The organism is Comamonas avium (assembly GCF_014836675.1).
Lineage (GTDB): Bacteria > Pseudomonadota > Gammaproteobacteria > Burkholderiales > Burkholderiaceae_C > Comamonas > Comamonas avium.
Window position 1 is genome coordinate 342,629 of the sequence record NZ_JACSQK010000005.1, and the last position, 112,793, is coordinate 455,421.

Below are 112,793 nucleotides of genomic sequence, written 5' to 3' on the forward strand. Positions count from 1 at the left end.
TTGAGCAACTGAAGAAGCAGGGCCTCATGGATGAAAAAGGAAACATCGTGCCACGTCCGATAAGTGGGTCAGTTGCAACGCCTAAGTCGAGGGGAATGACAGGAGTTTTGCCACCGCAGCTGCTTGAGCAACTGAAGAAGCATGGCCTCATGGACGAAAAAGGGAATATGGAGCCTCGTACTGCCCATGCGAAATCAAATACACCGGTACTTACGCCACAGATACTTCCTGGCGATTGGTTCAAGAAAAACCCAAAAGGTAGTTGGTAATGCCTGCACTCAGCATTTGGATGAATGGAGAGCATGTCGGTTTATGGGAGGTTTCGCGAACAGGTGGGCACAGGCTTTTCTATGATCCAACATGGCTAGCCAGCCCGCATTCGCGGCCCCTGTCTCTGTCTCTTCCATTCACACCTGACTTGGAAGTTTCAGGGCAAGTTGTTGAAAATTTTTTCGACAACTTGCTGCCTGACAACGCTGATATAAGAAAACGTATCACTAAGCGTTTCGGACTTCGAAGCACAGACCCGAATGCATTTGCTCTGTTAGAGACTATTGGTCGTGACTGCGTTGGAGCTGTGCAGCTCATGCCCGAAGGCGAGCAACCGATTGGCTTCAACCAGTTGAAGGGCTCACCAATGGATGAACAGGATGTAGCAGCGCATTTGGCAGGTTTAGGCAACGCATTTGGCAATCTTGAGGGTGAAACCGATTTTCGGTTGTCCATTGCTGGTGCTCAGGAAAAAACGGCACTTTTGCGAATTGGTGAACAGTGGTTTCAGCCCCTTGGTGCAACACCCACCACCCACATACTCAAGCCGCAAATTGGCATGGTGCCGAGGCATGACCATGACTTTACTCAGTCTGTGCAGAACGAATGGCTGTGCAATCAGTTACTGGGTGCTATGGGATTTCCTGTCGCTACAAGCACTATCGAAACCTTCGGTCCGCATACGGTGTTATCCGTCGAAAGGTTTGACCGCGCATGGAATCCAGCAGGTTGGATTGCACGCCTCCCCCAAGAAGACTTGTGCCAAGCTAAAGGGGTTGCTAGCAGCCAAAAATATGAGGTCGATGGAGGTCCAGGCATTGTGGAGTGCCTGGAAGTTTTAGCAGGCAGTCAGGAATCGGCAGCTGACAGTGCACGCTTTGTGATGGCACAGTTGGCGTTTTGGCTATTGGCTGCGATTGACGGTCATGCTAAAAATTTCTCAATATTTATTCAACCTGGTGGTGGCTATCAAATGACACCGTTGTATGACGTGCTTTCTGCTTGGCCAGTGATTGGTCATGGGCACGGAAAAATTGAGTCGAGAAGAGCCAAGATGGCCATGGCTATTCCTGGCTTTAAAAGTCGCCACTATCACCTGTATACGATTCAGCGTCGTCATTGGAAGGTGCTGGCTAACTTCACTCGGATTACTGGACTGTGGGAAGAGATGGTGGCTATGGTCGAAGGGCTAGAGGCTGCGATTGCCATGGTTAGCGGCAACCTGCATTCCAGCGTGCAACCTCAGTTTGCAGAGCAGATTTTTACTGGTGCTCGAGTTCAAGCACGTAAGTTTTTGAGCGGCCCTGACGAATAGTTGCACGCTAAAGTCTAAGTTCCATTGGATGCTATCGGTACTGTGTGATTGCACCGATAGTGTCTTTTTAGCTGTTGAGAAATCTACTGCTCCACACCCTGTGGTAGCGCGTTAATCCACTCCGCAATGTCTGCAAATTTCCATGCGGTTTTTTGCGGGCCCAAGCGCAGCGGCTCTGGAAATTTCCCTTGCTTGATCTGCTGGTAGATCCACGACTTGCTCATGCCAATGGTGTTGGCCACCTCACTGGCACTGAGTAGCTTGATGGTGTTGATTGCTTCTGCTGTCATTGTTGGTGTTCTCCTCATTCAGGTCTGCACTTGTGCGCGCAGCAGCTCGTCCTTTGGCAATGCAGGCTTGCTGGCAAGCGCCTGCAACTGCTCTGCCATCACGTCTTCTTGCATTGCATGCTCATAGATGGTCAGGCCCAAGCGCTGGGCAATGAAATATTCAGCGCTGGCGCCGGGCGATTGCTGCCAGCCGGGCAGCAAGTAGATGGCGTGGCAGGTCATGAGCTGGCTGATGCCCATGCGCATGTAGGCAGTCCAGGCGCAGTGCGCATCGACATGCGGCACGGGGTTCTCTGCTGGGCTCTCTACATGCCAAGCCCGTTTGCGTAAGCGCGCGGCGGCGTCGTGAAAGGCGGGGTAGTTGTTGTCCGGCAGTCCTGTCATGGGGCCGGCAATGTAGATGCGGTGGTTGGGGGACTCATGCATCAGCCACATCTGCATGGTGCTGATGCAGCGGAATTCTTTTTTGCCGGAAACAAAGCCACCAAAGCGCTGGCACTCATCCACGATCAAGCGGGTTGCCATGCGCCAGCCGGTGAAAAAGCTGAGCATGAGCATGGCGGGCATGAGCACTACGCGAAACATCATCATGTACATGGGCGTGTCCTTTCTTTGGTCAGTGGGTGGATTCGGTGATCTGCACCGGGGCGGTTACCAGTTCTTGCAGTACGGTCAAGGTGACGTGCAGCTCTTGCTCACGATTGGCCAGCGCGCGGCCGCGCACGTTCAGCCAGGCGTCGGGTGGCATCAGGCCCAGCTCTGCCTCAATCGCTGACTTTTCCTTTTGGAAGTACTTGATGAGGTACGGCAGAGTGGGTGCCTTGCATTCATTTTTAATAGCTTGCTGCGCTTGCATTGCTTTGCTTTCGTTTATGTTTTTCATTGAATTCGTTGCACGGCATGGGCTGCGGGCTCATATTTATTAATGAGCTTGGTGAACACGGACTGCAGCTCTTGCGTCAGTGAACCGTTGCGCTTGCTGAACCTGCCTGCTTTTCGGCAGCTGTCGTAGCTGGCTTTGCAGGCAATGCACTCAACGCGCAGCCCATCGCGGTTGCTGGGTTCTCGGTAGAAAAATTCGGTGTCTGCGGGCCACTGCTCGTGGCACTTGCTGCAGGTCTTTTCCACCGAGCTGTTTTTTTGGGGTGCGGTTTTCATGCGGCGTTGGCCTTTCTGCGCAGTGGCACAACCTGGGGAGAAGTGCCCAGCTCCAGCGTGGTTTGCGCCTGACGGGCCTGTTCGGCAGCGGCATCGCGTTCGGCCTTGGCGGCTGCGCGGCGCATGTCGGCAAATCGTTTGGCCAAATTGGTGTCGTTGGCGTTGGTGTACTTGAAGCCGTGCGCCGGATTGAGGGCGCTTCGGCTGGGAGGTGGTGCTTTCAATAAATCGGGGACTTGCGTGGACATAGCGGTCTCCTGCAAAAGATTTAGGCGTAAAAAGCCCCGCAGCGCCTGCAAATCAGGCTCTGTCGGTGGGGTTCAAAGGGGTGAAGGAGGAGGGAGCGCTAGGCGCTGGGGGTATCAGTCAGGGGGCGGCACTCCCTGTACAAACAAGTCGCCCGTTACTGGCGTTGTGTTGCGCGCCTGGTGCTCGGCACTGGCTGCGTGGTCTAGGGTGATGCGCAGCATGTCGCGGCGCACGTGGCTGGACAGGGGCAGATTCACCCCCGGGTCAGGCGTGGCAGAGGGCGATAGGGTGCGGGAAATTTCCAGCGTTGCCACAAAGGTGTGGCCGCACTCAGCATTCGCGCAGCAAAACACGTACTGCCGCGTCAGCACCGACATTTGCTCACTGGTGCGAATCACGCTGGGCCACTTGCAATGTGGGCACGGCAGGCGTGTGGATTCCTTGTTCGTGCCTTTCCACTGCTTGGGCTGGCTTGGCTTGTTACAGCTTTGCGCGGCTTTTCCTTCACTGGCGCGGGCGCTATCAGCCACTTGGTTCAGCTGCTTGCTGGTACGCAAAGCGGCAGATGCCAGCTCAGAATTGCTGACAGGGAAAGTGAAGGAATCAGCCATGCGCACCACCTTTAATCAGTTGCTGGCCATGTCTGCCGCAGGCAGCTCAATGCGGCCAAGGCGCTTGTATTGCGCCATGCCCATCAGGTGAATCAGGCGGGCAAAGTTGCTGGAGCTGCGGCCCTGCGCTTTGGCCTGTGCGTGTGCATCTGCCAGCTCTTGCTTGTCAAGGCGCAGAGCAATGGGCTTTTCATGCACCAGACGGTCGACCGAGGCCGAGTGATGCCGCGTAAGTTGGGCTGGGGTAGTCATGTACTATTGGGCATAGATTGTTACAACGTAAACGCATCATTGCACTGAAAAAAGTGCATGTCAATATATGTCTGAAATTAAATATGTGCAGATAGGAGAGCGACTGCGCGAAGAACGGCTGCGAATTGGGCTGTCTCAGGTCGATTTCTCCCTGTACTGCGGCGCCTCGCGGAATGCACTTCTCCAATGGGAGCGGGGTGAAACAGCGCCCAATGCAGGCGTACTGGCCACCATGACCAATCTAGGCGTTGACGCTCTCTACGTTGTGACAGGACAGCGCCAAGGCGAGAGCGAATCCACCTTGGCCCCCGAAGAAAAAGTACTTCTAAGCGCTTGGCGCGATAGTGGCGACAAAGGGCGCGCGGCATTGACTGCCGTCGCGGAAGTTCTAAGACCAGATTCGTAACTGCGACTTGATGCCCCAAAGCCCAAAGAGGCAGGGGTCTATAGAGAGGGAGATCTATGTCAAACGTAATTGGTGGCGTTTTACTGCTGCTTGCCTTAGTGGTTGCCGTGATGTGCCTGATTGGGCTGATCGCTCCCAAATGGCTGAAGTACTCCAAAACTGGCGATGCACCCAAGCGCTCCCGCATTGCTCTGGTGCTGCTGTTTGTGCCGATTATTTTGCTCGGCATTGGCGGGTCTTTGGTTGATGAGTCCGCCAAAGAAAGTAGTGCCAGCGCTGAAGAAATAGAAAAACCAAGTCAGGCAGCAGTTGCCCCAGCAGTCTCTGATCAACAAGCCGCAGAGCCTGCAGCCGAGACCCTTGGCATCACTCCCAAAGAATTTAAGAAGCGCTTCAACACACTCGCAAAGAGTATGGATCTTCCATGGAATGCCGATTCAATGGAGATGAGCAAAGGGCCAGTCAACGACACGTACAAGCTAGTAGCCGGGACGGGCTACATGGTTGCCGTTGTTGATAAGAACGGCTTCATTACCGACGTGCACACCGGTCTGGCTGCTGGCGATGGCTCAGGTGGCGATGCAGCAGATGGGCTGATTCTGATGGGGTTGGTTGCTAATGCCACCACAGATGGCGCCTCCCGCGATGACATTGGGAAAGCTTTTGCGAGCTTGATGAAAAAGGCCATGGCCAGCATTGATAAGCCGAATGCTGCAGTTCAAAAAATCTCCGTTGGTAATCGCACATACAGCGCGACAGCAAATCGGTTGATTGGCTTCACCTTGTCTATTGCACCCAAAGAATCATGAGAACAGTCAAATTTTTTGCACTGAGCTTGGCAGTTGTTCTGGGTATCAGCGTTGCACATGCTCGCAACTACCCGTGCTCTGGAAAAAAGGGTGGTGTTTCGCACTGCCAGGGTGGCAAGTTCGTGTGCAAAGACGGCACGATCAGTGGCAGCAAGCAGGTTTGTCGATGAACCGGGTGACACATCCAGCCCCAAGACTTGAAAACGATCAGCTTAAGAACGGCGAACACCACCCAACCCATCGAAGATGTGCATTGGAGACGAGGCGCGAAGCCGCAGTACAAAAAGTACGACCAGGCAAAGTAACGACGTATCCAGGGTAGTGTTAGCGGCTCTAAAGTTGCCCTAGATCAGCAACGTTACAACTTCTTAAGACGAAATCAACTCGCCAGAAATTCCCTGTAAATCCTTTCACCTTACAGCGGAAAACTCCAACTTGTAGAAATAAAAGCTGATGTTATTCTTTGAATCCGACTTTCTTTTATTATTCTTATTCCCCTTATTATTGATAGTAGCGGTACTAAAAAATCTTGGGTTTCAGAAAATATTACCATGGATAGCTAGTGCTTCTTCAGTAATTTTTCTATATGCGTTTAGCGAAATAAGCGTAATTATTGCAATTTTTTCATTGTTGCTTAATTACTTCGCAGCTGCCTATTTGCTGAAAAATAGATCCAGGTCAGTTTTTATTTCTACGATTGTTTTAAATCTCTTGGTTTTAGGGTATTTTAAATACTCAATTCTAATTGATAAATCTTTATTTGATGGAAATTCTTCGTGGACTTGGCGGATTGCCCTTCCGTTAGGTATAAGTTTCTATACTTTTCAACAAATTGCCTTCGTGGCGGATGTTTATAGAGGTAAAGTTAAATCGTTTACTTTTAAAACATATATCCTTTTTAAGTTATTTTTTCCGCAGTTTGTTGCAGGTCCAATTACGCATTTCGGAAGAGTAGCGGCAAGTTATGAGCGGTGGCCCACATTCAATGCTCGATCTATTAAGTTTGGCTTGATTATATTTTCTATTGGGATGCTGAAAAAACTAATCGGCGACCACTTTGGAGCAATTGCGAATAACGGATTTTCTCACCAGGAGGCTTTGAGCACTTATCAAGCATGGATCTCGATGGTTGCTTTTACATTGCAGATTTATTTTGATTTCTCTGGATATAGTGATATGGCCGTTGGTGTCGCGCGGATTTTTGGCGTCAGTTTGCCGTATAACTTTAACTCACCATATAAATCAAAAAATTTAAGCGATTTCTGGCGTCGTTGGCATATCACTTTATCTCAATGGCTTCGCGATTATCTTTATATTCCATTAGGCGGTAATCGCCATGGTGCTGCAAGGATGGCTGTCGCTTTGTTTTTGACCATGGCACTTGGCGGCTTATGGCATGGTGCTAATTGGACGTTCCTTTTATGGGGCGCAGCCCATGGGCTTGCACTTATAGTTGTGCGTTTTTTTGGGTTTTCTGTACCTACCTTTGTCGGTAGATTCTTGGTTTTTTTATTCGTTATGTTGACCTGGGTGCTCTTTCGCTCTGATTCGATTTCGGGGGCAACGCAACATTATTTGTCTCTATTTGATTTTTCTAATTCTGGAATAGGCGTTGAATTTCAGCGGTTCATTGGTACGTTTCTTCCAAACTTCAATGTTGATTCGAAATTAAATATCCCAAGCCAAATTTCTGAGTTCAGCTTTATATTCGTAGCCTGTTTGTTGTGTTTCTTTGCGCCAAACTCTAGAGAAATTTCTATATGGTGCGTGGCACGCCGAGTTTATTCCTTAAAACTGGTTGAGATTCCGCTACTTGTGGCGATTATCGTTATATTGTCTGTTGCTTTTATTTCTCCGGATACTGCAAATGCGTTTATCTATTTCGAATTTTAAAATAATCGCTGTCACGGTTTTAGCGAGTGCATTATTTCTCTGGATTGGATATAGATTTGTTTGCATTCAACTAGGCTATCCCAATCCTGAGTATAAAACTGAAATGTGGCTTGGCAACACTGCGCGGATGCGGGAGTTTTTGTATGAAAAACTTCCGTCTAAGACTGGTGAAAAAACTATTTTTGTTGTGAGTGGATCTAATTCGCTGTTTTCGATCGCTAGCGATGTGCTATCTGAAAAGACAGGTTACAAAGTAAAAAACTATTCATTGCATGCAGGCATGCATATAGATATTCTGTTTTCTCAAATTAGGAACAAGGTAAAAGCTGGGGATATAGTTGTCGCCCCGCTTGAGTGGGAAGCGAGAGATAGAGTACTAATAAATCAATTTGATTATGAAAATTATCTACACTACTTTAGCCAGTCTGTGGAGCCATCTCCTTTAGTTCTTTATAATATTTTTTCAGCAGTACCATTACGACGTTGGGCAATAGGGTTTAAAACATACCTGTATCAACCTCACGATTCCGTTTCATATCGAAATTTTTATACAGATGAATCACTTAATTATACTTGGAAGCACAGGCCAGGGAACGAAAATTATACGCACAGGGCATTAAATGAATTTGGAGATATAAATATTGAATTGCCAATAACCTCTGCTACTTGGAAAGATAAATCTATTTTCAAAGTCCCGGAGAAGGCTGATTCAAAATGGCTTGAGATATTAGGTGGATGGAATGATTATTTTGAAAATAAAGGTGCTCGATTTGTTGTGACCTCTCCAATTTTATTGGAAGGAAATGGGCCAGAGATTTTTTCAAAAAATATATGGGGGAATATCGGTAATCTGCGAGATCAAATGGAGTTTACAAAAACTCCACTTTACTGTGATCCTGTATCTGCTACATTCTCAAGCATTTATCGTTACGATACCTCATACCATGCCAATGCAGAGGGGGCAAGACTAAGGTCCAAGGAGCTTGGAGAATGCATGGTTGAATTTATAAATGGTAAAGATGTTAAAACTAAAAAAATCAATCCAGATCTTGTAATTCCAGAAATAAAACATCGCCTCATTAAACAAAGAGAAAATTTCGGTTCAGGTAATATGCTCTTTCAGGTTCGGTTGCGAGAACTACATAGAATTAATGAAGAGATATCCGGTTTCCATTCGAAGACTGGAAGTTATCCTAAATCATCGGTTGATGAGAGCTGGGGTTTGCCTGTGGGCATGAATATTAGTATGCGCGATGATTTGGGGGTAACCTACTGGTCTAATGGATTGAGTTATAAACTGATTGCCAAAGCGCCGAAGACAGAATGTGCGGTTGTGGTGGCAAATTGGCCTGAAATGGTTGATCCAGTTGGCCTAGAAAATGATGACGGCACACAGTGCTCTGGTTTTGGATATTGGACAGATGAACAAAAACTTAGATAAAAGTGAAGCTCTCTAAGAGCCGCTAACACCACTTACCTTTGAGACCGGCACGAAGCATTTATGCTTCGTGTCCTCATGGCAAGACAACCCGTTAGCAAAGAGCTGTGGCGACAACTGCAGCCTCCGATTCCCACTTTCACCCCATCGGCCTAAGGGGGCTCACGAAAGGTCGGCGTGAGCGATGAGGCTGCACTCAACGGGGCATCCTGTTTGTGCTGCACGCCGGCTTCCATGGCAAGACCTTCCCCAGTCCTTGGGCTATGGTAGGGGCATGACTTACTGGCGACGCTTGCGTGACCGGAATCAATCCCTGCGGTGGCTGGCCTGCCAGGCAGAGCACGCAAGCGGCCTGCGAAACTCCATGCGGACAAAGGTTACGACTACCGCGCTGTCGTGCTGACCTCAGACGACGAGGAATCGCCAGCCGGATTGCGCGACGAGGAGTTGAGAGCAGCGAAAAACTAGGCAGGCAGCGCTGGGTCGTCGAGAGAACACACGGATGGTTTGCGGGGTTTGGCAAGCTGCGAATCCGATTTGAAAAGCGCTTGGACATCCACGAGGCGTTACTGAAGTTGGCTGCCGCAATCATCTGCGCACTCTATCGTGGATAGGTGGTATTAGCGGTGCTTAATGCTTAAGTTGCGTCAAGTTGATGTGAGTCTGCTTCCCCGCTCCATCTGCGCCTTGCTCGTCCAGCCACTGCCGTCATTCAAGCTGTGCGTCACCTCTTTGACCAGCCAGTCATCCCCGTCAATTTCTTCTTTCCACCCGCTGACCTTGATGGGTGACTGCGCCGTAATCTCAGGGCGGCCCATGGCCAGCGCCAGCTCAAACGTGGCCATGCCGCGCTCGATGCGCTGGCGCTCGGCCTTGGCGGCATCCAGCGCGTCTTTCTCACTGGCGTAGGTTTCTTTGAGCGTTTTGGTGTTGCCATCTTTCTTGCCTGCCACCACCAGCTTGCGCTTGCCGTTCACGCTGTCTGACCAATAGGCTTTCACCCCATCAAATGCATCGCGGGTGCTGCTGCTCCAGCGGTGCTGGTCACCATCACGCCGGGTGATGTGTATGGTGGGCAGCTTCTCTCCCTTGCTGTTTTTGGTGCCGTTGATGGGCATGAAGAGCAGGTGCTTTTTCTTGACGGTGGCCACCGCGTCGTACTTGCGGGCCAGACGCGTCAGAAAGTGCATGTCGCTTTCATTGGTCTGGGTGATGTGGGTAATGGCAGTTTTGGCCAGGCGTTCATCCACCTTGTGGGTGAGTTTGCTGCGCTTGGCCAAGTCGGCCAGCACTGTGCCCAGGGTGGTGTTGCGCCAGCTCTTTTCCTTGCGGTTGCGGATCTCACCGCCCATGTCTGCAGCGCGGGCGCGAATGGTGACTTTGTCGGGTGCGCCGGTGTGTTCCACCTCATCGACCACAAAGCTGCCTTTATCCACCAGCAGCTGGCCCAGCCAGCCAATGGACAGTTCAATCTCGGCTTCTTTGCGGGGCAGCTCCAGCAGGCCGTCGTGGTCGCTCAGATCCAGGTCGAGCTGGTCGGCGGTGTTCTCGCGTCCCTCGGTGAGGGTCAGGCTGATCAGGCGGGCATCGACAAAGGGGGTAATGTCTTTGCCTGCCACGGTCAGTGCGTAGGTGGGGGCAGGATGCAGCGGAGCGGGCTCTTGCCGGTATTGGTCGTCTTGGTCTGCCATAGGTCACTCTTCGCCGGGGGCCACGTACTGGCCTTGTTCGTTGACGTTGACCTCTGCACCGCCCGCTTCGTCGTCAACACGGGCCAGCTGCAAATCAAAGCTGACGCGGGTGGGGTTGCCGTAGCGATCGTGCAGGGTGCCGGTTTCGTTGAGGCTTTCAATCACGAACAGTCCAAACACTTCACCATTGCCAGCCACCAAAGCGAAGGACTGCCCGCTGTCGCCCATGGCCCGCAGCTCGGCCAGGCTGGCGTAGTCGCCAATTTGCTCGGGTGCTAGCCAGCCGCTGAGCGAGAAGGTCTCGTCGCCCACGCCCACAAACTGGCGGGCAGGGCGTGCGCCCACACGGCTGTTGCTGGGGTGCCGCCAGGTGTTGCTGCGCTTGAGCTCCTGAAACGCCAGCGTGTCCAGCGAGAAGATGAATTGCCCGAAGGCCATGAGCATGGAGCCCTGCATATCGTTCCCTTGTCTTCAGCTCAGGTCGTGCATGGCGCTGCGGCCACGGCTGGCTTTTTGTCGATCGATGTTTTCAATTTCTGCGCGTACAGCGCGGGCAATGGCCTGTGCGTCCATGCCTGGTGCGGCATAGATTTGAAAGGTGTAGTTGCCACCGGCTGCAGGCGCCGGCGCACTGATGCGCGGGGCAATGCTTGGGCCTGCCCCAATGGGTGCAGTGCCGCCGTCTATGCCCACAGCACCCACTGGTGCAGCCGCTGCACCGGCCATGGCCAGCGCTGCAGCACGCACACCGGCCTGACCTGCGGTGATGCCGTTGGCGGCACCTTCAGAGATCCAGCCTCCAAACTGCGTGAACAGCTTGGAGGGGCTGGCAATGCCCAGCTTTTCTTTGAACCAGGTGGCCGCCGAGCTGGCTGCGCCTACCACCGCGTCTTTGAGTGCAGCCAGCCTGCCAGTAATGCCACCAATGAGCCCGTCAATGATGAAGCCACCAAAGCTGCGGAACTGCTCGGGCACCTGGATACCCAGCGCAGCCAGCGCGGTGGTGAAGGCGTTCCACAAAAGGCCAAAGGGCGAGAAGTTGAGCAGAGCGGCGACCCATGCGCCCACGCCACCATCGAGTAGGTTGCGCACGCCAGAGACAAAGGCGCTCAGTGCGGTGCTGACCATGCTGGAGGCGGTGTTCCAGATGCCGACCATCCAATTGCCCAGGCTGGACAGCAAGCCCATTACCCAATTACAGAAGTCACTGACCAAGGCTTTGCCACCACCCCAGACGGCATCCCAGTTGCTATACAGCGCCCAGCCTGCAGAAATTAGCAGCCCAATTGGCCCCATGAAACGCAGCAGCAGCAAGGCACCGCGTGCCAGCAGCGGAACAAGGCGGCCTGCGCCTGTGGCCATGGTGCCAAAAGCACCACCACCAGCAGCCACACCGGCCAGCTTGGCCAACATCAAGCGCACCAGCAGCCCCTTGGCCAGCAGGAAGCCCAGCGGGATCAGCAGTGCTCCCACGGCAGTGGTCAGCACAGAAAACACCACGACCAGGCGCAGCAGCCACTGAGCTGCAATGGGGTTGGCCTTGAACCAGTCGCCAACACTACGGATGCCTGCGGTGAGGTTTTGAATCCATGAGCGGATCTCGCCCTGGTTGGCATCAAACAAGCTGATGCGCACGTCTTCCCAGGTGCTGGAAATTTCGTCCAGGTCGCCGGTGACGTTGTCGGCCATGATGCTGGCGGTTTTGCTTGCAGCACCTGCGCTGTCACGCACCTTGTTCAGGTATTCCAAGATGCCGCCGGAACCTGCTTTGTCCAGCAGCTCGGTCATGGCGGCTGCGGGTTCTTCGCCAAACACGGTCTTGAGTACTTCCAGTTTTTGCGCGCTGCCCATCTTCTCGGTCTGCTTGGCCAGCTTGGCCAGCACTTCCATGACGTTGAGCACGTTGTCGTTACGCATGTTGATGTTTCCTTGGCGGTGTCTGTGAATGGGGGGCTTAGAACTCGGCCTTCACGTCGCCGTCACCGCCAGTGGCAGGAGGGCGCGAAGGGTCGGCGTTTTGTTTGCTGAGCTTGGTGACCAGCTCGCTATGGGCTTGCTGCAGCGTGTTGAACTTGCTTTGGAAGTCAGCCAGTGCCTTGGCATCGGTGTCGCGGTGCTGTGCAAATGCCTGCAGCACGACCGCGTTTTCTGCCAGGACGGCTTGAACGGCCTGAAGATCTGCCTGGCTGTGCTGCTGGACGGTGGGGGCAGGCTTAGCAGGCGTGGTGCCCAAGAGCTTTTCCATCAAACCGTTGAACTTGTTCAGGGCTGTGGTCAGTGCTCCGGGTTCGGTGGTCACTGCCGGTGCTTGGGTTTCCAGCTCCAGCTGAAACTCCAGCCCCGCAGTGAACAAGGTGTTGGGGTTGGTCTTGCGACCAGCCATGACACCGGGGTTTTGCGATGCAAAGGCCAGCATCTCAGTGCCCAGGCTGGCGGGGCTGTCAGTAACAGCCAGCCCAACTAGGTAGGCCTCGCCGGTGGCAGCAAAGTTGGGGTCAACTTCGATAGAGGTGTAGAGCTTTTGGCCAGCCTTGTTCATGGCCATCAGCGACTCCAGCGGCTTGATCTGGGCGAACAGGGCCAGCTTGCCGTCTTCGACCGCTTCGGCCTTGAGGGCCAGCACATCGCCCTGGGCGGCAAAGGAGCTGTCGGGCAGCATGCCGCGCATGTGTTCAATCCACACACGTGCAGTGAAAAGTCCTCTGCTTCAGACTTAGTCGCCAATACTGCCGATCGCTTCACTTGCACGGCAGAGGTTTCGAGCGTGATGCATTCCTATTTGCTCTAACGCAGCTTCGGTAGCACCACTATCGGTTTGACCCTCTGCTGTTTGACCATAGAGAAAGTATCAAACGCGGGGCGCGCCTTGATGATCGTGACAGATTGCTCAACGTCGCCCACGAGCTTCCTAAATGAGCCGACGCTTTTCTGACAATTCGCACCCACGATGATCTCTCTGAGAGTCAAGTTTGGCCCGAAATTCAGGTAGTACTCACCGTTGAGCGGATCTGGATCTTCTAGATTCGCGAAGATTCGCCACTCCTCTTCATAGGCCCATTGCTCATACTTTGTAGTAATCACTTTTTCGAGTAACGAGTGGTCTACACCTCGGATTGGCTTTGCAAAATCGACGGCCCACTTTAAGCGTTCTGGCTCGTAAATCATTTTCTTTGGACAGTCCTCGGGTACATCAAAGCCAAGGCAAATGCCCGTGTGAGATTTTGCATAGTGAGCCCACATCACTGGGCTTTTCCAATGTTTTCCGAAGCAGATTAAGCCTAGCGATTTTTCCCAACGATCTCTGAGCATTCTGAAGATATAGCGTTCATCAGGCTCTCCGGAGTTGAAGCACATGAGTTCGAATGGGTCATTCATACGGGAAAACCGACCTAGCCGCATACGCTTCTCAGGAAGAATGTATTTCTCAGCTGCTTCGAGTGATGTCAGGTGGTAAAGACGCATACGCAATGGTAGAGCGCCTGCAGTCGCATTAAGCATAAAAGCTTGGTGAATGACCGCTTGCATTCAGACGCACGTTGTGCGCCCGATCAGTAGCCCCGTGTCGTCAGCAGCCCTCACAAACACGACAAGGTAAGCCTGTGGCAGCAGAAAAACTAAATTTCTCCAAGGGTGTTAGCAACCCAGCTATCACGGCCCTAATAGTTGTTTCATAATCCGCCGCCGTGACAGTTTTAGCCCGCACTGTCACGAAACTGGCACAGAAAAGAAATTTCTGCACAGTGGTAAAGCGGGTAATTTTATTAAGTTGTTGATTTCATTTGATGAAATCTTGCTTAACGCCGATGGTCACGGCGATTTTATTGACCCATGTAGAGGAACACCATGTACAAAAACCTCGCAGCCACGCTCGTGGCCGCTTGTTTTGTCGTCAGCGCATCTGCGCAAACCCCCAAACCCACAGCTTTAGCCAGCCAGGCACCGCTCAAAGCGGCGTTTGTCTACGTCACGCCTGTACTGCCTGCGGGCTGGACGCGCCAGCACGAAGAAGGTCGCCTGCAACTGGAGCGCGACCTAGCTGGCAAGGTGCAGACCACGGCTGTGGACAACGTGGCCGAAGGCCCTGATGCCGAGCGCGTGATTCGCGATTTGGCGGCGCAGGGCAATCAGCTCATCTTCACCACCAGTTTTGGCTATATGGAGCCGACGCTGCGTGTGGCGCGTGAGTTTCCGAACGTCAAGTTTGAAAACATCACGGGCTACAAGCAGGCCGACAACGTGGCCACGGCCAATGCCCGCCATTACGAAGGGCGTTACCTGTCGGGCGTAGCGGCAGGCCGCATGAGCAAGACGGGCGTGGCCGGTTTTGTGGCCGGCTTTCCCATTCCGGAGGTGGTGCAGGGCGTGAATGCCTTTGTGCTGGGCATGCGCAGCGTGAACCCCAAGGCGCAGGTCAAGGTGGTGTGGCTGAACGCCTGGTTTGACCCCGCACGTGAACGCGAGGCCGCCATGGCGCTGATGGACCAGGGCGCTGATGTGCTGTCCTTTCAGGTGGCGACCACAGCAGTAATGGCAGCGGCGCAAGAGCGCGGCAAGATGGCCATCGCCTTTCACTCCGACATGCGCAAGGATGCGCCAGATGCCCAGTTGCTGGCCATCACCCACCATTGGGGCAACTACTACGCTGCGCGCGCCAAGGCGGTGCAAAACGGCACGTGGAAGCCGGGTGACACCTGGGGAGGCGTCAAAGACGGCATGGTGCGCGTAGAGCACTTTGGCCCCAAGCTGCCGCAAGCCGTGCGCGATGAGGTGCTGGCACGCCAAAAAGAAATGGCCGCAGGCAAGCTGCAGCCTTTCCAGGCCGTGAAAGCCGCGATACGCGACAACCAGGGCAAAGAGCGCATTGCCAGGGGCACGCAGCTTACTGACGAGCAGTTGCACCACATGGACTGGCTGGCAGAAGGCGTGATTGGCAGCGTCAAGTAACGCGGGCCTGTGCGTGCGGGCGGTAAATACTTAGACTGTGCACAGCGATTACGCCGGAAAATCAGGAGCGCCTTGCGCACGTGATTGCTAGGCTTTGGCATGATTCATGCGTAAAAAGCAATCAATATCAGCGCAAGCTGCTCCCGAAATGTGTGCAACCGTAGAGAGTGCCGTGTTCATGAAAATCTACCGCAGTGCCTTGCTCCGCTTTGCCCCTGATGGCAGCCCCGTGTATGACAGCGACGGGCTGCTGGCGGTAGCGCCAGACGCCAAGGGCCAGGAGCGGGTGGTTGCAGCAGGCAGCTGGCAGGCGCTGCAAGCGCAGTATGTGAACCAGCCGGGCGCAGCGCTCATCGACCTGCCGGGCCGGCTGATTGCCCCCGGTTTTGTGGACATGCACATCCACTACCCGCAAACCGATGTGATTGGCGCGCCGGCCGATGGCTTGCTGCCATGGCTGGAGCACTACACCTTTCCGCATGAATCGCGCTTTCATGACCGGGCCTATGCCGACAGCGTGGCCACATTCTTTCTGGATGAGTTGCTGCGCAACGGCGTAACCACATCGCTGACCTTTGCCACCTCGCACCCCGCATCGGTGGATGCCATCATGCATGCCTCACAACAGCGCGGCATGCGCATGATGGCAGGCAAGGTGCTGCAAGACCGCAACAGCCCGGATGGCGTGCGCGATGACACCGAGCAGGGCTTGATCGATACCGAAAACCTGATTGAACGCTGGCACGGCGTAGACCGTCTGGGCTATGCCATCACCCCACGTTTTGCGCCCACCAGCACGCCCGAGCAACTGCGCGGGGCGGGTGAGCTGGCGGCCAAGTACAAAGATGTGTGGGTGCACTCGCACGTTTCAGAAAACCTTGATGAAATCCGCTGGGTGCGCCAGCTGTATCCGCAAGCGCGCAGCTACCTTGATGTGTACAACGGCTTTGGCCTGATGCGCGAGCGAGCCGTGTACGCCCATTGCATCTGGCTGGATGACACCGACCGCGCACTGATGCGCGAAACACGCACGGCTGCGGCCATCAGTCCGACCAGCAACCTGTTCTTGTCCAGCGGCTACTTTGATTACTTGAAAGCCGATGCTGCAGGCTTGATGTATGGCCTAGCCAGCGATGTGGGCGGCGGCATGAGTTTTTCACCATTTCGCACCATGCAGGCAGCCTACATCGTAGGCCGTGAGCAGCACAGCAAAGCGGGCTTGAGCCTCAAGCCCGCCCACCTGTGGTGGCAGCACACGGCAGGTGCGGCCAGGGCGCTGGGCCTGGAGGGTGTGATTGGCAATTTGCAGCCTGGCTGCGAAGCAGATTTTGTTGTCATCAACCCTGCTTGCACCCCGCTGCTGGCGCGCAAGACACAGCAAACCGCATCGCTGGATGAGCTGCTATTTGCCATGATCGTGCTCGGGGATGACCGCTTGATTGAGCAAACCATTGTTTCTCAAGCAAAATAGCACCATTGCGCTGATATGAAAAGCGCTTCATGCTATACAAAATTCAGCGAAACAGGACACTTTCATGAGCATCATGAGCGACAAATGGATCCGCAAGATGGCGGAGCAGCACGGCATGATCGAGCCGTTCGAGCCCGGTCAGATTCGCGAAGCCGACGGCAAGAAAATCATCAGCTACGGCACCTCCAGCTACGGCTACGACATTCGCTGCGCACGCGAGTTCAAGGTGTTCACCAACATCCACAGCACCGTAGTGGACCCCAAGAATTTTGACGAAAAGAGCTTTGTGGACTTTGAGGGTGACTACTGCATCATCCCGCCCAACAGCTTTGCGCTGGCCCGCACGGTGGAGTACTTTCGCATTCCACGCGATGTGCTGACCGTGTGCCTGGGCAAGAGCACTTATGCGCGCTGCGGCATCATCGTGAATGTGACGCCGTTTGAGCCAGAGTGGGAAGGCTATGTGACGCTGGAGTTTTCCAACACCACGCCACTGCCCGCCAAGATTTATGCAGGCGAAGGCTGCGCGCAAGTGCTGTTCCTGCAAGGCAATGAGCCGTGCGAAACCAGCTACAAGGACCGTGGCGGCAAGTACCAGGGCCAGCACGGCGTGACGTTGCCGCGTACTTGATTGGCAAGGTGCTGCCAATAAAAAAAGCGGGCTAAACGGCCCGCTTTTTTTGTGGGGCCGCACGGCCTCACCCGGCGCGATGAACCCGGTTGCGGCCAGCGCGTTTGGCCTCGTACAAGGCTTCGTCGCTGCGCTTGATCATGCTGTGCAGATCATCGGAGGCCTCTTCGCTGCGCAAGCTGCTCACGCCAGCGCTGACAGTGATGTGGCCCACTGTCGGTATGGGAGTGCGTTCAATACTCTCTAGAAGTTCCTGGGCCAGTTGCTGTGCTGCACTGGCGCTGGTGTCGGGCAGCAGCAGTGCAAATTCCTCACCGCCAATGCGTGCGACGATGTCTGCTTGGCGCGTGCGCTGGCGCAGGATGTCTGCCAGATTGGCCAAGACGCTGTCCCCGGCATCGTGGCCAAACTGATCGTTGACGGATTTGAAGAAGTCAATATCCAGGCTGATCATGCTCAAGGGGCGGCCACTGCGGCGTGCCAGGGCCAAAGCCAGGGTGGCCTGGGTGTCAAAGCCGCGGCGATTGAGAAGCTGGGTGAGTGCATCGGTATTGGCCTGGCGCTGCAATTCGGCATTGGCTGCTTGTAGCTCCTGCGTGCGTCGATGAACCTGCTTTTGCATTTCTTCATTGGCGCGCAGCAACTGCGCTGTCATGCCCGACAAGGCCTGAGAAAGCTTGAAGACTTCACGGTTGCTGTGAAGCAGGGGGATGCTGGCGTGCGTGTGGGCCTGAATCTGGCTGGCAGCCTGGGCCAGTTGCTTCAAGTCATCGCTCACATGTCTTGCCAGGGTCCAGGCGACCAAGGCAGTCAGCAAGCCTGCAATGCCAGCAAAGCCAAGGGACAGCCACAGCATGCGGTTGGCGTCTGCGTAGGCAGCTTCAACCGGTTGGCGTGCCACGATCCACCAGCCCAGATCATTGGCCGGGCTGGGTGTGGGAAGCTGCACAGCGGAGGTGAGAAAAGGCTGCGCCCGATCTTTCCATTGCACCAGGTTGGCATTGGGGCTGTTGCGCTCCATCGCCTCGGGCAGGGTCTGCTCAAGCCTTGTGTAAGGGGCCGTAGCGCCATCGGGGGCGTAGATCAACGTACCTGCTTTATCAAAGATGAAAATGCTTTGCTGGTTGTTTTTTGCCGCACCTTGCTGCAGCCGCTCGACCGCATCGCGCGCCCAGTCCCAGCTGCTGTGAATGCCCAGAACACCCAGTAAAGAGCCATCAGGGCCTTGGATCGGCGCAGCAAAGTCCACCACACGCAGTGCTTGTGCAGATGCATCTGCAGATTTTTGCAGCAATTGAGTCAGTTGCTGGGATGTGTAGACCTGGCTGATGAACGGGCCACTTTGTGCGTACTGAAACCAAGGGCGTTGCGAGACATCTGTGCCCTGCAGCAAATGGTCTGTGGCGTTTTGCACGGTCCCGTGGACATCGGCAACCCCAATCCATACGTTATGAGGATTGATGTGCTGCATGCGGGCCAGCATATCGGCTACGCCGCGTGAGGCCAAACCCTGTTCCCACAATTCTTTGGATGTAGCCAGTACCTGCGCACGGCGGCTTTGCTGCTGCAAATCTTGCTGCAGCATCGTGGCGGTATTGCTGGCCACGATATGCAAGGCAGTAGCGGCTTGTTGCTGCAAACGCCATTTCAGAAATTCACCCGCCAGTAAACAAAGCACCACGGCCAGAAATACCGAAAAACCACCAAATACCAGCGCAATTTGAGTTCGAAGGCTGCGGTAGGGTGGGTCGGTTTGGGGCATGAATCTTTTGGTGGGCACAGGGCAAGTTAAACGTCAGGGCCGCAGCAGCGTTGGTGCGATATGCAGTGTTTGCAAAAAAAGGCTGGAGCGTCAAGTGGCGTGCTTGTCAGTCAAGAACCCTTGGCAGGTGGTGGCTGTATATGAAAGTCCTACAACGACTTGGCATGCATCACGCTACGCAGCGTGCAAGCGAAAAACTAGCATTCACGCATTGCATGACGGACTTTTGATATGAGCGAGCACAAACTGAATCACGTGTTTTTTAGTCTGTTGTTGCGTGGCTGTCTTTTTTTTGGTGCAGCTGTCTTGCTGGTTTGGCAATTCATCACATTCATGGACGTTGTACAGATGCACACTGCACGGGCGCAGAATGTGAGCCGCTCCGCCAGCTGGTCCAACCAGCCTGTGGGAACGATGCCGCAGGCGTCGCACGAGCAAGAGCAGGCGACGCAGCACGAATGACAATGAATACAGATACAGGTATGCCGCGCGCAGCGCTACCTCGGGGTGTCCAGGAGAAACAACGATGAAATGGGAAGGCAATCGCCAGTCGGACAACGTGGAAGACCGGCGCAGTGGCGGCGGTGGGGCACCCATGCTGGGTGGCCGCAATATCGGGATCGGTACGATCGTGATTGCGCTGATCGGAGGCTGGGTGCTGGGTGTGAACCCATTGACGATTTTGGGCGTTATCAGTGGCGGCGGTATGCCTGCGACGCAGCAGCAAGCACCAGCGCAAGCGCCTCCGGCCAATGACACCATGGCTAAGTTCGTATCTACCGTGCTGGCGGATACGGAAGATGTGTGGACGCAAATTTTTAGACAAGGCGGGGCAACTTATCAGGACCCTCGACTGGTCCTGTTCCGCGGTGCCATTGCTACGGCATGTGGCACAGGCCAGTCAGCCATGGGGCCCTTTTACTGTCCGGGCGATCAAAAAGTCTATATTGACCTGTCCTTTTATGATCAGCTGAAAAACCAGCTGGGCGCACCTGGTGACTTTGCGCAGGCGTATGTGATTGCGCATGAGGTCGGTCACCATGTGCAGAATCTGCTGGGTATCTCTGGCCAAGTGGATCAAATGCGGGGGCGTGTCAGCAAGGTGGAATACAACAAGCTGTCCGTCAAGCTGGAGCTGCAGGCAGATTGTCTGGCCGGTGTGTGGGCGCACCATGCAGACAGTCAGCGCCAAATTCTTGAGCAGGGAGATGTTCAGGAGGCCATGAACGCCGCTGCAAAAATTGGTGACGATGCATTGCAGAAGGCGCAGACTGGCCAGATCGTGCCAGACAGCTTTACGCACGGCAGCAGTGCACAGCGTCAGCGCTGGTTTAAAACCGGTTTACAGACAGGATCCGTGCAGTCATGTGACACTTTTTCTGCCAGCAGCTTGTAGCAAAAATGCGCTTAAAGTGAGGTTTTATTTCCACGGAATCCGCCAAGAAACGCTGGATTTAAAGACCTCACAAGGAGCTTGGCGTTCACAGTGCGACAATAGCACCCTCAATGACAAGTTCTTTTTCCTCTTTACTCTTGGCGGAGCCTCTGGCACGCGCCGTGGCCGAAATGGGCTACGAGTCCATGACCCCCATCCAGGCCCAGGCGATTCCGGTGGTTTTAACCGGCAAGGATGTGATGGGAGCAGCGCAAACTGGCACGGGTAAGACCGCTGCTTTTTCGCTGCCACTGCTGCAACGTCTGATGCGGCATGAGAACACCTCGGCATCTCCAGCCCGTCACCCGGTTCGTGCTCTGGTGCTATTGCCAACGCGTGAGCTGGCCGATCAGGTGGCTCAGCAAATTGCGCTGTATGCAAAGCACACCAAGCTGCGCAGCACCGTGGTTTTTGGCGGTATGGATATGAAGCCCCAGACGCTGGAGCTGAAAAAAGGCGTGGAGGTCTTGGTGGCAACGCCGGGCCGTCTGCTGGACCATATTGAAGCCAAGAATGTGGTGCTCAATCAAGTTGAATATGTGGTGCTCGACGAGGCCGACCGCATGCTGGACATCGGGTTCCTGCCTGATTTGCAGCGCATCTTGAGCCATTTGCCCAAGACACGCACTACGCTGCTGTTCAGTGCGACGTTCTCGCCAGAAATCAAGCGTCTGGCTGGCAGCTACCTGCAAGACCCGGTCACCATTGAAGTCGCTCGCCCCAATGAGACGGCCTCGACGGTCGAGCAGCGCTTCATTGCTGCCAATGACGACGACAAGCGCCGTGCCATCTGTGAAGTGCTGAAAGAGCGTGGCATTCGCCAGGCTTTCATCTTCTCCAACAGCAAGCTGGGATGCGCCCGCTTGACCCGTGCTCTGGAGCGCGATGGCTATCGTGCAACCGCTTTGCATGGCGACAAGAGCCAGGATGAGCGTTTGAAGGCGCTGGAAGCTTTCAAGCAAGGCGAAATGGACTTGTTGGTGTGTACCGACGTGGCTGCACGTGGTCTGGACATCAAAGATGTGCCTGCCGTGTTCAACTACGACGTGCCATTCAACGCCGAAGACTATGTGCACCGCATTGGCCGCACTGGCCGTGCTGGCGCGACCGGTCTGGCAGTGACCATGGTGGGTAGCTCGGATGCCAAATTGGTGGCTGATATCGAGAAGCTGATCAAGAAAAAGATCACTGTCGAAACCATTCAACTGTCTGATACACGCCGTTTCCGTGACCGTGACAGCCAGCGCGAAGTCGCAGGCCGTGAAGAGGTGCAGCGCAGTGCTTCGGTACAAGGCACCCGCCCTATGCGTGGTGCGCGCCCTGTGCGCAGTGCTCCGGCAGATCCCTTCTTTGATAAGCCCTATCAGGAGCGTGAGTCCTATACCCCTGCATGGGATGCCAGCCCTGCTGCGCCCAAAGCAGCTGCGGGTGTGAAGTCCAAACGCAAGGTTGCAGCTTTGTTCAAGCCCATGGGGAGCTTCTAACAAGTCGCTGCAGCCATAAAAAGAACCACGCCATTGAGCGTGGTTTTTTTATGGCTGCAGCTTGGGCTTAACCGGGTTTTTGAGCTTGTTCGCAATGAATCTGGTGCAAACGCCGTTCTTCAAAATCACTGCCAATTTCCATGGCGCTGAGGCAGCCACCCCAGACACAGCCGGTATCCAGTGCCATGAGATTGGGGCGGTTCATCAGTCCTAATGTTGACCAGTGGCCAAAAGCAATAATGTCATTCATTGTTTTTCGCTCAGGGCATTCAAACCAGGGGATTAATCCTGCAGGGGCTGCATCAGCAGATTCAGAGCTTTCAAAATCCATCACACCATCGGTGCTGCAGAAGCGAATGCGTGTCAGCGCATTCACAATCACGCGCAGCCTGTCTGCGCCAGACAATTGCGAATCCCACTGATTGGGGGTGTTGCCATACATATGCATGAGAAATTCTGGCAGGGCATCGCTTTTGATCTGCTGGTGTACTTCATCGGCCAGTGCTAGCGTGTCTGCAAGACTCCATTGAGGCAATACACCCGCATGCACCATCAATAATCTCTGGCCTGAAGCACTCTCTAGGCAGCGCGCCAATGGTTGCTGTGAAACCCAGTGCAATAAGTCAGATCGGTCGGGTGCATTCAAAATACTCTGCAGCGTGTCACGTTTGCCTGGTTTGCGAACACCATAAGCACTGGCCAGCAGGTGCAGGTCATGGTTGCCCAGCAAGGGTTTGACGGCATCACCTAGCTGCATGCAGCGGCGCAGGACTTCGGCAGACGCAGGCCCCCGATTGATCAGATCTCCCAGTAAATACAGAGTGTCGCGGCTGGGTGAGAACGAAATCTGGTGGAGCAGCTTTTCCAAAGCACTGTCGCACCCCTGGATGTCACCAATTAAGTAAGTGGACACTTTCTTTGCTTTCTTTGTAATTCAAGAGGAATACATCATTTGCAATGACTGGTATTCAATAGGCGTAGTGTAAATTGCAGATCAGGAATCTCAGTGGCACACAGCGTGCAGCAAGAGAAATTGAATAAAACTTTCCTATTAAATAATGGGGTTTTTATTTTTTATTAATACTTGTGTGTGCATTCATGAAAACACATTGGTATATATAATTTTTGCACCTAACTAAAGGAAGTACGACATGAGCTCTTATAAAGATCTTTTGAAGCAACGTGAAGCACTCGAAAAGCAAATCCAAGAAGCGCGCAAGCGTGAGTTGGCTGAAGCTGTCAGCAAGGTGCGTGGGTTGATTGATGAGTATGGTCTGAGTGCTGCAGACGTATTTCCTGCCGCGCGCTCGGCGCGCAGTAGTTCCGCTGGTTCCAAAGTTGCGCCTAAATACAAGAATCCTCAAACAGGTGAAACATGGACAGGGCGTGGTAAAGCCCCAAAATGGATTCAAGACCAGGACCGCAGCAAGTTTGAAATCTAAAGAGTCTAAAAAAACCCGCAGTAGCGGGTTTTTTTATGTGCCCACCGACATGGCGTTGTCATTTTTAGATAGACAGCAGATGACCTTCTAGAGTGGTTGATACCGTCCGGAAAATTAAAGGTTTGCGGTGAATGCGAAGCCACAAGTAGCTCGTCGCGCACCATACGCTGCACGCTCAAGTGCGACGAAGCAAGGCCGCGATGTATCAAGGATGGAGCCTATGGCTTTTGGGCACAAGTGTGTAGCGCTGGGTGTTGGGGGGAGCTTGCTTAAATACTGAGCAGATTTTGCGGCGTATCAGATTTATCTGTCTCTGTGAGTGCACGCCTCACGTATTTCAGCGCCACAATTTGGCGCATGAGAAAACAAGTACTGATTGCTGGTGGCGGTATTGCCGGTATGGCGGCTGCATTGGGTGCATCACATGCGGGCTGGGATGCACGCTTGTTTGAACGTTCGCCCCAATTTTCTGAAGTGGGCGCGGGGGTGCAGCTGGGGCCGAACGTGGTGCGACGTTTGCAGGCCTGGGGCTTGCAAAAAGCTTTGCAGCAAGTGGTTGCATTGCCCCAGCAACTGGTGGCACGCAGTGGCATCAACGGAAAAGTTCTGGCCAGTGCGCCGCTGGGGCAGTCCATGGTGGAGCGTTATGGCGCAGCCTACGTCACGATTCACCGCGCTGACTTGCACGGTGTATTGCACCAGGCGGCGCAGCAGCGCGCAGACATCTTTATCAACCCAGGGCAAGAAGTGAGTGAGTTGCTGGGGGCAGAGCGTGTCACCACCATTCGAACTTCGGCCAACAAGGTGGTGGAAGGTGATGCGCTGATGCTGGCCGATGGCGTATGGAGCAAATTGCGTGGTCCCCTGCTGGGCGACAGCAGCCGCCCGCGTGTGTCGGGGCACCTGGCATACCGCGCACTGCTGCCTATGGCAGACGTGCCTGTGGGCTGGCGCAGCAATGAGGTGACTGTATGGCTGGGCCCACGCATGCACGCGGTGCATTACCCGGTGCGGCGTGGAGAAATGATGAACATCGTGGTCATCATTGAAGGGCCTGCGCCGCAAGATATGGAGCATTGGGACCATGCCGCCAATGCGCAGGCGCTGGAGCAGGCGCTCAGGCATTGCTCGAGCAATTTGCAGGATCTTGTGCGCAGTGTGCCCGCTGCCGGTGGACAGTGGCGGCTGTGGCCCTTGTCAGACCGAGCCCCTTTGCAGGGGCCAGAAGGCATGGCCAGGGGATTGGTCGGTTTGATTGGCGATGCTGCGCACCCGATGCGGCCTTATCTGGCACAAGGTGCGGGCATGGCGATTGAAGATGCGGCAGAGCTGCAGCGCGCACTGGCGATGGATGATCTGGAGGTGGAGCTGCGCCTGCGCCGCTACGCCATCAACCGCTGGGAGCGCAATGCACGCGTGCAGGCGCGCTCCATTCGCAATGGCAATATCTTTCATGCCACCGGGCCTGTGCGCTGGGGGCGCGATCTGACCATGCGCATGCTCGGCAGCCAGCTGATGGATTTGCCGTGGCTGTACCGGGGCGATGGCTCCAGCGCCAGCAGCTTGTAGGCGCTACGTTCTGGCAGCTTGCAGCAAGGGCGATGCAGGCAGCAGCCGGTATGCCGTAGATGCCGCTGCCAGCCACAGTGCAATCGTGAGGGCTACTGCCGTGTAAGGCTCCCAGGCGTTGCGGATGGCCCATGCCGCCACGATGCCGGTGAACCACTGCATCAGCGCCACGCCCAAAAACATGGCCATGGTGAACAGGGACAGCGCCCGCCCTGTCATGTGGTTGGGGTAGGAGGTGCGCACATCGGCGTATTGCAGCAGGCCGTAGCCCGAGAGCATGGCCATGGCCACCAGGGTCAGCACGTTGGCCACCGGCTGCCGCCACAGCGCCAGCACCACGAACAGCGCTGCCATGCCCAGCGAAAAATGAACCAGCCATTGACGCCGGCGCAGGGTGCCGGGGTCCAGACGGCCGAAGACGGCTGGGCTGAACAGCGAAATCAGTGACACCAGGAAGGCCACATGCCCGCTGCTCACCAGGCTGAAGCCATGGCGCTCCATCAGCAGTGGCCCAATCCAAAGCCCGCGTAACGACAAAAAAGCGGCATAGCACGACATGCCCAGCACCAGCATGCCCCAGGTGTAGGGAAGGGTGAGCAGCTCTGCCATGCGGACAAAGGCCTGGCCCCAGGTTTCTTTGGCCGTGCTGGCGGTCTGTGGCAAAGCGGGTTCATGCACTTTGAAAAAGATCAGCAGCCACGACAGTACGCACAGACCGCTGAGCAGCCAGAACCCGCTGCGCCAGCCACCCATCTCGACCACCCATGCCAGCGGCGTACCGGTAAACAGCAGACCAAGTCCGCCTACACCCATGGACAGGCCCGAAATGAAGGCAAACCGCTCCGCCGGAAAGTGGCGCGCAATGAAAATGGTGCAGGCCAGAAAAGCAGGTGAGCAGCCCACGCCAATCATGAGCTGGCCCAGCATCAGCCAGCCATAGCTGGGCGCGGCAGCCGAAAGGGCAGAGCCCACAGCTGCCAGTGGAAAAGCGCACAGCACCGTGCGGCGCAGGCCGTACAAATCCATGCCAATGCCCATCATGAGCTGGGCGACACCAAAAGACAGGCCAAACAGCCCGGCAAATGCGCCCAGAGAGCTGGCGCTGATGCCAAAGTCCTGCTGCAGGCCCTGGGCCAGGATGGCGGTGATGGTGCGAAAGGCCTGGCTGAGCGCAAAGCCGCTGAGCAATGCCAAAAGCATGATCCACAGCTGACGCTGCATGGTGCTGGGTGCTGTGTTGGGGGTGTTATTGGGCACGTGGCTGTCTCCTGGCCGCAAGGGTAGCGCGCAGCGTTTACAAGAACTGTCTCCACTGTGTAGGGATTTGCCCTTGGCGGGGTCTTTGGAGTGGCATAAAGTGGCTGCCATGAGCACCCGCACCTCCACCTCTTCAGCGCCTTTGGTCTTGCACTACACCCTGCGTCAATGCGCCCTGGGGCAGGTGCTGGTGGCGTCCACGTCCAAAGGTATCGCAGCTGTATTGCTGGGCGATAGCAAGTCTGTACTGATCAGCGACTTGCAGCAGCGCTACCCCAAAGCGCAACTGGATACGGGCGGCCCGCTGCTGCACCGCTGGAGCGATACGGTGCTGGAGATTTTGGTGCACCCCACGCTGCAGCATGTTGTACCTTTGGATGTGGTGGGTGGCACGGACTTTCAGCGCAAGGTCTGGAAGGCGCTGCGCAGCATTCCCCCCGGGCAAACGCGCACGTACACCGAGGTGGCCAAGGCTGCAGGCCAGCCACAGGCGGTGCGCGCCGTAGCCAGCGCCTGTGCAGCCAACCCTCTGGCTGTGCTGGTGCCGTGCCACCGCGTGCTGCGCAGTGATGGCGGCTGGGGCGGTTACCGCTGGGGGCTGGAGCGCAAGCAGCAGTTGCTGCAGCAAGAAGGCGCTATCTGAAAATCAAAATAAATAGCTGCTTACGCATGTGCAGTAAGCTTTTGCGCATTAAAAGTATTTGAAGTTGTTGATAAGCAAGCGCTGATAGCTCTGTTTTTGAGCGTTGCGGCGCAAGTCTTTCAGTGTGCAATGCCCGGCAGCTCGGGCTGCGTTTGTTCGGTCGATGTGCGTTGCAGCAAGGCAGGTACGTGCTGGCGCTGGCTGCTTTGAATCATGTGCAGCAAGGCATAGTCGGGCTGGGGGATGTGCCAGCGTGTCTGTAAATCGCTGTGCATGCGCAGCAGCAGGTGCGCGGTCATCTCGGCATCGGCCAAAGCGCGGTGGGCTTTGTCGGCTGGGGGCAAATCCAGAAAACGCACGATGCGGCCCAGCGAGTGGCTGGGCGCCTGCGGGTACAGCCGGCGCGACAGCAGCACGGTGCAGGCAAAGGGCTGCGAAGCATCACAACCAGCGCGCTGCAGCTCGTCGACCCAGAACTTGCGGTCAAACGATGCGTTGTGCGCCACCATGGGGGTATTGCCGACAAAGGCCGCCGCCTCGCGCATGACAGCGTCTGCGGGTGGCGCTGCTTGCACCATGGCGTCGCTGATGCCGGTGAGCTGGGTGATGTTCCACGGCATGCGCTGGCCAGCGTTCATCAGGCTTTGAAAGCGATCGACCATGCGCCCTCCCTCAATCACCACAATGCCCACCTCGGCGGCGCGTGCGCCGTGGGCGGGGCTCATGCCGGTGGTTTCAAAGTCGATGATGGCGATGCGGTCGGTCATATGGTTTTGATAGCTTTTGGCGCTTGAAGCATAAGCGCTAAAGGCAGGCTCGCCTCAAGAGCGTTTTGCCTCAGATATGCATCGACCTCATCGGGCTGATTTGGCTTATAGGCTGCGCAAAACGGCGCGCACGGGCGAGGCGTCGGCCTGCATGAGTTTGAGCGGCAGGGCGATCAGTTCGTAGTCGCCCTCTGGCACGGCATCCAGCACCAGATTTTCCAGCACCCGCATGTTGCGTGCGCGCACCAGCATGTGGCTGTCCAGCGTCTGGCTGCTGGCGGGGTCAATGCTGGCGGTGTCAATGCCGATGAGCTGTACCCCCAGATCAGCCAGCCTCTCGATGGTGTGGGGGGCAAAGCCGGTGAGCTGATCGTCCCAGTGCTGTGGCGCCTGGGCATAGGTGCGCAGCAGCACGCGTGCTGGCAGATCGGGCGTGATGGCGTGGGCAATGTGCTGCCACTGGATCAGCGGCCCGCAGGCAATCGCATGAATGACCCGGCAGGGGCCAATGTAGGCGGCCAGATCCACGCCACCCATGGCAGCGCCTTGCGCGTCGTAATGCAGCGGTGCATCGGCGTGGGTGCCGATGTGGGGCGACATCTCGATGGTGCTGACATTGACCGGGCATTGCGGGCCAATGCTGGCTGTCCAGACCTGGCGGTACGGCGTATCACCGGGGTAGACCGGGCTGCTGTGGTGGATGGGAGCTGAGATGTCCCAGAGCTGACGGGTGCTTGTCATGGCATGCGGGCAGTAAAAAAGCCTGTGAGCAGTGTGCTCACAGGCTTGCCAGTATGCAGGTGTGCGGATTATTTGGCTTGCAGCAGGCTACGTACGTTCAGCAGCACCAGCTCGTTGTCATCTTGCTGGTTGGGGTGGCGGCTGGAGCTGTAGGGCAGGTTGTTGTCGTTGCCCACCACGATGTGCTGACTGTCCACCACGGCCACGTTTTCGATGGTGAAGAAGGGAAACTGCAGCACGCCCTGGGTCAGCGGTTTGCGGGACAGTTTTTTGGGGTCCTGAATGTTGAGCAGATCAATGTAGCCAATCTTGCGCATCAAGCCGCCCACATTTGCCTCGCTCATCTCAACTTTGTACACGCGTTTGAAGGCGGGCAGTTTGCCAAAGCAATCGGTGCGTTTTTCACCGGCGGGGCACGCCTGATCAGGGGTGCCTTCACCGTCGTCACGCTCAATCACGAGGGCAGTGGTGGCGTTGATCATGTTGAAGTCGCCAATGGAATGCGTGGCTGCTTCCAGAGGGTACTTCCACTGGCGGCCTGTCCACTTTTTGCCCTGCACATCAAACTCCAGTGCGCGCAGATAGGTCACACTGTTGTCGCTTTCCAGTGCGCCGGTCTTGCTGTCCCACAGCGCGCCCTCCAGCAAGGGGTACAGCTTGCTGCCGTCGGGGCTGGCCGCCATGCCTTCAAACCCTTTGGAACGGCGCACAGGGTAGAGCACGGGCTTGGCATCGGGCGAAGCCGCTGTGCGCGCTGCGGGGTGGTCTGGCGACTGCACGGGCTTGCCGTCAACCAGAGTGTCAAACACCGCCAGCACTTTGCCCTGCATGTCGGCCTGAATCAGAAAGGGGCCAAACTCGTCACCAATCCAGAGGTGGGGGCCAACGATCTGCAGGCTTTCGGGGTCAAAGTCAGAACCAGTCAGGTAACGCTTTTCGGTGCCTTCCTGAGTGATGCGAAATGGCACCTTGCGGTCTGGGTCGTGCAGGAACACGGTTTTGAGCAATTTGAAATCGCCTTGCTTGAAGTCAACCTGATAGTGGCTCAGGTGCAGCATGAAGTCCGATGAATTGGCTTTGTTGCCAGCGCCGTTGTCAGTGATGATCCAAAAAGAGCCATCGTCCATGCGCACGATGCCCGAATGGCCCTGACGGGGCTGGCCATCAAAAGGCAGCTTGACCCCGGTGGGGCGGCCATCGGATTGACCTTCCACGCTGCCCAGTACGTAGGTTGGCGGTGTGGTGGTGTATTTGCCGCTGCTGCGCAGGTCAGCAGGAGCGTCTGCGGGAGCGGGCATGATGCTCAGCGCTGGCAGCACCGCGTGGCCCGCCAAAGTGGCCTGATGTGCTGGGGTGCTGCTGGCGTGGGACGGTGTAGCGATGCTTGCCAGCAGGCACAGGCTGGCAATCCAGGAAAGACGAGGGAGAGTGTTCACAGTGGTCACAGCAGTTGAAGGATGGTGGCAATCATTCAAGCTGCGTGTGTCACTGTGATGGCAGATTGAAGTCAGTTGGGTGTCACTGCGCGTGCACGGCGCAACAGGTAAATCACACTGAGCATCAGCAGCCAGGGCAGGCCAAAGGCCAGCGTCAGGCGAAACTCGGGTGTGAAGGCGGTGGTGATCAGTACGCCGCCCATCAGTGCCGCGCCCAGCAGCGTCAGCCATGGAAAACCCCACATGCGAAACGGTACGCGCTCCTGGCCTTCGCGGTCGCGGCGGCGGCGAAAAGCCAGGTGGATCACAAAAATCATGAACCACGCAAACATGGCGCCGAACATGGCAATCGACATCATCCACATGAACGATTGCTCAGGCCAGAACGCATTGATCACCATGGCCACGGCAGCCCCCAGGCTGGACACCAGAATGGCCGCCACAGGCACGCCATCGGGATTGGTTTTGCCAAAGGTGGCGGGTGCCTGCTTGGCGCGCGCCAAGCTGAACATCATGCGCGAGGTGGTGTACAGCTGGCTGTTCATGGCCGACAGGGCAGCCACCAGCACCACAAAATTGAGCACGCCAGCGGCGTAAGGAATGTTGATGATCTCCATCACCCGCACAAAGGGGCTGGTCTGGGTGGCCGCTTCTGTCCAGGGCACGATGGCCAGCATCAGGGCCAGCGTCAGCAAATAAAACAGCACCAGGCGCAGGACGGTGGTTTTCATGGCGCTTTGCACGGCTTTTTGCGGGTGCTGGGCCTCGCCTGCGGCCACGGCAATGGCCTCTACGCCCAGGTAGCTGAACATGGCCACAATCACGCCCAGCCACATGCCGCCCAGACCCTTGGCCCAGAAGCCGCCGCCGCTTTGGTAGTTGTGCAGACCGATGCCTGGTGTGTGGCTGCCAAAGACGACATAGGCACCAATCAGTACAAAGGCAATGATGGCGGCGACTTTGATGGACGAGAACAGGTATTCCGCTGCGCCATAGACTTTCACGCTGCGCAGGTTGATGCCAATCAGGATGGCCGAGAACACGGCCACCCATACCCATTGCGGTACTTGCGGGAACCAGTAAGCCATGTAGATGCCTACGGCAGTGACCTCCATGCCGACGGCAAGGACCAGCGCAGCCCAGTACGCATAGCGCAGCACAAACCCGGCCATTGGTCCCAGGTAGTACTCGGCATAAGCGCCGAATGAGCCGGAGGTGGGGTGGGCCACCGTCATCTCACCCAGACAGCCGATTAACAGCAATGCAATGAATGCACCGATGGCGTAGCTGATCAGCACGGCGGGGCCCGCAAAGCCAATGGCAAAAGCGCTGCCCATGAACAAGCCTGTACCGACTGCGCCCCCAATGGCAATCATCACCATCTGGGCGCTGGTCAGGTGTTGTTGCAGGCCTGTTTCGCGTTGTTGAATATCGTGGAAGTTGGCCATGTGCGCCCAAGGTTCTAGTCGAAACAAAACCTTCAAGTATCTGCGCAGGCGCGATTTATTGCACAGACAAGGCGAAGCAACCGCTCATGAATCGCCCGGATTGTCGGCCAGTGTCTGTTCCATGCACAGCACCGCCATCATCACGCCACCCACAATGAAAGCGCAGGCAATCAGCATTAACAGTGTGAACATGGTGACCTCCTTGGCTGGAAGCAACGGTTGTGACCAGTATCTGACGATGTGGGTGACCATGCTGCGAGGCAGGTGCTTGTATAGATGCAGGCAGTGAGATTACAAGGTCTTACATACTGGCGGGCAGGCCTTGAGCGTAGCGCCCCGGTGTCAGTGCGTGGTGGGACTTGAAGGCACGCTGCAGATGGGATTGATCGGCAAAACCCATGGCATGGGCCGCTTCAGCCAGCGGCATGCCCTGTGCCAGCAGGCGGCGTGCGCCATTGAGGCGCAGGTTCAGGCGATATGCACCGGGGGTGACGCCGGTGGCGTTCTTGAAATGGCGAATAAAGCGGGAGGCGCTCATGCCCTGGGCCTGCGCCAGTGTCTGCACGCTGGGGGCTGTGTCCGGGTGCTGGTGCCACTGCTCCAGCGCGTGCAGCACGGCGGCTGTCTCAGGCTGGGGAGCCTGCGAGGCCGTCAGCAGTGGTTCTGCGATGGCCGGTTGCGATAGCAGGAGCAGCAGCTGCGCTGTCCACTCACGGCCAATGGGGGCTGTACCGGGGCTTGTGCTGGCGTGGCCTGTCTCCAGCTGCTGGCACAGTGCATGCAGCAACTGGCGGGTATCCGTGGCATGCGTTGTACGCCGTGTAAAACGCAGCCCGGCAACCCCTAGCTGCGCATGCAGCCAGTCGGCCTGGATGTACAGCATGCGATAGGACCAGCGTGTGGCCTGTGCAGGGTTGCATGCATGCCAGACACCCGGCTCGATCAGTACCACGCTGCCTGCGGTCAGCAGCTCACAGCCGTCAGCATGCTGAAACAAGGTCTGGCCCTGGTCCACGATGCCCAGCGAATATTCGGCATGCATGTGCAAGCGGTAGCAATGTGGAGATTGCTGGCTCACGCGCAGCTCTGCCCAGGGCAGGGCGGCTAAGCGGTGGAACTGGTGTGGCGAGGGACTGCGCATGAGCCGTGCATCATGCCAGCACAGTGACCACACTGACGACCAGCAGCAAGGCCAGAGCCAGGTTCAAGGCTCGCTGGCGCCGGGGTGTATGCAGCCAGCGTATCAACATACGTCCGAGTGCCGCCCAGCACCCGACGCCGATCAGGCAAGCCAGCAGGGAGATCGCGCACAGCCACCCTAGATTGGCGTGTGGCAGGTGGCTTTGCGGCAATGCGTAAAGCCCCACGGCAGACAGCGCAAACAGCCAGGCCTTGGGGTTGAGTATTTGGACCGCGACCCCCTGGTTGAAAGCCTGCCATGGGCTGGGGTGGTGACTGGGCTGGACAGCCAAAGGCTGAAGGGCTGGTGCGCGCGCCAGTTGCCAGGCCAGCCAGAGTAAATAGGCTGCGCACAGCCATTGCGCGCTGTGTGCCATCCCCGGGTGTTGCCCCAGCATGCGGGTGCTTCCAAAGCCCATGCATGCCACCACGACAACGTAGCTCAGGCTGGCCCCCAGTACATACATCAGAGCCTGGTAGCCCGGCCCCTGGCTGCCATGGCGTAAAGCCAGCACATTGACAGGCCCGGGGGTGATGGCACCGACCAGAGCAAAGCCAGCCATTGCCAGCAAGCTCGTCCATAGAGAAGATGTGTGTAGTTCATTCACAGGCCGCACTGTGCCCAAAGCTGGCTGGCCGGTATTGAACAAAATTGCAGGCCAAGGGGCAATTTGGCGGGCAGCAGTTGCGGCGACTGGTGCACACCACAGATGCTGCAGGCCCCTGTACTGAATTTGGCAGGTGGCGCTGCGTTGCCACAGCCGTGGTGCCGTGGTGCCGTGGTGCCGTGGCGTTTGGCGCCAAAGGTCTTAGAGCAAACCGTTCTCTAAGGGCGCAAGCCCCTGGCGCTGACGCACGCGGTTGCATGCATCAGAGCCTGCTGCAAATTCACGGCAGGGCGATGGACGCCACTCGTAAATACCACAGGCCGCTTTCTCGCCGACTGTGCCCGTCAGCGCAGCGCAGCGGGGGCGCGCGTAGTCGGTGCCACGCATGCGGCACATGGAGGTGGTGATTTCATCCGCCAGCCCGGCTGGTACGCGCCCGCCATGGGTTTCAGATTCATAGATCGAAAAATCCACGCGAAAAGCAGCGCAGCAAGCGCCGCAGGTTAGGCAGGGGTGGGTCATGGACGTGGGGGCAGGGCAGTGGGCCGCGTGATTGTGTCCGGAAAATGTGGCCCCTTTTGCTGCAAGGGACTAGCCGTGTGGGATGGCGGCCTGACGGATGCAAAAGCCCTTTGCGCCACTCTGGTTCAGGCAGACATCAGGTTCAGCGATGGGAGTAAAAAGAAAATAAGAATCAAAATCAATTAAAACTCGTATGCATACTTTTTCTTCGGCGGCACCGCAAGCGGTGACTTCGCCTGCAAAGCCCAGCGGTGCTGTGACCGTGGTGGGGCTGGACTGCCTTGCGCCGCAAGTGCTGGCCCGTGTGATCGATCTGGCTCCTGCAGCCACTGAACAAGAGCATGGCTTGCTGCTGCGCTTGATGGAGATTGGCTTTTTGCCAGGGGAGACGGTGCGCGTTGTGGCTACCGGCTTCCCCGGGCCAGACCCGCTGGCCGTGCGCGTGGGACAGGCAACGTTTGCGCTGCGCCGCCACGAGGCCTCCAAGGTGCTGGTGCAGCTGGAGGCCACAGAATGAACGCACGCGAAGTACCCGTGCACTTGAACGCACCATCGGCACACAGCGAATCTGCACCACTGCGTGCGGCACTGCTGGGCAACCCGAACTGCGGCAAGACAGCCTTGTTCAATCTGCTGACAGGTGCGCGCCAGAAGGTGGCCAATTACGCTGGCGTGACGGTGGAGCGCAAAGAAGGCTGGCTGACCACGCCGGGCAAACGCCGCGTGCGTCTGCTGGATTTGCCGGGCACCTACAGTCTGGATGCGCACAGCGATGATGAGCGTATTACCCGCGACATCGTCACGGGTCAGCATGCACGCGAAGCCCCTCCTGAGTTGCTCGTCTGCGTGACCGATGCCACCCACCTTCGCCTGAATTTGCGCCTTGTGCTGGAGGCTCGCGCTCTGGGGCTGCCCATGCTGCTGGTGCTGAACATGAGCGACATGGCGCGCCGCCAGAGCCTGCACATCGACAAGGAACGGCTGAGTGCACTGCTGGGCGTGCCAGTGATCGAGAGCGTGGGTGTGCACCAAAGCGGAGCCAAAGAGTTTTTGACCTGGCTGGACAGCCAGGCGGCCCGCACGTTGCAGCCACCGGTTGCGGATGGGCGATTCATGCCCGAGGTGGGACGCAATACGCGTGAGCAACTGCTGGCCTTGCACCAGCAGGTGGCTGAGATCATGCAAGCCGCCGTGCAAGAGCCCGCGACACCCACACACCGCGATGACCGCATTGATGCCGTGGTGCTGCACCCGCTGTGGGGCACATTGCTGCTGCTGGTGACCTTGTTTCTGATTTTTCAGGCCGTTTTCAGCTGGGCCGAGCCCTTGATGGACGGCATTGAAAGCAGTGTGGCCTTTGCCGGCGAGTGGCTGTCAGGGGCGATGCCTGAAGGCGTGCTGCGCAGCCTGCTGGTGGATGGAGTGATTGCAGGTACCGGCTCGGTGCTGGTGTTCTTGCCGCAGATTCTGATTCTGTTTTTCTTTATTCTGGTGCTGGAAGACTCTGGCTACCTGCCGCGTGCGGCGTTCTTGCTGGACCGCATCATGGGCACGGTAGGCCTGTCTGGGCGCTCTTTCATCCCGTTGCTGTCCAGCTTTGCGTGTGCGGTGCCGGGCATCATGGCGACGCGCTCAATTCCCAGCTGGCGCGACCGTTTGCTGACCATCATGATTGCGCCGCTGATGACCTGCTCGGCCCGTCTGCCGGTGTATGCGCTGCTGATTGCTGCGTTCATTCCGGATCAAACGGTGGGCGGCATTTTCAACCTGCAAGGCTTGGTGCTGTTTGCGCTGTACATCGGTGGCATTACCAGCGCCATGGCGGTGGCATGGGTGGCCAAGCTGGGGCGCAGCAATCTGACCCGAACGCCGCTGTTGATGGAACTGCCCTCGTACCGCTGGCCCAGTCTGCGCAGCCTGGCCCTGGGTTTGTATGAGCGCGCCATGATTTTCCTGCGCCGCGTGGGCGGCATCATTTTGACGGTGAGCATCGTGCTGTGGTTTCTGGCCAGCTACCCGGGTGCGCCCGAAGGCATTACCGAAGGGGCCATCCGCTACAGCTATGCCGGTCAGATTGGCCACTGGCTGGAGATGGTGCTGTCGCCCATTGGCTTTAACTGGCAGATTGCCATCGCTTTGGTGCCTGCCATGGCAGCCCGCGAAGTGGCTGTCAGTGCGCTGGCCACGGTGTATGCCCTGTCGGCCACGGGCGACGATGCGGCTGCCCAGCTGGGCCCGCTGATTGCGGGCAGCTGGTCGCTGGCGACTGCGCTGTCTGTGCTGGTGTGGTTTGTGTTTGCGCCGCACTGCATCTCGACGCTGGCCATGGTCAAGCGCGAGACCAATGGCTGGCGTTACCCGCTGATCATGGCGGGCTATCTGTTTGGTCTGGCCTATCTGGCCAGCTTTGTAACCTACCGCATTGCCGTGGCGCTGGGGTGGGGTTGATGAGCGAAAGGGCTGCGCAATGTGGCAAGAATGGACGGTTGGTTTGATTGTGGCAGTGGCCGTGGTGTCGCTGCTGTGGCGTTATCTGCCTGCGCGCTGGCGCCAGCAGGCTGGGCGCATGCACCCAGCGCTGGCTCCGGCTGCGGCCAAAGGTGGTGGGTGCGGAGGTTGCAGTGGCTGCGGGGGCAGCAGTTGCGCGCCTGCTGCCAAAAAGCCCTGAGGCTTCAGCGCAGTTGAGGCGAATACATCGGGCCTGAGGCGCTGGTCAGCGTTTCAGGCCTTTTTGTTTTCCAGCGCGTAGCGGCTTTGCACCAGCCCGAAGTCCCAGCTGCGCGTGCTCAGATGGCGCAGTTGTACTTCGGTGTGCCCCGCACCCAGCGGGCCAAACAGTGGCAGACCTTTGCCCAGCAGCACCGGAATGCGGGTGAGGGTGATTTCATCGAGCAAACCCGCCGCAATGAACGATTGCACGGTCAGGCCACCATCCACATAAAGCCGTGTCTGGCCTTGGCGCTGGGCGTGGGCAAGCAGCTCAGCAGGCGTGCCCTGAAAAAGTTGTACGCCTGCAGGTGCGTCGGGCAATGCCTGCACAGTGCGGCTGAGTACATAGACCGGCTTGTCATACGGCCAGGGTGTAAAGCCGCGCACTGTTTCATAGGTGTTGCGGCCCATGACCAGTGCATCAATGCCCTGCATGAACGCGGCATAGCCACAGTCTTCGGGCGGGGTGATACGGGCCTGGGCTGCGTTCAGCCAGTCCAGATTTCCATCGGGGCGGGCAATAAAACCGTCAAGGCTGGTGGCAATGTAGGCGTAACAGGGCATGGTTTGGCTCAATTCAGACAGGGGACGTGGTGCTTGCTGACAGCCATTTTCCGCCATGAATGGTGTTGCAGACCCAGATGCCAAGGGGCCAGCAACTATTTATGCCTGTGTACAGCCTTGTATGGTTGATGGCCAGCCAGCTGCGATCTGCCAGGCAGTACTGCCTTCGATCAGGCGCTTTCCAGCCACGGCGTTATTTCATGCTCTTGCAGCGCAGGCAGTCCAAATTTTTCGCGGGTGTCGTGGCAGCCATAAGAGGCAAAGGGAAAGTCGCGGCACGGGCGTGAGCGCTGCTCATAAATGCCGCAGCCCACACAGCCTTCGCCCAGATGGGGCAGATCGCTCAGTGCGGCGCATCGCACGGGGTGCTGTTCGGTGCCGTTCATGCGGGCGCGGTTGCCTTTGGCGGGCACTTCATGGGCCAGATGGTCGGGCACGGTGCCGCCCATGGATTGCAGCTCGTAAATGGAAAACTCGACGCGGTAGTTCTGGCAGCACTTGCCGCACAGCAGGCAAGGGTGAATGGCTTCGGACATGGTGGGGGAAGCGGTGAAGAGCTTGGTTTCGATAGGCAAAAAAATTAAGGCGCACAGCAGACATCGCCGTGTCGCGGGTGGACGCCTAACTGCATAAGCAAGGCACAGACCAGCCCACGGCAAAGCGCATGCATGCCATGTGAAAAAAGTAAGAAAAGGCCCTAGGTGTGGCCGAGCAGGTAGCGCGGCGTTTTCAGCAAGTGGCTGCAGGCGATGGAGTGCAGCGCGCTGCTGCAGCGTGACATGCGGCGCAGATCCAGGGTGCGCGTACCGCTGGCTGAGCAGGAAAAGGGGCGCTGGCCGCGCAGGACTGTGATGGTGCTGCGGGGTTTAAATAAAAAAAGAGCTGCTAACGCTGATCCTGCCTTGCTTTGCAAACGAAAGACGTGTGAAAGCTTTAGCAGGCGCGCGTAAGCAGCTCCTGTTTTTGTGAGAGGCGTGCAAAAGGCGCGCATCACGTTCATGGCATGGCGATAGGCGTTAATCCGCCTGCTTGCCCAGCAGCAGGTACTCCATGAGCGCCTTTTGCACGTGCATGCGGTTTTCTGCCTCGTCCCAGACCACGGACTGCGGGCCGTCAATCACATCGGCCTGTACCTCTTCCCCGCGGTGGGCAGGCAGGCAGTGCATGAACACGGCTTCGGGCTTGGCGGCGGCCATCATTTCCTGGTCCACACACCAGTCGGCAAATGCCTTCTTGCGTGCTTCGTTTTCAGCCTCGTAGCCCATGCTGGTCCACACGTCGGTGGTGACCAGATCAGCACCCTTGCACGCTTGCAGCGGGTCTTTGAACACTTCATAGCAGCCTGGGTTGACGGGCTTGCCACTGAAGGCCAACTGCTCGTTCACTTCATAGCCGCCGGGCGTAGACAGGTGCACCTTGAAGCCCAGCAGGTCTGCTGCCTGCAGCCAGGTGTTGGCCATGTTGTTGCCATCGCCCACCCAGGCGACAACCTTGCCCTTGATGGAGCCGCGGTGCTCAATGAAGGTAAAGATGTCGGCCAGAATCTGGCAGGGGTGGAACTCGTTGGTCAGGCCATTGATGACGGGCACGCGCGAATATTGGGCAAAGCGCTCAATCTTGTCCTGGCCATAGGTGCGGATCATGACCAGGTCGGTCATGCGGCTGATGACACGGGCGCTGTCTTCAATCGGCTCAGCGCGGCCCAGCTGGCTGTCGCCCGTGGTCAGGTGAACAACGGAGCCACCCAGCTGGTACATGCCGGCTTCAAAGCTGACACGGGTGCGGGTGCTGGCCTTCTCGAAAATCATGGCCAGCGTGCGGTCGCTGAGCGTGTGGTGCTTTTCGTAGCCCTTGAACTTTTGCTTGATCAAGGCGGCGCGGGTCAGCAGGTAGTCGTATTCGTCGGCGCTAAAGTCGCTAAATTGCAGGTAATGCTTCATGCACGATTCCTTGGGGTCAGGCAGCCAGCAAGGCTTGTACCAGAGGTTTGAGCTTGGCGACGATTTCGTCTGCTTCGGCTTCGCTCAGGATCAGTGGTGGCACGATGCGGATCACGGTCTCAGAGGTCACGCTCAGCAGCAGACCGGCTTCAGCGGCCTGACCGATCAGCTGGCCGCAGGGTTTGGCCAGCTCCACGCCAATCATCAGGCCCTGGCCGCGCACTTCGACAAAGCCTTCAATGCCACCCAGCTCGGCTTGCAGCTTGGCCTTCAGGTAGTCACCCACCTGGGTGGAGTGGGCCAGCAAGCCATCTTCTTCCATGATGCGGATGGTTTCGACCCCTGCACGCATGGCCAGCGGGTTGCCACCAAAGGTAGAGCCGTGGTTGCCCGCCTTGAGCACTTCGGCAGCCGCCTTGTGTGCAACGACAGCACCAATCGGCACGCCCGAGCCCAGGCCCTTGGCCAGGGTCATGACATCGGCCGTGATGTCAGCCCACTGGTGGGCAAACCACTTGCCGGTGCGGCCCATGCCGGCTTGCACCTCGTCCATGATCAGCAGCCAGCCATTGGCATCGCACAGTGCGCGCACCTTCTTGAGGTAGTCGGCACGCATGGGGTGCAGGCCGCCTTCGCCCTGGATGGGCTCCATCATCACGGCCACAATGTTGGGGTTGCCTTCGGTGGCCTCGACAAGTGCTTCGTAGTCGTTGGGGGCCACACGGGTGAAACCGTCCAGCAAGGGGCCAAACCCATTGCGCACTTTGGGGTTGGCGGTGGCGCTCATGGTGGCAATCGAGCGGCCATGGAATGCATGGTCATAGACCACGATTTCAGGCTTTTCAATGCCCTTGTCGACACCGTACTTGCGGGCAATCTTGATGGCCGCTTCGTTGGCTTCCAGACCTGTATTGCAAAAGAACACATTGGTCATGCCTGCACGCTCAGTCAGCAGCGCGGCCAGTGTTTCCTGGCCCGGCACATGGTAGTAGTTGGATGTGTGGATGAGCTTGGTCAGCTGCTCTTGCAGCGCGGGCACCAGCTTGGGGTGGTTGTGGCCCAGTGTGTTCACGGCAATGCCACCCAGTGCATCCAGATATTCCTTGCCGTTCACATCCCATACTCGGCAGCCTCGGCCGTGCTCCAGCGCGATAGGTACGCGGCCGTAGGTGGGCATTACGTGGGGCGAGGCAGCCTCAATGTGAGCGGTCATTACATCAATCTCCGGATATGACAGTCGTGGCACAACTTTTGCGAGCTTCAACAAAAGACAAGAGAACGATTCTAGGGCCCTGCAAGCAAGGCCACATGCTTTTGCTGCATATTTGGATGAATCCTCTACATGGTTTCAATCCCCCGTGCCATGTTCCTGTCTTATATAAGAGTTAGAATTGCGACCATGGTGTCCACGATGGCGATCCCGATTGGCACCCTTTTTACCCAGATTTACCCTGATGGTTTCCCCAAGCTCCAAAGAACTGTTCATCCAAGGCGTGACCTTGGACGGAAAAACCTTTCGCCCCAGTGACTGGGCCGAACGATTGGCGGGAGTGATGAGTCAGTTTCGCCCCGGTGGTGCCCAGCGCGGCAGCCATCTGGGTTATTCCACATGGTGCATCCCTACCACGATGAACGGCATCAAGTGCGTGGTGGTGCACCGCGACTTGCAGGCCCATGAACCCATGGCCTGGGATTTTGTACTGAACTTCGCCCGCGATAACCATCTGCAAGTGGCAGAGGCCTGCCTGATTCCTGACGAGGCCCCTGATCGCAAGAAGGGGTGAGCCCCTCTCGACTGCATGGACACGCTGTACCAGCCAAGGCTTCCAAGGGGAAGCTTTTTTGTTTCTGCGACAAGAGCAAGTCGCACCGTTTTTCACGATGGCAGGCAGCCGTTGTTTAGCAGCCGGGCTTGGCGCCAGCCGCCCCAGCGGTAGTAGATCAGTAACATTAGCAGCGACATCACGGCGCTCAGTGGAAAGCTCCACCACAGCGCATTCAGTCCCCACAGGGGCTGTAATCCCCAGGCCAGTGGCAGGCGCACACCCCAGAGGGCTGCGGCCAGGATAGCCAGCGGCACCAGCACTGCTCCCGTGGAACGCACGACCCCTGCGAGTACGTTGCTGATACCCAGTAGCGCGAACGAGCCCAGCACGATGCGGTTGATGTCAAGTGCAGGCTCCAGAGCGGCGCTGCCTTCGGGCAGGAACAGGGCAAGTACCTGGCGTTCAAAGGTCAGGGCCAACGCGATGCAGATGCCCGTCAGCAGCAAATGGCAGGCCACACCTGCGCGGGCTGTGTGTGCCACACGCGCCCATTGGCCTGCCCCAATGCTCTGGGCAGCCATGGTGGTGCAGGCTGAAGCCACGGCAATCGCAGGCATCTGCACATAGGTCCACAGTTGCAGTGCTGCGCTGTAGGCGGCAGAGGTTTGGGCGCCATGGGCGTTGACCAGACTGAGCATCAGCACCAAAGAGAGCGAGACCACGAGCATCTGCAGTCCCATGGGCAGGCCTTTGGTGAGCAGACAGCGCACCAGCGCGGGCGCTGGACGCAGGTAGTGGCGTTGGCGCCAGCCTATCCACAGTGGCACACGGCGCCAGCGCAGCCAAGTCAGCAGTCCCAGCAACCCTAAGCTGTTGGCCACCAGGGTGGCCAAGGCAGAGCCTGCGATGCCCCAGGCGGGAATTGGGCCTGCGCCAAAGATGAGCAAGGGGTTGAGCGCAGCATCGCCTGCGGCAACGGCCAGCAGTGCAATAAAGGGCGTGCGGCTGTCCCCAGTGCCGCGCAGCACGGCGGCCACAAATATCAGTAGCAGCATGGGCGGCAGAGCCAGGAACAGCACTTGCAGGTAATCGACCGCCAGTGTTGCGGTGGCAGCATCCGCACCCATAGCGCGTAGCAACGGGGCAGCCAGCGGCCAGCCCAAGGTTGCCATGAGTAGGGATACTGCCAGAAACAGGCCTGCACTCGTGCCCGTGGTGCGCCGCGCCAATCGCCACTGGCCCGCACCCACAGCCTGTGCCACCAAAAGGTTGGTGGCCTGGCTGATGCCAAACACCAAGGCGATCAGCATGAACAGCAGGTTGTTGGCATGCACGGCGGCGGACAATGCAGCTTCACCCAGGTGGCGGCCGATCCAGAAAGCATTGACCGAGGTGTTGAGCGACTGCAGAACGTATCCGCCCCACAGGGGCATGGCAAAACGCAGCAGTGCGCGGCCAGTCGGGCCGTGGGTCAGGGGGCGGTGCATGCAAAAGAAGCAGGCGGGTAGTGCTGGGTGTCCCAAGAAAAAACCCCGCGCGGCACAGGCCGGCGGGGTATACCGGCATGGCCGGTGTCTGGGGAACCAGGCTTAGAGTGCCTGCATTTCCTTGTTTAGTTGCGTGGGGTTTTGGGGTGCGGCGGGTGCAGCCTCAGGTTTCACGGCGGGAGTGTCTGTCTGCTTGCCCACGGTCGGTGGCACATCCAGATAAGGCAGCTTCAGGGCCGAGCTGGTCATGCGACGAATTTCGTTGGTATAGCCTGCGTCATCGTTGATCTTTTTGCCGTATGAGGGCACGATCTTTTGGATGTGGTTCTTCCACTCTGTGCTGGCCATTTGCTCAGGGAAGGACTTCTTGAGCAGGTTCAGCATGATGTGGGGTGCGGTAGAAGCGCCGGGCGATGCTCCCAGCAACGCAGCGATGCTGCCGTCTTGCGAGCCGACGATCTCTGTGCCGAACTGCAATACAGCGCCTTTTTCTGGATCGCGTTTGATGATTTGCACGCGCTGGCCAGCTGTCACCAGGCGCCAGTCTTCACGCTTGGCGTGGGGGAAGTACTCTTGCAGCACTTGCTGGCGGTCTTCATCAGTGAGCTCGGCCTGTTGCAGCAGGTACTGAACCAGGTCCAGATTGTGGATACCCACGCCCAGCATGCCCATCAGGTTGTCGTGGTTGACCGAGGAGAACAGGTCCCACCATGAGCCGTACTTGAGGAACTTGGTTGTAGCCAGTGCAAAGGGGCCAAACAGCATCACAGGCTGACCGTCGAGCTGGCGAGCATCCAGATGGGGTACTGACATGGGGGGCGAGCCGGTGGAAGCAATGCCGTAGGCTTTGACATCGTGGCGTTTTGTGAGCTCTGGGTTCTCAATCGCCAGAAACTGTCCGCCGACAGGGAAGCCTGCGTAGTTCTTGGATTCAGGAATGCCCGAGGCTTGCAGCATTTTGAGCGCAGCACCACCGGCACCTACGAAAACGAACTTGGCTTTGATGGTTTTTTCCTGGCCCGCGTTGGCCAGGTCGGCCACGGTGACGTTCCAGGTCTTGTCGGCATTCTGGCGCAGGGCAGTCACTTCGCTTTGCAGGTGCAATTTGAAGTTGGCCGTCTTTTGCAAAGATGCCATCAACTGTTGCGTCCACACGCCGTGGTTCACGTCAGTGCCCAAAGGCATATAAGTGGCGGCGATCTTCTGTGCCGGGTCACGGCCTTCGATCATCAGTGGTGCCCACTGTTTGATTTTCTCTTGGTCCTCGGAATATTCCATGCCGTAGAACAGAGGGTTCTGGATCAGGGCTTCTTGGCGTTTCTTCAGGAAGCTAATGTTGTCCTCACCCCAGACAAAGCTCATGTGGGGTGTGGCGTTCACGAAGGTTTCAGGCGCCTGCAGGTGGCCGCGGCCAACCTGGTGAGCCCAGAACTGGCGTGTTACCTCGAACTGCTCGGCAATGCCGATGGCACGCTTGGTCTCCACGCTGCCATCAGGCAACTGAGGGGTGTAGTTCAGTTCGGCAAAACCGGAGTGGCCCGTGCCCGCGTTGTTCCAGCCATAGGTGCTCTCCAGAGCCACGCCGTCAAGGCGCTCGAAGACTTCCATCTTCCAGTCGGGCTGCAGCTCCTGCAGATAAGTGGCCAGCGTGGCGCTCATTGCGCCTGCGCCCACCATCACCACGTCCACCGGCTGCTCGTTCTCTGCCTTGGGAACTGAACGGGGGAGCAGTGGCCAGTTTAAAAATAACAGGGCCGCCAGGATCAGGGTCGCAACAACGCCCAATCCTATTTTGATTGACTTTTTCATGACTCTTCGAGGCTGGATGACAAAAAAAGCCTGCGCGCATGTGGCAGGCTTTTGTGTTGATTCAGAAAGCAGGTCATATAGATGACACAAGACTTTTCGACCTCAAATTATCTTTGATCAATAAAAAATTGATGCTAATCAATTGGTATTAGTACTAATCTGATAAGCGGTTTGCCCGCGTTCGTATGGGATGCATGCTGGCGTGCGTTCAATGGCCGATGTACAGGCAACAAAAAACCGCCCGAAGGCGGTTAGATGTTTCGCTGGCAGCGCACCCGTAGCAAACGGCGGATGGCCAGGCCATCCGGGCGATGCCTAAATGTGGATTAGGCGGCCAGTGCCAAGGCTTTAACCTTGGACGACAGGCGGCTCTTATCGCGAGCAGCCTTGTTCTTGTGGAAGATGCCCTTGTCGGACACGGTATCCAGCACGGACTGAGCCTTGGCAAACAGTTCGGTAGCCTTCACCTTGTCGCCGGCCAGGACAGCCTTCTCGACGTTCTTGACAGCAGTACGGTACTTCGAACGCAGCGATGTGTTCGCAGCGTTCAGCTTGACGTTTTGGCGAGCGCGCTTGCGGCCGGAGGCCAGGCGGGGGTTCTTTTTGGCTTTAGTTGCCATGATGTATTCCTTGAGTTGTCTGTGGATGATGCCAGCGAAGCCAGCGATTATAGCAACGCTTGCGAGGGCTTGCAGCAGATGGCGTGCGCACCACAAGTGGGCGCTGTGATTTATTTGGTGCATGTGCTGCATGTGATGCACCAGATTGGTGTTTTTGAGGTTGAAGCCCCAAACGGCGCAACGTAACGGATTGCAGCTTTGCTGCGTGCTGCGTGTCAGCCGAGGTTTGGCATAGCTACACTGCCAGGGTGTCACTTCTCAAATCCGCCTCCACTGTTTCGTTGATGACCCTGGCCTCCCGGGTCACAGGTCTGGCCCGTGATCTGATCATGGCCTCCATGTTCGGGGCCAATGCGCTCACGGACGCCTTCAACGTCGCCTTCCGTATTCCTAACCTGTTTCGGCGCTTGTTTGCCGAAGGGGCGTTCAGCCAGGCCTTTGTTCCTGTGCTGGCGACCACCAAGACCCAGGAGGGCGAGGAGCGAACGCGCGCATTGATTGGCAATGTTGCCACCGTGCTGTTTTGGGTGCTGCTGCTGACGTGCGTGGTGGGCGTGGCAGGTGCTCCGGTATTGGTATGGCTGCTGGCCAGTGGCTTTGAAAGCGGGCATGCCCAAGAAGCAGCAGTGCTGATGACGCGCTGGATGTTCCCCTACATCGGCTTCATGTCCATGGTGGCGCTGTGTGCTGGGGTGCTCAATACCTGGAAACAGTTTGCGGTACCCGCGGTCACGCCGGTCTTGCTGAACGTTTGCATGATTGGTGCAGCCTTGCTGCTGGCTCCATGGCTGGATCGCCAGGGCATTGAGCCCATATATGCCATGGCCGCAGGCGTTGTGCTCGGTGGCGTGCTCCAGTTGGGTGTGCAGTTACCCGTGCTGAAAAAATTGGGTTTGCTGCCCCGCATTGGCCTCACGCCTTCGGCCATCAAGGCCGCGTGGAGCGACGGTGGTGTGCGCCGCATCCTGTCACTGATGCTGCCTGCCCTGCTGGGGGTGGGGGTGGCGCAGGTCAGCCTGATGATTAATACGCAAATTGCGTCCTACCTGACACCGGGCAGTGTGACGTGGCTGTTTTACGCCGATCGGTTGATGGAGTTTCCCACCGCGCTGCTGGGGGTGGCGCTGGGTGTTGTGCTGACACCGCAGCTGGCGTCGGCCAAAGCGGCGGGCGATGCGCAACGCTACTCCGATATGCTCGACTGGGGTCTGCGTCTGGTGGTGCTGCTGGCGGTGCCCTGTGCCGTGGGGCTGCTGGCATTTGCCGAGCCATTGGTGGCCACCTTGTTTCACCGTGGTGCGCTGCAAAGCAGCGACGTTTCCAAAATCGCTTTGGCGCTGGTTGGCTATGGGGCCGGACTGGTTGGTCTGGTGGCAATCAAGGTCTTGGCGCCCGGCTACTTTGCCAGTCAGGACATGCGCACGCCGGTGAAGATTGCTGTGGCTGTGTTGGTGCTGACTCAAATCATGAATGCGGTCTTGGTGCCCTGGATTGCGCATGCGGGCCTGGCACTGTCTATTGGGCTGGGTGCACTGGTCAACGCGGTGTGGCTGCTGGTTGGCCTGCTGCGCCGCGGTGCCTACAAACCTGTTGTGGGCTGGGGCAAATACCTGCTGCAGGTGGCCGCTGCAGCCATGTTGCTGGGTGCTTTTTTGGGATGGGGTGCGCACCAGTGGGACTGGAAGGCTTTGCAAGCCCATGAGTGGCAGCGCATTGGATTGATGACGCTGATGCTGGCCGGCTCGGCAGCCATTTACTTTGGAGCACTGTGGGCTTCGGGCTTGAAGCTGCGCAGTTTGCTGCGTCGCTGATGGTGTCTATACCGTGACAAGGGCTTTGCAGTTCGACAAATCACGGTAGAGTGCGCAGCATGTCGTTCAATTTCGAAGTCCCTTCTGCGCTTGACCACTTCCAGTGTCTGGTTGGCCACGATGTGGCCTTTCCGTTGCTGGAGGCGGCTGCCAGTCTGGCGCAAGAGGCTGTGCCGGAGCTGGACGTACAGGACGTTCTGTTTCAGGTCGATGGCTTGGCCGAGCGCCTGCGCAAGACCATTCCCTGGGGCGCAACGGCGATGCAGCGCCACTTCATGCTCAATGAGTTTTTTTACGAAAAACTCGGGTTCGCAGCCAATGCCAACGACTTTACAGATCCGTCCAACAGCTACATGCACCATGTGCTGCAAACGCGCCGGGGCATTCCCATTTCTCTGGCGGTGCTGTGGATGGAGCTGGCGTGGGGGATTGGCCTGAAGGTCGATGGCATTTCTTTTCCCGGACACTTTTTGGTGAAGGTGCGTGTGGATGAGGGCATCATCATTCAAGACCCTCTGACTGGGCGCGGCCTGACGCAGAACATGCTGTCGGAGCGGCTGGAGCCTTTTCGTGAAGGCTGGGGGCTGGCAGAGGACGATATCGCACCGCTGCATATGTTTTTGGTGCCTGCCAGTGGCGCAGAGATCATTGAGCGCATGCTGCGCAATCTCAAAAGCATCTACGTGCAGGACGGTCAGCAACCGTTGCTGCTGGGTGTGCTCAACCGGCTGATTATTCTGAGCCCCAAGCATGCGGACAACTACCGTGACCGTGGTCTGGTGCTGGCTCAAATGGGGCAGCGCAATGATGCCTTGCGCGATTTGCAAACCTATGTGCGCATGGCACAAGCCCCCCATGACTTGAGCCTGATTGAGGCACGGATCGAGTTGCTGCGAGCTGCTCGATAAAGGTGATGGGGTTGCGCGGGTTTAAAAAAAATAGAGCGCATGGCGCTCTATTTTTAATAGTTTCAAAGTGATTTATATCTGAACTGCTTTAAATGCATGCGCAGACAGCTCTCTTTTTAATTGCTCACACAAGCCTGGACGCTTCCAGCTCTTTCTTGAGGTAAGCATAAAACAGCGGGGCAGCCACCAGGCCTGCGGGGCCAAAGACCGATTCGGCCACAAACATCACGGTCAGCAACTCCCAGACTGCCATGTGTGTGCGCTGACCCACCACCTTGGCGTTGATGACGTATTCGGCTTTGTGAATCAAGATCAAAAAGCCCAGACACACAGCAGCAGCCACGGGTGAGACGGACAGGCCCACAATGGTCAGCACCACGTTGCAAAACAGATTGCCAACGATAGGGATCAGGCCGGCCACAAAAGTCAGCATGATGAGTGCTGGTGTATAGGGCAGAGCCATGTCCAGCGCAGGCAGGATGAACAGCAGGAAAATGGCGGTGAGCGAGGTGTTGAACAGCGCAATCCAGAACTGCGCGGCCACAATTTGGCGAAATGCTTCGCCCAGCAGCATGACGCGGCGCTGCAGTGCCTGCGTCAGCGGTGCGCGCGGAGCAATCCGGGGACGAACGGCTGCCAGCGCACCAATCAGCAGGCCCATGTAGGCATGCAGCAAACCACCCAGCCATGCCTTGCCGGCAGAAGCCAGGCTGCCTGCTTTGGTGGCCAGATAGGTGGCAATGGTTTGCTGAATCTCAGCAGCCCCCTGGGGCAGCATGGTGCCCAGCTCTGCAGGCAGTTTTTGGCGCAGCTCCAGCACGGTGTTGGCCAGGTAGTCCAGCAGCTCTTTGTACTGGTGGGGAATGTCGGTCAGGTAGCCGCGCGAGTGGGTCAGCGCAATAGCCAGCCAGATCAGGGGGGCAATGGACACCAGTGTGGCTGCAGTCACCTGGGCCCAGCGATCCGGCGTGGGGCCCGGAGGGCGGCGATCAATCAGTGACAGTATCGATGCCAGACCACGCGTCAATAAAAAGCCCAGGCATGCGCAAAGCAGCCCGGGCAGCAGTTTTTGCCACATGACCAGCAGCAGCGTGCAGGCCATGAGCAGGTAGCTGGCGATCATCACACCGCGAGAAGGCGCGGCAGGGGGTGGGCAAACGGCTGAAAGTTGATGCTGATTCCCCATATGTGACGATCTGTAGAAGTGTTTACAAAACTTGGACGGCAGCGCCTTCGCTGCGTTGCGTAATGTTACCGATCGTATAGACCGTTTCACCCAGTTGGCGCAAAGTTGCTGCAGTGGCCTCGGCTTCTTGCGCGTCAACCACCACCACCATGCCAATGCCGTTGTTGAAGGTGCGGTTCATTTCCACATCATCAATGCCGGCGGTTTTTTGCAGCCAGGCAAACAATTCGGTCTGTGGCCAGCTGCCGGCCTTCAGGTCAGCGCCTGTGCCTTCGGGCAGCACACGGGGAATGTTTTCCAGCAAGCCGCCGCCGGTGATGTGGGCCAGTGCCTTGATGGGGTGCTGGGCCAGCGCAGTCAGTACGTTCTTGACGTACAGGCGGGTGGGCTCCATCACGGCTTGCTTGAAGGGCTTGCCATCCAAAGTAGCGGGAACATTGCCTTGGCTTTCAGCGCGTTCAATGCACTTGCGCACCAGCGAGAAGCCGTTGGAGTGCACGCCTGCAGAGGCCAGGCCGAGCACCACGTCGCCAGGCTTGACGTTCTGACCCGTCAAAATTTTGGACTTTTCGACGGCGCCCACAGCAAAACCAGCCAGGTCGTATTCGCCAGCGGGGTACATGCCGGGCATCTCAGCGGTTTCACCACCGATCAGTGCACAGCCGGACAGCTCGCAGCCCTTGGCAATACCGCCCACTACGGCTGCAGCGGTATCTACATCCAGCTTGCCGCAGGCAAAGTAGTCCAGGAAAAACAGTGGCTCGGCGCCTTGCACCAGCACATCGTTGACGCTCATGGCAACCAGATCGATGCCCACGGTGTCGTGCATGTTCCACTCAAATGCCAGACGCAGCTTGGTGCCCACACCATCGGTGCCGGAGACCAGAACGGGTTCTTTGTAACGCTTGGGCACTTCAAACAGCGCACCGAAGCCGCCAATGCCTGCCATCACGCCTTCACGCATGGTTTTCTTGGCCAAGGGCTTGATGCGCTCAATCAGTGCGTCGCCCGCGTCGATGTCAACGCCAGCGTCTTTGTAAGAAATGGGGGTAGATTGGGAGGCAGAGGAGCTCATGGGATAGATCTGTGCAGGGATGGTGCCCGGGCGGGTGCAGGGCAGGGGCCGATTCTAAGTCGATACCCAGTGACATGTCCTTCATGCCGCTGTGTCATAGCAGGGCATCGCGGGTTATAAGAACCCGCTTGGCAGCTCTTTGCTAGTGCCAAGAGCAAGCCTGTGTCTGTGGAATTGGCGGAAGCAGACTAAAATAGACCCTTGTACCGCACACTTTTGGTTACTTTTATGTCCCTTGCCACTTGGCTGCAAAGGGTTTCGTTCTTTTTCTTCATGCCCACGTTGCTGCTTTTGACTGCATTTTTTTTGCATTTTCGCTTGCGTAATCGCTGGCAAGACGTACCGACGGCATGCCCTCTATGAAGCAGTTGGCGCTGGATATTGGCTTGCCCACAGGGCCATCCCTTTCGCGCTTTTATGCTGGCCGCAATGCGCCGGTGGTCAGTCATCTGCAAAACTGGGTCAACGATGGCTTTGGTGCCGCCCAGCGCTCGCCCGTACCGACTTACCTTTGGGGGGCTTCAGGCTCGGGCAAAACCCATTTGCTCAAAGCAGTGCGCGAAATGCTGCGTGAGCAAGGTGCCCAGGTGGGCTGGCTGGATGCATCGACCGGTTTTCCACCTGAGTTCGATGAGCGCTGGTCGGCCGTGCTGATGGATGACGTGCACCTGTACACGCCCATGCAGCAAGCCCGTGCCTTTAACTGGTTTGTGAACGCCATCAATCCGCCCAGCGGCTCTCCACGATGGATTTTGTCGGCCGGAGATACGCCGCCAGCTGCGATGGAGGTGCGTGACGACCTGCGCAGCCGTCTGGGCTGGGGCCATGTGTTCCAACTGCATGTGCCCAATGAGGAAGAGCGCCGAGAGGTGCTGAAGACGGAAGCCGCGGCGCGTGGTGTGACCTTGAGTGCCGATGTGGTGGACTACATGCTCAAACGCTTTTCGCGTGATCTGGCCAGCTTGATGCAGTTGCTGGACATGCTCGACGAATTTGCTTTGCGCAATAAGCGTGCAATCACCATTCCCTTGCTCAAAACCATGCTGGAGACTGAATAAGCATGACGCAGTAGTGCGCCACGCTTGCAGTTTTCGCTCTTATTGAAAGCATTCATGTCTTCTGTCACCCAGGTACCGCGGCCTCGTTTGGCACTGTTTGACCTTGACCACACGTTGATTCCCATGGACTCTGACCATGGCTGGGGAGAGTTTTCGATTGCCATTGGCTGGAGTGACCGTGCAGAGTTTGGTCAGCGTAATGACGAGTTTTTTGCGCATTACCAGGCAGGCACATTGAATGTGCACGACTATGTGCGTTTTGCCACCGAAGCGGTGGTGCAGCGGGGTGCTGATGCAGCCAACGCTGCGCACCAGCGTTTCATGCAGGAAGTGATTGGCCCTGCCATCAAGCCCCAAGCCATTGCGCTGGTGCAAAACCATCTGGATGCGGGAGATACCGTGGTGATCACATCGGCCACCAATGAGTTTGTAACCCGCCCGATTGCCCAGGCATTTGGCGTGCAGGAGTTGATTGCCACCGATTTAGAGCGTGATGCCACTGGCTGGTATACGGGTGCGGTCAAAGGCATACCCAATATGCGCGAAGGCAAGGTGGCGCGCATGGATGCCTGGCTGGCACAGCGCGGGCTGAGCTGGGATGAGGTGGAATCCACCTTCTATAGCGACTCCATGAACGACGTGCCTTTGCTGGAGCGGGTCAATCACCCTGTGGCCACCAACCCCGAGCCCCGTTTGCGTGCATTGGCGCAAGAGCGCGGCTGGCGCGTCCTGGATCTGTTTACTGAGAACACATGATTAAGACCATCATTGATAAATTGCTGGGCAAAGAGCCCGCCTCCCGTTCGCGCAAGCCGCGTTTTGGCAAGCGTGAAGAGGTGCCGGCCAGTGTGCACGGCATTGATCTTCAACTGGTGGATCCGCGGGCGATCGATGTCGTGCGCACGCTCAAAGACGAAGGCTATGAGGCCTACGTTGTGGGCGGTGCTGTGCGTGACTTGCTCCTGGGCCTGCGCCCCAAAGACTTTGACGTAGCCACCAATGCCACGCCCGAGCAGGTCAAGCACCTGTTTCGCCGTGCCTTCATCATTGGCAAGCGTTTCCGCATCGTGCACGTGGTGTATGGCCGTGGCCGTGAGCATGAGGTCATTGAGGTTTCCACCTTCCGTGCCTTCCTGGACAACAGCCTGGCTGAACAGGTCAGCGGCAATGAGCGCACCAGCAAACTGGCTTTGGCGCACATGAAGCATGCCGTAGATGCCAGTGGCCGTGTGCTGCGCGACAACGTCTGGGGCCCGCAGGACCAGGATGCCACGCGCCGCGACTTCACGGTCAATGCCATGTACTACGACCCGGAAACGCAGGTTGTGGTCGATTTTCACAAGGGCATTCAGGACGCACAAAAACGTGTGCTGCGCATGATTGGTGACCCCACCACGCGTTACCGCGAAGACCCGGTGCGCATCATTCGTGCCGTGCGTTTTGCGGCCAAGCTCAGCCCCCTGGGTTTCAAGATTGAGCCCAAGACAGCCAAGCCTCTGGTGGAGTCAGAGCATTTGCTCAAGGACGTGCCCCAAAGCCGTTTGTTTGACGAAATGCTCAAGCTGCTGCAGACCGGCCATGCGCTGGCCTCGATCGAGCAGCTTAAAAAGCTGGGTCTGGCCAAAGGGATTTACCCCTTGCTGGATGTGGTGGTTGAGCGTGCGGAGCATCCATTTGTCAAAGCGGCGCTGGCCGACACCGACCGCCGCGTGGGCGAGGGCAAGCCGGTAGCGCCCAGCTTCATGCTGGCCTGCGTGCTGTGGCAAGACGTGAAAAATGGCTGGGAGCAACGGCTGAAAAAAGGCTTTCATGCTTTCCCGGCGCTCAACGATGCGATTGACGAAGTCTTTGAGCAGCGCATTGGCGATGTCTCTGGCCGCGGCAAGCTGGCGGCCGACATGCGCGAGATCTGGATCATGCAGCCACGCTTTGACAAGCGCACGGGCGCTACGCCCTTTGGCATGGTGCTGCAGGCCCGCTTTCGTGCAGGTTTTGACTTTATGCGCCTGCGTGCAGACGTGGGTGAAGTGGAAGAAGCCCTGGCCGAGTGGTGGCAAGAATTTCAAACCGCAGACGATGCCCGTCGCGAAGATTTGGTAGCCCAGGTGCGTGAAGAGCAGCGGCAAAAGCAAAAGGCGACGCAACCTGCGCGCCGTGTACCGCGCAAGGTAGAGGCTGCTGAGTCGCCACTGGATGACATGGCAGCACAAAGCACCAGTGAGCTGGGTGATGCGCCGGCCAAAAAACGCCGCCGTCGCCGCCGTAAACCGGCGGGCAATGGTCAAGCCGCCGCTGCTGACAGCTCTCAAGCATGACCGTGCGTGTGTATGTAGGGCTGGGTGCCAACCTGGGCGACCGGGGAGAAGCCTTGCTGCATGCTTTAAAGGGCATGGCCGCTTTGCAAGGTACGCGGTTGCTGTCGGTCTCTTCGCTCTACAGCAGTGCACCCGTGGATGCCACAGGGCCGGATTATTTGAACGCCGTGGCCGCGCTAGACACGGAGCAAGCGCCTCAGGCTTTTTTGCAGGCCTTGCAGATGCTGGAGCAGGCTGCAGGGCGTGAGCGCCCTTATCGCAATGCCCCGCGTACGCTGGATCTGGATATTTTGCTGTGGGGCGATGAACACATGCATGGCGTGGCGCTGACGGTGCCCCATCCGCGCATGAATGAGCGTGCGTTTGTGCTGCTGCCCCTGCAAGAGCTGGATGCGCGCTTGGTCAGTCAAGAGCAGTTGGCGGCTGTGGCTGACCAGCGCATTACGGTTGCCCAGAATGCGCAGTGGGCAGCCAGCGCTCTTCACGGCTAGGCTGCAGCCTCTGCACTTGCAAAAAAGCGCGGTTCTGGCTACCCAGGACCGCGCTTTTTTGATGATGTTTTCAAAATGGTAGCTGCTTTCACTTATGGGTATTAGTTTTCAGTATGTTTTCATATTGAAAACGTTTACCTGTAAGCGCTGATAGCTATTTTTTTATTTAATCTCTGCAATCAATTCAATCTCAACGCAAGCGCCCATGGGGATTTGGGCCACGCCAAAGGCGCTGCGTGCGTGCTTGCCCTGGTCGCCAAACACTTCGGCCAGCAGCTCGGAGCAACCGTTGGTGACCAGATGCTGCTCAGTGAAGGTAGGGGTGGAGTTGACCAGGCTCATCACTTTGACAATGCGCTGTACACGGTTCAAGTCACCACCACAGGCCGCTTGCAGTGTGCCCAGCAAATCCACGGCCACAGCACGTGCAGCTTGCTTGCCTTCTTCGGTAGAAATATTGGCACCCAGCTGGCCTGTCCAGGCTTGGCCGTCTTTGCGGGCAATGTGGCCACTCAAAAACACCAGGTTGCCGGTTTGCACAAAAGGCACGTAGGCGGCAGCAGGGATGGAGACAGGGGGCAGGTTGATCTGGAGGGCTTGGAGTCGGTCGTAAATGTTCATGGTGTTGTTCCTTTCGTCTTGTCTGTCGTAGCGGGTGAACTGTGCAAACTGTGCAATCGGCTTTGCCTGCACAGCGTTGTGCCTGCATGCTTGGCAGTATGCCAAGACATTGCACAGTTTCTACACACCTTCCTGCGACGGGTGTCTGCGGGATGTGCGGTGTGGTGGCTGGCGTGGCGTTACAACTGCAGCAGGCACAGCTTGGGCCCATGTGGCTATATGTAGCTGCGGTGGTTGCGGTTGTGGTGGCGGCGCTGGCGCTGTGGCGCTGGCCGGGCTGGCGCAAAGCTGCAGTGTATGTGCTGCTGGGTGCCGGGCTGGCATGGGGTCTTACGGGCTGGCGTGCCACCGTGTTTCAGGCGCAGCGCATGCCTGCAGCATGGGAAGGGCGCGATGTCCGGGTGAAGGGTGTGATTACGGAGATGCCCCAGCCCGTTGCGCGTGGCGTGCGCTTGCGCTTTCAGGTGGAGCAAGCGTTGTCTTTGCAAGACCCCCCGCAGGCAGTCCCGCTGCCACAGCGCATTGCATTGTCCTGGTATGGCGATACACCGACACAGGGTTTGCGTGCCGGGCAGCGCTGGGAGTGGACGGTGCGCTTGAAAGCCCCGCATGGGGAACGCAACCCTCATGGCATGGATTGGGAGCTGTGGTCATGGAGCCAGAGCATTCAGGCCACGGGCTATGTGCGCCACGGCCCCCGTGACAGCCCCCCCAATTGGCTGAAGCAGACGGGATATGCACAGGTGGCGCAGTGGCGTGGCCATCTGCACCGAGCCATGCAAGCGCCCAAAGATGCATCGCAGCGGCAGCGCGATTCTTTCGGTGTGGTGCAGGCCTTGGTCACGGGGGCGCAGTCCAGCATCAGCCGCAGCGACTGGCAACTGTTTCGAGACACGGGCGTGGCCCACCTGGTGAGTATCAGTGGATTGCACATCACGACTTGCGCTTGGTCTCCCTTGGGAACGCTTTCAAGATGGCTAGCAATCCTTTTTTTGCTTCTGCCTCATGGGGGATTTCTTCGCTGAGCTGGTCGGCCATTCCTTGCAAAAGAATTCTTCTTGCTTCTTCCTCCATGCCTGCTGCAGCTGCAATCTGTGCGTGCTTTTGGAAGCTGCATGGTCTCCCATTCTTGAACCCACTTAGGTGCGACTCGGGAATTCCCAAAATTTCTGCGAGTGCCTTTTGCGATCCAACAGCCTTTGTTGCTGCGGCGATTGTGTCGGCGATTTGCATCATTTTCCCTTTGCAAAAGTTATCAGTAGTGGTATCTTCTGATTAAGTTACTAGCGATGGTAATTGCCATCAATGGTTATTTTCTCATGGAGCTACACATGACCCCTCGCACATCCCCTTGCACGCCCCCTGCTAATCCCGGCTCCGCTGCCGTGGTAGCTCACGCTTCTGAGTCCAGCGGTGGGGCGTGCATCGACTACTTCGTTCCTGCTGGTGGTGTCGTTCTCGGCACATGTATTCAAGTTGGCGTTGCATATCCGTTCGGTTCCTCCGGCGGTGGGTATTTCCTTTCGGATGAGTTCGGTTGGGCGTGGTGGCCGACTCTTGGTGAGATGACTTCTGTTCTTGCTTCGCGCATCTCCTAACAGCCCTCCACGCTCTCTTGCGTGCAGGGGAGCGTAGAGCACTGTTGCTCGTTAAAGCGTTTACCGCATCAACCTGTTCGGAGTGAATCCATGTCTACAACTGAAACTCAAGCTGCAACCCACGTCCTGCCATCCGTTATTCAAGTTCTCGTTGCTGGAGCTGTTCAGGACAAGAAATATCAAGACCGCGAATACAAAGCGCAGCAACTGGAATGCTTGGCTTTGGATGCTGACGGTCAACCCTTGCAAGTGGGCATCATCCGCGTCCCCACACATCTGCACGGACAAGTCACTACTGGTTTTTATCGTCCCGTCTTCGGCATGCGCGTTGACCGCGATCGGGTGATTCAGGCTGTCCTGCTTGACCTGACGCCCTACAACCCGAAGGCCGCTCCTGCCTCTGGCACCCCCGCGCCCTCCAAAAGCTCCGCAGCCACCGCTGCTGCAGCCTAAACCTCACATGCCCGCCGCGCCTTTCTCCCTGAGGTTTGCGGCGCTTGAAGCTGTCTCTTTCGTCTTGGGGTCGTGATATGCCACTTGCTCAATTGCCACCGGAAACGCTCTCTCATTTTCTTGAGCTGCTCCTTTTGATGTCCCTTCTAGGCGGTGTCATCGGGTCACTGCTTTGGCCTGCACTTCTCCAAGTTTTGGTCTGGTGCGTCGTTCTGTTTGCTCGGCTTGTAGTGCCTCGTGACAAGCAGGCAGAGCTTCGCAAACGTGCCTTTTTTTTGGCGAAGCGGCTCCGACACGTCCGCGCGAAATTACGCGAATTTCCTTGATTTCCTTGCCCCCGCTGACTGCCTCTAGGCGCTGGGCTTTCCATCTGAGGCGTGAAAGAAAACCATGTTCCCAAACTCTCTGAACGTTGCTCGTAAATACGGCGCCAAGGTTGCTGCCACTGGTGCCCTCGTAGTGGCCTCTGGTGCTGCTCTGGCTGAAGATCCCACTTGGATGACTGAGGCGGCCACCAAGGCTGCTGCAAACGGCGTAGCTGCTGTTGCTGTGGTTGGTGCTATCGCACTCGCTGGCTTGGCTATCTGGGGTGCCAAGTGGGCTGCTCGCAAGCTCGGTTTCCTGTAAATCGGTGACGGTATGGACGACCAGACAACTACAACCACGCAGGCCGTCATGGTCGTCCAGCCTGCTCCCCCCAGTGAGCAAGACCGACAAGACATGGATGCCCTCCTTGGGATCATTCTGGCCATGTGCATCCCTGTCTACCTGCTCAAGCTTGTTCTGCGACAACTGAGCCTAGACCATGACTAGCTATGTCAAATCCTCTCGACTACATGTATGCGTTTGGCTGCTGCTGTCTTATTTGGTGCTTGCTGCGGTAAGTGCCCACGCGGCTGACGTCCCCATACCTAGACCCGCCAATGGTGCGGTATCAAACCCCAACTACCTAGAGTACCAAAAGACTAGCAACACCTACACGTGGAACCCTGTTGGGACCACCACGCCCCCCGGTTCGGGAACTGTGTCCTTTCCGTCCACAAGCGTCGTATCTGACGCCACGCCGAAGATGGTTACTACGGGTGATCTGCCTTACCAACACAAAGGCGGTGCAGGTGCAAAAGTCACGATCAGCACTGGCATTGACAAGGTGAAGGTCGCGGCTGCTGCTGCCGCTGCTACGGCTTCTGCTGCTGCAATGCAGGTCAAACCCGGGAACCCCTATGTGCAGGTCGGTGCCTTGGCTTGCGTGGTGTTTTGTGTGCCTGTTGCTGAGGTCTTGCTCAATTGGGGCATTGATAAGTTTTATGCCAACGATGACGGCACGCTGGCTGCTGTCGTTCCTGACCCGAATTCGAACATTGAAACGTCTACCGGCTCTCTCTACTATTTAAGAGACCGCCCTCACATTACTGGTCGCACTATTGCAGGTCTTACTAGTGCCACTGCAGCTGCTTGCTTAAGCTGGATGCCAGACACGAATTCATGGCGTTACAAGGGCTGCACTCCGGGAACCCCATTTCAAAATTATGTCTCCATCAACGTGATGGCGCAGGCTAAGGGTGGTGACGGCGTTTGGCGTGACAACGTTTCGCCATCAAACTATCCGTGGGCTCAAAAACCCGATACATGTCCTGTCGGCTCTCCGGTTGTCAACGGTGTCTGCAATGGCTCTGCACCGGAAATCAAAAAGCCGTTGGGCGATTTCTTTAAAGAAAACATCGTTGACAAGCCATGGGGGGCGGATGCAGCTGTCGTTGCTTCTGTAGTCATCGCATCGTCAATTTATCAATCTGGTGATAACGTTTTCACTGACGGCACAAGTAACACGATCACGGGCCCTGATTTAGTCCCCACGGGCACTGTGCAAACACATTCGCCCGTCAACGTCCTCCCCGGGACTACCACCCCTGCCCCTCCTGGCCACACAGGCCCCACGGATTCGGGCACTCAAACCACGACCTCGACCACTACGGCCACCAACACGTTCAATCCCGGCACCTCTGGTACTGGTAGCGGTTCTGGCTCGTCTGGCTCCGGCTCTGGCCCATCAATGACAACGGGCACCAAAACGGAGACAAAAACCAGTATCACCAACAACATCACCAACAACACCAGCACCTCGGTCACGACCAATATCGAGACCAAAGATGACGCGCCCAAAGAAGAAGAAAAAGACCTCTGCGAAAAGAACCCGGATTCTTTGGCCTGTGCTGAAGCTGATACTCCAGACGGTGAGATTCCAGAGACACAGATTGAGCTGAGCTACGAATATGAAAGCCTCTTCGGCAATGGCTCCTGCCCCACTGTTGATGCCGTGCCCTTCTTTGGTCAAAACGTGCAGGTCGTGGATATGCCGAAGATCTGCCAGCAAACCACGGACTACATACAGCCCTTCGTTTTAGTTTCTGCGGCTCTCATTGCCATGGCCATCTTTGCTGGGGGTATCAGGTCATGAAGCTGGGAACATTTCTCCTGTCCCTTGTGGAACCCATGCTGGGGCGCATTCTCACGGCGCTTGGCTTTACGGTGGCCTCGTTCGTTGGTTTCACCGCTGCATTCGGTGGCCTCAAGGCGCAAGTGATTGCAGGGGTCAACCACCTGCCCATGCCTGCATTGCAACTGTTCTTGCTCGCTGGTGGTGGTGAGGCTCTAAGCATCATCGTTGCGGCTGTGGCATTTCGGGTTGTCATCTGGCAAGCCATGAATGCCAAGAAAATCATTGGAGCTAACCCCACATGATCACCCTCATCACCGGGGTTCCCGGCTCTGGCAAAACGCTTTACACGGTCTCTGACATCGTTAAAAAACTCATCGGCACCTTTGTCGTTGAGATCGATGACGACGAAAACGAGATCACTCACCCCCGCACCATCTTCACGAATATCAACGGCCTCAAGCTAGAGCATGAATTGATTGACGGTGGTGCTACAGGTGGCCTGGCTAACTGGCACCAGTGGGCGCAACCCGGTTCTCAGATCGTGTTCGATGAGGTGCAAAAGGTCTGGCCCATTCGCCCAAATGGCTCCAAGGTGCCTGACTGCATACAGGCGCTGGATACCCACCGCCACATGGGTGTTGACCTCGTCTTGATGACGCAAACCATCAACAACATGGATCGGCATTTACAGGGCTTGGTCGGTCGCCATCTGCATATCCGGCGTATCGGTAATCTGCCCATTGCGATCATCTATGAGTGGGATCACTGCTCTCGCTCCCTCATGTACTCCAAAGCCTTCTCCAAGCGCGTCTGGTGGTACAACAAAAGCGACTACAAGCTCTACAAGAGCGCCAAAGTGCATACCAAGGTGGCCCGCAAGTCTCCCACCATCATGTATCTGTTTTTGGCGTCTCTGGTCGGGCTGGCGTTTGCTGTCCCGTCTGCATGGGGCAAGTTCTCTGGTGTTTTCTGGCCTGAAGAAAAGCAACAGGTTGCACAAGCCAGCACCATCAAATCTGTTCCAGCTCCAACTGCTGACAAGCCAGCGCCGGCATCTCCAGCTCCAGCGGTTCCGTCTCCAGCTCCTGAACCTGCAAAGCCCCTCCTGGCTGGCTGCATCGCCACTGCCGCACGCTGCCTGTGCTTCACCGACAAGGGCGAACAAGTGCAGCCTGAACCCGGCTACTGCAAAGCGCATACGGCCCCTCAGAAGGCTGTTTTGACTGGTGGTGGTGTGGATTGGTATCCCGACCCTCGGCCTCCTGCAAAGGCACCTGAACCGCAATGGACTGGAACTGTGGTCGGTACTCAAAAGGGTTGGCAGTTTTGAGTGCGCGCATGCCTTGTTTGGGGCCTGCTGCTTGCAATTCGCCTTGCCTCGCACGCATACCCCTTGATGTGCTCACGGCGTCCCCTGTGCGCCTGTCTATGGCTTCCAGCTACTTCTGGTCAAACCCTGCCGCATCGTGGCCTTCACCGTCGCGCTGGCCTTGTCCGCGTGGCGCTCTGACAGTTCGAGCTGGGCTTCACCTCGTCGCTGAAAAACACGGTATTGGATGTTCCAGCTCGTTGCCAACGCTTGTGCTGAAAGTGAAAGGGATAACCAGAGCGGGCCGACTGCCACCGGGCAAGCTTGCGCCGCACGGTGGCGGGCGCAGCCCGCCTAGATTTATCCCTAAGGAACTTTAAGCACAAGCAGGGCAAGCGGCAAAAGAAAAGCCCCAGCGAGGACGGCAATCCTCCCGGGGCTATGACTCAACTAAGTAAGGTAGTCAAGTGATACGAATCATAGATGGAATTGCATACGAAAGCTTCTCGACTGAGCATTTCAAACTCAAAGCGTCTGACTGTGGCAACGGTCATCAGGAGATCACAGCTTCTCGCATGGTCGGCTGGCGCGAGATGAACCTTGACCGCATCGCCATGGAAAACCTTTTGGAAACCATGCAAGCCCGTATGGATGACCCCGAAGAGCAAGCAAGGCGCGAAGAACTAAGGGCTGAGAATTCAGCTCGCAAAGCCAAAAAGCGTGTTCGTCAGCTCTGCAAAGTGATGGGCGTCGACACCATGCTGACCCTCACATACAAGGCCAATCAACAGGATTTGGCTTTATGCAAAAAGCACTTGCGCGAGTTCAATCGGAGACTCTTGCGTGTGATGCCTGACTTTGCCTTTGTGGCTGCGTTTGAGCGGCAAAAGCGCGGTGCTTGGCACGTCCACATGGCTACCCGTCGCGTTCCAGAGTCCCTTGCTGACCGCAATCGGCAAAACGCTGTGCGTCTGAAGTCTTATGAGGTCATCCGGCGTATCTGGCGCTCTGTTGTCGGTGAGCTGGGTGGAAACATCGATGTGGCCAGGCGCAAATTTCACTCACGCAAAAGCGCAGCGCAGATTGCTTCATATATCGCCAAATACATCATCAAGGATTATGCGGAGGGTGATAAGTGGTCTAACCGTTGGACTAAATACGGCGAGGGTTTTGTGCCTGAACCTGTTGAACTGGGCATCTTTTACGGCCCCATTGCTGCCATCGAAGCGGCCTATGCCTTGCTCCCAGAAGGCCACCGCGTTGCTATCGGGCGGCTTGATCGCTGGCGGGATTGGTTTGTTTTGCATACTGAACCATGCGGGTGACAGCAAGTGATTCTTTTGATTTAGTCATCTTGTGCTCTGGTGACTACTGCTGTTAAAACCCCTCGTATTTACGTGTTCTGTTGCTACTGAATATCTAGCATCTGCTTGTGTTTTTCATGGAGTTCAGTTGTGGCCATTTACGGATATGCACGTGTCTCAACACGTGAACAAGAGACCTACTTGCAGATTGATGCTTTGCGTTCCGCTGGGGCTTTAGAGATACGACAAGAGAAGTGCAGTTCAGTTGGCGAACGTCCTGAGCTCAGGCGTTTACTCTCTGAATTAAGGTCTGGCGATGTGCTGCTTGTCTACAAGATGGATCGTGTTGCCCGGTCGTTGAAAGATTTACTAAATATTCTGGATCAGCTCACGTTAGCTGGTGCTGCAATTCGCTCACTTACGGAGCCGCTGGATACATCGGGCCCGATTGGTATCTTTATGGTTCAGGTTCTTGGTGCTGTCGCGCAGCTCGAACGTTCGATCATCCGTGAGCGCTCTGTTGCTGGCCAGATTGCTGCATACAAGCGCGGTGTTCCCCTTGGGCGTCATAAGCATGCAACTCCGCCTGACGTTGTTGATTTGATGCGTGCTGACCGTGCTACTGGTCTCTATACGTGGGCTGCGCTTGGTGTGAAGTATGGCAAACATGCCTCAACTGTTAAGCGTTTGGTTTCAGGCAAAACTTGTCGTTCTGTTATGCCTGTTCTTGGGAAGTATTTGGACGATCCACCGGATTGCAAGTGACCATGTTTGCCTGGCTGGCGATGGCAGTTGTCAACCTGCTGTGGCGGCGCAGTCCCCGACTGTGCCTGCAATGTCCTGCACCTGTGGCAGCTGCATGGGCGGGGCTGGCGCTGGCGGCAGCCTATGCCGTGTTCAGCGGCTGGGGCATTCCGGCTCAGCGAACCATTGGCATGCTGTGCGTGGTGGTGGTGCTGCGCAGCCTGGGGCGCAGCTGGCCCTGGCCTTACGTGTGGCTGGGCGTGCTGACCGCTGTGGTGCTGGTCGACCCATGGAGTTTGCTGCAGGCAGGGTTCTGGCTCAGTTTTGTGGCCGTGGGTGTGCTCTTTGCCACGCAGCCTCAAGATCGCAATGTGCCTGATCGGCGCTGGCGGCATGCCGGCATGCGCTTGTTGCGTGAGCAGGCTGTGGTGGGTCTGGCGCTGTCACCGCTGACGCTGCTGCTGTTTGGGCAGATTTCAGTGGTCGCAATGATTGCCAACCTGTGGGCCATTCCGTGGGTGACGCTGGTGGTGACGCCGCTGTCCATGCTGGGGGCTTTTTGGCCACCGCTGTGGACAGCTGCCGCGCACAGCGTGACCGCCATGGTATGGCTGCTGGAGCAGATGGTGACTTGGCCAGTGGCGGTGCTGTACTTTGCCCAGCCCGCGTGGTGGGCGGGATTGGCGGGGCTGCTAGGGTGTCTGTGGCTGGTAATGCCCTGGGGCTGGCGCTGGCGTGCGCTGGGCCTGCCGCTGATCGTGCCGATGCTGTGGTGGCAAAGCGCAGTACCGCCGTGGGGGCACTTTGATCTGCTGGCTCTGGACGTAGGCCAGGGCAGCGCGGTGTTGCTGCGCACGCAGCAGCACAGCTTGCTGTTTGATGCAGGGCCGCAGTGGTCAGCGCAGTCCGATGCCGGTGAGCGCATTGTGGTGCCCGGGCTGCGTGCGCTGGGTGTTGTGCCGACCGCCATGATGGTCAGTCACAAAGACCGTGACCATGCAGGAGGTGCTGCGTCAGTGCAGCAAGCTTTTGTACGCATGCAGTGGATGGGGTCAGGTGGCGTGCCGTGCCAGGCAGGGCAGTCCTGGACGTGGGATGGAGTCAGGTTTGTGGTGCTGTTTCCTTTTGAAGGCTCCAGTCCAGGCAAGACCACCAAAAGCAACGCCACCAGTTGCGTGCTGCAAGTGCAAAGCCATGCGGGGTCTCGTGCGCTGCTGACGGGCGATATCGAAGCGGCGCAAGAAAGAGCGTTGCTGCGTGCAGGTGCTGACGTTCAGTCCGATGTGCTGCTGGTGCCGCACCATGGCAGCAAAACATCATCGAGCGCGAATTTTCTGAACCAGGTGCAGCCCAAGGTGGCCATTGTGCAGTCGGGCTATCGCAACCGGTTTGGGCACCCCGTAGCGGCGGTGGTTCGTAGGTACCAGGAGCGCAATGTCAACTTGGTCAGCACGCCCAGCTGTGGCGCTGCGCACTGGCGCTCCTGGAGCCCAGAATCGGTGCTGTGCGAGCGAGCCATAACAGCGAGGTACTGGTCGCCAGCTGCGCCTGAGTGACCAAGTGCTTTAGTGCTTTAACGCGGTGCTGTATTGAGTGCCAGTTGGGGTATCCCTGTGGCGTGCCTTGCATGCCGCACCACTGAATGATGGTGGGATAGTGCGAGAATTTCCTGTGTTTTTCAGTACCCATGCTGCGGAGTTGGCTGCACATTCCACAGACCGTCTGCAGGGCGCATGGCACACCATTAGGCGACGAATACAACCTGCTAGATGTGCACAGGTGAGCTGGGCTGGCAACCCTTTACAGGAGCCGCTTGAGTGCGGCCACAGCTCTATAGTGCATTGCCGATAGATTGCCCCCGTCGTGGTGGCTTTCGCTGCGTTAAGCGCAGCTATCATGCTTGGCGATCCATTCAGAAACACTGCACAAGTGCCCATACAGGTTTGCCTGCGGCTGCCTGAAATTGTCTGTTCGAAAAATTCCCGTCTGACCTGTTTGCGGTCAAAGCGTCGTGCCTGGCATCTGGCTTGTGTCTGCGCCGCTGTCCCCTCGAGATTGATGCCATGTCGCGACTGTTTATTGCCCTGTCCCTCAGCCTGTGTTTCACACATGCTGTTGCTGCCGCCGATCTGGATGCCTTGTTCAATCAGGAGCGCTATGGCGAGTTTTTGCCAAAGGCTCACAGCGCTGCAGCCACAGGGGATGCGCAAGCCTTGTTCCTGCTGGGCAAGGCTTATCACCTTGGGCAAGGTGTAGACAAGAGCGAGGCGCTCGCCAAAAGCTATTACGAAAAAGCACGCGCCGCAGGCTCAGCACGCGCCAGCCACAATCTTGGCACTGTGCTCATGAGTGAAAAGCGCTCTGTCGAGGCCATTCCTTTGCTGGAAGAGGCGTTGCAGCGTGGTTTGCTGATGCCGACACTGTTCAATCTGGGCAAGGCATACAGCCCTGGCGATCGCGACTATCAGGTGCAGCGCCATGGCGCGGTTGTCAGGGCCGAGCAAGCGGGAGACTACTTTGTCCTGTCTTATGAGCAGGATGCGGACATCACCTCGCTGATGGAAGCCTCGCGCAATTATCTGCAGGCATATTTGGCGCTGCGCAATAACCACTTCAGCGTTCCAACAGAAGACACGCGTGAGCGGCTGCGGGGCAAGGCATTGGCAGGGTTGAAGAAGGGCATGGCTCGCGACAACGCGCAGGCATGGAGCAACTATGGCGTCATGCTGCTGGAGGAGCAAGATTTCAGCGGTGCCCGACAGGCTTTGCAGCAAGGTGCGCAGCGCAAGGTGGCTGTGGCGCACTACCATCTGGCGCGCATGGCTGCCAAAGGTTTGGGGCTGCCTGCTGTTGACCGCCGGGCAGAAGCGTATCACTACGAGCAAGCCGCTTTGCTGGGGTTGAAGGAGGCTGCCCGGCCAGCCATTAGCCGCCTTGTGGAAGTGCTTCGATACGAGACGGATCTGGCCGCACTCGAAGACGGTGCAGGCAGGCTGCGGGTGTTGCAGGCTGCTGACGGCGATGGCTTGCGGGCTGACTCCGTCTTGTCTCGTCTGGAGTGGGGGCATTTTCTGCAGAGTCAGCGCAAGCAGGCCAAGGCCTTGCCCGATAAGCCGCTGTACCTGCAAGCTTGTGGCCTGGGTCTGAGCCAGCTGTATGGCGGCACTTACAACCTTGGCTTTAACACTTCGTGGCGATTGCAGGTGCACCGTTCACTGGAAAAACCAGAGCGTCTTCCTATCGAAGGGCATGTCGATGAAGACGGTTGTGCCACGCTTGTCGAGCCTTTGCCGCAGCATATTCGAGCAAGCCTGAGTGATGGCGCAGTGCTGGCTCTTGCCTTTCCGAACTTCACCTTGCCACTGGCCTTGAAGGAGGCCGATGACCGCTTGCAGCTCGACATGCAAGCCATAGAGCTGCCGATTCCCAGGTTTTAGTTGGGCGCAGGCTCCTGTGCCCATTGGTGCGGCTTTTTTGCACCCAGCGCAGCCGCAGATGACCATTGGTAGGTCAGGCTATTGCAACCGCTGGGGGCAGGCTGTGATGGCGATGCTTTGCCGTGACCACAAGCGCAGTCAACTTGGTCAGCGCGCCCACACCTGTGGCGCTGCGGGAGCCCTGAATCTGTGCTGCGCGAGCGTTCCATACCCCCGAGTACTGCTCGCCAGTTGTGCCTTGGTGCGGGGCTGCATTGCTACACTGACCGACACATAAAGTGCAGGAATGGCATCGTTTTCGAGGAGGGCAGGGCTGTCAGGCCTGATTCTTGCTCAATAACAGGCAATCCATTCGCAGGAGGCGTGCAAGCATGCAGAAATTCGACGAAATGTACGCAATGCTGCCCTTTGACGGCAGTGATGTACGGGCCCATTACAAGGCCTATGCCCAATGGCTGGCGCGCCAGCCGCACGCCACCATGCAAGCCCGCATGGCGGAGGCCGAGATGATCTTTCGGCGCGTGGGGATCACCTTTGCCGTCTATGGCGACAAGGACGAAAGTGGTGCGGGCACGGAGCGGCTCATTCCGTTCGATTTGATTCCGCGCATCATCCCCTCGCATGAATGGCTGCGCATGCAGCAAGGCTTAGTACAGCGCGTTACGGCCCTCAATCGTTTCATTGGCGACATCTACCACGGGCAGGACATTCTGCGGGCGGGGATTGTTCCGCGTGACCTGATTGATGGCAATGCTCAGTTCCGTCCGCAAATGCAAGGGGTGCAGGTGCCCGGCAACATTTATGCGCACATTGCGGGCATTGACATTGTGCGTGCCCCGAATGCGCTCGGTGAGGGCGAGTATTACGTGCTGGAAGACAACTTGCGCGTGCCTTCCGGCGTGTCTTACATGCTGGAAAACCGCAAGATGATGATGCGGCTCTTTCCGGAGCTTTTCAGCAGCCATGCCGTGGAGCCTGTGGCGCATTACCCCGACTTGCTGCTGGACACTTTGCGCGCCAGTGCGCCACCGGCTGCAGCCAGTGCCTCTGCCACCGTGGTGGTGCTGACGCCTGGCATGTACAACAGTGCGTACTTTGAGCATGCATTTCTGGCCCAGCAAATGGGCGTAGAGCTGGTCGAGGGGCAAGACTTGGTTGTGCGTGACAAGGTCGTCTACATGCGCACAACCCGAGGCCTGCAGCGGGTGGATGTGATCTATCGCCGTGTCGATGACGACTTTCTGGATCCCGACGTGTTCAGGCCCACATCCACACTGGGTTGCTCGGGCTTGATGGATGCCTACTGCGCAGGCAACGTCACCATTTGCAACGCTGTAGGGACAGGCATAGCGGATGACAAGTCGGTCTATCCGTACGTGCCTGACATGATCCGTTTCTATCTGGGCGAAGAGCCCATCCTCAATAACGTACCGACCTGGCTGTGCCGCAAGCCAGATGACCTGAAATATGTGCTGGCTCATCTGCCTGAGCTGGTGGTCAAAGAGGTGCATGGCGCAGGGGGCTACGGGATGCTGATTGGCCCCACCTCTAGCCGCGCTGAAATTGAAGACTTCCGACGTGCCTTGCTGGCCAATCCTGCGGGCTACATTGCACAGCCCACCTTGAGTTTGTCCAGTTGCCCCACCATGGTGGAGGCCGGTGTGGCCCCACGACATATTGATCTGCGGCCTTTTGTGCTGAGCAGCAGCCAGCAAGTGCGGATGGTGGCCGGTGGGCTGACACGCGTTGCCCTGAAAGAGGGCTCTTTGGTGGTCAACTCTTCCCAAGGCGGCGGCACCAAAGACACCTGGGTGATGGGGGCTGGGAGTGTGGATCACGCTGCGCACATCCCGCCAGGCATGACACAGACCATGCGCCCATGGGCCATGGAACAGTCTTTGAGCGCAGGGCTGTGACATGTTGAGTACAACTGCCGATCACCTGTGCTGGATGCCTGTCTGCACCGAACGGGCAGACAAGTGCGCTGCACTTGCATCACAACACGGCCAGCCTGCGCAGCAGGCGCGGGTTTTTTTGCCCGGGAGGAGCTCATGCTAAGTCGCACTGCTGATCACCTGTTCTGGATGTCTCGTTACACCGAACGGGCAGAAAACACCGCCCGTATGCTGAACGTGAGCTACGACACCTCCATGCTCCCCATGCGCCCGGAAGATGCCGAGCGAGCGTGGCAAGGGGTGCTGTCCATCAGCGAACTGGTTCCGGCTTACCAGGCCCGATACCGGCAAGTGACACGCGACAACGTCTTGTTCTTCATGGTGGCCGACGAGACCAATCCCACCTCGATCGTCTCGTGTCTGCGTGCTGCGCGTGAAAATGCGCGGGCGGTGCGCGGCACGTTAACGACGGAAGTCTGGGAAACGCAAAACCAGACCTGGCTGGCGCTGCGCAAGCAGCTGCAAGACGGTGCTCTGGAAAAAGATCCGGGGCAGTTCTTTGAATGGGTGAAATACCGCTCGCATCTTTCGCGGGGCGTGGTGCTGGGCACCATGCTGCAAGACGAGGCGTTTAACTTTCTGCGCCTTGGCACATTTTTGGAGCGTGCAGACAATACCGCGCGTTTGCTGGATGTGCGCTTTCACGCAATTTCGCGAGACTACTACGGCACAGACCCCAGCCGCAAAGGTGTGCAGCAGTTTGATTTTTATCACTGGAGTGCCTTGCTGCACAGCGTCTCGGCCTTTGAGGTCTATCGCAAGGTCTACCGCGATGTGATTACCCCAGAGCGTGTGGCAGAGTTGCTGGTGCTGCGGGCAGACATGCCGCGCTCTTTGCATGCCTGTCTGCGAGAGGTGGTCTACAACCTGAAAGTTGTGGCGCACGAAGGCGCTCTAGACAGCCAGCGCAGGGCCGGGCGACTGCTGGCAGATTTGCAGTACGGCCAGATTGACGAGATTTTGGAAACGGGTCTGCACGCCTACCTCACGCAGTTTCTGGATCGCGTGAATCAACTCGGTGAGTTCATTGCCAAGGACTATCTGGTGCCCGAGCTTTAGGCTTTAGGCGATGCACATGGCGATGCACATAAAAAAAGAGCCCCAGTGGGCTCTTTTTATTGATGGTCAAACCACTCACGCTCAATGTGCTTCGGCTTCGCCCATTTGCGTTTGCAGGTAGTTCTGCACGCCCACCTTCTCGATCAGGTCCAGCTGTGTCTCGAGGAAATCGATGTGCTCCTCTGTGTCATCCAGAATCTTGAGCAGCAGGTCGCGCGAGACAAAGTCATGGGCTGTCTCTGCCGTGCGGATGCCTGCTTTGATGGTGGCTTGCGCGGCAGTTTCCAGGTTGAGGTCGCACTGCAGTGCTTCTGGCACGTTTTCACCGATTTGCAGCTTGCCCAGATCTTGCAGATTCGGCAGGCCATCGAGCATGAAGATGCGGTCCATCAGCACATCAGCGTGCTTCATCTCGCCGATGGATTCTTTGTATTCAATCTTGGCCAAGGCCTCAAGACCCCAGTGTTTGTACATGCGGTAGTGCATGTAGTACTGGTTGATTGCCGTCAATTCGTTTTTCAGCTGGGCTTGCAGCGCAGCGATGACTTGCGGATCGCCTTTCATGAGGGACTCCTTGTTGTTGTGAGGGGTGAGTGCATTGTCATGCACTCCTGCGGCATCACCAAGTGTGGCAAGCAAAACCACGCGCGTGCGTATTGGCTGCGTGTGATGCTGAGTTGCGTTCTCGTTAGAGTTAAATAGTTTTTGATAATCAATAGTATTAAATCAATTGATTGAAATTATTCTGCATAGGCTTTAGACTACACAGTGTTCTCAGCTGTATCACATAAGGAAACAACATGTCCGTTATCAACACCGTTATCAAGCCTTTCCAAGCCTCCGCTTTCAAGGACGGCAAGTTCATCGAAGTGTCCGAAAAGGACGTGCTGGGTAAGTGGGCTGTGTTCTTCTTCTACCCTGCCGACTTCACCTTTGTTTGCCCCACAGAGCTGGGCGACGTGGCTGACCACTACGACCAGTTCCAGAAGCTGGGCGTGGAAATCTACTCGGTGTCCACTGACACACATTTCGTTCACAAGGCCTGGCACGATTCTTCCGAAACCATCGGCAAGATCAAGTACACCATGATTGGCGACCCAAGCGGCGTGATCACGAACAACTTTGAAGTGATGCGTCCCGGTGTCGGCCTGGCTGACCGCGGTACCTTCATTGTGGACCCCGATGGTGTGATTCAAGCCGTGGAAATCACTGCTGAAGGCATTGGCCGCAATGCAGAAGACCTGCTGCGCAAGGTCAAGGCCGCTCAATACGTGCGTAACCACCCCGGTGAAGTGTGCCCTGCCAAGTGGAACGAAGGCGATGCAACCTTGGCTCCTTCGCTGGACCTGGTCGGCAAGATCTAATCTTTGCCCGGAAAAAGCCCGGGGAGGACCCGGGCTTTTTTTCAACCTCGCTATCGTTGACTATTAAATAAATATTTCATTAGGGATTGACTATTATGCTGGACGCCAACCTCAAAACCCAACTCAAGGCTTACCTCGAACGTCTGCAAAAGCCGCTCGAACTGGTGGCAAGCTTGGATGACAGCAAGGCGGCTGGTGAAGTCAAGTCGCTGCTGGCCGATCTGGCCGCGCTCAGCGACAAAATCACCGTTCGTGAGAACAATGATCTGAATGTGCGCAAGCCATCGTTTCTGATTACCAACCCGGGCGTAGATTCCGGTGTGCGTTTTGCGGGCGTGCCTCTGGGGCACGAATTCACATCCCTGGTGCTGGCGTTGCTGCACGTGGGTGGACATCCCTCTAAGGAATCTGCAGACCTGCTCGAACAAGTCAAGGCGATTGATACGCCGTTGAACTTTGAGACCTATTACTCGCTGTCTTGCCACAACTGCCCTGACGTGGTGCAGGCGCTGAATCTGATGGCCGCGCTGAACCCGAACATCACGCACACCGCAATTGATGGTGGCCTGTTCCAGCAAGAAGTGACGGACCGCGAAGTCATGGGCGTGCCCACAGTGTTCGTCAACGGCGAGCGCTTTGGCCAAGGCCGCATGGAGCTCGGTGAGATCGTCGCCAAGGTGGACACCGGCGCTGCTGCCCGCGAAGCTGCCAAGATCTCGGCCAAGGACGCGTTTGATGTGCTGGTTGTCGGCGGTGGCCCTGCTGGCGCAGCCGCAGCCATCTACGCGGCGCGCAAGGGCATTCGCACGGGTATTGCAGCCGACCGCATCGGTGGTCAGATGCTCGATACCGTGGACATCGAGAACTTCATTTCGGTCAGCAAGACCGAAGGCCCCAAGCTGTCGGCGGCCATGGAAAACCACATCCGTGACTATGACGTGGACATCATGGGCCTGCAGCGTGCAGCCAAGCTGATTCCTGCGGCCACCGAAGGCGGTCTGATCGAGGTGCAGACAGAGTCCGGTGCCACACTCAAGGCCAAGACCGTAATCTTGTCCACCGGCGCCCGCTGGCGCAACATGAACGTGCCCGGTGAAGAGCAGTACCGCACCAAGGGCGTGACTTACTGCCCGCACTGTGACGGCCCCCTGTTCAAGGGCAAGGACGTGGCCGTGATCGGTGGCGGTAACTCGGGTGTCGAGGCTGCGATTGATCTGGCTGGCCTGGTCAAGCACGTTACGGTGCTGGAGTTCGCCGCTGAACTCAAGGCTGATGCCGTGCTGCAAAAGAAGCTGCGCAGCCTGCCTAACGTGACTGTTATCTTGAATGCCCAGACCACCGAAGTGAACGGTGACGGCAAGAAAGTGACCGGCATCACCTACAAGGACCGCACCACCGACGAGATCAAGCAGATCGCGCTGGAAGGTATCTTTGTGCAGATCGGTCTGCTGCCCAACACCGACTGGCTCAAGGGTACGGTCAACCTGACGCGCTTTGGCGAGATCGAAATCAACGCCCGTGGCGAGACCAATGTACCGGGCGTGTTTGCTGCCGGTGACTGCACCAACGTGCCGTACAAGCAGATCATCATTGCAGCGGGTGCAGGTGCAACGGCAGCACTGTCGGCCTTTGACCATCTGATTCGCCATTGATGGCTAGATCGTGACGTTGGCTTGATGCGCGTGCCTGCCAAGCGCGCAAAGCCATTGAAAAAGGACTGCCCAGGCAGTCCTTTTTTTGTGGGCATACATGCAGGTGGGCATTCAACGGGGCTGCGTGCCTGTGCCCAGCAGGGCCTCCAGCCCCAGAGCGATTTCTTCGCCCCAGGCGTAATAGTCATGCCCGCCCGCAAACTCATGGGTGGTGACGGTGTAGCCCTTGGCTTGCAAGACGTTGCGCAAGTGGCGGTTGTTGTCGATGATGCCGGCCTCGCCCTGAACACCGCGCTCCAGCAGACCGTAGGCCAGATGCCAGCGTACGGCGTGGGTGGGACCGTGCAGCACTTGGCGCATGAACCAGTCACCTTCGGCCCAGCGGTGCGGGGCAGGCTCGTTTTTGGGTGCAGTGGGTGTCCACCAGTACGAGCCAGACAGCGAGAGCACATTGCCAAAAGTCTCTGGGTGTGCCCAGCCCAGCCAGCCAGCGGCCAGCCCCCCATAGCTGGAGCCAGCTACCACCACTTGGTGTGCCCGTGTGGCAATCGCGGGATGCTGCCCGCGCAGCCAGGGCAGCATCTCATGGGCCAGCATGTTGCCAAACGCCGGGGTATGAGGGGGCAGCTCGGTGGCGCGATCCGCACGCTGTGGGTTGCCTACCAGCAGCACGGCCATGGCCGCAAGGCGACCCTGGGCGATCCATGCATCCAGACGCTGGTGAATGCGCACACGCTGTAGATAGGCCTCGCGGTCAAACAGCACCAGCAGTGGCAGGCTGCCTGCGGCGTGGCTGCCACTAGGCAGGTACAGGCTGAGGCTGCGCGTGTTGTCCAGCAGTGCGCTGGTGTAGCGCAGGTGCTGCAACTGGCCCGAGGGTAACTGGGTGACGCTGGCTGGCGTGGTGCTATCTGCAGCCATGTTGCGCAAGGGGCCTGTGGCAGCAATCTTCAGCACCGAGCGTTCGGCATGAACGGCGGCCGCACTGCCTGCGGGCAGCTCCGGCGATCCGGCATGCCAGCGGTGCGGGTTCAGCGGGTCGCGCTGGGCAGACAGTTGCTGGGTCTGTACACGCTGCATGCGGCTGGGGGCCACACTGGCCGCCAGCACGGAGGGCCATTGCACGGGGTCAACCACCAACTGGTAGGCGGCCTGCAAGCCGCGTGGCAGCGGCAGGCTCAGATGCCAGATGTCTGTATCTGCCAGGCGCTGGAATGTGAAAGGCTCTGCGGAGCGCATGGCCCATTCCAGTCGCACATGGTGGGGCTGGTCTTGCGTGCCCGCAGGCGCACGCCACAGAAAGGTGACCAGGGCTTCTCGGGGTTGATGGGGCAGTGGCTCCAGCAGGGGGGTGCCTTGGGTGAGGGTGGCAGACCAGAACTCTTGGATCAAAGCAAGCTTTTGTGCAGGTGTTGCCTGCGCAAGCTGCACCTGCAGATGCAGCAAAGCAGGGCTTTGCACAGCTGCTGGCAAGGCTGCCGCAGGGGCCGCATCAGCGAGCGCCGGGCCGCTGGTTTTGAGCTGCCAGGTGGGCTGCACGTCGGTCTGCGTAAAGAATGGGTTGTGTGCCTCTAGTCGATAGCGGCCAGTGGTGGGGGTCACCCAGCCTATATCTTGTGTGCCGTTGTGAACGGCAGGCCAGTGGCGCAGCAGCCGGCCATCTGGATCGGTGAGGCGCACGGTATGCGCATGGGTGCCGCTGTCCAGCGTCCACAGCAGCACCTGCCCGGCCTGGGCCTGCACTTCCAGGGCATGACCTGCCAGCACCTGGCTGCATGAAGGCCAGCGCGTATCTGGTTTATCGGGCAGCAGGCTGCACTGGGCAGTGGAGCTGCTGGCCCAGGCTGCGGCCATGCCCACCAGCAGTGTGCAGGTGGCCAGTAGCCTGAAAAATGAAAGACAGAATTGGTTCCGCATGGTGGGTGGCATGGATGAAAAAAGCCCCGTACGGCATACGTACGGGCTGGCTGTGGGCTGCTCCATCAGAACCTGGCGTTTAACGACACGTAGATGCGACGGCCTTCTTCGCTGTAGTCACTGGCGTTGATGCGGTCAAACGTGCGGTCGGCCACGTTCAGTACACCGCCGCGCAAGGTGGTGCGTGGGCTGACTTGCCAGGTGGCGCTCAGATCCACCAGACCGTAACCCGGCTTGTACACGGTATTGGCTGCATTGAGGGGCTGCTCGCTTTGCATGCGCCAGGTGGCTCCCAGATTCCACTGCGCATTGACTCGCCAGTCGGCGTCCACATTCAGGTTGTGGCGTGAGCGGTTAACCAGCAGGGTGTGTACGGCTTTGCTCGTGTTCTTGGCTGACAGGTAGGTGTAGGTGGTCTTGAACTCCACATCGCGCAAGGCCTGCCATTTCCAGCTGCCTTCCAGACCGCGTGTGCGGGCGCTGTTGATGTTCTGGTAGCTGAAGATGGGGCGGCCATCGGGCAGAAAACCGACAAAGTTGTCGTAGCCAGGAGCCAGCGTGACATCGCGCGTGCGGCTTTCAATGTCGATCATGTTCTTGAGCTTGGTATCAAACACCGTGGCGCTGGCACTGTGCACGCCCTGCGTGTACTGAATGCCCAGCTCCTTGCTGATTGCGGTCTCGGGCTTGAGGTCGCGGCTGCCGATGATGTAGCAGCCTGTAGTGGCGCTGCCGCAGGAGACCGATCCCCAGTTGGGGCTGTTTTGCACCAGCGTCGGGGTGCGAAAGGCGCGCGAGAGGCCGCCCTTGAAGGTCCAGGCATCGTTGAGATGAAAGACGCCATAGGCACGTGGACTGTGGTGGCCGCCAAAGTTTTCGTGGTGGTCAAAACGGTTTCCCAGCGTGATGGCAAAGCGGTCGGTCAAGCGGATTTCGTCTTCCACAAACACCGCGTACTGCTTGACCGATGTAGTGGGCGAGCTCTGTGTGGTGGGTACGCCGGGCAGGCCTTTGAGGTTGGCGGGGTCCCACAGACGCTCTTTGCGGGCATCAAAGCCCACGGTCAAGAACTGGTTGCCCCAGCTCACGGGAAAGCTGGCCTTGCCGTTGACGCCGAAGGTGTTGGACTTGTTGGGGTTGGTCTGTGTATCGATCATGCCTTTGAGGTTGCGGATCTCATCGGTCGAGACTGTCAGCTCGGTGACCAGTGCATTCCAATTGCCCTTGTGGCGCAGGGCGAAGGCATCGCGCTCCATGGTGTACATGCCTTGTGTCTTGTTACTGACATCGGCATCCAGTGTGAGGCTTTGGCGTGCATCAGGGCGCCATGCCAGCTGGCCGCCCGCATGGCGGTTGAGCGTGCGGGCAAATAGCGGGTAACCCGCGTTGAATGTGCTTTGAGCCTTGCTGTCTGAGCGGTGGTCGTAGTTGCCATACAGCTTGATGCCCAGCGTATCGCTGATCAGCGGCCCATTCATGGAAAAGCCCAGCTTCTGGCTGTCCGCCAGATCACGGTCTTGCTGCAGGACGGTCTCGGCGGTGATCGAGCCCTTCCACGTTTTGCCGATGGGTTTTGTGATGATGTTCACCACGCCCCCAATGGCATCTGCGCCGTACAGCGAAGACATGGGGCCGCGCACCACTTCTACGCGCTCAATATCGTCCAGAGGCACCCAGCCGCTGTCATAGGCGGTACCGCCACGGAACATGGAGGTGCTGGAGTTAACGCGCTTGCCATCGATCAGCATCAGTGTGTAGGCCTGATCGAACCCCCGCATCTGAATGGTGGGCGTGCCATTGGCACTGCGGTTGAGCGTCACGCCTTCCACACCAGCCAGTAGCTGCGCCAGCTCGTGCGCGGGGCGCTGGCGCAGCTCTTGCTGTGTGATGACCGAAATGCTGGCGAGTGCATCTTTGATGTCCTGCTCGCTGCCGCTGGCAGTGACCACGACGGTTGCCAGGTTCGTCTCAGGGCTTGCCTGCTGGGCGTGGGCGTGAAGGGCAAATGCACAAAGGCAGGCCAGCGACAAAGGGCGCATGGTGAACGGCATGGTGGTCAAGGCTCCGGCGGAGATGTGATTAAATGAGAATTAATTTTATTTAGATGTGTGTTTTTCCTCTGCCTCTGGCCACTTCTGATGTCTGAATTTCATTCAAAAAACGCTGTTTTTCACTCACAACCTGGCGCTGTCTTGCACGTTCCAGACATTGAGCAGTCATTGCTGCCCATGGGCGAGGAATACATCGTGGGGGACCTTGGGGTGACGGCTGCCACCGATGTGCTGCAAGGCAGCATGCAGGTGCTGTCAGTGCAGGAGGGCATGGTTCTGTACCGCACGGCGGTGCGTGATCTGTGCACCATGCGCACGTCCAATCTGCTGTATCCGGGGATCAAGATCGTGCTGGTGCTGGAAGGGGAGACGCAGCTGTCGTATGGCGCTTTGCGCCTGCACCTGCGCGCCCGTGAGGCAGGCCATTGCGCCGCCATGGTGGCGCTGGCACGTACCGACCGGTTCATGCGGCAGTGGCGCATTGGGCGGCATGAACGCAAGCTGGTGCTGACACTCACCCCGCAGTGGCTGGCCCAGACCGGTGTGCTGCACGGGCGGGTGGCAGAGTTCATGGCACAGCACCTGGCAGTGGCGCCGTGGCAGCCTTCTGCCCGTGCGCTGGTGCTGGCCGACCAGTTGCACCGTGGCTGCCCGCTGCCAGATCACCTGCACGCTTTATGGAACCAGAGCCGGTGCATGCAAATCGTGCTGGAAGCCCTGGCCAGCGTAGAGATTGGCAGCACGCAAGAAGGGGCTGCGCCGCTGCCGCGCACCGGGGTGCGTCAGCACGTACGGCTGGCGGCGCTGAGAGACTGGTTGATGACCCCGGCGGCAGATGGCATGGATGTGGCCGCCATTGCCCGGCACGCCGGTATGAGCGTGGCGCATCTGCAGCGTCATTTCCCAACGGTAGCTGGCCAGAGCCTGGGGCGTTTTCTGCGTGTGCAGCGCCTGCTTCGTGCGCGCGCTGCGCTGGAGCAGGGGTGTGCCACCGTGACACAGGCGGCGGGCATGGCGGGTTACCGCAGCAGTACGCATTTTTCAGCAGCATTTCGGGATCACTTTGGCATGCTGCCCTCCAGCCTCAAGCTGCTGGCGCATTAAGAGCCGCGAACACCGCCTGGCAAATCTTTGGGTTGTGTTAAAGGCGAGGCGCAAAGCCACAGAATTACAGAAGTAAAGACGTACGACAAGGCCAGGCCACGACGATCCAGAGGGTGGGGGCAGTGGGTCTAACTGGGCAGCTGCTTGCATGGCCCTGAACGGGGCTTGCTCCATCGATGTGCCTGCGCCATGCAAAAAGCCCCGCATGCGGGGCTTTGGTTTTCGGCTAAATAGCGCTTGCTTAGTCCATGGTCAGCTTTTGCTTGTCCACAACTTCCTTGTAGGCGGTGTATTCAGCCTTGATTTCCTGCGCAAATTTTTCAGGGGTGTCCGCCACGATCAGCGAGCCGGTGTCTTCAATGCGCTTGCGAATTGCTGGGTCTTGCAGCACTTTGTGCACGGCCTTGTTGATCTTGTCCACAACGTCCTTGGGCGTGCCCTTGGGGCCAACGATGCCGTAGTAGGCCATGCGATTGACGCCGGGGGCACCTACTTCAGCCAGAGTGGGTACGTTGGGCAAGACAGCCAGACGCTGGGGTGCAGCCACCACCAGCGGTGTCAGGCGCTTGCTTTGTATAAAGGGCAGAGCGGATGGGAAGTTGTCAAAAATCAGCGGAATTTGGCCGGCTACTGCATCGTTCAATGCAGGGCCCGAACCACGGTAGGGAACGTGCTGCATCTGTGTGCCGGTTGCCAGCATGAACATTTCCATCATCAGGTGACCGATGGAGCCTGTGCCCGGTGAGCCAAACGAATGCACGCCGGGGTTCTTTTTGACTTCTGCCAGGAACGACTTGTAGTCCTGACCCACAAATTTGGGGTTGGCTGCAATGATGTTGGGCGTGGCGGCAATGTTCACAATCGGCGCAAAGTCCGTGAACACGTTGTAGGGAATCTTGGGGTTGATGGCCGGGTTGGTGGCCGTGGTGGAAACGGTAGCCAGACCCAGGCTGTAGCCATCGGCAGGAGCACGGGCGGTTTCAGCAGCACCAATTGCACCACCGCCACCACCCTTGTTTTCGACGATCACGGGCTGACCCAGTTCGCGGCCCAGCGGGTCAGCGACAACGCGGGCAATCAGGTCGGTGGTGCCGCCAGCGGCAAAAGGCACCAGCAGCTTGATGGGCTTGTTGGGGTAGTTGGACTGGGCGTGGGCGGCACCCAGGGTGCTCAGGGCGGCCAAGGCCAAAAGAGTGCGACGCAACATGTATTTATTTCCTCGTTGTTGTTGTCAATGTGACGCACATCGTAAAAGGCGGCTTGGTGCGCACGGTCGTGCTTTTGCTGGGTGATAACCCTTGATGAAGGGTAAATGCTGATGCTTATTTTTGTAATTTACGGGCGCATAAATCCCTGGCTTGAATGCACCATGTCGTGATAGCTGGCTGTGAAAAAATGGTGCTGGGAGCGCAAGCCAAACGCCACCCAGCCTCGGCGTGGTTACAGCACGTGTGCGGTCCTCAGTGCATGCACTTCGTCTTCGCTCAATCCCAGCTCCTGCAGCACCTCTTGTGTGTGCTGGCCCAGGGTGGGAGGTGCGCTGCGGTAGCTCACGGGAGTGGCTGACAGGCGCATCGGACTGGCTACAGTGGCCACCTGGGCAATGTCATTGCCTGTCTGGCATGGCAAGGTCATGTGAATGCCGCGTGCCTGCACCTGAGGGTCATCAAAAGCCTGCGCCACGGTGTTGATGGGGCCACAGGGCACGGCCTTGTCTTGCAGCAGCGCAATCCATTCGGCAGTGGAGCGTGTCTGCATCAGCGGTTGCAGCCATTCCAGCAGCGCTGCGCGGTGCTGTACACGGCCAGTGTTGGTGGTAAAACGAGCGTCCTGGGCTTGTGCGGGCTGGTGTACGGCAGCGCAAAAGCGTGCAAATTGCCCATCGTTGCCAATAGCCAGCAGCACATTGCCATCGCTGGTTCTGAAGTCCTGGTAAGGCGCAAGGCTGGGGTGTGTGTTGCCAGCGCGCTCCGGAGTCTGGCCAGTGGCCAGAAAACCAGCCGCCTGGTTGGCCAGCACGGCCATGCCCACATCCAGCAGCGCCATGTCGATGTACTGGCCTGTGCCTGAGCCATTGCGCGCGCTGTCTCGGGCGTTGATTGCAGCCAAGATGGCATTGCTGGCGTACAGACCGGTGAACACATCGATCACAGCCACGCCGACTTTGAGTGGGCCACCGCCGGGCTGTGCATCGGCATGGCCGGTGATGCTCATCAGTCCGCACATGGCCTGCACCATCAAATCGTAGCCGGCGCGTTCGGCATAAGGCCCGTCTTGACCAAAGCCGGTGATGGAGCAGTAGATCAGCTTGGGGTTCAGTGTTTTGAGGCTGTCGTAATCCAGCCCGTACTGCGCAAGGCCGCCCACCTTGAAGTTCTCTACCAGCACATCTGCCTCGGCTGCCATACGGCGCAGCAGTGCCTGCCCTTCAGGATGGGCCATGTCGATGGTGATGGAGCGCTTGTTGCGGTTGCAGGCGGTGAAGTAGCTGGCCTGGCGCGTGTCGTTGCCGTCGTCGTCCTTTAAAAAGGGCGGGCCCCAGTGGCGCGTATCGTCTCCAGCTACGGGGCGCTCTACCTTGATCACGTCTGCACCCAAATCGGCCAGCATTTGCGTGGCCCACGGGCCAGCCAGCACGCGCGATAAATCCAGAACCTTGATGCCCGACAGCGCGCCGGGCGTAGATGCAGTGCTTGGCATGTGCAACTCCTGCCATTCAAGGCGAGGAAAAAAAGAGCAGCTAGCGCATATGTATGAAGCGTTTCAGATACTTTTATATCTGAAAGCAAGCAATAACAGGCGCTAGTAGCTCATAAATAAATAAATAATACTGTGGCGGCAACTTGCAAAACACGCCGCAGGTTGAGCGGGGCGTTTCAGCTTAGGCGGAGACCGCAAAGGTTGCAGCCCAGCAGTGAAGATCGCGGCGGAAAAGAGGCGTCACCCGCGCAGGCAGTAGCAGCGCTACGACCAGCGGGTGCAACGACGTATTCCGGTGCGATCTTTGCTGCGCGCTTAGTTAGCAAAAGCGGCGATGCCGGTCTGTGCGCGGCCCAGGATCAGCGCATGCACATCGTGCGTGCCTTCGTAGGTGTTCACCACTTCCAGGTTCACCAGATGGCGTGCTACGCCGAACTCGTCGCTGATGCCGTTGCCGCCCATCATGTCGCGTGCCAGGCGGGCCACGTCCAGCGCCTTGCCGCAGTTGTTACGTTTGATCAGCGAGGTGATTTCCACCACGTTCTGGTGCTCATCCTTCATGCGGCCTACGCGCAGGGCAGCTTGCAGTCCCAGCGTGATTTCAGTCTGCATGTCGGCCAGTTTTTTCTGAATCAGCTGGTTGGCAGCCAGAGGGCGACCAAACTGCTTGCGGTCCAGCGTGTACTGGCGCGAGGTGTGCCAGCAGAACTCGGCCGCACCCATGGCACCCCAGGCAATGCCAAAGCGTGCGCTGTTCAGGCAGGTGAACGGGCCTTTGAGGCCGCGCACTTCGGGGAAGGCGTTTTCTTCGGGCACAAACACATCGTCCATCACGATTTCGCCGGTGATCGAGGCGCGCAGGCCCACCTTGCCGTGGATGGCCGGTGCGCTCAGGCCCTTCATGCCCTTGTCCAGAATAAAGCCACGAATCTGGCCGACGTTGCCGCCTTCAGACACTTCCTTGGCCCAGACCACGAACACGTCTGCGACGGGGCTGTTAGTGATCCACATCTTGCTGCCCTTGAGCTTGTAGCCGCCGTCCACCTTGTATGCACGAGTGGCCATGGAGCCGGGGTCGGAGCCGTGGTCAGGTTCGGTCAGGCCAAAGCAGCCGATGAATTCACCCGAGGCCAGCTTGGGCAGGTATTTTTGCTTTTGCGCTTCGGTACCAAATTCGTTGATGGGCACCATCACCAGTGACGACTGCACCGAAGCCATGGAGCGATAGCCCGAATCCACACGCTCTACTTCACGGGCCACCAGACCGTAGCTCACATAGTTCAGGCCTGCGCCACCGTATTCGGTCGGAATGGTGGGGCCCAGCAGGCCCAGCTCGCCCATCTCGCGGAAGATGGTGATGTCGGTCTTTTCATGGCGGAACATGTCCTGCACGCGGGGCATGAGCTTGCCCTGGCAGTACTCATAGGCCGCGTCGCGGATCATGCGCTCGTCTTCTGTCAGTTGCTGGTCGAGTTGGAAGGGGTCATTCCACTGAAAGTTGCTGGCCATGTTGTGCTCCTTGAATGCTCAGTTGTAGGGGGCGCTGGCATGTGACGCTGCGATGTGACTGCGCGCATGCCTTGTGCGTTATGGAGTTCATCGTACGAAGGTGGCTGTGCCCAGGCAAACCATTTGTTTGCATCCAGATATGAGCTTTTTGCATTTCTTGCTTGAGAAAATAGCTGTTTTGCGGCAGCATTGCCTCTGTCCCCAGTTTTTGCTTGGCACCCTGATATGCGCCGTTCCATTCCTTCTACCCAGGCGCTGGCCTGTTTTGAGGCCGCTGCCCGCCACGAAAGCTACACGCGTGCAGCGCAAGAGCTGGCGCTGACACAGGGGGCTGTGTCGCGCCAGGTGATTGCGCTGGAAGAGTTTGTCGGGGTGGAACTGTTTCGCCGCACCCGCCATGGCGTGGCGCTGACGCCAGCGGGCGATGCCTATGCGCGCAAGGTTCGCAGCTGGTTGCTGGGTGTGGAACGTGACACGCTGGATTTGATGGCCCACCAGGGCACGGGCGGCACTATCAAACTGGCAGCCGTGCCCACCTTTGCCACACGCTGGCTGATGCCGCGCCTGCCGCTGCTGGCCAAAACCCAGCCTGATATCACCGTGCACATCGACACGCAAACACGCCCTTTTTTGTTTGCCGATACGGGCTTTGATGCCGCGCTGTATGCAGGCACCCCCGAGCAAGTGCGCAACTGGCCAGGAATTGAGGCCATGCACCTGATGGATGAAGATGTGGTGCCCGTGTGCAGCCCTCTCTTGCTGGACCGCGCCACGCAGCGGGCACCGGGGCGGGCATGGCAGCCGCTGCAGCCACAGGCGCTGGCAGATTTACCTTTGTTGCAGCAAAGTACGCGCCCTCAAGGCTGGGCGCAGTGGTTCCAGTCGGTAGGGGTGGATGCCCCGCGGGCCATGGATGGCCCGCGCTATGAGCTGTTTTCGATGCTGGCTGTGGCGGCCACGCATGGCATGGGGGTGGCGCTGATCCCGCCAATGCTGATTGAAGCCGAGCTGGCGCGTGGCGAGCTGGTGGTGGCCAGTGCCCAGCCTTTGCGCGGTGAGCGCAGCTATTACTTCATCACCCCCGCGCAGCAGGCACCATCGAATGTGCTGCAGGCTTTTTCAAGCTGGCTCAAAGCGATGGCGCAGCAGTGCGCAGAGGCTCAAAGCCGCTGAAAAACGGCTACGCTCAGGGGCATCAGCAGTGCCGTCAGCACACCGTTCAAGCCCATGGCCAATGCAGCAAATGCCCCGGCTGTGGGATTGATCTGAATGGCGCGTGCCGTGCCAATGGCGTGGGACGTCAGGCCTTGTGCAAAACCCTCGACAGCGGGGTCTTTGCTGCCGATCAGGCGCAGCAGCAGGGGGGCCATCATGCAGCCGCTGATGCCAGTGACGGCGACGGCGACAGCGGCCAGCGATGGCAGGCCGCCAAAGCGCTCAGACATGGGCAGTGCAATCGGGATGGTGGCTGACTTGGGGGCCAGCGAGATGATGGTCTCCCAGCTGCCGCCCAGCGCCCAGGCAATGCCCATGGCCGAGAACAGGGCCACCACGCAGCCAATGCTCAGAGCGACACATATAGGGCGCCACAGCGCATAAATGCGCGCACGCTGTGCATACAGCGGGATGGCCAGCGCCACGGTGGCTGGGCCAATCAAAATGCTGAGCCACTCAACGCCTTGCTTGTAAGTGGCGTAAGGGGTATCCGTGGCCAGCAACACGCAGACGATGATGATGACCGAGGGGAAAACGGGAATCAGCATCGGGTGGCATTTGTAGCGCTTGTACAGCGCCATGGTTGCCAGGTACACGGCCATGGTCAGCACCAGCCAGGGCAGGTGGGTGACAGAGAGGCTGGCAAGCAGGTTGTCCCACTGGTTCATGGTGCCTCCTGCTGTGGTTTTTCTCGGGCCAGCATCCACTTGAAGGTGAAGGCAGTCACTAAAAAGGTGATCGCTGCGCCTGCAATGCCCGCCACCAGAAATGGCTTCCATTCGTTGGCAATGCGGTCAAAGTGCAGCATGACGCCTGCAATCGTCGGGATGAACAGCAGCATCATGTTTTGCAGCAGCATCTGCGAGGTTTGCTCCAGGGCCTGCGGCAGGCGTCCGTAGATCAGCAAGCCGATGAGCAGCAGCAAGGCACCCAGCAAGGCACCAGGGAAGGGAAGTTGAAAAAACTGAACCATGGCCTCACCCACCAGTTGAAAGGTGAACAAGGCCGCTAACGCATACAACATGGCAAGCATCCATCAAAACAATGGATGCGAAGTCTAGGGGGTCTGCCAGCTTTGGCAATGCCTGTTTTGCTGCATAAGTGACTGTGCGTGTTTTTTGCTGCTGATGCTTATCAATTAAGCGCAGGCAGCTATGCTTTTCTAAGATTTGCCTGCTTTCTAGGCAGGGTAAGGTGAAGCCAGGAAAAACAATGGCTTAGAGGCTGTTGTCCCTGCAGATGATCGAGTTGTCCACAGGCTTGTTCAGTGGTTTCGTGGAAAATCTAGGGTTTGTACTTACTTCGTGCGCCGCACGTGCTGCAGGTGCTCCACGATGGAGGCTGTTACCACGCCCCAGACCTGAAGTTCTTGAAGGCCTTGCAAAACGATGGGCGAGAAGGCGGCGTTGGCAGCGTGCAATTCGCTGCGGCCATGGCGCAGGAACAGCCGCTTGACCGTGAATTCGCCATCCACCACGGCCACCACAATATGCCCGTGCTGCGGTGCAATGGCCCGGTCGACCACGATCATGCAGCCGTCCAGGATGCCCGCATCTTGCATGCTGTCGCCACTGACGCGCATGGTGAAGGTGGCGGCAGGGTGCTGTGTGATGTGCGCCATCACATCAAAAACCTGCAGGGGAAAATCTTCTGCAGGGCTGGGAAAGCCGCAGCGTACCTGCGCACCAATCAAGGGCAGCGGCGCTGGTGCCAGTGCGCAGGGCACGGGGTGGCTGGCGTGGTCAGGGCGTGTGTGATTCATGGCAGTCAAGCCTGTGCAACTGGTAAATCTTCATAGCGCATGGTGTACAGCGGGCTGCGCATGGCTTGCTTCATGCGCCAGCCAGTGCTGTCCTGGCCGGGCAGGCCGCAACTGGCCAGGTGAATGGTTTGCTTGCCGTAGCGCGCATTGATGGCATCTACGGCCTGCATCAAATGCGTGGATGTGCTTGGGATGTCAGCGTCGGCAAACAAATCGCTGGTTCTTGGCTGATGGGAGGGCTGCAAGCCCAGCAAGATGACACCTGCTTTGCTCAGTGGGTGCCCGGCTTGAAAAAAACTGCGCGCTGCGTGGGTCGCTGCCTGCACCAGGCTGCGTGCATCGTTGCTTGGCTGGCGCAGCGGCACCGTCATGGCTCCGTGCCAAGGCAAACCTTGGCGAAAGGGTGAGGTGTAGGCAAACACATGTACCTGCGCTGCAAGGACATCCGCAACACGGGCTTTTTCTGCCGCACGAGATGCAAATTCACTGACGGCTTCCAGTAAAGGGGGCAGCGTATGTACGGCCTGCCCAAAACTGCGCGTGCATGCTATTTGCTGTTTGGCTGCAGGCGCGTTATCCAGTGTCAAGCAACTGATGCCTTGCAGCTCGCGCGCGGTGCGCTCCAGTACCACGCCACCCATGCTGCGTGCCAGCGCTGAGGGGAGTTGTGCCAAATCGTATGCGGTGGTGCACCCTGCCTTTGCCAGCTGCGGGCCCATGCGCCGGCCAATTCCCCAGATGGCGGCCACGGGAGTGTGTTGCAGCAGGGCGATTTGCTGGGAGGGTGATATTTCCTGCCAGTTGCACACCTGGGCCCAGGCTGGTGAATAGCCACCTTGCCGGCGTTCTGCCTCTTTGGCGATGTGGTTGCAAAGTTTAGCCAGGGTTTTGGTTGGCGCAATGCCTATGCAGCAGGGAATGCTCAGGCACCGCTCTATCCGCTGGCGAATGGCGCGTGCCCGTGTGGTGAGCTGGGCGATGCCTTCTAGTCCGCCAATGAAGCATTCGTCAATGGAGTAAATTTCTTGACTGGGCCCGAGCGCAGAGGCCAGACGCATCATGCGTGCGCTCATATCGCCATACAAGGAAAAATTGGCCGACAGGGCTGTGATGCTGTGTGCAGCCAGCTGTTCTTGCAGCTGGTAATAAGGCTGGCCCATCTTGACGTGGACCTTGGCCTCATTGCTGCGAGAGATGACGCAGCCATCGTTGTTGGACAGCACAACCACGCCGCGCTGCGCCAAGCGCGGGTTGAAAGCGCGCTCGCAAGAAACGTAGAAGTTATTGCCATCAATCAGTGCGAACATGGGTTAACTGTATATCCATACAGTTAACTTCGCCATGAAGCCATACAAATGGCTGCGCTTGGAAGGTGGTCTGACCCCGGTTGCAGGCGCTTGTGATGGGGCAGATATGGGCTGAAGACGGGTTTTTTCAGCCTTCAGATATCCACTTTGAGAGAGTGGATAGAAATTTTTTTGCGAAAGACAAAAACAAAAAAGGCCAACGTGAGTTGACCTTTTTTGTTTGAAGCCTAAGCTTGATTGGTTGCGAGGGCTGGATTTGAACCAACGACCTTTGGGTTATGAGCCCAACGAGCTACCAGACTGCTCCACCTCGCGATAATTCTGGATATGCCTTGATGACAACGCTAAACACCATTAAGGTATGGTGCCCGAGGCCGGAATCGAACCGGCACGCCTTGCGGCGGCGGATTTTGAGTCCGCTGCGTCTACCAATTCCACCACCCGGGCGTCATCAGTGCATGAACGGAATTATGGCACATTTATGGAATGAAAAAAGAATATTCTTCAATTGAAGCGGCAATTGGTTCAACTCCCTTGGTCGCGCTGCAGCGTATTGATGCGCTAGCGAATACAGAGCGCGGCAATGTGTTGCTGGGTAAGCTGGAAGGCAACAACCCAGCTGGCTCGGTGAAGGATCGTCCCGCGTTGTCGATGATTCAGCGCGCACAAGAGCGCGGTGAAATCAAGCCTGGCGATACCCTGATTGAAGCGACGTCTGGCAATACCGGCATTGCACTGGCCATGGCTGCGGCCATCAAGGGCTACCGCATGGTGCTGATCATGCCGGAGGACCTGTCTATTGAGCGCGCGCAGACCATGAAGGCCTATGGCGCAGAACTTATTTTGACCCCCAAGAGCGGCGGTATGGAATATGCGCGTGACCTGGCAGAGCAAATGGTGGCGCAGGGCAAGGGCGTAGTGCTGGACCAGTTTGCCAACGAAGACAATCCGCGTGCGCACTATGAAACCACAGGCCCTGAAATCTGGGAGCAAACGGGCGGTGAGATCACGCACTTTGTGAGCGCCATGGGAACAACGGGCACGATCACGGGTGTGGCCAAGTACCTGAAGGAAAAGAACCCCAATATTCAGATCATTGGTGCGCAGCCTTCTGAAGGTTCGCGCATTCCGGGTATTCGCAAGTGGCCTGAGGAGTACTTGCCCAAGATTTACGACGCCAGTCTGGTCGATGAGCTGGTGTATGTCAGCCAGGACGATGCCGAAGACATGTGCCGTCGCATGGCGCGTGAGGAGGGTATTTTTGCGGGCATCTCGGCCGCGGGTGCTTGCTGGGTCGCGCAGGAGATTGCCAAGCGCGAGCACAATGCCACTATCGTGTTCATTGTGTGTGACCGTGGTGATCGCTATTTGTCTACGGGCGTGTTTCCTGCCTGAGCGGGCGTTTCATGCCTGAAAGGTCGCACCGGTTGCGGCCTTTTTTTTGCCCTTTTCTTTGTGAGAAAGCTTGCTCTATGAGCCATGAGATGCGTTTTTGCCCCAATTGCGCCACACCGTTGCAGTGGATTGCCTCGCAAGAAGACAGCGGGATGAAAGATCGCCTGCGCTGCGTGGCCTGTCACTGGACGCACTGGGGCAACCCTACGCCGGTGCTGGCGGCCGTGGTGGAAAACGACCGGGGCGAGGCATTGCTGGCGCGCAATGCGATGTGGCAGGAGGGGGTGTTCGGTCTGATTACCGGTTTTATGGAAGCCGGTGAATCCCCGGAGCAAGGTATTTGCCGCGAGGTGATGGAAGAAACCAGTTTGCGCGTGAAAGCACTGCGTATCTTGGGGTCGTGGGAATTTCTGCGCATGAATCAGGTACTGGTGGCCTACCACGTGCGTGTGGATGGGGATGTGAAACTTTCGCCTGAGCTGCTGGAGTACCAGTGGAAGACGCCACAAGAGGCCCGCTGCTGGCCTTCGGGCACCGGTTATGCCCTGGCACACTGGGTGCGCAGCAAGGGCGTGGAGCCACAGTTTGGCGCCTTCAGGCCAGGGCAGTCGCCAGAGCCAGACCCGGTCAAGTGGCCGCCCAGGCCGTGGGCAGAAGATGCCCGGTTTGTTCTGCCACCACTGTTTTGAATGCCAGATGTGATCTGGGCTTTGCGTGCAAAGCTACTGCGGCAGCTGCAGCGGGTGCCTACAATGTGCGTCAGTTATAGGAAGCATTGCCATGAATATCTACCGAGAAATTGACACGCGCGGTTTGAACTGCCCCCTGCCTATCTTGAAGGCCAAGAAGGCATTGGCAGACATGGTCAGCGGGCAGTTGCTCAAAGTGGTGGCCACCGATACCGGCTCACTGCGCGACTTTCAAGCGTTTGCCAAGCAAACGGGTAATGAGCTGGTGGAGCAAAGTACGGTGGGGGCCGAGTACATCCATATCCTGCGTCGCCGTTAAAACAATAGCTGCTAGCGTAAGAAAGGCCTGCAATTGCAGGCCTTTTATATTTGAAACGCTTACAGCATGGGCGTTAGATGCTCAGATTTTTGAGATAGTCGCGAAAGTGCTCCCCCACGTCAGGGTGTTGCAGGGCCAGCTCTACCGTGGCTTCCAAGAAGCCTTCTTTGCTGCCGCAGTCGTAGCGCTTGCCTTGGTACTGAAAGGCGTACACGGTTTCGTGCTTCATCAGGCGTTCAATCGCATCGGTCAGCTGAATCTCACCACCCACCCCTTGGGGCTGGTTGCGAATTTCCTCAAAGATACGCGGCGTCAGCACATAGCGGCCTGCGACACCCATACGCGAAGGTGCTTTTTCTGGCGCGGGTTTTTCCACGATCTCGTCGATGCGCATCAGCGGGCCACCGGCTGCCTCGCCCTTGACGATGCCGTAGCGCTTGGTGTGCGACAAAGGCACTTCTTGCACGGCCAGCAGTGAGCGGCCCTGCTTTTGAAACGCCGTGGTCATCTGCGCCATCACGCCGGGGCCACCGGCCTCACCAGTCATCAAGTCGTCGGCCAGGATGACTGCAAACGGTTCGTTGCCCACCAGCGGCTCGGCGCACAACACGGCGTGGCCCAGACCCAAAGAGCGGGGCTGGCGCACGAACAGGCAGTTCATGTCCGCCGGTGCAATGCTGCGCACCAGGTCCAGCATGGCGTGCTTGCCAGCGCGCTCCAGTTCGTTTTCCAGCTCGTAAGCCGTGTCGAAATGGTCCTCGATGGCGCGCTTGCTGCGGCCCGTCACAAAAATCATGTCGCGGATACCCGCTTCGTAGGCTTCTTCTACGGCGTACTGGATCAGCGGCTTGTCCACCACAGGCAGCATCTCCTTGGGGGATGCTTTGGTGGCCGGTAAAAAGCGGGTGCCAAGGCCGGCCACGGGGAATACGGCTTTGCGCACTCGGGTTTGATTGGACATGGTCAATCCTTCTTGTTCGGGATGGAAAAAAGGCGCAGTTGCCTGCGCCTTTTTGTCGCTCAACTCAAAGCATATCAGCCCAGGCGGGCCAGTTGCTCCTGAATGCGGGTCAGTGTGGTGCCAAAGTCAGCCACGCGTTTTTTCTCTTGCTCCAGCACAGCTGCAGGCGCCTTGGCGCAGAAAGCTTCGTTGTTCAGCTTGCCATTGGCCTTGGTGATTTCACCTTCCAGGCGCTTGGCTTCTTTGGTCAAGCGGGCCTTTTCGGCTTCTACGTCCACTTCAACGAACAGTGCCAGGCGGGCATCTGCCACCACGTTCACGGGCGCCGACTGGGCTTCGGCTTGCCACGCGGCTTCGGTGTCAAAGACTTTGACTTCGCTGAGCTTGGCCAGGTTCTTCAGCACATCTGCGTTGGCACGCAGGAACTGCGTCGCCTCTGCGGTGTCGCCCATGACCAGCAGTGGCAGGCGCAACGCAGGCGAGACACCCATCTCGCCACGCAGCGTGCGGCAGGCATCGACCATGGCCTTGATGCGGCCCACGTAGGCGATGGATGCTTCGTCAATCTTCTCTGGCTGGGCTTCAGGGTAGGCCGCGACAGCGATGGAGTCGCCTTGCTTGCCAGCCACTGGAGCCACCTTTTGCCACAGCTCTTCCGTCACGAACGGGATGATGGGATGGGCCATGCGCAAAATGGTTTCCAGAACGCGGATCAGCGTGCGACGTGTGGCGCGTTGCTGGGCTTCGTTGCCGGTCTGGATCTGTACTTTGGCAATTTCCAGATACCAGTCACAGAACTCGTTCCAGACAAAGTCATAGATCGTGTTGGCGACGTTGTCCAGGCGGTACTCGCTAAAGCCTTTGGCCACTTCAGCCTCGACCTTTTGCAGCTGCGAGACGATCCAGCGGTCAGGCTGGCTGAACTGCAGGTAGCCACCGGCGCAGTCTGCCCCCGAGTGCTCTTTCAAGCCGCAATCAAAGCCTTCGCAGTTCATCAGTACAAAGCGGCTGGCGTTCCACAGCTTGTTGCAGAAGTTGCGGTAGCCTTCGCAGCGCTTGCTGTCAAAGTTGATGGAGCGGCCCAGCGATGCCAGCGCAGCAAAGGTAAAGCGCAGTGCGTCAGCACCGTAGGCAGGGATGCCTTCGGGGAATTCTTTTTGCGTGTTCTTGCGCACCTGGGGAGCGGTTTCGGGCTTGCGCAGACCGGTGGTGCGCTTGTCCAGCAGGGGCTCCAGCGAGATGCCGTCAATCAGATCGACCGGGTCCAGCACATTGCCTTCGGACTTGGACATCTTCTTGCCCTGCGCATCGCGCACCAGACCGTGGATGTACACATGCTTGAATGGCACGCGCCCGGTGAAGTGCTTAGTCATCATGATCATCCGGGCGACCCAGAAGAAGATGATGTCATAGCCAGTGACCAGCACGGAGGACGGCAGGTACAGGTTGAAGTCGTCGTCAGCAGCGTCGGTCTGGTTGGGCCAGCCCATGGTGGAAAACGGCACCATGGCGGACGAATACCACGTGTCCAGCACATCGGCATCGCGGCGCAATGTTTTGCCGGGGGCTTGTGCCTGGGCTTCGGCTTCGTTCTTTGCGACGTAGATGTTGCCTTCTTCGTCGTACCAAGCTGGAATCTGATGGCCCCACCACAGCTGGCGCGAGATGCACCAGTCCTGGATGTTGTTCATCCACTGGTTGTAGGTGTTGACCCAGTTTTCGGGCACAAACTTCACATCGCCCGAGGCCACTGCATCGATGGCCTTTTGTGCGATGGATTTGCCTGTGGCGTCACCCGTGCCTTCATTGGCTACCTTGCTCATGGCAATGAACCACTGGTCGGTCAGCATGGGTTCGATCACCTGGCCGGTGCGGTCGCAGATGGGAACCATCAACTTGTGCTTCTTGATTTCGATCATCAAGCCAGCTTCTTGCAGATCAGCCACGATGGCCTTGCGGGCGACAAAGCGGTCCATGCCGCGGTATTTTTCAGGCGCTTCGTCGTTGATCTTGGCGGTCAGCGTCAGCACGCAGATCATAGGCAACTGGTGACGCTGGCCGACCTGGTAGTCGTTCTGGTCGTGGGCCGGTGTGACCTTCACTACGCCGGTGCCGAACTCGCGGTCCACGTATTCATCAGCAATGATGGGAATCTGGCGACCCACCAGTGGCAGGGTTACGGTCTGGCCGATCAGGTGCTTGTAGCGTTCATCTTCCGGGTGCACCATCACGGCCACGTCGCCCAGCATGGTTTCGGGGCGGGTGGTGGCCACGACCAACTGACCTTCACCGTTGCTCAATGGGTAGGCGATGTGCCACAGCGAGCCGTCTTTTTCCTGGTTTTCAACTTCCAGATCAGACACTGCAGATTGCAGCACCGGATCCCAGTTCACCAGGCGCTTGCCGCGGTAAATCAGACCTTGCTTGTACAGCGTGACAAAGGTCTCGGTGACCACGTTGGACAACTTTTCGTCCATGGTGAAGTACTCGCGGCTCCAGTCCACGGTATCGCCCATGCGGCGCATTTGTGTGGTGATGGTGTCGCCGGACTTTTCTTTCCACTCCCACACTTTCTTTACAAACTCATCGCGGCCTAGGTCGTAGCGGCTGACGCCTTGGGCTTGCAGTTGACGCTCCACCACGATTTGCGTGGCAATGCCAGCGTGGTCGGTGCCGGGAATCCAGGCCGTGTTGTGGCCCTTCATGCGGTAGTAGCGCGTCAACGAGTCCATGATGGTCTGGTTGAAAGCATGACCCATGTGCAGCGTGCCCGTTACATTGGGGGGGGGCAGCTGGATAGAGAAGTTCTGACCTGCGGCAGTGGCTTGTGCACTGGGCTGGCCCGTGCCGCGGTAGCCCGCATTGCCATAGCCGCGCTTTTCCCATTCGGAGCCCCAATGGGCTTCCAGTGCGGCGGGTTCGAAGGATTTGGACAGGCTGTTCAGACCTGGCTGGGCAATGGATTCACTCATGGCGGATTCGCAAATGAAAACGGCATCCTGCAGGGGATGCCGTCTGTAGGCTGTTAGCTGAAAGGACGGATTGGGTTTGATTTTACCGACCCAGCCCAGAGATAGGGCGAGCGGGGCATTGTTTGAAGTCAAATTGGCTGCCAGCGCTTAGCCAGTATGTGCTGACAGCTATGCTTTATCTAGAAAGTGCGTGCAAAGCCGCTTCGCGCCAAGCCCTGGCAGCGGCAGCGGTGTCTTCACGCTGCTCAGCCATGATAGCCAGGGCCTTCCAGGCGCTGGCACGCAGCGGGGCATCGCTCAAGCGGCCCACAGCACTTTGCAGCAGCTGTTCGCCTTTGCCCCACAGCTGTCGCTGTACACAGGCCATGCCTGCCAGATACAGCAGACGTGGCTCTTGAGGTGCTGCACGCTGTGCAGATTCAATGCGTGCCAGCCAGTCGGCATCCAGTTCGTCCAGCGCCTGCTGCAAATTGACGAATAAACGCTGGACTTGCGCGCCGGACAGGGACTGGGGTGCTTGCAGAAACTGCTCCCAGACGGGGAGCAACCAAGTGCGAGCCTGGGATGGGCTGCCTTGCAGCTCCATCAGTTTGCGGGCTGCCGCCAAAGCCACATCAGGGGCGCGCTGGTCTGCAGGCTGCAAGCCATTCCAGGCGCGCTGCAGCTGATCTGCATCGTGCGTGTGCTGCAACTGCTCCAGGATCAGGCCCCGGGTGATGCTGTCGGCCACTTCTTGCGACAGACCGCCGTGTTTGGCCAGAAGACGTGCCGTATCCAGGGCCGATTGCGTAGCATGGGCCAAACGGCTGGCTTTGAGCTGAATGCGCAAGGCCATGGTGCGGCGGCTGGCTCCCGGGGGCAGCTGTGCCAAGCGCTGCAGCGCTTCTTGGGGATCCCGGTCATCCAGCGACCATCGCGCAGCGCGCATTTGCGCACCTTCGCGCACCTCTTGCTGCTGCAAGGTGCCATTGGCGGGCACATCGTTCATGGCTTCTTCGTAGTGCTCGTTACGGGCCTCTACATCGCGCAAGGCATGGGCGCTGTCAGCGGCCAGCATGTGAGCAATGGCACGCAAAGTGGCATCTTGCGGCACGTCAGCATGCTCGGCGCGCAGTTCATCGCTGAGTTTGAGCAGGACAAGTGCAGACTTGCGGGCACGGACATAGCGACCAGCCTGCAGGTGGGACAGACTTTCCACCAGGGCCTGGTACATCTGGCGCTCTTTTTGTTGCTGGCGCCAGCGCTTGGCCTGGTGCGGCAACATGACCAGTACTGAAAAAGCCCGCAGGGCGGCGTAGCCGGTGGCAAACACAGCGAGCAGCAACAGCAGCACCATGTTGAGCGACAAATCGACCCGATATGGAAGCCAGAACAAGGTGACAACGCCCTGGTTGTTACCGGCAAACAAAGCCAGTGCCACAGCCAAGGCAAACAAACCTACAAACCAAAGTGCAGCGCGCATCATGCGGTAGTTCCTTTGTGCACTTAAAGGCCGGCGGCGGCGGTAGACAGTGTGGCCAGGGTCTCATCCAAAACTGGTTGCGTGGTCGCCTGCATGTGGGTCTGCAGTTGTGCCAGTACAGCTTGCGCCTGGTGCGTGCGGCGAGAGCCGGGGTCAAAGAATTTACTCAGCGTGGTCTGCGCAGTGCTGATGTCGGTGCGGGCTGCCTCATATTGACGTGCCAGCACGGCCAGGCGTGCGTTGAGCAGCTTGAGCTTGAGGTTCTCTCGCACGAAGAACGCTTGCTCCGGTGCCATGAGCATGACGTCAGCATGCTCAATCCGGCTCACGCGCAGTAAATCACGGGTTTCTTCGCGTGTGGCCTGCCAAATTTTTTGTCCCCAGTCACTCCACCATATCCATTGCGTAGGAGATGTGGCTGCAGCGTCAGTGTCTGTGCTGCCTGGCTCAGGGGCCTGACGCCGTGGCTGGCGCTGCTCGCTGGGGACGGGGGCACCAGTGCGTACGTGCATGTCGTCGACCATGCTGACGACCGCATCGAGCCGCGCCAGCAGGCTGGCCGTGTCGGTCACTGCCGATTGCGACAGTCGTTCCAGGTCGCGCTCCATGGCTTGCTGAACAGGTACCAAACGGGGCTGTGCCGCCCGTTCAATCCGCTTGATGCTGCTTTGCAAAATTGCCACCAGAGGCTCGGTACTGCCTGTCAGTTGTGTTTGCTGCTGGGCCATGCGAATGGCTGATTCGATATCCACCACCAGGGTTTCATCCCGCGAGCGGGTCAGGTTCTGAACCAGAGCGTCCAGCTGTCCCCGCTGCAAGCTGACTTCGTTGACGCGCACGTCCATGACCGAAAGTTTGGCGTTGGCATCGCGCACCAGATCTTGCGACTCACGTGCCAGAGCGCGGGCTTCAGTGGCCTGGGCGGTAGCGTCTGCGGACTGGCGGGCCAGTTGTTCTTGCATGCCGTCAACTTTTTGCCACAGCAAAAGACTGCAGCCAAGGCCTGTTGCGCCAATCACCAGAGACAGCCATGTCCAGCCAGGCGCTGCTGGGCGTGGTGCATGCAGCGATTCAAAAGGAACAGCTTGGGAGGGGATAGGAGCGCCGTCAGGGGTGGTGGTCATGCAATGATTTTATCGAGGCCACGATGCTTTGCACGGTTGGCATGGTTTCAATGATGCGGCCAAAGCCGGCCTGGTGTGCTTGCTGGGCGATGCGTGGGTGTGTAGCCAAGGCTGTGTGTGCTTGCCAGGACCAGTCGGTGTTGGAAAGACGCAAATGTTGCACGCACTCAGAGCTGCTGAACAACCACACTGCTTGCAGGGTGCGCAGCGTTTCAATGGTTTGCAGGAGCGCAGGTGTCGCTTGTGGTGCCATGCGCTCGTACACAGCAGCGAAATCGACCCGTACACCGCGTTGCCGTAATTGCTCGGTCAGCCACTGGCGGCCTTGGCCAGCGGCATCATGCCCATCACCGCCACGGACGATGAGTACTTTTTGACCGCTGCAGATTTGGTGCTGAACATGTGTCCACAGCGATTCCGAATCAAATTGTGGAGCGTCTGGTGAAGGCTGGGTCAAGCTGAGAGGTGAAATTCCTTCGGAAAACAAGACCTTGGCAGTGCCGGGGCCAGGGGCCCAATAGCGTGTGTGTGCAGCCGGGCGCAGTGCTTGTGCGCGCAGCTGCGCAAAAAAGTAACGTGCCGCATTGCCGCTGACGAACATGATGGCGTCGTAGCTGCTCAGTTGTTGCAAAGCCGCGTGCACGGTAGCGAGCGCATGCGGGCTGCGGCTGGGGCCTATTTCCATCATCGCAAGTGCAGTGGCCTCAATACCTTGCGCCTGCAACTGCTGCACCCACAGCGCTGCATCAGGCTGTGGGCGGGTTACAACAAGGTGTGGCATGCCTGCAGATTCAGGACTGGGTGCAGATCTTTGCGCCTGCAGCTTGCAAATGTGCGGCCACTTGTGCGCCTAAGGCTTCGGCTTGTGCCCGCGTAGTGACCGTGGCTGTCTGCTGCGCGCAGATCAGGGATTGAACGCCTTGCGGGTCGCCCCAAGCCGCATCGATGCGCATCAGATCACCATCCAGCACTGCGTGTGCAGCCAAGGGCACGGAGCAACTGCCACCCATGCTGCGGCTTACCGCGCGTTCAGCAGCAACGCGCAGCCAGGTTGGCATGTGCACCAGTGGGGCCAGGGCCTGTGCCAGGTCCTGGCGGTCGGCTCGAATTTCGATGCCCAAAGCCCCCTGGCCTGCAGCAGGCAGCATGGTGGTGGGGCTGAAAATGGCGCGAATGCGGTCTTGCATGCCCAGGCGTTTGAGGCCAGCGGCAGCCAGAACAATGGCGTCGTACTGGCCTTCGTCCAGCTTGCGCAGGCGTGTATCCAGGTTGCCACGCAAAGGCTCTATCTTCAGGTCTGGGCGCAAGGCTTGCAGCAGCACTTGGCGACGCAAGCTGGAGGTGCCAACCACTGCCCCCTGGGGCAAAGCATCCAGACTGTGGTATTTGGGTGACACGAACGCATCGTGCGGGTCTTCACGCTCCATGACGCAAGCTAGGGCAAAACCTTGCGGCATATCCATGGGTACGTCTTTGAGTGAATGCACGGCGATATGAGCACGGCCTTCTTCCAGCGCAACTTCCAGCTCTTTGACGAACAAGCCCTTGCCACCGACTTTCGAGAGCGTGCGATCCAGAATTTGGTCGCCTTTGGTCGTCATTCCAAGCAGCTCAACGGTGTGCCCACGTGCTTGCAACAAGGCCTTGACATGCTCGGCTTGCCACATGGCGAGTCGGCTTTCACGGGTGGCGATGACGATGGAGAGGGGGGATGTTGCTACGGTCATGACTTTCAATACGCTGGCTCGTGGCCTTTCAATCAACGGGCGATGCTAGCATGCTGTGTTGCCATAGAAACCGGCTGGAGTATTCACAGAAATGACTGCTGCGATAAAGAAAGACCGAGATCAACGTGCCCGTGCTTTACCAAGCAAAGCAGCGCGTAAAAACGACAAAGATCAGCCGCTGATTGACGATATTCGTCTGCTGGGCCGTATTTTGGGGGACATCATTCGCGAGCAAGAAGGTGTCGCGGTCTATGAGCTGATCGAGCAGGTACGACAGCTGTCGGTGGCATTTCGTCGAGATCAGGACCATGAGGCGGACAAGACGCTCAAGAAGCTGCTCAAAGGCCTGAGCACGGATCAAACGGTGAGTGTGATCCGTGCGTTCACCTACTTTTCTCACTTGGCAAATCTGGCGGAAGACAGGCACCACATCCGCCGCCGTGCAGTCCATGAGCGAGCAGGTAATACGCAGGAGGGCAGCATTGAGGTGGCGCTGTCCCGACTGCGCTGGGCCGGCATTACACCGGATGAAATTGCGCATACCTTGGCGCAGGCTTATGTCTCCCCCGTATTGACGGCGCACCCGACGGAAGTGCAGCGGCAAAGTATTTTGCAAGCAGAGCATGACATTGCCCGCTTGCTGGTCGATCGCGATGACATCTTGGCGCGCGCGCAACTGTTTAACAGCGCCAAAGATGCGTTGACCCCACGCGAGCTGGCGACCAATGAGGCCATGCTGAGGGCACGCGTGGCGCAGCTGTGGATGACGCGTCTGCTGCGCTACTCCAAATTGACGGTGGCCGACGAAATTGAAAATGCCCTGAGCTATTACGAGGCTACGTTCCTGCGCGAAATTCCAAAAATTTATGCGGCACTTGAGGATGCGCTGGAAGGTCAGACGGTTCATAGCTTCTTGCGCATGGGGCAATGGATCGGAGGGGACCGTGATGGCAATCCCAACGTGACGGCTCCCACCCTGGAGCTGGCATTGCGCCGTCAAAGCGATGTAGTGCTGCGTCACTATCTGACGGAGGTGCACTACCTCGGGGGGGAGCTGTCGGTTTCAGCGCGGCTGGTTGAGGTCTCTGCCGCCATGCAGGCACTGGCGAGTGCTTCGCCTGATAACAATCCCCATCGGCAAGATGAGCCATATCGCAGGGCATTAACAGGTATTTATGCGCGTCTGGCCGCATCGTTAACGCATTTGACGGGTGGCCAGGCTGCCCGTCATGCTGTGGCGCCGCACAACCCTTATCTGAAAGCGCAGGAGTTCCTGGAGGATTTGCAAATCATTCACGACTCTTTGCAAGCACACCATGGTGAGAGTCTGGCTGTACAGCGGCTGCATCCTTTGATGCGTGCGGTGCAAGTTTTTGGTTTTTGTTTGTCAACGGTAGATCTGCGGCAAAGCTCTGACAAGCATGAAGCGGTCATGGCTGAACTGCTGGCCGTGGCGCAGGTAGAAAACCACTACACCCAATTGGATGAAGCGGCAAAATGCGCCTTGTTGCAGCGCTTGCTGCAAGAGGCGCGCCCACTGCGTGTCATGGGTGCAAGTTATTCAGACTTGGCCTGCAGCGAGCTTGCCATTTTTGAAATGGCAAAGACCATGCGCCAGCGCTATGGGCGCGAAGCCATCATTCACTACATCATCAGCCATACAGAGTCCGTCAGCGACCTGCTGGAAGTGCTGCTGCTGCAAAAAGAAGTGGGCCTGATGCAAGGCACTTTAGAACAAGCAGATGCCTCGCTGGATCTGATTGTGGTGCCTTTGTTTGAGACGATTGGTGATTTGCGGGCGGCATCTGCCATCATGCGTGCCTACTTTGCAGTGCCTGGCGTAGCAGGGCTGCTGCAGCGTTCGGGTGCTGTGCAGGACATCATGCTGGGGTACAGCGACAGCAATAAAGACGGTGGCATCTTTACGAGTAACTGGGAGCTGTATCAGGCAGAGCTGGCACTGGTTGAGCTGTTTGATGAACTGCAAAAGCAGTTTGGTTTGCGCCTTCGCATGTTTCATGGGCGCGGCGGTACCGTAGGGCGTGGCGGAGGACCCAGCTATCAGGCTATTTTGGCGCAGCCACCAGGGACTGTGCGCGGGCAAATTCGTCTCACAGAACAAGGCGAAGTCATTGCCTCCAAATACTCCAACCCGGACATTGGACGAAGAAACCTGGAAACCCTGGTCGCCGCGACGTTGGAAGCAACGCTGCTGCAGCCCACCAAATCTGCCACCAAGGCTTTCTTGCAAACAGCTGAGCTGCTGTCCCAGTCCAGCATGGGGGCCTACCGCAAGCTGGTCTACGAGACCGCAGGCTTTGCCGATTACTTCTTCAGCGCGACACCGATCCGTGAAATTGCGGAGCTGAACATTGGCTCACGCCCTGCATCGCGCAAGGCAACGCAGGCCATTGAGGATTTGCGTGCAATCCCTTGGGGCTTTAGCTGGGGGCAATGCCGCCTGACGCTGCCGGGCTGGTATGGCTTTGGGTCTGCGGTGCAGGCTTTCTTGCAGGCGCAGGGCGCAGATCCTCGGCGTCAGCTTGCGCTGCTGCAAAAAATGTATCGCCAGTGGCCTTTTTTTAAAACCTTGCTCTCCAACATGGACATGGTGCTGGCCAAGAGTGATCTGGCGCTGGCTTCACGCTACAGCGAGTTGGTGACAGATGCACGTTTGCGCAAGCGCATTTTCTCCAGCATTGAGGCTGAATGGCTGCGGACCACCGAGGCTCTGGCGCAGATTACCGAAGAGAGTGATCGACTGGCCAGCAACCCCGCGCTGGCACGTTCGATCCGCCACCGCTTTCCCTATATTGATCCGCTGCATCATTTGCAGGTGGAGCTGGTACGCCGTTGGCGCACGGGGCAAACGGATGAGCGTTTGAAGAACGGAATTCACATCTCTATCAACGGTATTGCCGCCGGGCTGCGCAATACAGGCTGAGGCTGCAATAAAAAAGGCCTGCATCAAAGATGCAGGCCTGGTCTCCTCCGCTCTGATGAGTCTCAGAGCATTCCTCATTTATTGGGTTCGCTAGTGCGTTGGGTGGATTGTAGGAATGAATCGGCCCGCTGCGTGTGAAAGGGTTAATTTTTATAAAAGATGTCTTATATAAAACATCTTTTTTTTTGGTGGTAAAAGGCGGTGTGTCTGGAGTTTTTCTGGGTGTAAGTATTTGATTTTTATTGTTTTTATATAATTTTTTAATGTTTGAAAATAGTGTTGTTCACGTTGCTTGTTTGAAATAACCAAGCCTGGCAATCAGCCTCTCTGGTTATTTGGCTGCTGTTTCTGGGCTGTGCATTGTGTTGGGCGCTGGCGAACACGCACAATCAAATCCAGTCCGACCAGTTCCAGATTTTCGGAAATGGCGGGAAGACTAGGCCATTGAAGCATTTCAGCCGGAAGGTCTTCCAGCATGCCCGTGTCTTCGTGATAGATGTGGGAGTGCGTGTCTGTGCGAGAGTCATAGACGGTGCGCTCCGGATCCAGACGCAGCGCTCGCAGCAACCCTTTCTCTACGAACAAAGGCAGCGTGTTGTAGACCGTGGCGCGTGAAAGACTGGGCAAAAAGTGGCGTGCAGACAGCAAAATGTCATCGGCCGCCATGTGCACGGGGCTGTGCAAGAGAACTTGAGCAATTGCCATGCGCTGGCGCGTTGGTTGAATGCCGGCATCGCGCAAGCGCGTTTCCAAGTCGCTGTCAGTTGTCGGGAGGGGGGCAGGGTGGTGAGAAACCGTCATGTGTCTTCAGGTCTGATCTGCAAAGCAATATCCGTAAAAGCCGCCATTGCAGCTTTTACGGATCGAAGCCCTTGGCGAGGCTGGATGCAAGACCCATACGGGTCTTGGTGATTACTTCTTGGCGAAAGGCTCAGGGCGGGGAGTCTTGTCGCTGGAAGGTGGCAATATCGGCATCATGATCTTGGGTTGATCGCCAGTCAGTGTCTTCAGGAAAGCGACAATCTTGGCATTTTCTTCTTTGGTGAAGCTCTTGCCCAGCTGTACGCGACCCATGGTATCCACGGCCTGGCCCAGTGTGTCTGCAGCGCCGTCGTGGAAGTAGGGGTAGGTCAGCTCTACGTTGCGCAGAGTTGGAACCTTGAAGTTGAAACGGTCAGCGTCGGTGCCAGTCACTGCAACACGGCCTTCTGCGGGGTTGTTGGTCTTGTAGGGCTCGACAACACCCATGCGCTGGAAGGAGTTACCACCCACAGCCGCACCGTTGTGGCAAGCCACGCAGCCGCTGTCACGGAACAGGGCGTAGCCTTCCAGTTCAGACTTGGTCAGGGCCTTTTGGTCACCTTTGAGCCACTTGTCAAAGCGCGAATTGGGCGTCACCAGTGTTTCTTCAAAAGCGGCAATCGCATCGGTCACCTGGTCGATGTCGATCTTGTCTTTCTTGAATACTTTCTTGAAATCAGCCTGATAGCCAGGGATGGAGTTCAGCAGATCTACAGCCAGTTCGTGGGTGAACGCCATTTCGCCAGGGTTGGCGATGGGGCCACCTGCTTGCTCTTTCAAGCTTCCGGCACGGCCATCCCAGAACTGCGCCACGTTCAGGCTGGAGTTGAGCACTGTGGGCGAGTTGATGGGGCCTTCTTGCCAGTTGTGGCCAATGGAGGTCTTCAGGTTGTCGCTGCCACCCATGGACAGGTTGTGGCAGGAATTGCAGGAAATGAAGCCCGACTTGGACAGGCGTGGATCAAACCACAGCTTCATACCCAGCTCGACCATGGCGGGGTTGGTAACAGTTGCTGCAACCAAAGGAGTGATGGGTTCGTTGTTCGGTTGCATGGCCCAGCTAGGGGCAGCAGCAAAACCAGCGACGATCATGGCGGCTGCAACGAGGGGACGCAGTTTGATTTTCATGTGTGGCTCCAGAGTACTTGTCGTTTTCGAATGCATGACGAGCCTGTAACCCGCGCGCCATGGTTATCTGCTCCGTCTAGTCGTGAGGCTTTTCGGTGTCTACAGAGTGCGTCACCTTGAGTTACACGCTTTAGACCCAGTCCAGATAACGATTTGATTTCACCCGATACTGAAATTAGTGATATTGCGCGGCATCAAAAGATCAGGCGTTGCGTAGTCTGCACAAGCGGGTTTTTGCTGATGTTGCGAAGAGGCCGCATTACATGACAGTGTGGGGTGTTTTGAAACTTGAAAAACACACCCCACAACAAGATGGAGCGCAGGGAGATGCACAGTAAATTTGATCAACATCTGGATCGCAATGCTGCCAATTTCGCGGCATTGAGTCCGCTGAGTTTTTTAGAACGCACAGCCTCGGTATATCCGGAAAAACTGGCGATCGTGCATGGCTCTTTGCGACAGGACTGGGGCATGACTTATGCCCGTTGCCGCCAGCTGGCCAGTAGTTTGCAGCGAGCGGGGATTGGTAAAAACGATACGGTAGCGGTGATCTTGCCCAATACACCGCCCATGGTGGAGGCGCACTTTGGTGTTCCCATGTCGGGGGCCGTACTCAACACACTCAATACGCGTTTAGATCCTGAGGCTCTGGCGTTCATGCTGGACCATGGTGAAGCCAAGGCGCTCATCGTTGACCCGGAGTTTGCCCCCGTGATTGCCAAGGCACTGAAGCTGCGCACGCGTAGCGAGCCCCTGCTGGTGATTCAAGTTGACGATGAGGTCTACGGAGAGGCTGCTGCGCAAGTGGGGACGGTGAGCTATGAAGATTTTGTGGCGCAGGGCGATGCCAGCTTTGCCTGGGAGCTGCCAGAAGACGAATGGGATGCGATTGCCCTGAACTACACCAGCGGCACCACGGGCAACCCCAAAGGTGTGGTCTACCACCACCGGGGGGCTGCCACCAATGCCATCAGCAATGTGCTGGAGTGGGATATGCCCAAGCACAGCGTGTATTTGTGGACGCTGCCCATGTTCCACTGCAACGGCTGGTGCTTTCCGTGGACGGTGGCTGCGCGCGCAGGCGTCAATGTGTGCTTGCGCCGCGTGGATGCCAAGGCCATCTTTGATGCCATTCGCATGCACGGCGTTACCCACTACTGCGGAGCACCCATCGTGCAGTCGCTGCTGGTTAATGCATCTGAAGAGCTCAAGCAAGGCCTGCCTGCGGGCGTCAAGGCAATGGTGGCTGGTGCTGCACCGCCGGCTTCCATGATTGAAGGCATGGAGGCTTTAGGTTTTGACTTGACCCATGTATATGGCCTGACTGAAACCTACGGCCCGGCCACCGTGTGTGCCCAGCATGAAGCATGGAATGCGCTGGATATTGGCGAGCGAGCACGCCTGAATGCACGCCAGGGGGTGCGTTATCACCTGCAGCGCGAAGTGCGCGTGATGGACCCGGAGACGCTGCTGCCCGTGCCATGGGATGGTGAAACCATGGGAGAGATCATGTTTCGCGGCAATATCGCCATGAAGGGTTACCTCAAGAATCCGCAGGCCACTGACGATGCATTCCGCGGTGGCTGGTTTCACAGCGGTGACCTGGCTGTGCAGTACCCCGATGGGTACATCCAGATCAAGGATCGCAGCAAGGACATCATCATCTCGGGGGGGGAGAACATCTCCTCCATTGAAGTGGAAGATGTGCTGTACCGCCACCCGGCAGTGCTGGCGGCTGCGGTGGTGGCCAAGCCCGATGAAAAATGGGGTGAGACACCGTGCGCATTCCTTGAAATCAAAGCCGGGGCGCAGGTCTCGGAGCAAGACATCATCGCGCACTGCAAGCTGCATCTGGCTGGCTTCAAAGTGCCGCGTACGGTCGTGTTTGGTGAGTTGCCCAAGACCAGCACCGGAAAAATCCAGAAGTTTGAGCTGCGCAAGCAAGTGGGTTCGGTACAAGCTGTGGCGATGTAAAGCGCCGCGCACCAGCTTGGATGGGGCATTTTTCCCGGTCTGCTGGTGCTGTTTTTCCCCCGTTGGGGCGCTTGTGACTGTGCGGGTTGCTGCCTGGCGGCTCTTTAGTGCACCGGCCGGAACGCAGTGATGCCATGTACTTGCGATTCGGTGAGGCTTTGCTTTTAAAAGATAGCTGTTGGCGCTTACACATCAAGGATTTCAAGGTGTTTTATATCTGAAGTGCTTGTAAACAAAGCGTTGGCAGCTATTAAATAAATGTTAAAGATAAAAAGCGCAGATTCAATCTGCGCTTTTTATCGGGACGGTGCTTATCAGTGCAGCCGCGGCAGTGGCATTACTTCCAGTACTGGCACTTGCTCTCTTCCTTGGTGGTCCAGACCTGGTCGGCCGGCAGGGTCTTGATGAGCTTGTAGTAATCCCAGGTGCCTTTGGATTCAGCGGGCGACTTCACTTCCATCAGATACATGTCGTGGGCGTAGCGGCCATCGGGGCGGATGCGGCCCTTGCCAAAGAAGTCGTTGATCTCCATGCCCTTCCAGGCGGCCATTACCTTGTCAGCTTCCAGGGTGCCTGCTTTCTCGACGGCCTTCAGATAGTTCCAGGCGGCCGAGTAGTCAGCGGCCTGAATTTCGCTGGGGCGACGCTTGGTTTTGGCCATGAACTTGTCGGCAAACTTGCGTGTTTCGGCGTTCAGATCCCAGTACCAGCTGGTGGTGAACTGCAGGCCTTCGGTGTTGCGCACGCCCAGGCTGTGGATGTCGCTAAAGAAGATCAGCAAGCCAGCCAGTTTCATGTCCTTGGTGACCCCGAATTCTTTGGCTGCCTTGATGGAGTTGACGGTGTCGCCCCCCGCATTGGCCAGACCCAGAATCTGCGCTTTGGAGTTTTGTGCCTGCAGCATGAAGCTGGAAAAATCTGAAGCATTGAGCGGCGTTTTCACTGAGCCCATGACCTTGCCGCCGTTGGCCTCGACGATCTTGGTGGTATCGGCCTCCAGCGCATGGCCGAAGGCGTAATCGGCCGTCAGAAAGAACCAGCTCTTGCCGCCGTTATCGACCACGGCTTTGCCTGTGCCTTTGGCCAGTGCCACGGTGTCAAAGGCGTAGTGCACCACGTAGGGGCTGCACTGCTCATTGGTCAAAACCGAGGTGCCCGCGCCGTTGTCAACAAACACGCGTTTTTTCTCAGTGGCCACTTTGGCCATGGCCAGCGCGGTGGCCGAGTTGGTGCCGCCAAACACCAGGCTGATGTCTTGCTGGTCAATCCATTCGCGGGCCTTGCCTGCGGCAATATCGGCCTTGTTTTGGTGGTCGGCGCTCATCAGCTCAATGGGCTTGCCCAGCACCTTGCCCCCAAAGTCATCAATGGCCATTTGAATGGCGGTAGCGCCGTATTTGCCTTCCACATCGGCATACAGGCTGGACATGTCGGTGATGAAGCCGATCTTGACCTTGTCGGGCTCTTTGAACTGGGCGTGGGCGCCGCCGCTGGCCAGCCCCAGTGTGCAAAGTGCCAGAGCCACCGGCGTAAATGTCCAACGACGCATGCCAATCTCCTCGCAAGTAATGAAGCCCCCAGCGTGCGCTGTAGCAGGCTTGCTGCCTAGTAGGAGCATCCCATTGAGGGATTGCACGCAAAGTGCACGTTTGCCCGCTGTGCGCAGGCGGGTAAACGTGCTGTAGCAGTCTTTACTGTGCGTTGGCGGGCGCAGGCACGCTAAGGGCCGGTGTCGCCGGTGCGGGGATCGTGACTGGCATGGCAATGGCTGGGGTGCTGCCAGTGCGCGCTGCCAGCACTTCTTGGCCCAGATCGTACACAGCCATGGCGTAGTAGCTGGACCAGTTGTAGCGCGTGATGGTGTAGAAGTTTTGCGTGCCAACAACGTAGCTGGGGGCCGCGTTGCCATTGCGCAGTTCAATCAAGGCCAGCAGTCCCTGGTGTTCCATGCCGTCCTGTGGAATGACGCCCAGGCCTGCCATTTGCGCCGGGGTAAAGCTGGGAAGAATGTCTGGTGCCAGCAGCGTGGGAAGGTTCAGGCTGTCGGTGTTGAACAGCGCGGGATACCACACGGGTTGTCCCGGTACCCAGCCATGGGCTTTGAAGTAATTGGCCACGGAGCCAATTGCATCGGCAGTGCTGTTGAATAGGTCAATGCGGCCATCGCCATCAAAATCAACCGCCCACTGCGCCCAGCTGCTGGGCATGAACTGACCCAGTCCCATTGCTCCTGCATAGCTACCGCGCGGCTCTGTGGTGGGGGTACCGGCGTTGCGCATCATCACCAAAAATTGCTCCAGCTCACCTTGAAAGTAGCGCTGACGTTCTGCGGCACGCGGGTGGGCTTCAGGGAAATCGAAAGCCAAAGTGGCCAGACTGTCGAGCACGCGCAAGTTGCCCATATTTTTGCCGTAGATGGTTTCCACGCCAATGATGCCCACGACCATGGCGGCAGGAACGCCGAACTGTGCTTCGGCGCGGGCCAATGTCTCGGCGTTGTCATTCCAAAAGCGCACCCCTGCCTTGATGCGTATGGGGTCAATAAAGCGGCGGCGGTAGTCTGCCCAGTCGCGTGCCGTGGTATTGGTTTTGGGGGCCGGTGTCATCAAGCGTGGCACCTGCGGCAAAAATTTTGCTTGGGCCAGCTGTGCCTGTACCCATGTGGCATCCAGACCTTGGCGCGCTGCCATCTCTTTGGCCCATTGCTGGGCGTCAGTGCGCTGGCCGTAAGGCGTGTTCGATGTGGTGCTGGCGGCGGCCTTGGGGGAAGGGGGCGTTTTGGTGCCGCTGTGCTGGGCATCAGCAGGCAGGTGGGTGGCGCACCCAGTAGCCAGAACGAGGAAGAGCAAAGGAGAGAGCAAGCGTTTCATGGTGTGCGAGATCGTGGCCAGGTCAAGGCGCGGTAACTGCTGCGCAAAGCGGCCAGGCTGGGGGTGTTTGGGCCATGCGGTGCATAGCGCCATTGTTCCATCTGCAGCAGCCACTGCTGCAGATGCGCAGATTCATCCCCCCATTGTGCTTGGGCTGTGCGGGCCAGCGCTTGCAGCCCCAGACTTTCTGCATGGGTAATGCCTGCCTGTTGCAGCTTGCGCCGGGCATGTGCGGCCATGCGCAGCCATGGGTCTTGAATGCGCCGTGAGCGCCAGCGCTGCAAGGCAAAAGCCATGGCGACCAAGGCAGCGGTGGCAGCAAACCACAGTGCTGCTTTGGCTGCGTTCCAGTGCGTCCACTGCAGATAGCCCAGCACACTGCTCTGGTTGTCGCTGGAATAGTTCAGTACCCAGTTGTTCCACCGGTGGTTGACGGCTTCCCAGTTGGCACGCAAATGCTGCAGCACATTGTGGCCCACCATATTGCCCATGGCGTTGTTGAGCAGCGTGGCGGGGGCGGGCAGGCGCTGCAGCTGTTCGGTACGTGCGGGGGATACGGCGGAGGTGGGGTCAACGCGCATCCAGCCTTCACTGGGCAGCCACACCTCGGTCCAGGCATGGGCATCGCTTTGGCGCACCGTCCACAAGCCATCCACGGTATTGCGCTCTCCGCCTTGGTAACCTGTCACGATGCGGGCAGGAATGCCTGCGGCGCGCATCAGCACGGTGAATGCTGAGGCAATGTGCTCACAAAAGCCGCGCTGACTTTCAAACCAGAAGTGGTCGGCAGTGTGCGCGCTGCTCACCTCACCCGGCTGCAGGGTGTACACATAGCCTCCATTGCTCAGGCGCGACAAGGCCGCCTGGATGATGGCCGTGTCGTCATTGCCGTGCAACTGGCGCAGCTCTTGTGCCCAAGCCGACGTACGGGGGTTGAGGTCTGTGGGCAGTTGCAAATGCTGGTTGCGCTGGTAAGTGGACAGCTGCTGCCCGTATGCGTAATGCACGTAGGCTTGGGCCTGGTAACGCAGTACCTCCGTGATGGGGCGGGTGGTGAGCCATTGCAGGTTGGCTGTGGCGTGCGTGCGGCGTTGTGCAATGTTTGGTGCCTGCAGCGTCGCCTCCAGCGTGAGCAGCCAGCGTTGCTGGTGTGGCTCCAGCGTGACTTCATAGTTCACGGCCTCACCAAGGCCGGTAGCGGGCATGCCAGTGCCGGAGGGCAGGCCGCCATCAGAGGGAGCTCTCCAGTTGCGGCCATCAAAGTCGCTGAGTACGGGGCCACGGAAATACAGCAAACGCTGTGGCGGTGTCTGGCCGTCGGCGGTGTCAAAGCGTACGCGCAGAGCTACGCTATGGTTTTGTGCCAGTTGTGCCACTTGACCTACTGTCATGTCGTTGGACAGCCCGGTTTGCCCTTGCGCAGTCTGAGAAGGAAGCCCCCACAGTGGAGCTATGCGCGGAAAACTGACAAACAGCACCAGCATGACTGGGGTCCCCAGCAGCATCAGCACACCCGAGGTACGCAGCAATTGCCGCAGGCGGGGGTAGCCTGCAGGCATGTGGGCGTTGACAAGTGCTGCCAGTAAACCCCAGACAGACAGCAGCATGGCTATGGCGATGGGCAGTGATTGCGAATGCAGGAACAACGTGAGCAGGGTGAAAAACCCGAGAAAAAAAATCACCATGGCATCACGCCGTGCACGCATTTCCAGGGTTTTCAATACCAGCAGCAGCACTAGCAATACGACCCCTGCTTCAGGCCCCGCAATGGAGCGAAACTGCAGCACCGTGCCTCCCACTGCCAGGGTCAGCAGTGCTGCCATCAGCCACTTGCCGGGCAGACTTTGACCGTGACGCGCTATCCACAGCCGCCACATCAGCAGGCACAGCGCAAGAGCACTGCTCCAGACGGGCAGGTAGGCCACCTGTGGCAGCAGCACCAGTGCCACCACCCCGAGCACCAGCAAGGTGTCTCGTGTTTCGCGCGGCAAGGTTGGGGGCGAATCAATTTTCATGCTTGATAGCTTTTAACGTATATGTCTGAAGCGCTAGAGTGCTATTTGGTCTGGAAAATTAATCATGCAGTGATGAAGGCTTGCCATCGATGGCAAGCGCTGCCAGGCAATCGTGCAGGTGCTGCACACCAGTGGCTGGCTCAATGCGCAGCCCGCTGGGCAGTTTCAAACCCCAGCGCCATTGCTGAGCGTGGGCCAGCAGCACCCACCCGGTCAGTCGCGCAATTTGCGCTTCTGGGTCTGCCAGCCTTGTGGCGCACGCATCCAGCCACACGCTGTGGGTGTGCGGGCTGTAGTTGTTGCGCACCACCAGATCGCCGCTGCCTGTGGCCAGTGCAGTGGCGGTTTTCTTCCAGACCACGCTGCGCAGGGCATCGCCTCGCTGGTAAGCGCGCACGCCATCGTGTTCTGTGGAGCCTGAACTGTGCGGCGCTGCAGTGGCTGGCTCTTCGTTGTCACCGTACTGGATGGGTGGGGCGGGCGTTTCAGGCGCGGGGTAAACCAAGACGCGCCCTTCTGGCTGCCAGTAGCTCCAGATTCGAAAGACGCCCAGAGGAAAACGGCTCTCTAGCACCACACGAGGTACACGGTGCCAGCCGCGCTGATGGGGCACGCTGCCCAGCTCCACAGTGCACAGCTGCCCGGCTGTGACATCAGTGTGGACCCAGGCTAATTTTCCGTGTGAGCGGTTCAGGGCCACTGACAGGCCGTGGCGATCGCGTTGTCCTGCTGCGGTTTGAATGCCAATGGGAACGGTGGCACGGTCACCTTGGAACACGGGGTGCAGCGCTCCCAGGTGCAGCTGTAGCCCGTACACATTGCGGTGGCCCAGCCACACACTGGCCAGTGCACTGCCTGTTATCAAAAAAGTGAGTGCATAGCCCAGATTGAGCTGAAAGTTGATGGAAGCAATCAGCAGCACCAGCAGGGTCACGCCGAGCATGCACCCCGCTTTGGATGGGAGCACGTAGATATTGCGGTGCCCCAACGTCTGGCTCAGGCTGGGCTGCTGGCGGCGTGTGATCCAGTTGTGCAGAAATTGCCGCCATGGGCTGCGCGTAGGCAGTTGGCTGTCAGGCATCAGGCAACAGCCACGGCTTGCAGCATGGCTCGCGCTTGCTCAATGGTGCCGCGCCCTGAGCGTGCGACGGCATGCAGGCGGTGGGCCATGGTGGGGACAAACATGGCCTGCACGTCATCGGGAGAAACGTAGTTGCGTGCATGCATCAACGCATTCGCCTTGGCTGCGCGCAGCAAGGCAATCCCGGCACGAGGAGAGAGCCCTTGCACAAACCATTGGCCATTGCGTGTGGCTTCCAGCAGGTCCTGAACGTAGTGCAGCAGTGGGTCCGCCGCATGTACCTGCAGTACGGCCAGCTGCAAGTGCGCCAGCTCTTGCGCACTCAGTTGCGCGGCTAAATGATCTGCCTGTGAGCGGTGGCCGTGGTGGGCCAGAAGTTGCAGCTCCGCAGCACGGTCAGGGTAGCCTAGGCTGATGCGCATCAAGAACCGGTCGAGCTGGCTTTCAGGCAGCGGGTAAGTGCCGAGCTGCTCCTGTGGGTTTTGTGTGGCAATCACAAAAAAAGGCGTGGGAAGCGGGTGAGTTTTCCCCTCCACAGAGACTTGTTTTTCCTCCATGGATTCCAGTAGCGCGCTCTGGGTTTTAGGGCTGGCCCGGTTGATTTCATCAGCCAGCAAGACTTGCGTGAAAACGGGACCCGGGTGAAACACAAAGCCTTCGCTGGCCCGGTCATACACCGAAACACCTGTCAAATCACTGGGCATCAAGTCAGAGGTGAACTGCACGCGTGCAAATTGCAGGCCAAAGCTGTGCGCCAGCGCGTGCGCCAATGTGGTTTTACCGACACCGGGAACGTCTTCAATCAGCAAGTGCCCGCCTGCCAAAAGGCAAGCAACGCAGTCTTGTACTTGCTGCTTTTTGCCAACGACCACCGTGTTAAGCTGATCCAAAAGAGACTGGATTTTGTGCAAAGTCATTGGCAAAAGTTATCCTAAAACAAAGATGACAGGGGACAAGCAAAGTGGGCAAGACAGGCTATTTCTCTCACCGTTCATGCCGTCAACATGACATGGGACCCGGGCACCCAGAGTGCCCGCAACGCTTAGATGCTATTGAAGACCGCTTGCTGATGACAGGGGTTTTAGATGGCTTGGAGCGCATTGACGCACCTCAAGCCGCCTTGAGTGATGTTGAGCTAGCCCATGATCGCATGCATGTGGCGGCGCTGCGTGGTCTGACAGACCGTTTGCTCGAAGAGCAGGCTGCCGGTGGGCCACAGTACATGCAGCTGGATACGGATACCTCCATCAATGCGCATACTTTCACTGCGGCATTGCATGCCGCAGGTGCCGCCGTTGCAGCGACCGATGCCGTCATTGATGGTGAACTCGAAAATGCGTTTTGTGCCATCCGTCCGCCTGGGCACCATGCCACCCGAGACAAGGCCATGGGCTTTTGCTTTTTTAACAATGTGGCGATTGCCGCCTTGCACGCACTGCAGCGGCGCAACCTCAAGCGCGTAGCGATCGTTGACTTTGATGTGCACCACGGCAACGGCACGGAAGACATCCTGGCGGGCGACAACCGTGTGCTAATGGTGAGTTTTTTTCAGCACCCGTTCTATCCGTTCAGTGGCGACAAAGAGCCCGCATCCAACATGCTCAACATTCCGGTGTCGGCCTATACCAAGGGCATGGATATCCGCGAGTTGGTGGAGATGGTGTGGATTCCTCGTCTGGAAGCCTTCAAGCCCGAAATGATCTTTGTCAGTGCCGGGTTTGACGCCCATCGTGACGACGATATGGGGCAACTTAATCTGACTGAAAACGACTACATCTGGCTGACAGAGCGGATCAAGGATGTGGCCCGCCGCTTTAGCAAAGGGCGCATCGTTTCGTGTCTGGAAGGTGGTTACATGATGGGGCCGCTGTCGCGCAGCGTTGAAGCCCATTTACGCGTGCTGGCAGATGTTTAGACAAACAAGGGGTACCCATTCATGACCGAGTTGTTGCTGCAAACACAGGACGCCCGTGGCGTTGTGACACTGGTGCTCAATGATGCTGCCCGTTTCAATGCACTAGGCAGTGACATGCTGCAGGCGCTGCAAGAGGCGCTGGACAAGATTGCAATGGACGACAGCGTGCGGGCTGTGGTGCTGGCTGCCAATGGAAAAGCTTTTTGTGCGGGGCACAACCTCAAGGACATGGCCGCACACCCGGACTTGAGCTACTACCAGGAGCTTTTTACGCAGTGCTCACGCATGATGCTGAGCATTGCGCGTTTGCCTGTGCCGGTGATTGCACGGGTACACGGCATGGCCACGGCAGCAGGCTGCCAGTTGGTGGCGCAGTGTGATTTGGCGGTTGCCAGTAGCGAAGCCAGCTTTGCCACCAGTGGCATCAACTATGGTTTGTTTTGCGCAACACCCAGCGTACCTTTGGTGCGCAATGTGCCATTTAAACAGGCGATGGAAATGCTGCTGACCGGAGACTTCATTGATGCGCATACGGCACAGGCACAGGGGCTGGTGAACCGCGTGGTGACACCGCAAACCTTGGATGCCAGTATTGAACAGCTGGTGAGCTCGATTGTGCAAAAACCTGCAACGGCTGTGCGCATGGGCAAAGCGTTGCTGTATCGACAGCGTGAAATGGGTCTGGAGGCTGCTTACCTGCTGGCCGGAGAGTCGATGGCCTGCAACATGATGGACGCTGATGCACAGGAAGGCGCCCAGGCTTTCGCTCAGAAACGGCAGCCCCAGTGGCGTGGCTGACTGCGGGGCGTCAGTAGTTTGCCATCTGCATGCTATGGAGAGGCGCATTGCCTGGACCCGCGTTAATGTGAGTCGTTATGGACATTTTTGACAAACTCATTCATGACTTTCGCAGCTCCAGTGCGTGGGTTGAGTTGCTCATCTTGCTGGTGTGCTTGCTCTTGGCATACACCGTGGTGCGTTGGTGGGGCCGCAACCTCAAGGAGCGAGAGCGGGTATCGCCCATCTGGTTTGGCAGCAAACCTCTGGATGGTGCGATGCTGCCGATGCTGGCGCTATTTTTTACCTACGTCGCTGAACTGATAGCCGTTCAGTACATGCCGGTGTTCTGGCTGCGCTTGGCGGTATCGCTGCTGTTTTCGCTGACCATCATCCGGTTTGTTGCCCGCGTATTGAGTGCCAGCTTTCCGCAATCGACCACTATGCGCTTGATGGAGCGCGTGTTCTCCTGGGTGGTATGGGGAGTGGCAGTCTTGCACAGCTTGGGTTTGTTGCCCGTGGTGCGCGAAGAGCTCGACTCCGTCAGCCTGACACTGGGCAAGTCACAAGTCAGCTTGCTCAATTTGGTCGAAGGTACTTTGTCTGCTGGTTTGATGATGGTGGTGGTGCTGTGGATTGCCAGCTTGTTTGAGCAGCACCTGATCAACCGGTGGGTCAGTGATCTGTCCATGCGCAAAGTGGGCGTCAACATCACGCGGGTGGTGCTGATCACGGTGGGCTTGCTGGTGTCTTTGTCTTGGGTAGGGGTTGACCTGACTACTTTGTCTGTGATGGGCGGCGCTTTAGGTGTCGGCCTGGGCTTTGGCCTGCAAAAAATCGCATCCAATTACATCAGTGGTTTTCTGGTCTTGATTGAGCGCGCATTGCGTATTGGTGACAACGTGCGAGTGGATGGTTTTGAAGGACGTATTACCGACATCCGGACCCGCTTTACGGTGATTCGTGCATCCAATGGGCGCGAGTCAATTGTTCCTAATGAAACACTGATCACGCAAAGGGTGGAAAACCTCACGCAATCTGATCGTCAGTTCTCGCTGTCAACCACCGTGGTCGTTGGTATAGACAGTGATGTATCTCAGGTGACCAGCATTTTGCTGGACGCTGCCAAGCGGCAGCCTCGTGTTCTGGCAAAGCCTGCGCCTTCTGTTCAACTGGTCGACTTTGTTGAGCATGGACTGCAATTTACGCTGAGCTACTACATCAGTGACCCCCAGAACGGGCAGGGGAATCTTCGCTCCGATGTGAACCTCACGGTGCTGCAAGGCTTGCGAGAGGCAGGGGTTCATCTGCCTATGTCGCGGCAGGTGGTGCAATTTGTGGCACTTGATGAGAGTGCGACTGGCCACGCGGACAAGGGGCTGCATGAGGCTGAATCACCTAGGGAAAACCCATAGACGATTGAAATTAATGCTCTGCGTTGCGTGATGCATGCATAAAATGGAACGATCGTTCTTTTCTGCGTGAATGTCTGCGCGGTGTCCCTAGGACAGCTTTGCTGCATCGCCGCATAGAATGTTTTCAGTTTACGTTCACGTCAATTCAAACAATCTGTAATCACACTGATTCCCAAGGAGCAGCAGCATGAAGGTATTGGTCCCAGTCAAGCGCGTGGTGGACTACAACGTCAAAGTCCGTGTGAAGTCTGACGGCACAGGCG

General features: G+C 57.7%; 105 protein-coding genes, 2 tRNA genes and 3 pseudogenes. 52 read left to right on the forward strand and 58 right to left on the reverse strand.

The window, feature by feature from the left end:
• Both H9646_RS11815 and H9646_RS11820 read left to right on the forward strand, forming a co-directional pair.
• Window positions 1-269: hypothetical protein (locus H9646_RS11815; protein WP_225214148.1), on the forward strand; the 269-nt coding region annotated here is incomplete at its 5' end.
• Entirely contained in the window at window positions 269-1,585 is a 1,317-nt protein-coding gene (locus tag H9646_RS11820; RefSeq protein ID WP_191723561.1) for a type II toxin-antitoxin system HipA family toxin, read from the forward strand. The genes H9646_RS11815 and H9646_RS11820, both read left to right, overlap by 1 nt.
• 83 nt (window positions 1,586-1,668) lie before the next feature.
• On the opposite strand, the gene H9646_RS11825 is transcribed toward H9646_RS11820, so the two are convergent.
• From H9646_RS11825 to H9646_RS11855, 7 genes are all read right to left on the reverse strand, one after another.
• Complete coding sequence (locus tag H9646_RS11825; protein WP_191723562.1) at window positions 1,669-1,875, reverse strand: helix-turn-helix transcriptional regulator; 207 nt, start codon at window positions 1,873-1,875, stop codon at window positions 1,669-1,671.
• Between the two features lie 18 nt (window positions 1,876-1,893).
• The gene (locus tag H9646_RS11830; protein ID WP_225214149.1) at window positions 1,894-2,472 is read right to left on the reverse strand and encodes a DUF4406 domain-containing protein; all 579 of its coding nucleotides are present in this window, start codon (window positions 2,470-2,472) and stop codon (window positions 1,894-1,896) included.
• 19 nt (window positions 2,473-2,491) lie between these two features.
• Window positions 2,492-2,758 (reverse strand): hypothetical protein, encoded by a 267-nt coding sequence (locus H9646_RS11835; protein WP_225214150.1) that lies wholly within the window; start codon window positions 2,756-2,758, stop codon window positions 2,492-2,494.
• Entirely contained in the window at window positions 2,755-3,033 is a 279-nt protein-coding gene (locus H9646_RS11840) for a hypothetical protein (protein WP_191723564.1), read from the reverse strand. Before H9646_RS11840 ends, H9646_RS11835 begins: the two co-directional genes overlap by 4 nt.
• The gene (locus H9646_RS11845) at window positions 3,030-3,281 is read right to left on the reverse strand and encodes a hypothetical protein (RefSeq protein ID WP_191723565.1); all 252 of its coding nucleotides are present in this window, start codon (window positions 3,279-3,281) and stop codon (window positions 3,030-3,032) included. Before H9646_RS11845 ends, H9646_RS11840 begins: the two co-directional genes overlap by 4 nt.
• Window positions 3,282-3,395: 114 nt before the next feature.
• Window positions 3,396-3,893, reverse strand: coding sequence for an ogr/Delta-like zinc finger family protein (locus tag H9646_RS11850; protein ID WP_191723566.1), 498 nt, complete (start codon window positions 3,891-3,893; stop codon window positions 3,396-3,398).
• 15 nt (window positions 3,894-3,908) lie between these two features.
• Window positions 3,909-4,145, reverse strand: a complete 237-nt coding sequence (locus H9646_RS11855; RefSeq protein WP_191723567.1) for a hypothetical protein — start codon at window positions 4,143-4,145, stop codon at window positions 3,909-3,911.
• A 67-nt stretch (window positions 4,146-4,212) separates the two neighbouring features.
• On the opposite strand from H9646_RS11855, the gene H9646_RS11860 reads away from it, so the two are divergent.
• From H9646_RS11860 to H9646_RS18720, 5 genes and pseudogenes are all read left to right on the forward strand, one after another.
• A complete protein-coding gene (locus H9646_RS11860; protein ID WP_191723568.1) occupies window positions 4,213-4,551 on the forward strand; it encodes a helix-turn-helix domain-containing protein in 339 nt (112 codons plus the stop codon).
• A gap of 56 nt (window positions 4,552-4,607) precedes the next feature.
• Window positions 4,608-5,360 (forward strand): hypothetical protein, encoded by a 753-nt coding sequence (locus tag H9646_RS11865; RefSeq protein ID WP_191723569.1) that lies wholly within the window; start codon window positions 4,608-4,610, stop codon window positions 5,358-5,360.
• Window positions 5,361-5,813: 453 nt separating this feature from the next.
• Window positions 5,814-7,253 carry an MBOAT family O-acyltransferase gene (locus H9646_RS11870; RefSeq protein WP_191723570.1) on the forward strand — a complete coding sequence of 480 codons (1,440 nt, stop codon included), beginning with the start codon at window positions 5,814-5,816 and terminating at the stop codon, window positions 7,251-7,253.
• Window positions 7,228-8,694, forward strand: coding sequence for a hypothetical protein (locus H9646_RS11875; protein ID WP_191723571.1), 1,467 nt, complete (start codon window positions 7,228-7,230; stop codon window positions 8,692-8,694). Before H9646_RS11870 ends, H9646_RS11875 begins: the two co-directional genes overlap by 26 nt.
• 321 nt (window positions 8,695-9,015) lie before the next feature.
• A pseudogene (locus tag H9646_RS18720) lies at window positions 9,016-9,305 on the forward strand (transposase); the annotation flags it as partial.
• Between the two features lie 33 nt (window positions 9,306-9,338).
• Here H9646_RS18720 and H9646_RS11885 read toward each other — a convergent pair.
• From H9646_RS11885 to H9646_RS11905, 5 genes and pseudogenes are all read right to left on the reverse strand, one after another.
• Entirely contained in the window at window positions 9,339-10,382 is a 1,044-nt protein-coding gene (locus H9646_RS11885; RefSeq protein WP_191723572.1) for a contractile injection system protein, VgrG/Pvc8 family, read from the reverse strand.
• Between the two features lie 3 nt (window positions 10,383-10,385).
• Window positions 10,386-10,826, reverse strand: a complete 441-nt coding sequence (locus H9646_RS11890; protein WP_191723689.1) for a phage tail protein — start codon at window positions 10,824-10,826, stop codon at window positions 10,386-10,388.
• Window positions 10,827-10,853: 27 nt separating this feature from the next.
• Window positions 10,854-12,299: a phage tail tape measure protein gene (locus H9646_RS11895; protein WP_191723573.1), complete on the reverse strand. Its 1,446-nt coding sequence runs from the start codon at window positions 12,297-12,299 to the stop codon at window positions 10,854-10,856.
• Between the two features lie 37 nt (window positions 12,300-12,336).
• Window positions 12,337-13,068 (reverse strand): annotated as a pseudogene (locus H9646_RS11900) (GPO family capsid scaffolding protein); the annotation flags it as partial.
• Window positions 13,069-13,166: 98 nt separating this feature from the next.
• Window positions 13,167-13,907: a DUF2971 domain-containing protein gene (locus tag H9646_RS11905; RefSeq protein WP_191723575.1), complete on the reverse strand. Its 741-nt coding sequence runs from the start codon at window positions 13,905-13,907 to the stop codon at window positions 13,167-13,169.
• A 318-nt stretch (window positions 13,908-14,225) separates the two neighbouring features.
• On the opposite strand from H9646_RS11905, the gene H9646_RS11910 reads away from it, so the two are divergent.
• The 3 genes from H9646_RS11910 (at window position 14,226) to dcd (ending at window position 17,428) form a co-directional block, all read left to right on the forward strand.
• Complete coding sequence (locus tag H9646_RS11910) at window positions 14,226-15,326, forward strand: BMP family ABC transporter substrate-binding protein (RefSeq protein WP_191723576.1); 1,101 nt, start codon at window positions 14,226-14,228, stop codon at window positions 15,324-15,326.
• A gap of 178 nt (window positions 15,327-15,504) precedes the next feature.
• A complete protein-coding gene (gene guaD, locus H9646_RS11915) occupies window positions 15,505-16,797 on the forward strand; it encodes a guanine deaminase (protein WP_191723690.1) in 1,293 nt (430 codons plus the stop codon).
• A 64-nt stretch (window positions 16,798-16,861) separates the two neighbouring features.
• Complete coding sequence (dcd, locus tag H9646_RS11920) at window positions 16,862-17,428, forward strand: dCTP deaminase (protein WP_191723577.1); 567 nt, start codon at window positions 16,862-16,864, stop codon at window positions 17,426-17,428.
• Between the two features lie 67 nt (window positions 17,429-17,495).
• On the opposite strand, the gene H9646_RS11925 is transcribed toward dcd, so the two are convergent.
• Complete coding sequence (locus H9646_RS11925) at window positions 17,496-19,190, reverse strand: sensor domain-containing diguanylate cyclase (protein WP_191723578.1); 1,695 nt, start codon at window positions 19,188-19,190, stop codon at window positions 17,496-17,498.
• A gap of 333 nt (window positions 19,191-19,523) precedes the next feature.
• Here H9646_RS11925 and H9646_RS18565 point away from each other — a divergent pair, with 333 nt between their 5' ends.
• The 3 genes from H9646_RS18565 to H9646_RS11935 all read left to right on the forward strand — a co-directional run bounded on the left by H9646_RS18565 (window position 19,524) and on the right by H9646_RS11935 (window position 22,109).
• Window positions 19,524-19,652, forward strand: a complete 129-nt coding sequence (locus tag H9646_RS18565) for a hypothetical protein (RefSeq protein WP_263598949.1) — start codon at window positions 19,524-19,526, stop codon at window positions 19,650-19,652.
• A gap of 64 nt (window positions 19,653-19,716) precedes the next feature.
• Window positions 19,717-20,586 (forward strand): KPN_02809 family neutral zinc metallopeptidase, encoded by an 870-nt coding sequence (gene ypfJ / locus H9646_RS11930; protein WP_191723579.1) that lies wholly within the window; start codon window positions 19,717-19,719, stop codon window positions 20,584-20,586.
• Window positions 20,587-20,696: 110 nt separating this feature from the next.
• Window positions 20,697-22,109, forward strand: coding sequence for a DEAD/DEAH box helicase (locus H9646_RS11935; protein ID WP_191723580.1), 1,413 nt, complete (start codon window positions 20,697-20,699; stop codon window positions 22,107-22,109).
• A gap of 67 nt (window positions 22,110-22,176) precedes the next feature.
• On the opposite strand, the gene H9646_RS11940 is transcribed toward H9646_RS11935, so the two are convergent.
• Window positions 22,177-23,022 (reverse strand): symmetrical bis(5'-nucleosyl)-tetraphosphatase, encoded by an 846-nt coding sequence (locus H9646_RS11940; protein ID WP_191723581.1) that lies wholly within the window; start codon window positions 23,020-23,022, stop codon window positions 22,177-22,179.
• Window positions 23,023-23,260: 238 nt separating this feature from the next.
• On the opposite strand from H9646_RS11940, the gene H9646_RS11945 reads away from it, so the two are divergent.
• Window positions 23,261-23,551 carry an H-NS histone family protein gene (locus H9646_RS11945; protein WP_191723582.1) on the forward strand — a complete coding sequence of 97 codons (291 nt, stop codon included), beginning with the start codon at window positions 23,261-23,263 and terminating at the stop codon, window positions 23,549-23,551.
• A 357-nt stretch (window positions 23,552-23,908) separates the two neighbouring features.
• Window positions 23,909-25,120 (forward strand): FAD-dependent monooxygenase, encoded by a 1,212-nt coding sequence (locus tag H9646_RS11950; protein WP_191723583.1) that lies wholly within the window; start codon window positions 23,909-23,911, stop codon window positions 25,118-25,120.
• Between the two features lie 3 nt (window positions 25,121-25,123).
• Here the strand turns inward: H9646_RS11950 and H9646_RS11955 are convergent, their stop codons facing one another.
• Window positions 25,124-26,341: an MFS transporter gene (locus H9646_RS11955; protein WP_225214173.1), complete on the reverse strand. Its 1,218-nt coding sequence runs from the start codon at window positions 26,339-26,341 to the stop codon at window positions 25,124-25,126.
• A 145-nt stretch (window positions 26,342-26,486) separates the two neighbouring features.
• On the opposite strand from H9646_RS11955, the gene H9646_RS11960 reads away from it, so the two are divergent.
• The gene (locus H9646_RS11960; RefSeq protein WP_191723584.1) at window positions 26,487-27,020 is read left to right on the forward strand and encodes a methylated-DNA--[protein]-cysteine S-methyltransferase; all 534 of its coding nucleotides are present in this window, start codon (window positions 26,487-26,489) and stop codon (window positions 27,018-27,020) included.
• A gap of 119 nt (window positions 27,021-27,139) precedes the next feature.
• Here H9646_RS11960 and H9646_RS11965 read toward each other — a convergent pair whose 3' ends face one another.
• The 7 genes from H9646_RS11965 to H9646_RS11995 all read right to left on the reverse strand — a co-directional run bounded on the left by H9646_RS11965 (window position 27,140) and on the right by H9646_RS11995 (window position 33,721).
• The gene (locus H9646_RS11965) at window positions 27,140-27,787 is read right to left on the reverse strand and encodes a 3'-5' exonuclease (RefSeq protein ID WP_191723585.1); all 648 of its coding nucleotides are present in this window, start codon (window positions 27,785-27,787) and stop codon (window positions 27,140-27,142) included.
• 105 nt (window positions 27,788-27,892) lie between these two features.
• Window positions 27,893-28,528, reverse strand: coding sequence for an arylformamidase (kynB, locus tag H9646_RS11970; protein WP_191723586.1), 636 nt, complete (start codon window positions 28,526-28,528; stop codon window positions 27,893-27,895).
• A gap of 68 nt (window positions 28,529-28,596) precedes the next feature.
• A complete protein-coding gene (locus H9646_RS11975) occupies window positions 28,597-29,964 on the reverse strand; it encodes an esterase-like activity of phytase family protein (protein WP_404813100.1) in 1,368 nt (455 codons plus the stop codon).
• A 71-nt stretch (window positions 29,965-30,035) separates the two neighbouring features.
• Window positions 30,036-31,412, reverse strand: coding sequence for an amino acid permease (locus H9646_RS11980; protein WP_191723587.1), 1,377 nt, complete (start codon window positions 31,410-31,412; stop codon window positions 30,036-30,038).
• 301 nt (window positions 31,413-31,713) lie between these two features.
• Window positions 31,714-32,553 carry an AraC family transcriptional regulator gene (locus H9646_RS11985; protein WP_191723588.1) on the reverse strand — a complete coding sequence of 280 codons (840 nt, stop codon included), beginning with the start codon at window positions 32,551-32,553 and terminating at the stop codon, window positions 31,714-31,716.
• Between the two features lie 10 nt (window positions 32,554-32,563).
• On the reverse strand, window positions 32,564-33,154 hold the full coding sequence (locus H9646_RS11990; RefSeq protein ID WP_191723589.1) for a LysE family translocator: 591 nt from the start codon (window positions 33,152-33,154) through the stop codon (window positions 32,564-32,566).
• 246 nt (window positions 33,155-33,400) lie between these two features.
• A complete protein-coding gene (locus H9646_RS11995) occupies window positions 33,401-33,721 on the reverse strand; it encodes a YkgJ family cysteine cluster protein (protein ID WP_191723590.1) in 321 nt (106 codons plus the stop codon).
• Between the two features lie 193 nt (window positions 33,722-33,914).
• Here H9646_RS11995 and H9646_RS12000 point away from each other — a divergent pair, with 193 nt between their 5' ends.
• The 3 genes from H9646_RS12000 to H9646_RS12010 are packed head-to-tail and all read left to right on the forward strand — an operon-like array spanning window position 33,915 to window position 36,389.
• Window positions 33,915-34,238: a FeoA family protein gene (locus tag H9646_RS12000; RefSeq protein ID WP_191723591.1), complete on the forward strand. Its 324-nt coding sequence runs from the start codon at window positions 33,915-33,917 to the stop codon at window positions 34,236-34,238.
• Window positions 34,235-36,169: a ferrous iron transporter B gene (feoB, locus tag H9646_RS12005; RefSeq protein WP_191723592.1), complete on the forward strand. Its 1,935-nt coding sequence runs from the start codon at window positions 34,235-34,237 to the stop codon at window positions 36,167-36,169. Before H9646_RS12000 ends, feoB begins: the two co-directional genes overlap by 4 nt.
• 19 nt (window positions 36,170-36,188) lie before the next feature.
• The gene (locus H9646_RS12010; RefSeq protein WP_191723593.1) at window positions 36,189-36,389 is read left to right on the forward strand and encodes a hypothetical protein; all 201 of its coding nucleotides are present in this window, start codon (window positions 36,189-36,191) and stop codon (window positions 36,387-36,389) included.
• A gap of 53 nt (window positions 36,390-36,442) precedes the next feature.
• On the opposite strand, the gene H9646_RS12015 is transcribed toward H9646_RS12010, so the two are convergent.
• The 5 genes from H9646_RS12015 to H9646_RS12035 form a co-directional block, all read right to left on the reverse strand.
• Window positions 36,443-36,994, reverse strand: coding sequence for a dihydrofolate reductase family protein (locus H9646_RS12015; protein WP_191723594.1), 552 nt, complete (start codon window positions 36,992-36,994; stop codon window positions 36,443-36,445).
• A gap of 170 nt (window positions 36,995-37,164) precedes the next feature.
• Window positions 37,165-37,530 (reverse strand): YkgJ family cysteine cluster protein, encoded by a 366-nt coding sequence (locus tag H9646_RS12020; protein ID WP_191723595.1) that lies wholly within the window; start codon window positions 37,528-37,530, stop codon window positions 37,165-37,167.
• 161 nt (window positions 37,531-37,691) lie between these two features.
• A complete protein-coding gene (locus tag H9646_RS12025) occupies window positions 37,692-37,994 on the reverse strand; it encodes a hypothetical protein (RefSeq protein WP_191723596.1) in 303 nt (100 codons plus the stop codon).
• A 16-nt stretch (window positions 37,995-38,010) separates the two neighbouring features.
• Window positions 38,011-38,934 carry an ornithine carbamoyltransferase gene (gene argF / locus H9646_RS12030; protein ID WP_191723597.1) on the reverse strand — a complete coding sequence of 308 codons (924 nt, stop codon included), beginning with the start codon at window positions 38,932-38,934 and terminating at the stop codon, window positions 38,011-38,013.
• 16 nt (window positions 38,935-38,950) lie between these two features.
• A complete protein-coding gene (locus H9646_RS12035; RefSeq protein WP_191723598.1) occupies window positions 38,951-40,147 on the reverse strand; it encodes an aspartate aminotransferase family protein in 1,197 nt (398 codons plus the stop codon).
• A gap of 241 nt (window positions 40,148-40,388) precedes the next feature.
• On the opposite strand from H9646_RS12035, the gene H9646_RS12040 reads away from it, so the two are divergent.
• The gene (locus H9646_RS12040; RefSeq protein ID WP_191723599.1) at window positions 40,389-40,718 is read left to right on the forward strand and encodes a DUF3579 domain-containing protein; all 330 of its coding nucleotides are present in this window, start codon (window positions 40,389-40,391) and stop codon (window positions 40,716-40,718) included.
• Window positions 40,719-40,810: 92 nt separating this feature from the next.
• Here the strand turns inward: H9646_RS12040 and H9646_RS12045 are convergent, their stop codons facing one another.
• The 3 genes from H9646_RS12045 to rpsT form a co-directional block, all read right to left on the reverse strand.
• Entirely contained in the window at window positions 40,811-42,187 is a 1,377-nt protein-coding gene (locus H9646_RS12045; RefSeq protein WP_191723600.1) for an MATE family efflux transporter, read from the reverse strand.
• Window positions 42,188-42,289: 102 nt separating this feature from the next.
• The gene (gene mqo / locus H9646_RS12050; protein WP_191723601.1) at window positions 42,290-43,996 is read right to left on the reverse strand and encodes a malate dehydrogenase (quinone); all 1,707 of its coding nucleotides are present in this window, start codon (window positions 43,994-43,996) and stop codon (window positions 42,290-42,292) included.
• Window positions 43,997-44,322: 326 nt separating this feature from the next.
• The gene (rpsT, locus tag H9646_RS12055) at window positions 44,323-44,616 is read right to left on the reverse strand and encodes a 30S ribosomal protein S20 (RefSeq protein WP_191723602.1); all 294 of its coding nucleotides are present in this window, start codon (window positions 44,614-44,616) and stop codon (window positions 44,323-44,325) included.
• A gap of 248 nt (window positions 44,617-44,864) precedes the next feature.
• Here rpsT and murJ point away from each other — a divergent pair, with 248 nt between their 5' ends.
• On the forward strand, window positions 44,865-46,427 hold the full coding sequence (gene murJ, locus H9646_RS12060) for a murein biosynthesis integral membrane protein MurJ (protein WP_191723603.1): 1,563 nt from the start codon (window positions 44,865-44,867) through the stop codon (window positions 46,425-46,427).
• 59 nt (window positions 46,428-46,486) lie between these two features.
• The gene (locus tag H9646_RS12065) at window positions 46,487-47,335 is read left to right on the forward strand and encodes a SirB1 family protein (protein ID WP_191723604.1); all 849 of its coding nucleotides are present in this window, start codon (window positions 46,487-46,489) and stop codon (window positions 47,333-47,335) included.
• 124 nt (window positions 47,336-47,459) lie between these two features.
• Here H9646_RS12065 and H9646_RS12070 read toward each other — a convergent pair whose 3' ends face one another.
• Window positions 47,460-48,521: an AI-2E family transporter gene (locus tag H9646_RS12070; RefSeq protein WP_191723605.1), complete on the reverse strand. Its 1,062-nt coding sequence runs from the start codon at window positions 48,519-48,521 to the stop codon at window positions 47,460-47,462.
• A 22-nt stretch (window positions 48,522-48,543) separates the two neighbouring features.
• Entirely contained in the window at window positions 48,544-49,596 is a 1,053-nt protein-coding gene (purM, locus tag H9646_RS12075) for a phosphoribosylformylglycinamidine cyclo-ligase (protein WP_191723606.1), read from the reverse strand.
• Between the two features lie 359 nt (window positions 49,597-49,955).
• Here purM and hda point away from each other — a divergent pair, with 359 nt between their 5' ends.
• The 4 genes from hda to folK are packed head-to-tail and all read left to right on the forward strand — an operon-like array spanning window position 49,956 to window position 53,460.
• Window positions 49,956-50,654, forward strand: a complete 699-nt coding sequence (hda, locus tag H9646_RS12080; protein WP_191723693.1) for a DnaA regulatory inactivator Hda — start codon at window positions 49,956-49,958, stop codon at window positions 50,652-50,654.
• A gap of 54 nt (window positions 50,655-50,708) precedes the next feature.
• Window positions 50,709-51,410 (forward strand): histidinol-phosphatase, encoded by a 702-nt coding sequence (locus tag H9646_RS12085; protein WP_191723607.1) that lies wholly within the window; start codon window positions 50,709-50,711, stop codon window positions 51,408-51,410.
• Window positions 51,407-52,969 (forward strand): polynucleotide adenylyltransferase PcnB, encoded by a 1,563-nt coding sequence (pcnB, locus tag H9646_RS12090; RefSeq protein ID WP_191723608.1) that lies wholly within the window; start codon window positions 51,407-51,409, stop codon window positions 52,967-52,969. Before H9646_RS12085 ends, pcnB begins: the two co-directional genes overlap by 4 nt.
• Window positions 52,966-53,460, forward strand: coding sequence for a 2-amino-4-hydroxy-6-hydroxymethyldihydropteridine diphosphokinase (folK, locus tag H9646_RS12095; protein ID WP_191723609.1), 495 nt, complete (start codon window positions 52,966-52,968; stop codon window positions 53,458-53,460). Before pcnB ends, folK begins: the two co-directional genes overlap by 4 nt.
• A gap of 162 nt (window positions 53,461-53,622) precedes the next feature.
• Here folK and H9646_RS12100 read toward each other — a convergent pair whose 3' ends face one another.
• A complete protein-coding gene (locus H9646_RS12100; RefSeq protein ID WP_191723610.1) occupies window positions 53,623-54,081 on the reverse strand; it encodes a RidA family protein in 459 nt (152 codons plus the stop codon).
• Window positions 54,082-54,254: 173 nt separating this feature from the next.
• On the opposite strand from H9646_RS12100, the gene H9646_RS12105 reads away from it, so the two are divergent.
• From H9646_RS12105 to H9646_RS12165, 13 genes are all read left to right on the forward strand, one after another.
• Window positions 54,255-55,106 carry a ComEC/Rec2 family competence protein gene (locus tag H9646_RS12105; RefSeq protein WP_191723611.1) on the forward strand — a complete coding sequence of 284 codons (852 nt, stop codon included), beginning with the start codon at window positions 54,255-54,257 and terminating at the stop codon, window positions 55,104-55,106.
• Window positions 55,107-55,769: 663 nt separating this feature from the next.
• Entirely contained in the window at window positions 55,770-56,132 is a 363-nt protein-coding gene (locus H9646_RS12110) for a hypothetical protein (protein WP_191723612.1), read from the forward strand.
• Window positions 56,133-56,522: 390 nt separating this feature from the next.
• The gene (locus tag H9646_RS12115; RefSeq protein ID WP_191723613.1) at window positions 56,523-56,759 is read left to right on the forward strand and encodes a hypothetical protein; all 237 of its coding nucleotides are present in this window, start codon (window positions 56,523-56,525) and stop codon (window positions 56,757-56,759) included.
• Between the two features lie 12 nt (window positions 56,760-56,771).
• Complete coding sequence (locus H9646_RS12120) at window positions 56,772-56,945, forward strand: hypothetical protein (protein WP_191723614.1); 174 nt, start codon at window positions 56,772-56,774, stop codon at window positions 56,943-56,945.
• Between the two features lie 256 nt (window positions 56,946-57,201).
• Window positions 57,202-58,590, forward strand: a complete 1,389-nt coding sequence (locus H9646_RS12125) for a hypothetical protein (RefSeq protein ID WP_191723615.1) — start codon at window positions 57,202-57,204, stop codon at window positions 58,588-58,590.
• Entirely contained in the window at window positions 58,587-58,874 is a 288-nt protein-coding gene (locus H9646_RS12130; RefSeq protein WP_191723616.1) for a DUF2523 domain-containing protein, read from the forward strand. The genes H9646_RS12125 and H9646_RS12130 overlap by 4 nt, the downstream gene beginning before the upstream one ends.
• Window positions 58,871-59,902, forward strand: a complete 1,032-nt coding sequence (locus tag H9646_RS12135) for a zonular occludens toxin domain-containing protein (protein WP_191723617.1) — start codon at window positions 58,871-58,873, stop codon at window positions 59,900-59,902. The genes H9646_RS12130 and H9646_RS12135 overlap by 4 nt, the downstream gene beginning before the upstream one ends.
• A 446-nt stretch (window positions 59,903-60,348) precedes the next feature.
• Window positions 60,349-61,206 (forward strand): rolling circle replication-associated protein, encoded by an 858-nt coding sequence (locus H9646_RS12140; protein WP_191723618.1) that lies wholly within the window; start codon window positions 60,349-60,351, stop codon window positions 61,204-61,206.
• Window positions 61,207-61,335: 129 nt separating this feature from the next.
• Entirely contained in the window at window positions 61,336-61,950 is a 615-nt protein-coding gene (locus H9646_RS12145; protein WP_191723619.1) for a recombinase family protein, read from the forward strand.
• A 2-nt stretch (window positions 61,951-61,952) separates the two neighbouring features.
• Window positions 61,953-63,485 carry a DNA internalization-related competence protein ComEC/Rec2 gene (locus tag H9646_RS12150; protein WP_225214178.1) on the forward strand — a complete coding sequence of 511 codons (1,533 nt, stop codon included), beginning with the start codon at window positions 61,953-61,955 and terminating at the stop codon, window positions 63,483-63,485.
• A gap of 507 nt (window positions 63,486-63,992) precedes the next feature.
• Complete coding sequence (locus H9646_RS12155) at window positions 63,993-65,366, forward strand: SEL1-like repeat protein (protein WP_191723621.1); 1,374 nt, start codon at window positions 63,993-63,995, stop codon at window positions 65,364-65,366.
• A gap of 371 nt (window positions 65,367-65,737) precedes the next feature.
• Window positions 65,738-67,282, forward strand: coding sequence for a circularly permuted type 2 ATP-grasp protein (locus tag H9646_RS12160; RefSeq protein ID WP_191723622.1), 1,545 nt, complete (start codon window positions 65,738-65,740; stop codon window positions 67,280-67,282).
• Window positions 67,283-67,417: 135 nt separating this feature from the next.
• Window positions 67,418-68,380 (forward strand): alpha-E domain-containing protein, encoded by a 963-nt coding sequence (locus tag H9646_RS12165; RefSeq protein WP_191723623.1) that lies wholly within the window; start codon window positions 67,418-67,420, stop codon window positions 68,378-68,380.
• 81 nt (window positions 68,381-68,461) lie between these two features.
• Here the strand turns inward: H9646_RS12165 and bfr are convergent, their stop codons facing one another.
• Window positions 68,462-68,944 (reverse strand): bacterioferritin, encoded by a 483-nt coding sequence (gene bfr, locus H9646_RS12170; RefSeq protein WP_191723624.1) that lies wholly within the window; start codon window positions 68,942-68,944, stop codon window positions 68,462-68,464.
• A 236-nt stretch (window positions 68,945-69,180) separates the two neighbouring features.
• Between bfr and ahpC the strand changes: the two genes are divergently transcribed.
• Both ahpC and ahpF read left to right on the forward strand, forming a co-directional pair.
• The gene (gene ahpC, locus H9646_RS12175) at window positions 69,181-69,744 is read left to right on the forward strand and encodes an alkyl hydroperoxide reductase subunit C (RefSeq protein WP_191723625.1); all 564 of its coding nucleotides are present in this window, start codon (window positions 69,181-69,183) and stop codon (window positions 69,742-69,744) included.
• Window positions 69,745-69,839: 95 nt separating this feature from the next.
• A complete protein-coding gene (gene ahpF / locus H9646_RS12180) occupies window positions 69,840-71,396 on the forward strand; it encodes an alkyl hydroperoxide reductase subunit F (RefSeq protein ID WP_191723626.1) in 1,557 nt (518 codons plus the stop codon).
• Window positions 71,397-71,507: 111 nt separating this feature from the next.
• Here ahpF and H9646_RS12185 read toward each other — a convergent pair whose 3' ends face one another.
• Both H9646_RS12185 and H9646_RS12190 read right to left on the reverse strand, forming a co-directional pair.
• Window positions 71,508-73,313, reverse strand: coding sequence for an alpha/beta hydrolase-fold protein (locus tag H9646_RS12185; RefSeq protein ID WP_191723627.1), 1,806 nt, complete (start codon window positions 73,311-73,313; stop codon window positions 71,508-71,510).
• A 65-nt stretch (window positions 73,314-73,378) separates the two neighbouring features.
• Window positions 73,379-75,364: a TonB-dependent receptor domain-containing protein gene (locus H9646_RS12190; protein WP_191723628.1), complete on the reverse strand. Its 1,986-nt coding sequence runs from the start codon at window positions 75,362-75,364 to the stop codon at window positions 73,379-73,381.
• A 141-nt stretch (window positions 75,365-75,505) separates the two neighbouring features.
• Between H9646_RS12190 and H9646_RS12195 the strand changes: the two genes are divergently transcribed.
• Entirely contained in the window at window positions 75,506-76,468 is a 963-nt protein-coding gene (locus H9646_RS12195) for a helix-turn-helix transcriptional regulator (protein ID WP_191723629.1), read from the forward strand.
• Between the two features lie 241 nt (window positions 76,469-76,709).
• Here H9646_RS12195 and H9646_RS12200 read toward each other — a convergent pair whose 3' ends face one another.
• The 3 genes from H9646_RS12200 to H9646_RS12210 form a co-directional block, all read right to left on the reverse strand.
• Window positions 76,710-77,675, reverse strand: a complete 966-nt coding sequence (locus H9646_RS12200; protein ID WP_191723630.1) for a tripartite tricarboxylate transporter substrate binding protein BugE — start codon at window positions 77,673-77,675, stop codon at window positions 76,710-76,712.
• A 233-nt stretch (window positions 77,676-77,908) separates the two neighbouring features.
• Complete coding sequence (locus H9646_RS12205; RefSeq protein WP_191723631.1) at window positions 77,909-79,168, reverse strand: CaiB/BaiF CoA transferase family protein; 1,260 nt, start codon at window positions 79,166-79,168, stop codon at window positions 77,909-77,911.
• A 315-nt stretch (window positions 79,169-79,483) separates the two neighbouring features.
• Window positions 79,484-80,677, reverse strand: a complete 1,194-nt coding sequence (locus tag H9646_RS12210) for an acyl-CoA dehydrogenase (protein WP_191723632.1) — start codon at window positions 80,675-80,677, stop codon at window positions 79,484-79,486.
• Between the two features lie 225 nt (window positions 80,678-80,902).
• Between H9646_RS12210 and H9646_RS12215 the strand changes: the two genes are divergently transcribed.
• Window positions 80,903-81,850 carry a LysR family transcriptional regulator gene (locus tag H9646_RS12215; RefSeq protein ID WP_191723633.1) on the forward strand — a complete coding sequence of 316 codons (948 nt, stop codon included), beginning with the start codon at window positions 80,903-80,905 and terminating at the stop codon, window positions 81,848-81,850.
• Here the strand turns inward: H9646_RS12215 and H9646_RS12220 are convergent.
• From H9646_RS12220 to H9646_RS12245, 6 genes are all read right to left on the reverse strand, one after another.
• Window positions 81,838-82,560: an LrgB family protein gene (locus H9646_RS12220; protein WP_191723634.1), complete on the reverse strand. Its 723-nt coding sequence runs from the start codon at window positions 82,558-82,560 to the stop codon at window positions 81,838-81,840. The two genes, H9646_RS12215 and H9646_RS12220, sit on opposite strands and share 13 nt — an antisense overlap.
• Window positions 82,557-82,916, reverse strand: coding sequence for a CidA/LrgA family protein (locus H9646_RS12225; protein WP_191723635.1), 360 nt, complete (start codon window positions 82,914-82,916; stop codon window positions 82,557-82,559). The genes H9646_RS12220 and H9646_RS12225 overlap by 4 nt, the downstream gene beginning before the upstream one ends.
• Before the next feature lie 273 nt (window positions 82,917-83,189).
• Window positions 83,190-83,654 carry a LexA family protein gene (locus H9646_RS12230; RefSeq protein WP_191723636.1) on the reverse strand — a complete coding sequence of 155 codons (465 nt, stop codon included), beginning with the start codon at window positions 83,652-83,654 and terminating at the stop codon, window positions 83,190-83,192.
• Between the two features lie 5 nt (window positions 83,655-83,659).
• Complete coding sequence (locus tag H9646_RS12235; protein ID WP_191723637.1) at window positions 83,660-84,961, reverse strand: Y-family DNA polymerase; 1,302 nt, start codon at window positions 84,959-84,961, stop codon at window positions 83,660-83,662.
• A 238-nt stretch (window positions 84,962-85,199) separates the two neighbouring features.
• A tRNA-Met gene (locus H9646_RS12240) sits at window positions 85,200-85,276 on the reverse strand.
• Window positions 85,277-85,323: 47 nt separating this feature from the next.
• A tRNA-Leu gene (locus H9646_RS12245) sits at window positions 85,324-85,408 on the reverse strand.
• A gap of 39 nt (window positions 85,409-85,447) precedes the next feature.
• Here H9646_RS12245 and cysM point away from each other — a divergent pair.
• The 3 genes from cysM (at window position 85,448) to H9646_RS12260 (ending at window position 87,364) form a co-directional block, all read left to right on the forward strand.
• Window positions 85,448-86,356, forward strand: coding sequence for a cysteine synthase CysM (gene cysM, locus H9646_RS12250; RefSeq protein ID WP_191723638.1), 909 nt, complete (start codon window positions 85,448-85,450; stop codon window positions 86,354-86,356).
• A 77-nt stretch (window positions 86,357-86,433) separates the two neighbouring features.
• On the forward strand, window positions 86,434-87,045 hold the full coding sequence (locus tag H9646_RS12255) for an NUDIX domain-containing protein (protein WP_191723639.1): 612 nt from the start codon (window positions 86,434-86,436) through the stop codon (window positions 87,043-87,045).
• Between the two features lie 91 nt (window positions 87,046-87,136).
• On the forward strand, window positions 87,137-87,364 hold the full coding sequence (locus H9646_RS12260; RefSeq protein WP_191723640.1) for a sulfurtransferase TusA family protein: 228 nt from the start codon (window positions 87,137-87,139) through the stop codon (window positions 87,362-87,364).
• A 73-nt stretch (window positions 87,365-87,437) separates the two neighbouring features.
• Here H9646_RS12260 and galU read toward each other — a convergent pair whose 3' ends face one another.
• The 6 genes from galU to hemC all read right to left on the reverse strand — a co-directional run bounded on the left by galU (window position 87,438) and on the right by hemC (window position 95,610).
• Window positions 87,438-88,325: a UTP--glucose-1-phosphate uridylyltransferase GalU gene (galU, locus tag H9646_RS12265; protein WP_191723641.1), complete on the reverse strand. Its 888-nt coding sequence runs from the start codon at window positions 88,323-88,325 to the stop codon at window positions 87,438-87,440.
• Between the two features lie 74 nt (window positions 88,326-88,399).
• Window positions 88,400-91,297, reverse strand: coding sequence for a valine--tRNA ligase (locus H9646_RS12270; protein WP_191723642.1), 2,898 nt, complete (start codon window positions 91,295-91,297; stop codon window positions 88,400-88,402).
• Between the two features lie 175 nt (window positions 91,298-91,472).
• Window positions 91,473-92,759 (reverse strand): heme biosynthesis protein HemY, encoded by a 1,287-nt coding sequence (locus H9646_RS12275; RefSeq protein ID WP_191723643.1) that lies wholly within the window; start codon window positions 92,757-92,759, stop codon window positions 91,473-91,475.
• A gap of 23 nt (window positions 92,760-92,782) precedes the next feature.
• The gene (locus H9646_RS12280) at window positions 92,783-93,883 is read right to left on the reverse strand and encodes a uroporphyrinogen-III C-methyltransferase (protein WP_191723644.1); all 1,101 of its coding nucleotides are present in this window, start codon (window positions 93,881-93,883) and stop codon (window positions 92,783-92,785) included.
• Window positions 93,867-94,664 carry a uroporphyrinogen-III synthase gene (locus H9646_RS12285; RefSeq protein ID WP_191723645.1) on the reverse strand — a complete coding sequence of 266 codons (798 nt, stop codon included), beginning with the start codon at window positions 94,662-94,664 and terminating at the stop codon, window positions 93,867-93,869. The genes H9646_RS12280 and H9646_RS12285 overlap by 17 nt, the downstream gene beginning before the upstream one ends.
• 10 nt (window positions 94,665-94,674) lie before the next feature.
• A complete protein-coding gene (gene hemC, locus H9646_RS12290; protein ID WP_191723646.1) occupies window positions 94,675-95,610 on the reverse strand; it encodes a hydroxymethylbilane synthase in 936 nt (311 codons plus the stop codon).
• Between the two features lie 91 nt (window positions 95,611-95,701).
• On the opposite strand from hemC, the gene ppc reads away from it, so the two are divergent.
• A complete protein-coding gene (gene ppc, locus H9646_RS12295) occupies window positions 95,702-98,554 on the forward strand; it encodes a phosphoenolpyruvate carboxylase (protein WP_191723647.1) in 2,853 nt (950 codons plus the stop codon).
• A 318-nt stretch (window positions 98,555-98,872) separates the two neighbouring features.
• Here the strand turns inward: ppc and H9646_RS12300 are convergent, their stop codons facing one another.
• The gene (locus H9646_RS12300) at window positions 98,873-99,355 is read right to left on the reverse strand and encodes a Fur family transcriptional regulator (RefSeq protein ID WP_191723648.1); all 483 of its coding nucleotides are present in this window, start codon (window positions 99,353-99,355) and stop codon (window positions 98,873-98,875) included.
• Window positions 99,356-99,466: 111 nt separating this feature from the next.
• Entirely contained in the window at window positions 99,467-100,483 is a 1,017-nt protein-coding gene (locus H9646_RS12305; protein ID WP_191723649.1) for a cytochrome-c peroxidase, read from the reverse strand.
• Window positions 100,484-100,810: 327 nt separating this feature from the next.
• On the opposite strand from H9646_RS12305, the gene H9646_RS12310 reads away from it, so the two are divergent.
• Window positions 100,811-102,457, forward strand: a complete 1,647-nt coding sequence (locus H9646_RS12310; RefSeq protein WP_191723650.1) for an acyl-CoA synthetase — start codon at window positions 100,811-100,813, stop codon at window positions 102,455-102,457.
• A gap of 337 nt (window positions 102,458-102,794) precedes the next feature.
• Here the strand turns inward: H9646_RS12310 and H9646_RS12315 are convergent, their stop codons facing one another.
• The 5 genes from H9646_RS12315 to H9646_RS12335 form a co-directional block, all read right to left on the reverse strand.
• A complete protein-coding gene (locus tag H9646_RS12315; RefSeq protein ID WP_191723651.1) occupies window positions 102,795-104,006 on the reverse strand; it encodes an ABC transporter substrate-binding protein in 1,212 nt (403 codons plus the stop codon).
• Between the two features lie 142 nt (window positions 104,007-104,148).
• Complete coding sequence (gene mltB, locus H9646_RS12320; RefSeq protein WP_191723652.1) at window positions 104,149-105,327, reverse strand: lytic murein transglycosylase B; 1,179 nt, start codon at window positions 105,325-105,327, stop codon at window positions 104,149-104,151.
• Window positions 105,324-107,342 carry a transglutaminase family protein gene (locus H9646_RS12325; protein WP_191723653.1) on the reverse strand — a complete coding sequence of 673 codons (2,019 nt, stop codon included), beginning with the start codon at window positions 107,340-107,342 and terminating at the stop codon, window positions 105,324-105,326. The genes mltB and H9646_RS12325 overlap by 4 nt, the downstream gene beginning before the upstream one ends.
• A 58-nt stretch (window positions 107,343-107,400) precedes the next feature.
• Complete coding sequence (locus tag H9646_RS12330) at window positions 107,401-108,423, reverse strand: DUF58 domain-containing protein (RefSeq protein ID WP_191723654.1); 1,023 nt, start codon at window positions 108,421-108,423, stop codon at window positions 107,401-107,403.
• On the reverse strand, window positions 108,423-109,340 hold the full coding sequence (locus H9646_RS12335) for an AAA family ATPase (protein WP_191723655.1): 918 nt from the start codon (window positions 109,338-109,340) through the stop codon (window positions 108,423-108,425). The genes H9646_RS12330 and H9646_RS12335 overlap by 1 nt, the downstream gene beginning before the upstream one ends.
• Before the next feature lie 92 nt (window positions 109,341-109,432).
• On the opposite strand from H9646_RS12335, the gene H9646_RS12340 reads away from it, so the two are divergent.
• The 4 genes and pseudogenes from H9646_RS12340 to H9646_RS12355 all read left to right on the forward strand — a co-directional run.
• Window positions 109,433-110,338, forward strand: a complete 906-nt coding sequence (locus H9646_RS12340; protein ID WP_191723656.1) for a histone deacetylase family protein — start codon at window positions 109,433-109,435, stop codon at window positions 110,336-110,338.
• Window positions 110,339-110,359: 21 nt separating this feature from the next.
• Window positions 110,360-111,136, forward strand: a complete 777-nt coding sequence (locus H9646_RS12345; protein WP_191723657.1) for an enoyl-CoA hydratase — start codon at window positions 110,360-110,362, stop codon at window positions 111,134-111,136.
• A 77-nt stretch (window positions 111,137-111,213) separates the two neighbouring features.
• A complete protein-coding gene (locus tag H9646_RS12350) occupies window positions 111,214-112,530 on the forward strand; it encodes a mechanosensitive ion channel family protein (RefSeq protein ID WP_191723658.1) in 1,317 nt (438 codons plus the stop codon).
• Between the two features lie 187 nt (window positions 112,531-112,717).
• Window positions 112,718-112,793 (forward strand): annotated as a pseudogene (locus H9646_RS12355) (electron transfer flavoprotein subunit beta/FixA family protein); the annotation flags it as partial.

What these genes read in the sequence shown, in the direction of transcription:
- H9646_RS11820 (WP_191723561.1), top strand. Translation starts at nt 269, where the DNA reads ATGCCTGCACTCAGCATTTGGATGAATGGAGAGCATGTCGGTTTATGG.
- H9646_RS11825 (WP_191723562.1), bottom strand. Translation starts at nt 1,875, where the DNA reads ATGACAGCAGAAGCAATCAACACCATCAAGCTACTCAGTGCCAGTGAG.
- H9646_RS11830 (WP_225214149.1), bottom strand. Translation starts at nt 2,472, where the DNA reads ATGTACATGATGATGTTTCGCGTAGTGCTCATGCCCGCCATGCTCATG.
- H9646_RS11835 (WP_225214150.1), bottom strand. Translation starts at nt 2,758, where the DNA reads ATGAAAAACATAAACGAAAGCAAAGCAATGCAAGCGCAGCAAGCTATT.
- H9646_RS11840 (WP_191723564.1), bottom strand. Translation starts at nt 3,033, where the DNA reads ATGAAAACCGCACCCCAAAAAAACAGCTCGGTGGAAAAGACCTGCAGC.
- H9646_RS11845 (WP_191723565.1), bottom strand. Translation starts at nt 3,281, where the DNA reads ATGTCCACGCAAGTCCCCGATTTATTGAAAGCACCACCTCCCAGCCGA.
- H9646_RS11850 (WP_191723566.1), bottom strand. Translation starts at nt 3,893, where the DNA reads ATGGCTGATTCCTTCACTTTCCCTGTCAGCAATTCTGAGCTGGCATCT.
- H9646_RS11855 (WP_191723567.1), bottom strand. Translation starts at nt 4,145, where the DNA reads ATGACTACCCCAGCCCAACTTACGCGGCATCACTCGGCCTCGGTCGAC.
- H9646_RS11860 (WP_191723568.1), top strand. Translation starts at nt 4,213, where the DNA reads ATGTCTGAAATTAAATATGTGCAGATAGGAGAGCGACTGCGCGAAGAA.
- H9646_RS11865 (WP_191723569.1), top strand. Translation starts at nt 4,608, where the DNA reads ATGTCAAACGTAATTGGTGGCGTTTTACTGCTGCTTGCCTTAGTGGTT.
- H9646_RS11870 (WP_191723570.1), top strand. Translation starts at nt 5,814, where the DNA reads ATGTTATTCTTTGAATCCGACTTTCTTTTATTATTCTTATTCCCCTTA.
- H9646_RS11875 (WP_191723571.1), top strand. Translation starts at nt 7,228, where the DNA reads ATGCGTTTATCTATTTCGAATTTTAAAATAATCGCTGTCACGGTTTTA.
- H9646_RS11885 (WP_191723572.1), bottom strand. Translation starts at nt 10,382, where the DNA reads ATGGCAGACCAAGACGACCAATACCGGCAAGAGCCCGCTCCGCTGCAT.
- H9646_RS11890 (WP_191723689.1), bottom strand. Translation starts at nt 10,826, where the DNA reads ATGCTCATGGCCTTCGGGCAATTCATCTTCTCGCTGGACACGCTGGCG.
- H9646_RS11895 (WP_191723573.1), bottom strand. Translation starts at nt 12,299, where the DNA reads ATGCGTAACGACAACGTGCTCAACGTCATGGAAGTGCTGGCCAAGCTG.
- H9646_RS11905 (WP_191723575.1), bottom strand. Translation starts at nt 13,907, where the DNA reads ATGCAAGCGGTCATTCACCAAGCTTTTATGCTTAATGCGACTGCAGGC.
- H9646_RS11910 (WP_191723576.1), top strand. Translation starts at nt 14,226, where the DNA reads ATGTACAAAAACCTCGCAGCCACGCTCGTGGCCGCTTGTTTTGTCGTC.
- guaD (WP_191723690.1), top strand. Translation starts at nt 15,505, where the DNA reads ATGAAAATCTACCGCAGTGCCTTGCTCCGCTTTGCCCCTGATGGCAGC.
- dcd (WP_191723577.1), top strand. Translation starts at nt 16,862, where the DNA reads ATGAGCATCATGAGCGACAAATGGATCCGCAAGATGGCGGAGCAGCAC.
- H9646_RS11925 (WP_191723578.1), bottom strand. Translation starts at nt 19,190, where the DNA reads ATGCCCCAAACCGACCCACCCTACCGCAGCCTTCGAACTCAAATTGCG.
- H9646_RS18565 (WP_263598949.1), top strand. Translation starts at nt 19,524, where the DNA reads ATGGACGTTGTACAGATGCACACTGCACGGGCGCAGAATGTGAGCCGC.
- ypfJ (WP_191723579.1), top strand. Translation starts at nt 19,717, where the DNA reads ATGAAATGGGAAGGCAATCGCCAGTCGGACAACGTGGAAGACCGGCGC.
- H9646_RS11935 (WP_191723580.1), top strand. Translation starts at nt 20,697, where the DNA reads ATGACAAGTTCTTTTTCCTCTTTACTCTTGGCGGAGCCTCTGGCACGC.
- H9646_RS11945 (WP_191723582.1), top strand. Translation starts at nt 23,261, where the DNA reads ATGAGCTCTTATAAAGATCTTTTGAAGCAACGTGAAGCACTCGAAAAG.
- H9646_RS11950 (WP_191723583.1), top strand. Translation starts at nt 23,909, where the DNA reads ATGAGAAAACAAGTACTGATTGCTGGTGGCGGTATTGCCGGTATGGCG.
- H9646_RS11955 (WP_225214173.1), bottom strand. Translation starts at nt 26,341, where the DNA reads ATGCAGCGTCAGCTGTGGATCATGCTTTTGGCATTGCTCAGCGGCTTT.
- H9646_RS11960 (WP_191723584.1), top strand. Translation starts at nt 26,487, where the DNA reads ATGAGCACCCGCACCTCCACCTCTTCAGCGCCTTTGGTCTTGCACTAC.
- H9646_RS11965 (WP_191723585.1), bottom strand. Translation starts at nt 27,787, where the DNA reads ATGACCGACCGCATCGCCATCATCGACTTTGAAACCACCGGCATGAGC.
- kynB (WP_191723586.1), bottom strand. Translation starts at nt 28,528, where the DNA reads ATGACAAGCACCCGTCAGCTCTGGGACATCTCAGCTCCCATCCACCAC.
- H9646_RS11980 (WP_191723587.1), bottom strand. Translation starts at nt 31,412, where the DNA reads ATGGCCAACTTCCACGATATTCAACAACGCGAAACAGGCCTGCAACAA.
- H9646_RS11985 (WP_191723588.1), bottom strand. Translation starts at nt 32,553, where the DNA reads ATGCGCAGTCCCTCGCCACACCAGTTCCACCGCTTAGCCGCCCTGCCC.
- H9646_RS11990 (WP_191723589.1), bottom strand. Translation starts at nt 33,154, where the DNA reads ATGGCTGGCTTTGCTCTGGTCGGTGCCATCACCCCCGGGCCTGTCAAT.
- H9646_RS11995 (WP_191723590.1), bottom strand. Translation starts at nt 33,721, where the DNA reads ATGACCCACCCCTGCCTAACCTGCGGCGCTTGCTGCGCTGCTTTTCGC.
- H9646_RS12000 (WP_191723591.1), top strand. Translation starts at nt 33,915, where the DNA reads ATGCATACTTTTTCTTCGGCGGCACCGCAAGCGGTGACTTCGCCTGCA.
- feoB (WP_191723592.1), top strand. Translation starts at nt 34,235, where the DNA reads ATGAACGCACGCGAAGTACCCGTGCACTTGAACGCACCATCGGCACAC.
- H9646_RS12010 (WP_191723593.1), top strand. Translation starts at nt 36,189, where the DNA reads ATGTGGCAAGAATGGACGGTTGGTTTGATTGTGGCAGTGGCCGTGGTG.
- H9646_RS12015 (WP_191723594.1), bottom strand. Translation starts at nt 36,994, where the DNA reads ATGCCCTGTTACGCCTACATTGCCACCAGCCTTGACGGTTTTATTGCC.
- H9646_RS12020 (WP_191723595.1), bottom strand. Translation starts at nt 37,530, where the DNA reads ATGTCCGAAGCCATTCACCCTTGCCTGCTGTGCGGCAAGTGCTGCCAG.
- H9646_RS12025 (WP_191723596.1), bottom strand. Translation starts at nt 37,994, where the DNA reads ATGAACGTGATGCGCGCCTTTTGCACGCCTCTCACAAAAACAGGAGCT.
- argF (WP_191723597.1), bottom strand. Translation starts at nt 38,934, where the DNA reads ATGAAGCATTACCTGCAATTTAGCGACTTTAGCGCCGACGAATACGAC.
- H9646_RS12035 (WP_191723598.1), bottom strand. Translation starts at nt 40,147, where the DNA reads ATGACCGCTCACATTGAGGCTGCCTCGCCCCACGTAATGCCCACCTAC.
- H9646_RS12040 (WP_191723599.1), top strand. Translation starts at nt 40,389, where the DNA reads ATGGTTTCCCCAAGCTCCAAAGAACTGTTCATCCAAGGCGTGACCTTG.
- H9646_RS12045 (WP_191723600.1), bottom strand. Translation starts at nt 42,187, where the DNA reads ATGCACCGCCCCCTGACCCACGGCCCGACTGGCCGCGCACTGCTGCGT.
- mqo (WP_191723601.1), bottom strand. Translation starts at nt 43,996, where the DNA reads ATGAAAAAGTCAATCAAAATAGGATTGGGCGTTGTTGCGACCCTGATC.
- rpsT (WP_191723602.1), bottom strand. Translation starts at nt 44,616, where the DNA reads ATGGCAACTAAAGCCAAAAAGAACCCCCGCCTGGCCTCCGGCCGCAAG.
- H9646_RS12065 (WP_191723604.1), top strand. Translation starts at nt 46,487, where the DNA reads ATGTCGTTCAATTTCGAAGTCCCTTCTGCGCTTGACCACTTCCAGTGT.
- H9646_RS12070 (WP_191723605.1), bottom strand. Translation starts at nt 48,521, where the DNA reads ATGGGGAATCAGCATCAACTTTCAGCCGTTTGCCCACCCCCTGCCGCG.
- purM (WP_191723606.1), bottom strand. Translation starts at nt 49,596, where the DNA reads ATGAGCTCCTCTGCCTCCCAATCTACCCCCATTTCTTACAAAGACGCT.
- hda (WP_191723693.1), top strand. Translation starts at nt 49,956, where the DNA reads ATGAAGCAGTTGGCGCTGGATATTGGCTTGCCCACAGGGCCATCCCTT.
- H9646_RS12085 (WP_191723607.1), top strand. Translation starts at nt 50,709, where the DNA reads ATGTCTTCTGTCACCCAGGTACCGCGGCCTCGTTTGGCACTGTTTGAC.
- pcnB (WP_191723608.1), top strand. Translation starts at nt 51,407, where the DNA reads ATGATTAAGACCATCATTGATAAATTGCTGGGCAAAGAGCCCGCCTCC.
- folK (WP_191723609.1), top strand. Translation starts at nt 52,966, where the DNA reads ATGACCGTGCGTGTGTATGTAGGGCTGGGTGCCAACCTGGGCGACCGG.
- H9646_RS12100 (WP_191723610.1), bottom strand. Translation starts at nt 54,081, where the DNA reads ATGAACATTTACGACCGACTCCAAGCCCTCCAGATCAACCTGCCCCCT.
- H9646_RS12110 (WP_191723612.1), top strand. Translation starts at nt 55,770, where the DNA reads ATGTCTACAACTGAAACTCAAGCTGCAACCCACGTCCTGCCATCCGTT.
- H9646_RS12115 (WP_191723613.1), top strand. Translation starts at nt 56,523, where the DNA reads ATGTTCCCAAACTCTCTGAACGTTGCTCGTAAATACGGCGCCAAGGTT.
- H9646_RS12120 (WP_191723614.1), top strand. Translation starts at nt 56,772, where the DNA reads ATGGACGACCAGACAACTACAACCACGCAGGCCGTCATGGTCGTCCAG.
- H9646_RS12125 (WP_191723615.1), top strand. Translation starts at nt 57,202, where the DNA reads ATGGTTACTACGGGTGATCTGCCTTACCAACACAAAGGCGGTGCAGGT.
- H9646_RS12130 (WP_191723616.1), top strand. Translation starts at nt 58,587, where the DNA reads ATGAAGCTGGGAACATTTCTCCTGTCCCTTGTGGAACCCATGCTGGGG.
- H9646_RS12135 (WP_191723617.1), top strand. Translation starts at nt 58,871, where the DNA reads ATGATCACCCTCATCACCGGGGTTCCCGGCTCTGGCAAAACGCTTTAC.
- H9646_RS12150 (WP_225214178.1), top strand. Translation starts at nt 61,953, where the DNA reads ATGTTTGCCTGGCTGGCGATGGCAGTTGTCAACCTGCTGTGGCGGCGC.
- H9646_RS12155 (WP_191723621.1), top strand. Translation starts at nt 63,993, where the DNA reads ATGTCGCGACTGTTTATTGCCCTGTCCCTCAGCCTGTGTTTCACACAT.
- H9646_RS12160 (WP_191723622.1), top strand. Translation starts at nt 65,738, where the DNA reads ATGCAGAAATTCGACGAAATGTACGCAATGCTGCCCTTTGACGGCAGT.
- H9646_RS12165 (WP_191723623.1), top strand. Translation starts at nt 67,418, where the DNA reads ATGCTAAGTCGCACTGCTGATCACCTGTTCTGGATGTCTCGTTACACC.
- bfr (WP_191723624.1), bottom strand. Translation starts at nt 68,944, where the DNA reads ATGAAAGGCGATCCGCAAGTCATCGCTGCGCTGCAAGCCCAGCTGAAA.
- ahpC (WP_191723625.1), top strand. Translation starts at nt 69,181, where the DNA reads ATGTCCGTTATCAACACCGTTATCAAGCCTTTCCAAGCCTCCGCTTTC.
- ahpF (WP_191723626.1), top strand. Translation starts at nt 69,840, where the DNA reads ATGCTGGACGCCAACCTCAAAACCCAACTCAAGGCTTACCTCGAACGT.
- H9646_RS12185 (WP_191723627.1), bottom strand. Translation starts at nt 73,313, where the DNA reads ATGCGGAACCAATTCTGTCTTTCATTTTTCAGGCTACTGGCCACCTGC.
- H9646_RS12190 (WP_191723628.1), bottom strand. Translation starts at nt 75,364, where the DNA reads ATGCCGTTCACCATGCGCCCTTTGTCGCTGGCCTGCCTTTGTGCATTT.
- H9646_RS12200 (WP_191723630.1), bottom strand. Translation starts at nt 77,675, where the DNA reads ATGTTGCGTCGCACTCTTTTGGCCTTGGCCGCCCTGAGCACCCTGGGT.
- H9646_RS12205 (WP_191723631.1), bottom strand. Translation starts at nt 79,168, where the DNA reads ATGCCAAGCACTGCATCTACGCCCGGCGCGCTGTCGGGCATCAAGGTT.
- H9646_RS12210 (WP_191723632.1), bottom strand. Translation starts at nt 80,677, where the DNA reads ATGGCCAGCAACTTTCAGTGGAATGACCCCTTCCAACTCGACCAGCAA.
- H9646_RS12215 (WP_191723633.1), top strand. Translation starts at nt 80,903, where the DNA reads ATGCGCCGTTCCATTCCTTCTACCCAGGCGCTGGCCTGTTTTGAGGCC.
- H9646_RS12220 (WP_191723634.1), bottom strand. Translation starts at nt 82,560, where the DNA reads ATGAACCAGTGGGACAACCTGCTTGCCAGCCTCTCTGTCACCCACCTG.
- H9646_RS12225 (WP_191723635.1), bottom strand. Translation starts at nt 82,916, where the DNA reads ATGTTGTATGCGTTAGCGGCCTTGTTCACCTTTCAACTGGTGGGTGAG.
- H9646_RS12230 (WP_191723636.1), bottom strand. Translation starts at nt 83,654, where the DNA reads ATGAATCACACACGCCCTGACCACGCCAGCCACCCCGTGCCCTGCGCA.
- H9646_RS12235 (WP_191723637.1), bottom strand. Translation starts at nt 84,961, where the DNA reads ATGTTCGCACTGATTGATGGCAATAACTTCTACGTTTCTTGCGAGCGC.
- cysM (WP_191723638.1), top strand. Translation starts at nt 85,448, where the DNA reads ATGAAAAAAGAATATTCTTCAATTGAAGCGGCAATTGGTTCAACTCCC.
- H9646_RS12255 (WP_191723639.1), top strand. Translation starts at nt 86,434, where the DNA reads ATGAGCCATGAGATGCGTTTTTGCCCCAATTGCGCCACACCGTTGCAG.
- H9646_RS12260 (WP_191723640.1), top strand. Translation starts at nt 87,137, where the DNA reads ATGAATATCTACCGAGAAATTGACACGCGCGGTTTGAACTGCCCCCTG.
- galU (WP_191723641.1), bottom strand. Translation starts at nt 88,325, where the DNA reads ATGTCCAATCAAACCCGAGTGCGCAAAGCCGTATTCCCCGTGGCCGGC.
- H9646_RS12270 (WP_191723642.1), bottom strand. Translation starts at nt 91,297, where the DNA reads ATGAGTGAATCCATTGCCCAGCCAGGTCTGAACAGCCTGTCCAAATCC.
- H9646_RS12275 (WP_191723643.1), bottom strand. Translation starts at nt 92,759, where the DNA reads ATGCGCGCTGCACTTTGGTTTGTAGGTTTGTTTGCCTTGGCTGTGGCA.
- H9646_RS12280 (WP_191723644.1), bottom strand. Translation starts at nt 93,883, where the DNA reads ATGACCACCACCCCTGACGGCGCTCCTATCCCCTCCCAAGCTGTTCCT.
- H9646_RS12285 (WP_191723645.1), bottom strand. Translation starts at nt 94,664, where the DNA reads ATGCCACACCTTGTTGTAACCCGCCCACAGCCTGATGCAGCGCTGTGG.
- hemC (WP_191723646.1), bottom strand. Translation starts at nt 95,610, where the DNA reads ATGACCGTAGCAACATCCCCCCTCTCCATCGTCATCGCCACCCGTGAA.
- ppc (WP_191723647.1), top strand. Translation starts at nt 95,702, where the DNA reads ATGACTGCTGCGATAAAGAAAGACCGAGATCAACGTGCCCGTGCTTTA.
- H9646_RS12300 (WP_191723648.1), bottom strand. Translation starts at nt 99,355, where the DNA reads ATGACGGTTTCTCACCACCCTGCCCCCCTCCCGACAACTGACAGCGAC.
- H9646_RS12305 (WP_191723649.1), bottom strand. Translation starts at nt 100,483, where the DNA reads ATGAAAATCAAACTGCGTCCCCTCGTTGCAGCCGCCATGATCGTCGCT.
- H9646_RS12310 (WP_191723650.1), top strand. Translation starts at nt 100,811, where the DNA reads ATGCACAGTAAATTTGATCAACATCTGGATCGCAATGCTGCCAATTTC.
- H9646_RS12315 (WP_191723651.1), bottom strand. Translation starts at nt 104,006, where the DNA reads ATGCGTCGTTGGACATTTACGCCGGTGGCTCTGGCACTTTGCACACTG.
- mltB (WP_191723652.1), bottom strand. Translation starts at nt 105,327, where the DNA reads ATGAAACGCTTGCTCTCTCCTTTGCTCTTCCTCGTTCTGGCTACTGGG.
- H9646_RS12325 (WP_191723653.1), bottom strand. Translation starts at nt 107,342, where the DNA reads ATGAAAATTGATTCGCCCCCAACCTTGCCGCGCGAAACACGAGACACC.
- H9646_RS12330 (WP_191723654.1), bottom strand. Translation starts at nt 108,423, where the DNA reads ATGCCTGACAGCCAACTGCCTACGCGCAGCCCATGGCGGCAATTTCTG.
- H9646_RS12335 (WP_191723655.1), bottom strand. Translation starts at nt 109,340, where the DNA reads ATGACTTTGCACAAAATCCAGTCTCTTTTGGATCAGCTTAACACGGTG.
- H9646_RS12340 (WP_191723656.1), top strand. Translation starts at nt 109,433, where the DNA reads ATGGGACCCGGGCACCCAGAGTGCCCGCAACGCTTAGATGCTATTGAA.
- H9646_RS12345 (WP_191723657.1), top strand. Translation starts at nt 110,360, where the DNA reads ATGACCGAGTTGTTGCTGCAAACACAGGACGCCCGTGGCGTTGTGACA.
- H9646_RS12350 (WP_191723658.1), top strand. Translation starts at nt 111,214, where the DNA reads ATGGACATTTTTGACAAACTCATTCATGACTTTCGCAGCTCCAGTGCG.